A 109,173-nucleotide genomic window follows, 5' to 3' on the forward strand; every position below is an offset into this window, starting at 1 on the left:
ACGTGCGGGAGTTCATCGGCGGGGATGCCGGGGCCGTGGTCGCGTACGGTCAGCGACCCGCCCTTGAGGGCGACCTCGACGGCGGTGCCGGGCGGCCCGAACTTCACCGCGTTGTCCAGGATGTTGACGACGGCCCGCTCCAGGGCGGCGGGCTCCGCGCGCACGTACCAGGGCGAGAGGTCCGCCTCGAAGGTCAGCTCGGGCCCGCGCAGCCGCGCCCGCTCCAGGGCCGCGTCCGCGATGTCGTGCAGCCCGATGACTTCGAGCGGCTTGCCGCCCGCGTGCCCGGCGTCCGAGCGGGACAGCTCCTGCAAGTCCCCGATCAGGGAGGCCAGTTCGGTCATCTGCGCCTTCACGGAGGCGAGCAGTGCCTTGCGGTCGTCGGGCGGAATGGCCCGGCCGGTCTCCTCGCTGCGGGCGAGCAGCTCGATGTTGGTGCGCAGGGAGGTGAGCGGCGTACGGAGCTCGTGGCCCGCGTCGGCGATGAGCTGCTGCTGGAGGTCGCGCGAGGAGGCCAGCGCGGAGGTCATCGCGTTGAAGGACCGCGAGAGCCGGGCGATCTCGTCGTCGCTGTCGTCGTCGGTGGGGATGCGGAGGCTCAAGTCCTCGGTGCGGGCGACGTGTTCGACGGCCTGGGTGAGCTGGTCCACGGGGCGGAGTCCGGTGCGGGCGACCCAGAGGCCGGCGGCGCCGGCGCCGAGGACGCCGATGCCGGCGACGGCGGTGAGCAGCCAGGCGAGCTTGTTGAGGGGTTCGTCGATTTCGGAGAGGGGGCGGGAGAGGGAGACCGTGTAGCCGCTGTTCGGGTCCAGTTTCGTCAGCACGCGCACCGGGGTGCCATCATCGGTCTTGCCGTCGTGGATGACCTGGTCCACACGGTGCCGGGCCACGCGCATGTCGCCGTTCTCGATCACGACAGGGGTCGAGTCGCGGGCCACGCACCTCGTCCCGTTCGAGTCGATGACCTGCACGAAAACGGTGGTCGTGCCGGGCGCGGTGGTCCGGGCGTTGGGCACGCGGACGCCGTCGGTGCAGACCGTTGCTGTGTCTTCAATGTAGGCGCGGCTCACAGTGAGACTCCGCAACGAGTCATCCATCTGATCCTGCAACTGCGCCCGCGTCAGCAACCAGCAAGCCACCGCACTGGCAGCGACCGCCACCGCGACAGCCGTGGCCACCAGCAACGCCAAGCGCGAGCGGATCGGCAGCCCGCGGAAGCGCCGTACGAGGCCGCTCACTCGCCGCCCCGCAGCACGTACCCCACGCCCCGCACGGTGTGCACGAGCCGCGGTTCGCCGCCCGCCTCCGTCTTCCTGCGCAGGTACATCACGTACACATCAAGGGAGTTGGAGGACGGCTCGAAGTCGAAGCCCCACACGGCCTTCAGGATCTGCTCGCGGGTCAGGACCTGGCGCGGGTGCGCGAGGAACATCTCAAGGAGCGTGAACTCCGTGCGGGTCAGCTCGACCGTGCGCGGCCCGCGCGTGACCTCGCGGGTCGCCAGGTCCATGCGCAGGTCCGCGAAGGACAGCGTGTCGCCCTCGGCCGCCTGCCCGGCCCCGGCCGCGTACGAGCTGCGCCGCAGCAGCGCACGGATCCGGGCGAACAGCTCGTCCAGCTCAAAGGGTTTGACCAGGTAGTCGTCGGCGCCCGCGTCGAGTCCCGTGACGCGGTCGCCGACGGTGTCCCGCGCGGTCAGCATCAGGATCGGCGTGGTCGAGCCGGTGGCGCGCAGCCGCCGGGCCGCGGTGAGGCCGTCCATGCGGGGCATCTGGATGTCGAGCACGACCAGGTCGGGCTTGTAGTCGGCGGCCTTCTCCAGGGCGTCGGCGCCGTCCACGGCGACCTCCGTCCCGTATCCCTCGAAGGCGAGGCTGCGCTGGAGCGCCTCCCGCACCGCGGGTTCGTCGTCGACGATCAGGATGCGCTGGGGCTCGCGGTCGCGGTCGCCTTCGGGGCTCATGGTCTCTTCGCTCGGCTTTCTCGGATGCGGGGCGGGTACGGGGGCCGGTATCGGCCGGTATCAGCCTCGCACGCGCGCGCGTGGAGCGCGGCGGTTGGCGCCGGTGCGGGGGCGGCCGGTGCCCGGTGCGGCGGCCGCCACCTCGGGGGCCCTGGCGGCGGCCGCCGCACCGTGCAGCTCTTCGGCGACCGCGAGCGGGAGCCCGAGGCCCGCCGGGTCGGTGGCGGGGCGGCCACCCCAGCCGAGGGAGATGGCGAGGGCGTGCCGGACGCGGTTGATGCGGACGCGGTTGAGGGTGAGGGTGGCGGACATGGCGGCCTCCTGCGAGTCGTACGGGGGAGGGGAGCCCGGTGAGCTCCCGGAGCTAGTTCTTGACGCCGTCCCGCAGGTCGGCGAGGTCGGCCTTGACGGTGTTGACCGGGATGGCGAAGCCGAGGCCGACGCTGCCGGAGCCGGATCCGCCGCCGCTCTGCTGGGACGAACTGGGCGAGTACATCGCGGAGTTGATGCCGATGATGTTGCCGTTCATGTCGATGAGGGCGCCGCCGGAGTTGCCCGGGTTGAGCGAGGCGTCGGTCTGCAGCGCCTTGTACGTGGTCTTCGAGGAGCCGGTGTCGCCGTTGAACTGCTCGCCGCCGTACTCGAACGGCCAGCCGCCCCCGCCGCCCTGCTGCTGTTGCTGCTGGCCGCCGTCCGTGGAGACGGTGACGTCGCGGTCGAGCGCGGAGATGATGCCGCTGGTGACGGTGCCGGTCAGGCCCTCGGGCGAGCCGATCGCCACGACCTGGTCGCCGACCTTGACGTTGTCGGAGTCGCCGAGGCTCGCCGCCTTCAGGCCGGAGGCGCCCTCCAGCTTGATGAGGGCGAGGTCCTTCTTGCTGTCGGTGCCGACGACCTTCGCGTTGTAGGTCTTGCCGTCGTTCGTCCGCACCTTCACGTTCGAGGCGCCGGATATGACGTGGTTGTTGGTGATGATCTCGCCGTCGCCCGTGATGATCACGCCGGAGCCGGTCGACTTGCCCTGCCCGGACGTCGCGCTGATCTCGACGATGCTCGGCGAGACGGCCTGGGCGACGCCGGAGACGGTGCCGCGCTGGCTGGTCGGCACGACGTTGGTGCCGGACCCGCTCGTGGAGCCGGACTTGCCGGTCAGCTCCTGCACGGCGTACGCGGTGCCGCCGCCGACCGCGGCCGCGGCGAGCGCGACGGCGGCGAGGAGCGCGACCGGCCCCTTCGCGCGGCGCCGGTGCCCGGGAGTCTCCGGTGCGTACGGGGGCGGGGGAGGGTACGCACCCTGCGTACCGCCGTGGTGCACAGTGCCGGGGAACTGCTGCGTGGGGTACTCGCCGTCGCGGCGGAAGCTCTCGGTCATGTCTCAGAGCGTGTCCGCCGTACATGAGAGCTGCCTGAGTACGTCCTGAGAAGCCCAGCAGAACCCCGTATGCCCGATATAAAGCCGCCTCGGGCGGCCTCAAGGAGTCAGGGAATCCGGCGGGTCAGGCGCAGCCGCAGGACTGGCGCACCACGAGCCGCGAGGGGAACAGCTTGAGCCGCTCGCGCCGGGACCCGGCCACCCGGAGGCCGTCGTCGAGGACCAGGTCGACGGCGGCGCGCGCCATCGCGGGCCGGTCCGAGGCGACCGTGGTCAGCGGCGGATCGGTGAGACCCGCCTCCTTCACGTCGTCGAAGCCGGCGACCGCCAGCTCGCCCGGCACGTCGATGCGCAGCTCGCGCGCGGCCCGCAGGACGCCGATCGCCTGGTCGTCGGTGGAGCAGAAGATCGCGGTGGGCCGGTCGGGGCCCTCGAGGATGCCGAGCGCCACGCGGTAGGCGTCGTAGCGGTTGTACGGGGCCTCGAAGAGCAGCCCCTCGGTGGACCGACCGGCCTCCTCCATCGCGCGCCGCCAGCCCTCGACGTGGTCGGAGACCGGGTCGCCGACGGAGGGGGTGTCCGCGGTGCCGCCGAGGCAGGCCACGAACCGGTGGCCGTGTTCCAGGAGATGCCGGGTGGCGAGCTGGGCGCCGCCGAGGTCGTCGGTGACGACCGCGACGTCGTCGATCGCCTCGGGCCGCTCGTGCAGCAGGACCACACGGGCGTCCCAGGCGTCGATCTCGGCGGCGGCCAGGTCGTTCAGGCCGTGGCTGACGAGGATGAGGCCGGAGACGCGCATGCCCAGGAAGGCGCGGAGGTAGTGGACCTCGCGCTCCTCCACATAGTCGGAGTTGCCGACGAGGACCATCTTTCCGCGCTCGGACGCGGCCTGTTCGACCGCGTGCGCCATCTCCGCGAAGAAGGGCTGGCGCGCGTCCGGCACGATCATGGCTATGAGGTCGGTCCGCCGCGAGGCCATGGCCTGGGCGACCCGGTCGGGCCGGTAGCCCAGCTCCTTGATGGCGGCGAGCACCCGCTCGCGCGTGGCCGGGGCGACCGGCCGGGGTCCGTTGTTGATGACATAACTGACGACCGCGGTCGAAGTCCCCGCCAGTCGCGCCACATCGTCCCGCGTCACCTTGGCCACGCGCGCAGTCTACGCGGGTCGAGCTACCTCTCAGCAGCCCTTACGGCGGCCTCCTTGCGGGCAGGTACGGGCGCCGAAGAGGGCTGCTTGGCCGGTTGCCTGGTGGTTTCAGCCGCTTCGTTCCGCTCGTCCTCGGTCCTCGGGGACGCGGCCTTCGCCGCCTTCTCGTCGGCCTCGCGGTCGACCTTCTCCGGGACGACGAAGCGGTAACCGACGTTGCGGACGGTGCCGATGAGCGACTCGTGCTCGACGCCGAGCTTGGCGCGCAGTCGTCGCACGTGGACGTCGACCGTGCGCGTGCCGCCGAAGTAGTCGTAGCCCCAGACCTCCTGGAGCAACTGGGCCCGCGTGAACACGCGTCCGGGGTGCTGCGCCAGGTACTTGAGGAGTTCGAACTCCTTGAAGGTCAGGTCCAGGACCCGGCCCTTGAGCTTGGCGGAGTAGGTGGCCTCGTCGACCGAGAGGTCGCCGTTGCGGATCTCCATGGGGGAGTCGTCGACGGCGCCCTGCTGGCGGCCCACGGCCAGCCGGAGGCGGGCCTCGACCTCGGCGGGGCCCGCGGTGTCGAGCAGCACGTCGTCCACGCCCCAGTCGGCGGTGACCGCCGCGAGGCCGCCCTCCGTCACGACGAGGAGCAGCGGACAGCCGGGCCCGGTGGAGCGCAGGAGCTGGCAGAGGCTGCGGACCTGGGGAAGGTCGCGCCGCCCGTCGATCAGGATGACGTCGGCACCCGGGGTGTCGACGAGAGCGGGGCCCTCGGCGGGGGCGACCCGCACGTTGTGCAGCAGCAGGCCGAGAGCGGGGAGCACCTCCGTCGACGGCTGAAGGGCGTTCGTGAGGAGCAGCAACGAACTCATCGCGCCCCGCCCCCAAGCTCTCGAACGAGCTCGAGCAGGGGGTACCCCCGGCCTGGGTCTGTCCTACGTGTGTGCACGGTTCGCTCGCCCATAACGTCTGGTTCCTCCTCGGTCCCTGCGAGGACGTTTGCGGCACTGCTTCGTACTGCTGGCACTTCTTTCCACTCTCGCGCCCGGAGAGCGTCGTGGCCTCAGGAACGCAACGCTCCTGAAAGCACGAAAGGACCCGGGGGCTTCGCTGCCCGGATCCTCTGCCGAGCAGAATAGCCCACATGACTTCCCCTCCGGCAGGCCAAAAAGGACCTTCCGCTGTGCAGCCGATCACGCCAGTTGAGCGGAGAGTCACCCCGCGTTCAACTCTCCGTACGCAGGACGGGGTAGCGATCGACGCCGCGTACCACCCCGGATCCGCCCCTTCGGGGGACGTCGCGATCGTGCTCGCGCACGGCTTCACCGGGGACCTCGACCGGCCCCACGTGCGCCGGGCGGCGGGGGTGTTCGCGCAGCACGCGGCCGTGATCACGTTCTCGTTCCGGGGGCACGGGGCCTCCGGGGGGCGGTCCACGGTCGGGGACCGGGAGGTGCTCGATCTGGCGGCCGCCGTGGAGTGGGCACGTTCGTTCGGGCATGCACACGTGGTGACGGTCGGCTTCTCGATGGGCGGCTCCGTGGTGCTGCGGCACGCGGCGTTGCACAGGGGGCGCACGGAAGCGCGGGCCGACGCGGTGGTCGCGGTCAGTGCCCCGGCCCGCTGGTACTACCGCGGGACCGCTCCGATGAGGCGCCTGCACTGGCTGGTGACGCGCCCCGCGGGCCGGGTCGTCGGCCGCCTCGGCCTGCGCACCCGTATCCATCCGCATGAGTGGGACCCGGTCCCGCTCTCGCCCGTCGAGTCGGTCCCGCTGATCGCGCCGACGCCCCTGCTGATCGTGCACGGCGACCGCGACCCGTACTTCCCGGTCGACCACCCGCGGATGCTCGCCGAGGCGGCGGCGGGCGGCGCCGAGCTGTGGCTGGAGAGCGGCATGGGGCACGCGGAGCACGCGGCGGACGACGCGTTGCTGGGTCGGATCGCGAATTGGGCCACTTCATCCGCGGGCTAGCCTTGTCAACCGCAACCACTCATTGAGGAACCACAGCGGCGAAGTACCACGGCCGCGAGAGCGGCGGCGGTTCAGCCGCAAAGAAGGGCAGGTCGCGAGAGATGGTCAACGGGACGATCCGTTACTGGGCCGCGGCCAAGGCGGCCGCGGGGGTCGCCGAGGAGCCGTACGCCGCGGCCACGCTCGCGGAGGCGCTCGCCGCCGCGCGCGACGCCCACCCGGGGGAGCTGGTCCGCGTACTGCAGCGGTGCTCGTTCCTCGTCGACGGCGACCCCGTGGGTACCCGGGGACATGAGACGGTACGGCTGGCCGAGGGCGGCACGGTCGAGGTGCTCCCGCCGTTCGCAGGAGGGTGAGCGCGAGCATGAGCGATCAGCAGCGATACGAGGGGTACGACGGGTACGACCCGTACCAGCAGCAACAGCAACAGCAGCAGTACCCGTATCCGGGTGAGGCCCAGCAGCAGCCCGTGTACCCGGACCCGCAGCAGTACCAGCAGCCCCAACAGGCTTATCCGCAGCAGCAGTTCACCCAGCAGTGGGAGGGCCAGACCTGGGAGACCCAGGTGCAGCCGCCGCCCGCGCCCGCGGCGAACCTGACCGAGACGGCCTACCTCCCGCCCCAGTCCCCGGTCGACTACGGCGCGCAGCAGCAGCCCGAATACGGCGCCCGGCCACTGCCGCCCGAGACCCCCGCCGCGGCGTCGTACGACGGATACAACGGATACGACGGATACGCGCAGCAGGAGCCCCAGCCCCAGCACCAGTACCAGGCGTCGCCACCGGACCCCGTACCGGCACCGGCACCGGCACCGGCACCCGCACCTACGCCCGCCCCCGTGCAGGAGCCCGCCTCCGACGACGGTCCCGGCTACGGCCCCGCCACCACCACCGGCAACCCCCGCGTCACCGACGCCCAGCGCGCCCGCGCCGAGGGCCGCTCGCCGATCATCGAGCCGGGCATCCAGCCCGCCGCGCTCACCGCGCTGCTCGGCCTGCTGCTCGCGGGCGGCGCCGCCGTCGGCTCGTACGCGCTGCTCGTCCCGCTGGTGATCCTCCAGGCCGTCACGGCCGCGGGCTGGTTCCGGCTCAACGGGATGTGGCCCGCTCGGCAGGGCATCGCGCTCGCCTTCCTCGGCGGCGCCGTCGCGGACGCCGCCCTGCTCGCCACCGGCAAGGAGCACGCGCCCGCCGCGATCCTCGGCACCCTCGGCGTCTGGGTCCTGCTCGTCGTCGTGCTCCAGCTGCGCAGCCGGGCCGGGGCCGACGAGCGGATGTACGGGCTCATGGCCACCGTCGCCTCGTCCGCCCTGGCGATCATCGCGGCCGGGCACCTCGCCGCCGCGGACGACGCCGTGACGGTCGGCGCGGTCGCCGTCGGCGTCGCCGTGCTCGCGCGGGCCCTGCCGCTGCCGACGCCCGCCTCCGTCGTGGTGGCGCTGCTCGCCGCCGCCGGGGCCGGGATCGCCGTCGGCGGGATGACCGGCCTCGGCAGCAAGGGCGCCCTGCTCGGGCTCGGCGCCGGGGTCTGCGCGCTGATCGGCCACCGCGTCGCCAGCTATGACTACCCGTCGCGCTTCGTCCACATGACCGCGGGCGTCGCCCTCCCGCTGGCCGCCGCCGCGCCCGCCGTCTACGTGCTGGGCCGGGCCATCGGCTGACCCGCGCCCCGACGGTCGCTGACCGATCGTCACAGCTGATCGACGGATCCCCGGCCGGGCGTCTCGGCCGGGGATCCGTCATTTAGGCTCACGGCAACGTCTGTTGAGGTGGGGGAACACCGTGAGCTCGCGCGCATTGCGAATACTTCTGATCGTCGTCGTGATCCTGGGGGGTCTGTTCGTGGCGGCCGACCGGATCGCCGTGTCCTTCGCCGAGGACGAGGCGGCGGACAAGCTGAAGTCCAGTGAGGGCCTGGCCGAGACGCCCGACGTCTCCATCAAGGGCTTCCCGTTCCTGACCCAGGTCGTCGGCGGGGAGCTCGACGACGTCGAGGTCGGCATCAAGAACTACGAGGCCAAGTCGGGCTCCGACGCCATCCGCATCGACGACCTCCAGGCCCACATGAAGGGCGTGAAGTTCTCCGGCGACTACAGCTCCGCCACCGCCAAGTCGGCCGACGGCAGCGCCCTGGTCTCCTACGACGAACTCCTGAAGGCGTCGAAGGACGAGCCGGTCCCGTTCCAGGTCGAGATCCTCGGCAAGCCGGTGTCGGCGACGGCCAAGGTGGTCTCCCTCGCCGACGGCGGCAACGGCAAGATCAAGGTGGGCGTGCAGGTCAGCAAGGGCGGCCAGACCCTGCCGAAGCCGCTGTACGTGGTGAGTTCGGTCCGCGTCGAGGGCGACACGATCAAGGCCCACGCCGACGACATCCCGAAGAGCTTCACGATCCTCGGCGCCGCGATCCCGCTGCCCGAGGGCACGATCCGGGGCGTCACCGACTTCGAGCAGAAGATCGACGACCTGCCGGCCGGGATCAAGCTGGAGAAGGTCGAGGGCGCCGAGAACGGCGTGAACATGTCCGTGACGGGCGAGAACGTGAGCCTGACGGGCTGAGCCCGACCGGTACGGGGCCTCGTCCGCAGTACGAGACGGGGGCGTCCGGCGAGCGGATGTGACGGGGACTACACCGGGTGCGAGGGGCGGCGGAAGCCGCCCCTTTCGCCATCTCGTCCCGGATCGTGGACGATCGCGTCTCAGTATCCGGAGCCCCGGTGACATGTCGGCCCCGGCATCCCTACGATCGGTCGCATGCAACGACAGGCGGATCTCACGAAGCGGCGGGCAGTAGACCTGTGCCGCGTCGCCGCCATGCTCTGTCGTACTGCCTGAGCGGGAGTCTCAACCCCCGCTTCCCGCAGGCCCCTCGAGCGCGACTCGGGGCCCTCCCGCGCACCGCGCACCCCCCTATTTCGCATGCCCCGCCGTAACTGCCCCGGAGGAGAAGAAGCATGAGCCGCAGCGACGTCCTGGTAGACGCCGACTGGGTCGAGGCCCACCTCGAGGACCCGAAGGTCGCCGTCGTCGAGGTCGACGAGGACACCTCGGCGTACGACAAGAACCACATCAAGAACGCGATCCGCATCGACTGGACCCAGGACCTCCAGGACCCGGTCCGCCGCGACTTCATCGACCAGGAGGGCTTCGAGAAGCTCCTGTCGGCGAAGGGCATCGCCAACGACACGACCGTCGTCCTCTACGGCGGCAACAACAACTGGTTCGCGTCCTACGCCTACTGGTACTTCAAGCTCTACGGCCACCAGGACGTGAAGCTGCTCGACGGCGGCCGCAAGAAGTGGGAGCTGGACTCCCGCGACCTCGTCGACGGCGACCAGGTCCCCAGCCGTCCGGCCACGCAGTACAAGGCCCAGCCCCAGGACACCTCGATCCGCGCCTTCCGCGACGACGTCGTGAACGCCATCGGCACCCAGAACCTGGTCGACGTGCGCTCGCCCGACGAGTTCAGCGGCAAGCTGCTCGCCCCCGCCCACCTGCCGCAGGAGCAGTCGCAGCGCCCGGGCCACGTCCCGTCCGCCCGCAACATCCCGTGGTCGAAGAACGCCAACGACGACGGCACGTTCAAGTCGGACGACGAGCTGAAGGCCCTCTACGCCGAGGAGCAGGTGGACCTCGCCAAGGACTCCATCGCGTACTGCCGCATCGGTGAGCGCTCGGCCCTGACCTGGTTCGTGCTGCACGAGCTGCTCGGTGTCGAGAACGTCAAGAACTACGACGGCTCCTGGACCGAGTACGGCTCCCTCGTCGGTGTGCCGATCGAGCTCGGCGCGAACAAGTAGTCCGCCGGCTTCCCGGTACCCCTCTTCTTCCCTCTCCTCTTCCTCCCAAGGAGTCCAGCATGTGTGGAGCCAAGGCCGGCGGCCCCGACGCTTCGACGATCAAGCCCGGTGAGACCACGATCCAGGGCAGCGTGACCCGCGACGGCGAGCCGGTGACGGGCTACGTCCGTCTCCTCGACTCGACCGGCGAGTTCACCGCCGAGGTCCCGACCTCGGCGACGGGCCAGTTCCGCTTCTACGCGGCCGAGGGCACGTGGACCGTCCGCGCGCTGGTGCCGGGCGGCTCCGCCGACCGCACGGTCGTCGCCCAGACGGGCGGCCTCGCGGAGGTCGCCATCGCCGTCTGATCGCCGTCTGATCGCTGTCTGACGGCGACAGCGCACAGATACCGGCCGAAGGGCCGCACCCCAGGGGGTTGGACGCCACTGGTACGGGGTGCGGCCCTTCGGTCGTCCCGCCCTTACGCGGGGCGTGGGCGCCGCCGTACGCTGGACTTATGTACGCACGCAGGCGTCATGTGGCCGCTCTTTGATGCGCCCCTCGCACTGCTTCGCAGGCTTCGGGCCGCTGCGCCGGACTCCGTCCGCCGGAGCGCGTGAGCTGCGGGGCGCGCCTAGCGCTTTCGCTTCCCGTCCAGTTCGTCCCACCACTCGTCGGACTTGGGGTCCCCCGACGGGTCGTCCCACCAGCGGTCCTCCGGACCACGCCGGTTGGCGACCATGGCCGCGAGCGGGGGGATCACCATCGCGACGACGCACATTCCCACGGCGACAGGGATGGACCAGAGGCGCACGACGCCCCACGCCAGGACGAACAGGGCGATGCAGGTGCCCATCATGGCGAAGTACACATGACGCCTGCGTGCGTACATACGTCCAGCCTACGGCGGTGGCAGCCCGCGGACGAGGGCTCGGCAGACCTCACAGAGAGAGCTCTCGGCATCCCTACTAAGCTGGACCCCGGCCCCGTACCGCCCTCATACCGCTCACCGAGGAGCACCCCGTGCTTGAGGCATTCTTCTCCGCCCTCCTTGTTCTCGTCTGCGTCGGCGTCCTCGCCTTCGCCGGGCTGACCGTGAAGAAGCTGTACCAGGGCCAGCGCTGACCCCCCGCGCCCCCGGCATGAAGCCGCCCCCCACCGAGAGACGCCTGAGCAACCCATGATCGAGATTCCGTCCGACCTGAACCCCGAGCTCGTCCCCCTCGCCTTCCTCCTTGGCAACTGGGCGGGCGCGGGCGTCACCGACTTCCCCGGCGCCGAGAAGGCCAACTTCGGCCAGGAGGTCTCCTTCACGCACGACGGGCGGGACTTCCTCGAGTACCACTCGCACACCTGGATCCTGGACCAGGACGGCAACAAGGTCAGGCCGCTGGAGTCCGAGTCCGGCTACTGGCGGGTGGACAAGGACCGCAAGGTCGAGGTCGTCATGGTCCGCGACGACGGCGTCGTCGAGGTCTGGTACGGCGAGCTGGCCGACAAGAAGCCGCAGATCGACCTGGCGACCGACGCCGTGGCCCGCACCGCCGCCTCCGGCCCCTACAGCGGCGGCAAGCGGCTGTACGGGTACGTGAAGGGCGACCTCATGTGGGTCGGCGAGAAGCAGACCCCCGAGGTGCCGCTCCGGCCCTACATGTCGGCCCAGCTGAAGAAGGTCGTCTCGCCCGAGGACGTCGCCGAGATGGCACGGAACCTCGGCGATCTGCCCGACGACGGCATCGCCTTCTTCAAGTAGTCATAGACTCGGCGGTGTGGTGAGCACCGACTGGAAGAGCGACCTGCGGCAGCGCGGCTACCGGCTGACCCCGCAGCGCCAGCTTGTCCTCGAAGCCGTCGACACCCTTGAGCACGCGACCCCCGACGACATCCTCTCCGAAGTGCGGAAGACGGCGTCGGGGGTCAACATTTCCACGGTGTACCGGACCCTGGAGCTCCTGGAGGAGCTCGGGCTCGTCAGCCACGCCCACCTCGGGCACGGCGCCCCCACGTACCACCTCGCGGACCGCCACCACCACATCCACCTGGTCTGCCGGGACTGCACGAACGTGATCGAGGCGGACGTCGACATCGCCGCCGACTTCACCGCCAAGCTCCGCGAGACCTTCGGCTTCGACACGGACCTGAAGCACTTCGCGATCTTCGGCCAGTGCAAGGACTGCGGGGAGAAATAAACGCGGGCTTCTTCGGGTCGTAGTCTTTGTGAACATGAAGAGCCCCCTCTTGTCCCTGCCCGGCGCCGTCCCCGCCGAGGGCGTGGACGAAGGCGTCGCCGCGCACTACGGCGACCTGTTCCGCGAGCAGCGCACCCTCGCCGACGGCGCGGGCCTCGTGGACCTCTCGCACCGCGGCGTCCTCACCGTCACCGGCTCCGACCGGCTCAGCTGGCTGCACCTGCTGCTCACCCAGCACGTGAGCGAGCTGCCCGCGGGCCAGGCCACCGAGGCGCTGATCCTCTCCGCCAACGGGCACATCGAGCACGCCCTCTATCTCGTCGACGACGGCGAGACGATGTGGGCGCACGTCGAGCCCGGCTCGCAGGACGCGCTGATCGCGTACCTGGAGAGCATGAAGTTCTTCTACCGGGTCGAAGTCGCCGACCGCACCGAGGAGTTCGCGGTCGTGCACCTGCCGGCCGGCTCGATCGCCGAGGTCCCCGAGGGCGTCGCGGTGCGCGAGACGGCGTACGGGCGCGACCTCTTCCTGCCGCGCGGCGAACTCTCCTCGTACGCGGAGCGGCACGGGCCCGCCGTCGGCCTGCTCGCCCACGAGGCGCTGCGCGTCGAGGCGCACCGGCCCCGGCTCGGCTTCGAGACCGACCACCGGACCATCCCGCACGAGCTGGGCTGGATCGGCAGCGCCGTGCACCTGCAGAAGGGCTGCTACCGGGGACAGGAGACCGTCGCCCGCGTGCAGAACCTGGGCAAGCCCCCGCGCCGCCTGGTCTTCCTGCACCTGGACGGCAGCGATGTGCACCTGCCGCCGCCCGGCACGCCGCTCCACCTGGCGAGCGACGGCCCCGAGGGCCGCAAGCTGGGCTTCGTCACCACGTCCGTGCGCCACCACGAGCTGGGCCCCATCGCCCTCGCCCTGATCAAGCGCAACGTCCCGGTCGACGCGCCACTCCTCGCGGGCACCACGGCCGCGGCGCAGGAGGTCGTGGTCGAGCCGTGAGGGCGGTCGTGCAGCGCGTCGACGGCGCGAGCGTGGTGGTCGACGGGGAGACCGTCGGGGAGATCAGCGGCGAGGGGCTGTGCGTCCTGGTGGGGGTGACTCACGAGGACACCAAGGAGAAGGCGGCGCAGCTGGCCCGCAAGCTCTGGTCGGTGCGGATGCTGGCCGACGAGAAGTCATGCAGCGACATCGACGCGCCTCTTCTCGTCATCAGCCAGTTCACGCTCTACGGGGACGCCCGCAAGGGCCGCCGCCCCACCTGGAACGCGGCGGCGCCCGGCGACGTCGCCGAGCCCCTCGTCGAGGAGGTCGTGGCCCGGCTCCGGTCGCTGGGCGCGACGGTGGCCACCGGACGCTTCGGCGCCCAGATGCGGGTCTCGCTCACCAACGACGGTCCGTTCACGGTCCTGTTGGAGATCTGAGCCACCCCGTCAACCTGCCGAAAACGCACTCTTGATCCCCCCCATCTGGGGCCGATCGGGGGCACTCGGTCACATACCGGCCACGCGGGGTGGCACCATGCTCACACGCGGTGTACCGCGTCGGCCGGTCGAGGGGACGGTAGAGCCACATGAGCACACCAAGCACCGGGCAGCCGCCCGGACCCGTGTCGCTGATCCGTACGGGCAGTGCGGGCAGCACGGGTACCACGGGCAGCACGGGCAGCACGGGCAGCACGGGTCGTCGAGCGAGTACGAGCGTGCCGCGGCCGCCCGCGCAGCGCACCGGCAGCGGTCCGGTCCTGCCCGAGCCGCCCGCGCACGACCTGGCGGCCCTGCGCCTGCCCGAGCTGCGCGCGCTGCGCCGCGAGGCCCAGCAGGACGAGGCGGACCTGAGCTATGTGCGGCGGCTGCTCCAGGGTCGCATCGACATCCTGCGGGCCGAGGCGGCCTCGCGCAGGGACGCGGCGGCCGCGGGCGGCCGGAGCCCGGACGTCGGCAGCTACGCCCGCGAGGAGCCCCCGGGCGCCGTCGTCGACCGGCTCTCGGAGATCCTCGCGGACGCCCCGGCGCCCCGCCGCTCCTCCGCCCGCCACGTGACGCTCGGCACCCCGCACAGCGAGGAGTACCGGCTGCTCGCCACGGAGATGCTCGCCGAGGTCGAGCTCTCCGACCTGGGAGCCCGCACGGACGACGAGCTGCACGCCGCGATGGGCCGCCTGATCCGCTACGAGCAGCAGGTTTCCCGGCGCCGCGGACAGCTTCAGCACACTGCCGACGATTGCAGCGCGGAGATCGCCCGCAGGTACCGTGAAGGGGAAGCACAAGTCGACGACCTGCTCTCCTGACCCGGTGACCCCGGGGGCCGTGGGGCGGGCGTCCCGCCCCACGGAAGGCCGAAGATGACCCCCGCCGCCTCCTGCCCCCCTTCGCCCGCGGACGCTCCCGGCGCGATAGCCCCGGTCCTCGCCGAGGTCGTGCGTTCCGGCTTCGTCGAGGGCCATCATCGGGGGAGCCTGGTGCTCCTCGCGGCGGACGGCAGCGTGGAGCTGGCGCTCGGCGATGTGACGGCGCCGGTCTTCCCGCGCTCGGCGAACAAGCCGATGCAGGCCGCCGCGGTGCTGCGGGCGGGGCTCGGCCTCGGCGGCGAGCGGCTCGCACTCGCCGCCGCGAGCCACTCCGGGGAGGTCTTCCACCGGGACCTCGTCCAGAAGATGCTGGCCGAGCACGGGCTGACCGCCGCGGCCCTGCAGTGCCCGCCCGACCTGCCGCTCGACCCGGTCGAGGCGGAGACGTACCTGGCCTCGGGCGCCGTCCGCGACCGCGTCACCATGAACTGCTCCGGCAAGCACACGGCGATGATCGCGGCCTGTGCCCTGAACGGCTGGGACACCGACTCCTACCTGGACCCCGAGCACCCCCTCCAGCAGCTGGTCCTCGACGTCGTCGAGGAGGCCGCAGGGGAGTCCGTGGCGGCGGTCGGCACCGACGGCTGCGGCGCCCCGCTGATGGCGCTCACGCTGCCCGGCCTCGCCCGCGCCTTCCGCCACTTCGTGCTCGCCCCCGAGGGCTCCGCCGAGCGCCGCGTCGCCGACGCCATGCGTGCCCACCCCGAGTACGTGGCGGGCACCCGGCGCCCCGACACCTGGCTGATGCGCGAGGTGCCGGGCACCTTGTCGAAGATGGGCGCCGAGGCGGTGCAGGCGGTGGCTCTCGCGGACGGCAGGGCCCTCGCGTTCAAGGTCGACGACGGCGCGGGCCGCGCCCTCGGCCCGGTCCTCGCCCGCGCCCTGACGATGCTCGGCGTGGACGCCCCGGTGGTCGGCCGCATCGGCCGTTCTCCCCTGCTGGGCGGGGGAGTTGAGGTCGGGGAGATCCGCGCCGCGTTCTGACGGCGGGCGGGCGCGGCGGCCACGTGGGATATCCGGGTGCGGCACGCACCTCGTACACCTAGCGTGCTCGCATGAGCGATGACGTCGAGGTCCGCCCGATCACCGAGGACGAGCTGTCGGAGTGGCTGCGCGCCTGCAACGCGGGGTTCATGCGGCCCCTGGCCCGGGTCTCGGACGAGACCGTCGCGTACCGCAGGAAGTCCGTCGACCCCGCCCGTACGCAGGGGGCGTTCGACCCGGTGACCGGGCGCTGCGTGGCCACGTTCCGCAGCTTCGCGCAGGAGATCACCGCGGTGGGCGGCGCCCCGGTCCCGGCCGACGCCATCGCCAACGTGACCGTCAGCCCGACGCATCGCCGCCGCGGGCTGCTCGGCCGCATGATGGCCGCCGACCTGGCCGCCGCCAAGGAGCGCGGCGACGTGGTGGCCACGCTGATCCCCTCCGAGTACGGGATCTACGGGCGGTTCGGCTTCGGGCCCGCCACCTGGATCACCAAGTGGTCCGTGGACGTGCCGCGTTCGGGCCTCGACCGGCGGGTGCCCGCCCCGCGCGAGGGCGGCCGGGTCGACCTCGTGGACGGGGCCCAAGTGCGGGACCTGGGGCCGGAGTTCCACGACCGCTTCCGAACCGGGCGGCACGGCGCCATCAACCGCGACGAGCACTGGTGGCAGCGCAACACGGGGCAGCAGGTCACCGCGGAGTATCCGTGGACCGAGCCCTTCTACGCGCTGTACCGGACGCCGGCCGGGGTGGTCGAGGGGCTCGTGGCGTACGAGGTGGAGACACGGCACAACGACGCCAAGCAGCCCGCGGGCGCCGCGACCGTGCTCGCCCTGACCGCGTCCACGCCCGCCGCCGAGCGCGCCCTGTGGCACCACGTCCTCTCGCTGGACTGGGTCACCACGGTCCACTCCGGCGAGCGCGCCCCCGACGACCTGCTGCCCGACCTGCTCCCCGATCCGCGCGCGGCCGCGGTCACCACGCGGGCGGACTGGCTGTGGCTGCGGATCCTGGACGTCGTACGGGCGCTGGAGGCGCGCACCTACCGGGGGTCGGGCTCGCTCGTCCTGGAGGTGCGGGACCGGGCCGGGTACGCGGCCGGGCGGTTCCGGCTCGACGCGGGGGCGGGGGGTGCGCGGTGCGTGCCGACCGGGGAGCGGGCCCAACTGTCGCTGGACGTCGCCGAGTTGAGCTCGCTGTGGCTGGGCGGGGCGTCGGCGGAGCGGTTCGCCGCGCTCGGCCGGGTGGCGGCAGAGGAAGAGGGCGCCGACCGGGTGGCCGACGCCCTCTTCGGTGTGTCCAGGTCCCCCTGGTGCCCGGACATCTTCTAGGTGGTCTTCGGTTCGACCGTGGTTCGACGGCGTGACCGGACTCCCGGCTCCCCTCCGGATGGGAGCCCGGTCAGCCTGACTGGGCGAGCAGCATCACGAGGATCACGGCCCCGATGCCGCTGAGGGTGGTGTTCTTGGCCTTGATGCCGATGGACAGCGCGATGAAGGCGATGATGCCCATCGGTCCGTACTTCCACTGGACGAGCTGCTCGAAGCCGATGGCGACGGCGGCGATGACGAGGGCGATCAGTGGCATGGCTTCCCCCCTTATCCGGGACCACGTTGCTTAAGTTGGCAACCAAGTCCAAGGGACTTATCTCCGTGATGGCTAGGCTCATAACCATCTTTCGAGCAACTCCCCAAAGATGGCGCGAAGTTGTACCGTCATAGTGTGAGCGCGGAACAAGCCTCGATGAATGGGCGGAAGGGGCCGCACAGGTCCTCCCGCGAGGTCGCCGACGAGCTGCGCAGCCGTATCCGGTCCGGGCTGCTGCGGCCGGGCCAGCGCATGCCCACGCAGGCGGAGCTGGCCGGTGAGTTCGGCGTGGAGCGCGGGCGGGTGCGCGAGGCCCTGCGCATCCTGCAGGGCGAGCACTTGCTGGCCAATGTGTCCAAGGGCAGCCCGCCCAAGGTCGCGGACGCGACGGCGGGCCCGGGCGGTGGCCCCGGGGAGGTGAAACCGCAGCCCACGATGGTCGGCCTCGGACCGCGCATCACCGCCGCGTTCGACGCTCCGCACGTCGAGATAGACGCGCTCTGCCTGACGGCGATATCCCTGACGATGGCGATCGGCGAACCGCTGCGACGGATCCACGCCGGGGAGCGAAAACCGGCCAAGGTCGACGTCCGGGTGATGCTGCCGAGCCGCGACATCGACCTCGCCTTCCCCGCGCCGGTGGACGGCGGCGGCAAGGAGGGGGAGCAGCTGCACGAGCGCTGGCTCAACCAGCGCAACGCGCAGGGGCAGGTGCTGCGGCACAACCTGCTGGCGCTGCGCACCTCGCACGGCATCGACGTCAACGTCACCTTCCGCGCGCTGCCGTTCACGCCCCCGGTCAAGTTGTACCTGCTCAACGGCGCGGAGGCGCTCTTCGCGTACTACACGCTCACCAGGCAGAGCGGGCAGACGCTCGGCCACGACTCCGTGGAGATGTACGACGCCCAGGGGTCGCAGTCGATGCTCTTCCCCTTCCACCAGGGCGACGGGCTGCGGGACACGACCTTCGTGGAGCAGTCGCACCTGTGGTTCAACGCGCTCTGGGAGACGATCAGCCAGGACCTGGAGCTGAGTTAGAGGGCCGGGCCCGTGATCGAGAGGGCGAGGACGACCGCGCCGAGCGAGCTGCAGGTGGCGTTGCGCGCGCGGACGCCGATGGTCAGGAGCAGCAGACCGGCGATGCCGGCCGGGCCGTACTTCCACTGCACGAACTGGTCGACGGTGACGACGAAGACGGCGGCGAGAAGGGACAGGACTCGCATGGTGGCGCCTCCTTCTGAAGTGGCTGCCAACTCAGGTGAGTTGGCAGCCAAGTTCACTCAAGTTGTCCCCGCTTGGCGGGAGTTCATAAACAAGTGGCCTTCAACTTTCCGCAACCCCCTGAGATGGCCGGGCAGTTGTATCGTCTGGTCGTGACCAAGGAGAACGTCGCAGTGGACGGCAAGAGAAAGCTCTCCCCCCACGACATCGCCGAGGAGCTCCGCGGCCGGATGCGCGCCGGTGACCTCAGGCCCGGCGACCGGCTGCCCACCCAGAGCCGGCTCGCCGACGAGTTCGGCGTGGAGCGCGGCACCGTGCGCCAGGCGCTGCGCAAGCTCCAGGACGAGGGGCTGCTCGACCACGTCAGCAAGGGCGCCCCGCCACGGATCGCCGAGCAGGCCCCGGAGGCGGCCCCGGCGGGCGAGGAGCCGCAGCCCTCGATGGTGGGGCTCGCACCGCGCCTCACCGCCGCCTTCGCCGAGCCCCACGTGAGCATCGACGTGGTCTCGTACACGGCGGAGACCCTGATGCTCGCGCTCGGCGAGCCGGTGCGCCGCATCCACGACGAAAGCATTCGCCCCGAGTCGATCGACGTGCGCATCCTGCTGCCCAGCAGCGACATCGACCTGGCGTTCCCCGTCCCGGTGACGGGCGCGGACGACGGCCGCCTGCACAGCCGCTGGCTCAACCAGCGCAACGCGCAGGGGCAGGTGCTCCGCCACAACCTGCTCGCGCTGCGCAGCTCGCACGGCATCGACGTCAATGTCACCTTCCGCGCCCTGCCGTTCACGACACCGGTGAAGCTCTACCTCCTGAACGGGCGCGAGGCGCTGCTCGCGTACTACACGCTCTCGCGGCAGGAGCTGGCCTTCGAGGCGGGGAACGAGACCCTGGAGCTGTACGACGCGGGCGGTCTGCGGTCCCCGCTCTTCTCCTTCGAGAAGGCGACGGGCAGTGCGCGCGACTCCATGTTCGTGGAGGAGTCCCAGAACTGGTTCGACGCCCTCTGGGAAACCATCACGCTGGACCTGACACTCTCCTAGTGACTACTGATTCCACGGGTGCGAGTGATGTGAATGGTGCGATAGAGGCCCTCCTCGACGGCGTGCGCTGTGTGCTGTGGGACTTCGATGGCCCCATCTGCGGTCTGTTCGCGGGGCATTCGGCGCGCACGATCGCCGACGAGCAGGTGCGCTGGCTGCGCGAGCGGGGCCTGCGCGGACTGCCCACCGACGAGCTGAGCGGCGAGGCCGACCCGTATGTGGTGCTGCGTGTCGTCGATCACCGCCACCCCGGCAGCGACCTCGTCACCGAGCTCGAGGAGCGGCTCACCCAGCAGGAGTTGAAGGCCGTCCGCTCCGCGCTGCCCACCGCGTACGCCGATCCGCTGATCCGGACCTGGACGGCCACGGGCGCCCGGCTCGCCGTCACCACCAACAACTCTCCGCTGGCCGTCGCCGACTACCTGGAGACGCGCGGCCTCACCGACTGCTTCGCGCCGCACATATACGGCCGCCTCAAGGAGGACCTCAGCCTCCTCAAGCCGGACCCGCACTGCGTGCACCGCGCCCTCAACGCGATGGGGGTGTCGCCCGGCGCGGCCCTCATGATCGGTGACACGCCGTCGGACCACGCGGCCGCGCGCGACGCCGGGGTGCGCTTCCTCGGATACGCGTACAGCGAGGCGAAGGCGGCGAAGCTGGCGGCGGCGGGCGCCCGGGTCGTCGTGGACTCGCTCCAGCCGGTCCTGGAGTCGGTCAAGCGTGGCGCCCGTTGACCAGCGGTGCACGCACACCTGATGCAAAGGTGACGCAACATCTGTCCACATGCTGGCAAGCGGCGGGTATCGCTCCGTGAGACAGCTACCCTCAGCGAGCATGTCGTCACCCCTGCCTCGAAGAGCCCATGAGGCATTGGTCCGCCGCTTCGCGGCCGCCCACCGGGACCGGCCGGGCGGCGAGGTCGCGGTCGGCCACCACAACCGGAACTACGTGGTTCCGCTGGACTGGCCGCTCGCCCTCCTCCTCGGCCGGATGCCCTTCGGTACCCGGGCCAAGTTCCGCACGCCGCTGGACGCGGTGGAGGTGGTGCCCCGGATCTGGCCGAGCGAGGCCGAGGTCCTCAGGGCGGTCACCCGCCACCTCGGTGAAGTCCCGCGCTGCCTCGCGGACTTCGGCGACTGGTCGATCCACAGCTATGTGCCGGGCAGGCCGCTCTCCGAGGAGATCCCGCACGGCCCGGTCGGCGAGGAGCTGCTGCGCTCCTTCGCTCGCTTCTTCGCCCGGACGGCCTGCGTGCCCGAGAGCGAGCTGCCGCCGCTGCCCGCCGACTGGCCCGTCTCCGGCGACACCCAGTCCTTCCTGCGCTGGCTCATCGACTTCACCGAGCTCCGCGTGCACCGCCACAACCGGCGCCGCTTCGGCGCCCTCTTCCGCGCCGTGGGCGTCCGCACCGACGCCATGACCGCCTTCGCGGGCCGCCTCCCGCTGCTCGCCCCGCGCCCCTTCTGCCTCATCCACACCGACGTGCACCGTGCCAACGTCGTCGTCGTGCGCCCCGGCAGGACCGCGGTCATCGACTGGGAGCTGTCGATGTTCGGCGACCCGGTCCACGAACTCGCCACCCACCTCGTACGGATGGAGTACGACGAGGCCGAGCACGACCGGATGCGCGACCTGTGGGCCGACGAGCTGACCGAGGCGGGCCGGGCCGAGCTGACCAAGGGCCTCGACACCGACCTGCCCGTCTACCTCGACTTCGAGTACGCCCAGTCGGTCTTCCCCGACATCATGCGCGCTGCCCTTGCCCTGCCCGCCGCCCCCGCCGACGAGGACTTCGAGGCGGCGGCGGCCCCGGTGCGCCGGGCGCTGCGCCGGGCGGCCGGGCCCCTGAGGCTGAAGGGGGTGCCGGGCACGGGCCGGGTCGTGACGGCGCTGCGCGCGTGGCACGCGGGGGACGTGGGGGAGCGGTTCTCGGGGGCCGGAACAGCTGGTGCGGACCCTCAACTGCGTTCTCTGGCAGGCTGGCTGGGCCTGCGCGCCGAACCGGTGCGAACCAGTTCGATCCAGGCCGGACCTGACTTGGCCTGACCTGGCGTGGCCTGACCTGAGCTAGGCGTACGCGGCGAGCCCCCGCCGCAGCCCCGCGAACGCCCGCTCCGTCGCCGGCACCGCCTCGGCCGCCACTTCGTCGACCGCCTCCCCGGCCGCGATCCGCCGCCCGTTCTCCAGGGCGAGCACCCGCTGCACCGCCACGATCTGCGCCGCCGCGATCCGGGCGTCGAGCCCGGCCTCCTCCGTGCCGTCGCCGCCGTCGAGCGCCTTCGCGAGGGCCGCCTCCGAGCGCTCCTGGTAGCCGGGGATGCGGGCGACGAGGGCGGGAGTCCCGTACAGCAGGCGCTGGAAGGCCAGGACGTGGGGGTGGTCGCTGAGGCCCGTGACCGGGTCGCGGCGTGCCACCGCGTCGAGGTGGTGGCGCTCAAGCGCGGCCAGCGGGGACTCGCCCCGGGCGCGGCCCGCGACCACCCGCGCCGCCTCGTCCTCGTGGTCGGCGAAGCGGTGCAGGACCAGGTCCTCCTTGGTGGGGAAGTACCGGAACAGCGTCGGCTTGGAGATCTCGGCGGCCGCCGCCACCTCCGCCACGGACACCTTGTCGAAGCCCTTCTCCAGGAAGAGGGCGATCGCCGCCTCGGAGATCGACTGGTACATCCGCTGCTTCTTGCGCTCGCGCAGGCCCACTTCGCCGGCTTCGCCGCTCGTCGTCATGGGAGCAGCGTACGCCATCTGAATCTCGGTAAGAAATTTAACTCGGTTACGTTATTCTGCTCGGCATGACACCTGACGAGGCCCTCACCCAGGAACGCGGCTACCACGACACCTGCCGCACCGCCCTCGACGCGATGGTCCAAGGCGCCCAGGACCACGTCATCACCGGCGAGAACGTCTCCGCGTCCGGCGCCGACGCCGAGGTCCTCGGCTATCAACTGCGCAGCCGCGCCAAGGAGTTCAGGGAGCTGCCGGACGCGCCGCTGTTCTTCGGGCGCCTCGACTTCGACGCCGCCGCGGCCGAGGCGGGCGACCACCGCGGGCAGAGCTACCACATCGGGCGGCTGCGCATCACCGAGCACCCCTCGGCCCCGCCGCTCGTCGTCGACTGGCGCGCCCCCGTCTCCCGCGCCTTCTACCAGGCGGGCCCCCGCGACCCCCAGGGCGTCGCCGTCCGCCGCCGCTTCGGCTGGGCGCCCGGCAGCAAGGGCGCCTCCGCCGACCTCACCGGGCTGGAGGATGAGCACCTGGGGGAGGAGGAGCCACGGGGCGGGGAGGCCGAGGGGGGCGCCGTCGCTGCGGCCGGCGGCATCCTCGCGGGTGAGATCGAGCGGCCCCGCGTCGGACCCATGCGCGACATCGCCGCCACCATCCAGCCCGAGCAGGACGACCTCGTGCGCGCCGAACTCACCGCGTCGGTCTGTGTGCAGGGCGCCCCCGGCACCGGCAAGACCGCCGTCGGCCTGCACCGGGCCGCTTACCTCCTCTACACCCACCCCCAGCGCGTGCAGCGCTCCGGGCTCCTCATCCTCGGCCCCAACCGCACCTTCCTGCGCTACATCGCCGAGGTCCTGCCCGCGCTCGGCGAGACGGGCGTGCGCCAGTCCACCGTCCAGGACGAGATCGCCCGGCACGAGGTGCGCGGCCACGACGACGCGGCGGCGGCCCGGGTCAAGCACGACGCCCGGATGGCCGAGGTGCTGCGCCGGGCCCTGTACGCGCGGGTCGGCGCGCCCGCCGACTCCCTTGCGATCCCGGACGGTTCGTACCGCTGGCGCGTGGACCTCAGCGACCTGGAGCGCATCGTCGACGACGTGCGCGCCGAGCAGCCGCCGTACGAGATCGGGCGGGAGCGGGTGCGCAGCCGGGCCGTGCGCCTCGTGCGGGAGCAGGCCGAGCGGCGCGCGGGCGCGGTGACCAACGCCTGGCTGCAGAAGATCTCCCGGGCCCGGCCCGTCTCCGCGTACGTCGACCAGGTCTGGCCGAGGGCGAAGGCGGAGGAGGTGCTCGCCGCGCTGCTCACCGACCCGGACACGCTCGCGGCGGCGGCCGACGGGATCCTCGACGGGGCGGAACAGCGGGCCATCCGCTGGAGCAGGCCGCCGCGCTCCTTCAAGTCGGCCCGCTGGTCCGCCGCCGACCTCGTCCTGCTCGACGAGCTGGCCGGGCTCATCGAACGGCCCGAGGGCTACGGCCACATCGTCGTCGACGAGGCGCAGGACCTCTCCCCGATGGAGTGCCGGGCCATCGCGCGCCGCGCCGACTTCGGCTCGCTCACGGTCCTCGGCGACCTCGCCCAGGGCACCACGCCCTGGGCCGCCCGCTCCTGGCCCGAGCTCCTTCGCCACCTCGGCAAGCCCACCGCCGCCCTGGCCCCGCTGACCACCGGCTTCCGCGTCCCGAGGGCGGTCGTGGGCCTGGCCAACCGGCTCCTTGCCGAGCTGGACGTGGACGTGCCGCCCGCGCGGTCACTGCGCGCGGACGGCGAGTTGAGGATCGAGGAGACGGACGATGTGACGGCGGCGACCGTCACCGCCGTGCGCCGTGCGCTGACCCGGGAGGGCTCCCTCGGCGTCATCGCCGCCGAGGCCGGCACGGAGGCGCTGCGCGCGGCCCTCACCGCGGCGGGTATCGCGTGCGCGGGCCCCGACGACCTCGCCGCGCGCGTGACGGTGCTGCCCGCGACGGTCGCCAAGGGCCTGGAGTACGACCACGTGATCGCCGTCGAGCCCGCCGCGATCGTCGAGGCGGAGCCCCGGGGCGCGCACCGCCTGTACGTGGTCCTGACCCGTGCGGTGTCCCGCCTCGACGTGCTGCACAGCAGGCCGCTGCCCTGGAACTCGTAAGGCAGAAGCGGTTCGCGGGGCGGCGGTGACCCGCCGTACGGCGGCCGGAGTCACTTCTCCTTGAGGACCGCCTGCATGACCGACTTCGCGATCGGCGAGCCGAGCCGGCCACCCGCGATCTGCTCGCGCGGGATGTTCATGTCCTTCGGGTCCACGAAGACGGCGACGGCGACGGGGGAGCCGCCGTCGTCGTCCTTGGCGTAGGAGACGAACCAGGCGTACGGGCGCTCGTCGCGGACGTTCGCGCCGTGCTGGGCGGTACCGGTCTTGCCGCCGACGATGGTGCCGCCGATCTTGGCTCCGCTCGCGGTGCCCTTCTCGACGGTGTTCTCCATCATCGCCTGGACCTTGTGCGCGGTGTCCTCGGAGACGGCCTGGCTCATCTCCTGCGGCTGGTTCTTCTCGATCGTCGACAGGTCGGGGCCGCGCAACTCGTCGACCAGGTACGGCTTCATCAGCTTGCCGTTGTTGGCGATGCCCGCCGTGACCATCGCCATCTGCAGCGGGGTCGAGGTCACGCTGCCCTGGCCCATGCCGGTCAGCGCGGTCTGCGGCTGGTCGAGCTTTTCGGGGTAGGCGCTGGCGACGGCGCGGACCGGGACGAACTGCTCCTCGTTGAAGCCGAACTTCTCGGCGGTCTCCCGCATGTCGTCCTTGCCGACCTTCCAGGCCGTGTCGAGGAAGACGTTGTTGCAGGACCACTGCATGCCGACCTTCAGGGACGCCTTGTCACAGGGGCCCGCCACGTCGTTGCCGATGCGGGTGGAGCTCTGCGGCAGCTTGTACGGGGCCCTGGCGCCGGTGGGCTCGTCGATGTCCTTGATCGTGCCGTGCTCCAGGGCGGCGGCCGCGGTGAGGATCTTGAAGGTGGAGCCCGGCGGGTACGTCTCGCGCAGGGCGCGGTTGTTGAGCGGCTTGCTCTTGTCCTTGAGGAGCTTCTGGTACTCCTTGCCCTCCTTGCTGGAGATGCCCGCGAAGACCGAGGGGTCGTACGAGGGGGTGGAGGCGAGGGCGAGGATCTTGCCGGAGCGGGGGTCGAGGGCGACGACGGCACCGGGTGCGCCGAGGTCGGTCAGCCCCTTGTACGCGGCCTCCTGGGCCTTGGCGTCGATGGTGGTGACGACGTCGCCGCCGCGGCGCTTCTTGCCGGTGAGCATGTCCACCGTGCGGCGCAGGAAGAGCCGGTCGTCGGTGCCGCTGAGGATGTCGTTCTCGACGCCCTCCAGGAAGGTGGAGCCCTGGGCCTGCGAGAAGTAGCCGGTGATCGGGGCGTACATGGGGCCCTGCTTGAAGAGCCGCTTGTACTTGAAGTCCGAGTACTCCCCGTCGGACTTCGTGTCCGACGCCTTGGACCCGGTGATGGACTTGCCGCCCACGATGATGTCGCCGCGCGGGTGCGAGAACGCCTCGATCTGCACCCGCCGGTTGTGCGTGTCGTTGGAGAGCTTGTCGTTCTGCGCGAACTGCACCCAGTTGGCACGGCCGAGCAGCGCGAGGATGAGCAGGCCGCAGAATATGGCGACGCGCCGGACTGGTTTGTTCACACTTCCCCCTGAACTTCACCCTGGTCGGTGACGTTTCATCATCACCTCGCCCCCGCCTTCAGAGGGCGAGGTGCCCCGATTTCGTTGCAGAACAGTCATACGAAAACTGGATGAGGACCCAGTTGGGGACCCAGTTGGGGACTCAGACGTCCAGCGCGGTGCCGTAGAGCCGCTCCACCCGGATCCGGACCACCACGCGGCGCTCCCGCACCATCTCCCGCAGGTAGGCCGCCTCGTCCGCGGGGTCATCGAACCCCTCGGTCATGGCGAGCAGTTCCCGCCCGGTGGCGTCCCCCGGCTCCGTCGACGGCGGCGTGACCTCGGCGGTGCCCTCGGCGACGGCGAAGGCGTAGGGCCCGGTGGAGACGTGCAGCGCGGCGTGCGGGTCGCGGGCGAAGAGGCGGGGCTTGAGCCGGTCGGCCGTGGTGGGGACGCGCAGGATCCGCCTCTCGGGGTCCCAGTGGTAGACGACGGTCGACAGGTGCGGGTGGCCGGTGCGGCGTACGGCGGCGAGCACGCCGAGCTGCTGTTCGCTGAGGATCTTCGTGAGCTCGTCCTCGGTGAGGACGCGGGGGGCGGGGCCGGACATGGCGGCTTCCTTTCGAACAAGGGTGGTTGAGCTGATCAGGTGTGATCGGGCGATACGCCACGGTCAGGTCGGAGCACCATGAGTGCGACCGTGAGGGCGGCGACCAGGAGCCCCGCGCCCACCGTGAAGGCCAGGTGGTAGCCCGCGGTCAGGGCCTCGGGGCGGGGTGTGCCCGCGGTGAGGAGGCGGTCCGTGCGGGAGGCGGCGAGGGTGGAGAGGACGGCCACGCCGAGGGCCATGCCGATCTGCTGGGTGGTGTTGAAGAGGCCGGAGGCGAGCCCCGCGTCGTCCTCGCGGGCGCCGGACATGCCGAGCCCGGTCAGGGCGGGCAGCGCCAGGCCGAAGCCCGCGGCGAGCAGCATCACGGGGAGCAGGTCGGTGGCGTAGCTCGCGTGCACGGGCACCCGGGCCAGCAGCCCGAGCACCCCGACCAGGAGCACGAGCCCGGTGAGCAGCACCGCCCGCTCGCCGAACCGTCCGATCAGCCGGGCCGAGACCCCGAGCGAGACCGCGCCGATGACGAGGGCCGCGGGCAGCATGGCGAGCCCGGTCGCGGTGGCGTCGTACCGCAGGACGTTCTGGAGGTAGAGGGCGACCAGGACCTGGAAGGAGAAGAGGGCCGCGACCATCAGCAGCTGCACCAGGTTGGCCCCGGCGACGCTGCGCGACCGCAGCACCCGCAGCGGCATGAGCGGGGTGCGGGCGGTGGCCTGGCGGGCGACGAAGCCCCCGAGCAGGGCGAGCGCGAGGGCGCCGAGGCCGAGCGTGTGGCCCGAACTCCAGCCGTACTCCTCGACCTTGACCACGCTGTAGATGCCGGTCATGAGCCCGGCCGTGACCAGCAGCGCGCCGATGACGTCCGCCCCGGCCCGCAGGCCGAGCCCGCGGTCGGCGGGGAGGGCGGGCAGGGCGAGCGCGAGGGTGGCGAGCCCGATGGGCAGGTTGATGAGGAAGATCCAGTGCCAGTTCAGGAGGTCGGTGAGCACGCCCCCGAGCACCTGCCCGATCGACGCCCCGGCCGCGCCGGTGAAGCTGAACACGGCGATGGCTCTGGCCCGTTCGCGGGGCTCGGTGAAGAGCGTGACGAGGATGCCGAGGCTCACGGCGGAGGCGAGTGCGCTGCCGACGCCCTGGAGGAAGCGGGCGGCGATGAGGACACCGGGGGAGCCGGCGGCGCCCGCGAGCAGCGAGGCCCCGGTGAACACCCCCGTCCCGACGAGGAACAGCCGCTTGCGCCCGAGCAGATCACCGAGCCGACCGGCGAGCAGCAACAGGCTCCCGAAGGCGATCAGATACGCGTTCACCACCCAACTCAGGCCGCCGGGCGTGAAGTCGAGGTCGCTCTGGATGGCGGGCATCGCGACGGTGACGATGCTGCCGTCCAGGACGTTCATGAGCAGCCCGGTGGCGATGACGCCGAGGGCGAGGTGGCGGCGCGGGGGGCGGGTGCGGGGTGCGGATTCCAGCGTGGACAGAGCAACCACGGTTTCTCTCCTGTGAGTTGGCCGGGCCTGTGAGGCGGCCGGGGGTGCCGGAAGAACAAGAGGGACCGTAGCAGATAGTTCCGTTGCAGACTATCTACTTCGGTCCCTCGATCCGGCTATCCTGGGCCGCATGACCGCCATGGCTCCCGCCCACACCGACCTGGACCTCTCCTTCCTCCTGGACCACACCAGCCACGTCCTGCGCACCCGGATGGCCGCCGCCCTCGCCGAGATCGGCCTGACCGCGCGCATGCACTGCGTCCTGGTGCACGCCCTGGAGGAGGAGCGCACCCAGGCCCAGCTCGCCGAGATCGGGGACATGGACAAGACGACGATGGTGGTGACCGTGGACGCCCTGGAGAAGGCGGGCCTCGCCGAGCGCCGCCCCTCGAGCACGGACCGGCGCGCCCGGATCATCGCCGTCACCGAAGAGGGCGCCCGGGTCGCCGTACGCAGTCAGAAGATCGTCGACGGCGTGCACGAGGAGGCGCTCGGCTCGCTGCCCAAGGGGGAGCGCGACACCCTGGTGCGGGCGCTGAACCGGCTGGTCGCGGGGCACTTGGCGACCCCCGCCGAGGCTCCGCAGGGGGCGCGCAGGCCGCGGCAGCGGGCGCAGTAGCCCGTCCCGGCAGCGGGTGCGGCCACGTCGGAGAAGCGGCCGGGCCAAGGGGCGTGACAGCCGCGACAGGTGGCGTGACAGCGGCGTGACAGGGGGGTGTCAGGACCCGTCGGCACCTTGGTCGCATGACAACTTCTGCGATCGCGGTCACGGGACTGCGCAAGGCATACGGCGACAAGGTCGTCCTCGACGGCATCGGCTTCGAGGTCCCCGCGGGCGCCGTCTTCTCGATGCTCGGCCCGAACGGAGCGGGCAAGACGACGACGGTCAACGTCCTGACCACGCTGATGAAGGCGGACTCCGGGACGGTGCGGGTGGCCGGCCACGACGCGGCCACCGCCACCCGGCAGGTGCGCGCCGCGATCGGCGTGACCGGCCAGTTCGCCGCGGTGGACGAGCTGCTCTCGGGCCGCGAGAACCTGCAGCTGATGGCGGACCTGAAGCGGGTGCGCGGCGGCCAGGTGGTCTCGGGGCTGCTGGAGCGGTTCGACCTGACGGAGTCCGCGGACAAGCTGGCGGCGACCTACTCCGGGGGCATGCGCCGCAAGCTGGACCTGGCGATGACACTGGTCGGCAAGCCCGAGATCATCTTCCTGGACGAGCCGACCACGGGCCTCGACCCGCGCAGCCGGCGCACCATGTGGCAGATCGTGCGCGAGCTGGTGGCCGAGGGCACCACCATCTTCCTCACCACCCAGTACCTCGACGAGGCCGACCAGCTCGCCGACCGGATCGCGGTGCTCAACCAGGGCAGCCTGGTCGCCGAGGGCACCCCCGAGGAGCTCAAGCGCCGGATCCCGGGCGGGCACGTGCGGCTGCGGTTCACCGACCCGGCCGCCTACCGCTCCGCCGCCGCCGCGCTGCGCGAGGTCACCGCGGACGACGAGGCCCTGTCGCTGCAGATCCCCAGCGACGGCACCCAGCGCGAACTGCGCTCCATCCTCGACTGGCTGGACTCGGCGGGTGTCGAGGCCGACGAGCTGACCGTGCACACGCCGGACCTCGACGACGTCTTCCTCGCCCTGACCGACCACACGGCCACGCAGCCCGCCACCGCGCAGCCCACCGCCGCCCAGCCCGCCACCACGCAGCCCACCGCCACCCAGGCCACGACCACCACCACCGGCTCCACGACCTCTGAGGAGATCGCGCGATGAGTACCGCTTCCACCCCCCTGGCCGACTCGGCGATCATCCTGCGCCGCAACCTCAAGCACTCCCTGCGCAACCCCACCACGGTCTTCAACGCGATCCTCTTCCCGATCGTGATGATGCTGCTGTTCGTCAAGGTGCTCGGCGGCGGCTTCGACGTCGGCGTCCCCTACATCGACTACGCGACACCGGGGCTGCTGGTCATGGCCATCAGCTACGGGCTCGGCGCCACCTCGGCGGCCGTGAACGACGACATGACCAAGGGCGTCATCAACCGCCTCAAGGTCATGGACGTCTCCCGCGGCGCCGTGCTCTCCGGGCACGTCGTCGTCACCGCGGTGCGCTGCGTCGTGGCCTGCGCGGCCATCATCGGGGTGGCCTTCCTGATGGGCTTCGACCCGGGTGCGAGCGCCCTGGACTGGCTCGGCGTCGCGGGCCTCCTCGTCCTGGTCAGCGTCGCGGCCGCCTGGCTCACCGTCGCCCTCGGCCTGGCCGCCAAGACGGCGGAGTCCGCGGGCTTCGCCACCGTCCCGCTGGTCATGCTGCCGTTCCTCAGCAGCGCGTTCGTGCCCGCCGACACCATGGGCACCGGGGTGCGCCAGTTCGTGGAGTACCAGCCCTTCACCCCGATCATCGAGAGCCTGCGCGGCCTGCTCGCGGGCCACCCGTCGGGCGGCGACACGGCCGCGGCCCTCGCCTGGTGCGTGGGACTGGCCGTCGTCGGGTACTTCTGGGCGGTGGCCACCTTCAAGAAGCGCGTGTGAGCCGCGCCGAACGCGAGTGTCCCGTCTCAATGGAAGTGGGCCATCGTGAGGCGGTGACCTGGGGTGACTCAGGTTGAGTGAGACGGCAATGGCTGGCCTGTCTCACTCAACCTGAGCAGCTGTCCGTTGACATCGAACCCAGTCGCTCTGCCGTCGAGCGGAGTCGTGCCGCGTCTGGTGCGCCCAAACCACGACACGAGAGAGAACCGACGACAAGCCCGTCGGCTCTGCGCTTGGCCGCGGGGGTCGCAGAAGGGGGCCCGGTCGGCGAACCTGATGACCACGCCATCGATCGGTCCCGCGGCGGACTGACTGCGGCGTCACGCCCAGCCCCAGTGAGCTGTTGCACCCTCTTCTCCGAAGTCGTGGCGTGTCCTCAAATCGGCCTTCTCGGAGAATGGCTGTCGGGCCGATTAGTCGAGGTTTGTCTCCGGGCTTGAGCCGCGCCAGCCGCCGTTGACATACCACTTGTCGGCCGCCAGGGCCTTGAACAGGGCATAGCCCATCGTGTTGGGGTTACCCCGGTAGCGCCAGCCCTCGGCCTTGTGCTCAAGCCAGGGGGCGACGGAGTTAGTGGGCATCATCGTGAGGTCGTGGTTGGTTGATGCGATGTGGCTACTCACCAGAAGGCTGTACCGGTAGTCCAGGTCGAACACCTTCAGGTGTTTCTGGAGGCGTTCTGTGAGTGTGTCGCTCCAATCAGGGTGGGGGGAAACGAAGAACTTCATCGACGGCTGCTCATTGCCGCGTGGCCTCCTGAGACGAGCTCGAAGCCAGGGGTGGTGGGAGAAGTCGTCGAAGTAGGGGTGCAGGGTCTGGTCACCCGCATTGACGGGGACTGTCGCGCGCTTGCCGGTGTTGCAGTCGCGGCAAGCCGGGATGAGGTTAACCGGTACCACGCTGAGCAGCGGGTACGTGTTCTTGGGTAGGTGGTGATCGAGCGTGGTTACCAGGCCCTCCCCGCACAGGGGACACCGGTTATCCCGTCGACGGCCTTCTTGGTCGGTCGTACCTTTGAGCGCCTCGTAGATGCGGCGGCCCGGAGCACGGTCCTTGGCCAACCGGTCGGTGTAGACCCCCTCCAGTGCCTTGCGGTCGCGACGGGTGCCAGGCGTGGCGGCGAGGCCGGTGAGGGTGTGAAGAGCCTGGCCCTGAGCGGCTGCCTCGTACGCACTTGCTGCATCGGCCACCGCGTCGGTGAACGACTCCAGCCGTTTTCGGCTATTTGGGCGGGCGTTGGCGATGCAGGTGGTGTAGACGTCGCGTGCGTCGAAGGCCGGAGGATCTATGTGCTGCATCAGCCGTGTCCCTCCACGTCGTCGCGCTGGCCGAGCAAGGCGCTGAGCACCAACTGTGCCTCGCTGCCAAGCCGTCCACTGAAGTGTTCCAGGACAGCGTCGTAGGAGTAGCCGACGTCGACCAGGCGTCGTAGTTCGTGCAGAAAGCCGGCTTCGGTGAGTTCCAGACCGAAGACCTCGTGAGTCAGCACGCCGACGTTCTCGCCGTACGTTTCGATGCGGGGCTGCGCGGCTCCGAGTTGCCCGCCGTAGCGCCAGAGCTTCCAGACGCAGTGGGCAGGAATCTCTTGGAGTACAACCGGAGAGTGTGTGGCGACGATGGCCAGCCCGTTGCGCTCGGCGAGCAGATCGGACAGCGCCCGCATGAACGCGGACAGCAGGGGCGGATGGAGGTGGGTTTCCGGCTCATCGATGATGACGAGGGTCCGCTCACTCACGTGCTCGATGAGCCGGGTCATGGTGAGCAGAACGAGCCGGTGGCCGGCGCTGAGACGGCGGAAGAGCTGCCGGGCCTTATTCTCGCGGCTGTTCAGGCTTGCGGTGTTCTCGAAGTTCTCCAGCCATCCCTCCTCCAGGAGTCCGCTCCCGGGATAGTCGAGGGTGCGCAATGCCCTGATCCATTGTGGGCTGCGCTCGCGCGTCAGACATGCCTTCATGGCCTGCGCGAAGTCCTTCCTGAGCCCGCCAGGGGTCTTGAACCTGGGGGATCGTGAACCCTGAACACGCAGGCCCACGTAGGAAGCGATGAACATTTCGTCGCCCTCGACGAGCGGGAAGTCGTCAAAGGCGCTGAACGAGACAGTCACCAGGTTGTTGAAGGATCGGCCCTCGCGGCCGTACTCGATGATCCGCCCGAGCTCATATATCTGCGGCTCGACCGCAGCGACGGCGCGGGCCAAGTGGGAAAGCACATATGACTTCCCCACGCCGTTCCGTCCGGTCAGGGCGTGCACGTTGCTGGCCGGCCGGGAGCCTGGTTCGACCTTGAATTCGAACCGCACGGAACCCATTGCCGGTGGCAGCGGCGGCTCGTAGGCGATATCGAAACTTACCCGGCGCGCTCCGCCGCGTGCGATGCGCCGCAGCTGCCCGCGCACGGTCGACATCTTGACGAAGCGCAGTAGCGAAGTGCGGGTCACATCTTGGTTCCGCGCGAGGCGGAAGGAGTCCTCGTCATAGGCGATATCCCGGAGCGCGGTGAGTACTTCCTCCCGGATGGCGCTGGGTATCTCGCTCAGCGTGTAGTAATAGCTTTCATCCTGGCCCACCGAGAAATAGCGCGAGCTGTCCAGGCGGCTGAAGCGCTCCGGGAGCAGATAGTTGGCGGGAACGTTCTCGCCATCCGTCGCCACGTGGCCAATCTTCACCGTGCCGACCTCGATCCAGCCCTCCCTGGTCAGAACGCGCAACGTGAACATGGTGCGGTATCCGTCGTCGTCCCAGGTGTCGTGGACGAGGAGCGCATCGAAAAGATCCTCCGCCATAGCGCCACCTTCGGCCAAGCGACGGTCGTCATAAAATACGCCGAATCGCACGGTTTTCCTGGCCCTCCCCCTGCTTACTGTGCTCCGTCGTGATGTGCGATCTTAGGCGGCGGCGCGCACGGGTGTGCGGGGGCGGACGTCGCGAACTCAGCGGCCCGGCTGGAGTGCGACGCTGGAGTCTGGAGTAGGGCCGCCGTTGCTTTGCCGCGGGCCGGTGCGGCTATGTGTTGTCGCTGCGGTGGTGGGCGTGCCAGAGGCGTCTGAGGGCTTCGAGCTCGGTTCGTGGGAAGTGTTCGCCCCACTTGCCTCGATAGCCGCTCTCACCGTAAGTCTGCGCGACCTCGTCGAAGCAGCGGATCGCGGTGCGGGCGAGCTGGTCGATGCCGAGCTGGCTGGACCAGATTTCGGGTCCCTTGTTGTCGTGATCGCTGCCGTGACGCAGCTCCAGCACGCGGGTCCAGGTGTCCACGCCTTCGCGGTAGAAGATCCACCGGTAGGCGGTCGGTTCGGCCTCAAACTGGGCACGGGTCTCCGACCCGCCCGCGACGAGCTGGGCCACCGCGGTCAGGAGCTCCTCGGGCGCACTGGTGATGTGGGACGCGGTGAGCTCGACTCTCGCCTGGCGATCTTCAAGGGTGCAGTCCGCCCACCCGGATCCCGCCAGGGTCCAGGTGATGCGCATGCCGGATGTCACTGGTGCTCCTCAGCGAGGAAGGCCCGAACATCGGCCGCCAGGGAAGTCATCTGCTCGCCGGCCTCCAGCCAGGTGGTCACAGAGGCGCCCCAGCCACCTGCGGCCTGAGGCCACGGCCGCAAGGCCCAGGTCAGGCCGACGTGGCCGCCGGACCGGAAGACTGCCGACACCGTTAGGTCGTGGTCATTGGTCTGCCAGCTCCGTTCGCCGTCCCATCCCCGGTAGTCGGCGGCGAGCTCTTCCAGGAATGCGGTGAGATCGCTGTCCCAGATCCAGGCGACGACCTCGTTGACGCGAGCGGTCAGACCGGGAGCCCGCAGCTCGACGGCATAGTGCACGGAGTCTGCGTCGAAGCTGAACCGGTCGCAGAACGTCACGCCGACGGACGCATTGTCCTGGCAGCGGATCGTCACGCTGGCCTCATCGCCGGTGCCGACGTCGGGGGTAGTCATGGGTGGAACGCTAGGTCAGCAAGATGTTCGACGTCACTTGGATTCGCTGTCGGCAGGGTGGAGAACAGCTTCGGCGATTTCACGGACACGCTCCATCGTGATGCCGGTCCGCTGTTCGACCGCGAGAGGGTGGTCGGTCGGCTCCAGCTCGATGAACGGACGCTGTCCGATGGGGCGGGTGTGGACGTGGGTCTTCAAGTTGATGGTGCTGGGCGAGTAGAGGAAGAGGTCGGTGGACAGCCATCCGAAGTACGGCTCCTCGGATTCGCGTCCCCGGGTGTCCCAGAGGTCCGCGGCTCGGGCGAAGTTGTCCCGGCTGAGGGAGACCCATGCGGCCCAGGAAAAGACCTCGTCGCTGCCGATGATCGGTATCTCGATCAGACCCTTGACGAAGTAGTGCTGTGCCTGGATGACGCACTGATCTGACGAGAGCAGGCAGTCCGCACGGTCGGCGAAACGCGGATCCCAGACGTAGGGAGCCGTGGCCGAGTAGTTCATCGGCAGTTCGGCGTGATGGCTGCCGCAGCACGAGCATGTGAATCCGAGGTCGCTGGTCATGAGCGGAGCCTAATGATCGGCTCCGACGTTGCTGACGTCAGTCCCGTCTCGGTGAGGGCAGAGGCAGTTCACCGTGCGTGTGCTGGGGAGCGCTTCAAGATCCGTCGGATGAGAAGGGGAGGGAACTGGTCGTGCGGGTGGGCGGTTACGAGCCCGTCGAGGCTGGCCTCATGGTGGCGGACGGCCTCGTCGACCCGTTGGGCAAGCCGCACGATCTCTTCTTGGAGCCAGGGGATGGCGGTTGTCCTTAGCTTCCGCTCTGCGGGTAGTCGCCTGTCGAACTCTCGGCGGAAGCGCTGAACCTCTCCCTGGCTTCCGAGGGCTTGTTTTCGCCAGTAGAAGGAAGCGAAGAGAGCGGCGACCTGGACGACGTCGGGGAAGTCGGCGGCCTCGGCGTATGGGTATGGCCGGTGCCGACTGGTCTCGTCCGGATGGATCAAGCGGAGTCTGCGCTCCGTGCGGTCTGCTGCGTAGCCGTGTCTGGCCAGGTCGCGCCAGAACTTGGAGCATTCGTCGTAGGCGGGCAGGATCCTGCGGTATCTGCTGTGACGGCAGAGCCGGTGGAGACGCCGTTGAGCTTCAACGATCTCGGGCGCTTGCGCAACGCTGCACTGACCGGTTGAGGGGATCTCGACGCTTCGCTCAAAGTACGAGTCGTAGGCGGTGCCACTGCCTGTCCACCGGCGGTGCTTGACGCAGAGCTGGTTGAGGTCTCGGAGCCCCCATATCTCGATCTGCCAGCTGGTCTTTCCGGTATGCGCGGCCGCGCAGAAGTCGCAGGCCCAGGTCCGGTTGATCAACGGGTAGCCCGGCTGGTGCCATGCCGTGGCGGTGGTCAGTTCGGGCAGAGCCTTCTTCAGGGATTTCGGTGTCTGACCGCTGCGAACGGCGAGGAGATCCAGCCTATCCAGGGGCCTCTCCGTCGAGTAGAAGCGGCGAAGCACATGCTTTGGGGGGATTCCGTTAAGCAGCGCGAGTCGCGCTGCATAGGACCGAACAGTCTCATTCGGAAAGGGCGGGGAGGTCAGAGGCAGTGGTCGTGCCGGCCCGGCCGGGGCCGTGACCCCGATCATGCGGATGTCCGGTAGGTGCTCTCGCTGGCGTGGTCCACATGGATGGCGTGCAATTGTCGCCTGGTGATGCTTTCGCTGCCGTCCAGGATCGCGGAGATGGCTGCGGCCCGAACGAGATGGGAGAGACTGCCGATCATTCCACCGGTCCGCTGGTAGAGGTATTTGTGCAAGTTGGTCAATGTGTTGGGGGCGTGCCTGTGCAGGCGAAGGGTGCCCTCCATGGTCGCGACCAGGCCTTCCCATTCACGGCCCAGCGGGAAGGGCCCGGTATGGAGGAGGGTGCAGCGACCTGCGATCTGGCCGCCGCGGATGCCGGTGAACAGTCCGGAGTGTTCGACGTCGATGCCGGCGTAGATGAACGTGGCCGGCAGGTGCTCGGTGAAGTACTTCAGATGGTCGGAGAGCTCCTCTCCGGCAATCGTGCCCAAGTTCATGAGATGGATTTCGTCGACCAGCACCAGGTCCGTGCGGGCCTCTGTCAGCACCTGGCAGACGGAGTGCGTGATGTCGGCGGTGTTGTGGCGTGGGGTGATGGTCGGGATGTTGAGGAAGCGGGCAAACTCCAAGGCGAGCTTCCGGGGTGATCCTTTCGGCGGTGCGGTGACATAGACCACCGGGATGCGTTGGCCTTCGCCGGATCTGTGCCGAACGCGCAGTTCATGAAGGCGCCCGAGCTGTCGGAGTGCAGTGGTCTTGCCCGTGGTGCGGTCGCCGGAGATGATCAGGCCGCGGCGAGCTCCGTGCTCGCGTCGGTTGAGCAGGGTCAGAAGGCGTCCCTGATGAGCGACTTCCTTAACTGTGGACGTGCGTACCACTTGGAGTTCTGAGTGGTAGTCGATGCGAGCTTCGTCGTAGTCGGTGCGTTCCTCGTCGTTCATCGACTCCCATCGAGGGCGGGGAAGCAGGTCGAAGGGGTGCGGATCCTTCTCCACGAACCGCCGCCAGCCAGTGAGAGTGGTGGGCGGCTCCACACGTTCGTCTTTGTCGGCCCCAGAGCGATCATCTCCGGAGGGGCTCACCACCATCTTTTCGCCTCCTCACGAGCGTCGAAGATCCCCAGCGGCACCACTTTCGCCAACTCCTCGCCCTCATCGGCGGCATCGGAGACGTGAGCTGGTTCGGCCGGAAGCGCTTGCGAGGCGGCGGGCGTCTCGGGACGAGGCCAGGCCGGCTGGCTGGTGGCACGGGTGCGGCCGACGACCTTGCGGTCACGCCGCTCGGCCGCTCGGCCCGAGCTTTTCCGCCGCCGGACAGGGCGTTCTTCGGGACCCGATGCGGCCCGGTCAAGCAGCTCGACCGCAGCCTCGGCGACCGCTTCCTCGTCCGGCTTGCGCCGTTCACGTTCGGCCAGCACCTGACGGGCCCGGTCGAAGACCAGTTCACCCATTGGGACGGGCGAAGTGCGTAGATGGCGCCAGGTCGCGGTGATCCAGCCCGTGCCACGGTGGTTGCGTACCCAGACGCAGGAGATGTCATAAGGGTCGTAGTGGACCTCCCAGAGCCTCCCGTCCGGACCCGCCCCGGAGGGCTGGCGCCGAAAGGGGACAAGGTCGCGGGAATCGTAAGTACGGTTGTTGATCCGCACCCCTCCGGGACCGATGACCCTCCAATCGCGGGGCATGAGCTGGATGTACTCCTCCGGGCTCAGCGCGACCGGCACGTATCCGGCCGCCGCCACCAGCGCGGCGTACTTCTCGTTCGGACTCAACGGGCGATCCGGCATCAACGGGTCCCGCAGCCCGCCGTGCGGCCTGACCTGCCACGTCGAAACGACCCATTCCTGGAGCAGTTCCTGGAGCTCGTGGATGGACCAAACCGCTCGCGCGGACGGATCCCTGCCTCGCATCTCGGCACTCCGGCCGGTGTAGCCGGGCAGATCCTGGGCGAACATCGTTGCCACGGAGCCCAAGGTCCGTTCAATATGCGGCTTGTCGGTCGGGGTGTCCGGATGCGCGGGCTGGAACGAGATCCCCAAGTGGCGGCAGGCATTACGGAAGTTGTCCGAGACGAACGCCTTTCCGCGGTCACTGACCACCATCTCCGGGACGATCACCGGCTTTGCGGCGGCCTTGGCCATCCGCTCGTCCAGCGTCAGCAGCGAGGCATAGGGCAGCACCGACCGGGACATGCGCAACGCATCTGACCAGCCCGGCCGCACCACCTCCGGCGCCATCGCCCGCGCAAGCAGCAGGGCAGCGTCCACCGCCTTCGTCGAGGGCCGCAACACCACCGCAGCCATTGTCCTCGTCGCCAGATCGACCAGTCCGGTCAGCTCGCAGCGGTCCACTGTCCCGTCGTCGTGGACGACCATTACGTCCAGTGGCGTGGAGTCGATCTCCATCACTTCACCTGGTCGTGCTGTCGTCAGCTGCCCGAACATCCGCTTCGGCTGCTTGCTCAGCGAGCGGCGGGTACGGGCCGAGCCCAGCAGATGTTGCCCGGTCGAGACGGCCTCCAACAAGCGGTAGAACGTCGCCCTGGAGGGCATAGGAACGGCTCCCGCGCCGTGCTCGGCAGCCAGCAGGCGTTCGACCTTGCGCCGCAGCACCTGCGCGGACACGGTCGGCTCGTCGGTCCGGCTGCTGACGATCTTCTCGATTGCCTCGACCACCCGCGGATCGGCCCGGCTCGTGCCGGTGGCGGGCTTGCGCTGCCGACCGTCCACCAAACCCGCCACCCCTTCGCGCTCGAAGCGAGAGCGCATCCGGCGCAGCGTGCTCAGTCCCACCTCCTCGCCTGCTTCGCGTAGTTCGGCGAGCTTGGCCAGCTCCCGCTGCCGCAAGGAGTTCACGGCCGGGTCGTACTTGGCCTTCACCGGGGTGTGAGCATCGACGTCTGGGCGGCCCGTAAGCAGTTCGGTCAGGTGCCTTCGCCACCACTTGGCTCGCCCTGCGGCGTCTTCGGGCAGCCCCTCCAGGACCCCCGCATCGGGCAGCGGCGGGCGGATCGGCGCGCTGCTGAGCACGGTGAACCCTTCAGAGCTCAGCAAGTTCCCCAGCAGCACCACACTGGCGGCCAGGGCGTCATCCACCAGCCGCACCGAAGCGCCGTGCAGGGCCGCCACGGTGTGCTCGCGCCCGTCGTAACGAACCCGATCACCCAGCGACAGCAGATGCGGACGCGCCGGCATCCCCGCCCACCTCCATCGCCACCGCACGAACGAGGTGCACACGCGTGGCCCCTGCCAGCAACTCGCCCCCCAGGTCAGCGGCCAGCACTCGGCACCACAACAGGTGAAAGAGCACCGGCAGCGTGGCGATCGGATCCCCGACTTCCCGGGCCCCCGCAAGCAGCCCCTGCGGCTCTGCGAACACCGCTTGCAGGGCATCGGCGACCGGCTCGCGCCGCACCCGCGGGTGCCGGTAGCCCGACAGCCAGCGCAGATTCGCCGCCAGCACGGGATCGAGTATCCCGACCCGCTCGAAGCCCCAGCCAACCTGGGCGCAGGCCGCGGCCGTGGCCGCGAACTTCGCCGCGTCGTCTGGTTCGATCCGATCGTCCGGACGTACGTCCAGCACCACAGCGGTGCCGTCCCGACGGCGTACGAAGTAGTCCGGCGTATGGCGGGTACGCCGCGCCCGGTCGCCGTACCGCCACGACAGCCGGAACGGCTGCGAGGCCACCGCCACCACATCCGGATCGGCGTCCAGCCTCATCAGGTGCCCGAGCTCCACCCACGACTCATAGCCGACCAGGTCGCCGCCTGTAGCAGCCCAGTACCAGCCCGCGAAGTTCCGCTGCCCCCGGTACGACGGGAACCCGCGTACCTGCCCGGCTGCCTCGAAACGGGTCGGCCACATCACCTCAAGCGGCCCGCCGTGCGGCTCGTCGCGGGCGTCTACGTACTCCAGCCAGAAGTGCTCCTCAACCATCAGCCACCCCCGCTCGGCACCCACCCGATACGAAGACCGTAGGGACCCCGGTGCGGCAGTGGGTCAGGAAGAGTGAGATAGATCGACAGATGGTCAAGGTTGACTGAGACGAGCGACCAGATGGTTCAGATAGACCGAGACTGGCTCACCTTCAGCGAGACACGTCAGCGCTGCGCCCCGACAGTGGCGTAGCGCACTTTTGCAAGCAGCCGCTTGCAATTGTTAGCAAGGGTGGCGCACCATCGAGGCATGGCATCACTCAACGTCGGCAGTCTCGGCGAGTATCTGCGGGAGCAGCGGCGGACCGCCCAGCTCTCCCTGCGGCAGCTCGCCGATGCAGCCGGTGTGTCCAATCCGTATCTGAGCCAGATCGAGCGGGGCTTGCGCAAGCCGAGCGCGGAGGTGCTGCAGCAGGTCGCCAAGGCCCTGCGGATCTCCGCGGAGACGCTGTACGTGCGCGCCGGGATCCTCGACGAGAAGGAACGGGTCGAGCTGGAGACGCGCGCCGTCATCCTCGCCGACCCCTCCATCAACGAGCGCCAGAAACAAGTGCTGTTGCAGATCTACGAGTCGTTCCGCAAGGAGAACGGATTCGAGACCTCCGGCACCGAGGAATCCGGTGATGCCGAGCAGGACGAGCACGACGAGCAGAAGCAGACACCCTCAAGCTGACGCGAATCCGGGAGGACCATCGCCATGGCCGCGACCGAAGACATCCGCAAGATCCTCACCGACCCCAAGCCCCTGTACGCCCTGGCCGGTGGCGCCGACCGCGTCGCCGAGAAGGCCAAGGAGGTGCCGGGCGCGATCGAGAAGCTGATCGACGAGGCGCCCAAGCGCTTCGAGGACGTGCGCTCCACCGACCCGAAGGCCGTCCAGGACCGGGTGACCCAGCAGGCGAAGGACCTCCAGCTCAAGCTGACCGAGTTCCTCGGCACCCTCGACGCGGACTTCAAGAAGCTCACCGAGCAGGCCCAGGACGCGGCGCTGCAGGCCGTGGGCCGGGCCGCCGAGGCGGCCGTCAAGCTCCAGGAGCGGTACGACGGCCTGGCCGACCACGGCCACACGGTCGTACGGAACTGGCGCGGCGAGGTCGCCGAGGAGGCCCTCGACCTGGCCGAGGCCATCGAGCCGGACGCCGAGCCGGAGGCGTCGGCGACGGCCGAGGACAAGCCGGCCGAGTCCAAGAGCGCCACGGCCGCGCCCGCCGCCAAGAAGACGACGGCGAAGAAGACCACGGCCAAGAAGACGACCGCGAAGAAGACGACGCCGCCCGCCAAGTAGCGGCGGCTTCGAAGAAGCAACGGCCTACGGAACGGCAACGACCTACGGAACGGGCCGGGCACTCATCGAGTGCCCGGCCCGTTCACGGGGTAGCGGGTACCGTGGCCGCGTAATCACGTAGGTGTGCCGAGACTGGTGGTGGACGTTGTGCTGATGCAGGGGTTCGCGAACTTCATGTGGCTGCTGTCGCTGGCCCTGATCGTGTTCAGCGGCTTCGCGCTTCTCGACGCCGCCTTCCGCCGGGAGGACGCCTACCGGGCGGCGGACAAGAAGACGAAGCCGTTCTGGCTGATCATCCTCGGCCTGGCCTTCGTGGTGAACCTGCTCTTCCCGATCATGTCGTTCCTGCCGATCATCGGCCTCGTCGCGACGATCGTGTACATGGTGGACGTGCGCCCCGCGATCCGTCAGATCACCGGCGGCGGCCGTCGCAGCGGCGGCTCCAGCAGCGACGGCCCGTACGGCCCGTACAACGGCGGCCGTTGAGGCCCCCGGGGGCTCAGCGATCGCGGTCGAGCAGCAACACGGCCACGTCGTCGGTCAGATCCCCACCGTTGAGGTCACGGACCTCATTGACGGCTGCCTCCAGCAGCTCGTCACCGCGCAGCCCCGAGGCGAGCTGGCGGCGCACCATCTCCACCATGCCCTCCTGCCCGAGCCGCTGGTTGCCCTGCCCGATGCGCCCCTCGATCAGCCCGTCGGTATAGAGCATCAGGCTCCACTTGCCGCCGAGCTCGACCTGGCGCCGCGGCCACCGGGCCCGCGGCAGCAGCCCGAGGGCGGGCCCGCTGTTCTCGTACGGAAGTAGCTCGGCCTCCCGCCCCTCCCGCGCGATCAGCGGCGACGGATGCCCGGCCAGGCAGAGCCCCGCCCGGCGCCCGTCCGGGGCGATGTCGACCGTGCAGAGCGTCGCGAAGATCTCGTCGTCGGCCCGCTCGTGCTCCAGGACCCGCTGGAGCGTGGAGAGCAGCTCGTCCCCGCACAGCCCCGCGAAGGTCAGCGCCCGCCAGGCGATGCGCAGCTCCACGCCGAGCGCCGCCTCGTCCGGGCCGTGCCCGCAGACGTCGCCGATCATGACGTGCACCGAGCCGTCCGGGGTGCGCACGGTGTCGTAGAAGTCCCCGCCGAGCAGCGCGCGCGAGCGCCCCGGCCGGTAGCGGGCGGCGAACCGCAGCGGCGACCCCTCAAGCAGGGGAGTGGGCAGCAGTCCCCGCTCCAGACGGGCGTTCTCCTGTGCCCGCAGCCGCGACTCGGTGAGCTGGCGCTGGGCGACGTCGGCCCGCTTGCGCTCCACGGCGTACCGGATGGCGCGGCTGAGCAGCCGCCCGTCCAGCTCGTCCCGCAGCAGATAGTCCTGCGCGCCCACCCGCACGGCCTCGGCACCGCGCTCGGCGCCCCGCTCGGCGTCACCGTCCGCGGTGAGCGCGAGGACGGCGTGCCGGGGCGCGAGGCGCAGCACGTGCTTGAGCGCGACGAGCTCGTCCGGGTCCTGGCCGTCGCCGGAGGGGCCGGTGAGGGCCAGGTCGAGCAGGATGCAGTGCACGTCGTCGGTGAGCAGCCGCTCGGCCTCGGTGAGGTTGCGGGCGGTGCGGACGCGGATGGGCTTGCCCGCGGCGTCGAGCATCTCGGGGACGCTGAAGGACCCCGCCGGGTCGTCCTCGATCACCAGCAGGGACAGCGAGGAGCCGGACGGCTGCGGGCCGAGGGGCCGGAGGGATGCGGCGTCGGCGGGAGCGGTGGTCGCCGCCGACGGCTGAGCCTGACCGCCTTCCGCGGCCGGGACTGCTCTCTGCCGCGGTATGGGTACGGGCATCGCTTGGTTCCTTCCCTCCCCCCGAGGGCACGGTGAAGCGCAGGTCGACGCCCCACCAGACGGGGACCCTAGCGGTAGCCGTCGCCTGATGGGAATGGCGTCCGGCAAACGGCCACCGTCATATGCCGCATCCAGGACCGCAATTGGGCACGACGAGGTCTTGAGGGGAATGACGAACATCACGCCGCGAAGGTTGAGCGAGGCGCCGAAGTGACGTACCGCACATGGAATACGTCACTCTTCAAAGACCGGCGACCCGGCTCGTGACTCCGACTCGGCTCGTGGCTCCGGCTGCGCGGGTCAGCTCTTGGCGTCGGGGCGGACGACTCCGAGGATCTGCATCGACCCGGCGCCCGTGATGGTCACGTTCCGCCCCGGGCGCGGGGCGTGCACGATCGCGCCGTCGCCCAGATACATCCCCACGTGGCTGGCGTCCGAGTGGTAAATGATGAGGTCCCCCGGCCGCATGTTCTTGATGTCGATGTGGGGCAGCTGCTTCCACTGCTCCTGGGAAGTGCGCGGAATGCCGCGCCCGGCGGCCGCCCACGCCTGTGAGGTCAGCCCCGAGCAGTCGTACGAAGAGGGCCCTTCGGCGCCCCACACATAGGGCTTCCCGATCTGATCGGTGGCGAATTCGACGGCTTTCTTCCCCTGCCCGCTGGCCCGCCCCCGAATGTCCTTCAGCACACCCGAACTGACCCAGGCGGACTGCTTCTTGAGGGCTTCCTCTTCCTCCAGCTTGCGCAGTCGCTCGCGCTCCTTCTTCTCGAGCTTCGACTCCAGCGCCTTGGCGGCCGCGATCTGCTTCTTGATCTTCTTCTTGGAGGCGGCCTTGGCCTTACGGTTGGCTTCCAGCTTCTTCCACTGGGCGGAGGCGTCCTTGGCGTACGCGGCCAACTCCTCCTGCGTACGGGCCAGTTCCCCGAGCATGCCCTTGGTGGCCTTCTCGCCCTGCCGCATGCGCCCCGCGCCGTCCAGGAACTCCTGCGGGTCGTCGCTCAGCATCAGCTGGGCTTCATCAGGCATGCCGCCGTTGCGGTACTGCGCGCGGGCGGCGGCGCCGGCCCGGGCCTTCAGCTTGTCGAGCTTCGCCTGCCCCTTGGCGATGTCCCGGGCCAGGCTGACGATGCGCTCGGACTGCTTCTTGGTCTTCTCCTCGGCGGCGTTGTACGCCTCGGTGGCGAGTCCGGCGTCGTGATAGAGCCGGTCGATCTTCTTCCGCACGTCCTCAAGGGAGCCGGATTTCGGGGGTGTTGGCTTGGCCGGGCTCGCATGTGCCGTCCCCGTTACGCCGCTCAGCACGGCCACCGCGCAGATCAGCGCCATGCCCGCCACGGTGGTCTGCCGCTTGCCGGTCACGCCCCGCCACCCCCCAGAACTGATTTACCGTCAGTAACTTCCGCTCGCTTTCGGGATGGTGCCATGCCGGTCCCCAATACGACAGAGCGCGACGGCAACTCCGGTCCCCCACCCGCTCCATGTGACGAACAGCACGAAGGGATCGTTCCCTCACCCAGCACCCCCGCTGCATCCTTTAGCGCGCTCCGCGCGCGGGCGCCCCTTCCCGAACAGCGCCTCCGTCGCCCTGGCGCACCCACCCGGGGGCTGCGCCCCCAGACCCCCCATCGGCCTGAACGGCCTCGTCCTCAAACGCCGGACGGGCTGAAAGACACACACCCTCCGAGGCTGAAGGGGCCCGCCCCGCGCAGCAAGGCGAGACGACCTGCAGACGGAGGACCGGCGCAAGGGGTGGGGACGCGGCGGTATGTCCGCCCGCAGTACAGCACCCCACCCAAGCCAGTACTCATGTACCCGTCCGGCGCCCGAGGCGTTTCGAGGACGGACATACCGCCGCGTCCCCACCCCGCCCCACCACCCACCAGCACCCGCCCACCAGCACCCGCAGACGCACCCGCCCACCACCCACCAGCAGCAACAGCCGAAAACGCCCCGCTCAGCCCAGCGCAGCGCCCGGCGCCAACGCCCCCCACCGCACCGTCACTTCCCCCCGCACCCACTCCTCCCGCCGCCCCTCCACCGGCCACACCCCCGCCACATCCGCCACCGCCCGCACCCACCGCTGCCGCGCCCCGTACGCCGCATACGGAGCCGCCGCCGCCCACGCCCGGTCGAAGTCCCGCAGGAACGCATGCACCGGCTCCCCGGGCACATTCCGATGGATCAGCGCCTTGGGCAGCCGCTCAGCCAGGTCCGAAGGACGCTCAAGAGAGGCCAGTCGCGCAGCGAACGTCACCGTCCGCGGCCCCTCGGGCCCCAGCGCCACCCACACATGACGCCGCCCGATCTCGTCGCACGTGCCCTCCACCAACAGCCCGCCCGGCGCCAGCCGCCCGCACAGCCGCTCCCACACGGCGGCGACCTCACCCTCCTCGTACTGCCGCAACACATTCGCGGCCCGGATCAGCAGCGGCTGGGCGCCCCCGCCCAACGGCACCTCGAACCCCCCATGCCGAAAGCTCAGCCCCTCCCTCTCATAGGGCCGCGCCCCCGCCACCCGCTCCGGGTCGATCTCGACACCCACGACCCGCACCCGCGGCGCCACCGTCCGCAGCCGGAGCAGCAGCTCGACGGCGGTCCAAGGCGCCGCCCCGTAGCCGAGGTCCACGGCCACCGCCCCCGTGCCCGCCCGCCGCAGCACCCCACCGTGCCGCGTGGCGATCCAGCGGTCCATGCGCCGCAGCCGGTTCGGATTGGTGGTCCCGCGTGTGACCGTCCCCACGGGACGGGAGGAGGAGCGGGGAGCCATGGGAAAAGCGTAAGCGCCCAGGGCGAGACGCCTCTCAACGAGCCCGCCGAGACGCCCCCGAGACACCCCGCCCGAGACACCCCCGAGAAGCCCCGCCCGAGACGCCCCAAAGCAACGGTTTGGCAAAGTGGAAATGGAGGGCGACCTTCCGGTGTTCCGACTGTGTAGAGGGTCCCGTACGCCCTCCCCGACGTCGTGCCATCAAGGAGGACCGCCAGGTGAGCCAGTACGTGACCAGGCTCGGGCGTCGCTCCCCGGCGACCCCGGGCAGGCTCCGCATCCCCGGCGCGAGCCGCCCGCCCCGCCGCCCCCGCCGCATCGCGATGCTCAGCGTGCACACCTCTCCGCTCCACCAGCCAGGCACCGGCGACGCGGGCGGCATGAACGTCTACATCGTGGAGCTGGCCAAGCGCCTCGCCGCGATCAACATCGAGGTCGAGATCTTCACGCGCGCCACGACCGGCGCCCTCCCGCCCGCCGTCGAGCTCGCCCCCGGCGTCCTCGTACGGCATGTGGACGCGGGCCCGTACGAGGGGCTCGCGAAGGAGGAACTGCCCGCTCAGCTCTGCGCGTTCACGCACGGGGTGATGCAGGCGTGGGCCGGCCACCGCCCGGGCCACTACGACCTGGTCCACTCCCACTACTGGCTCTCAGGCCACGTCGGCTGGCTCGCTGCCGAGCGCTGGGGCGTGCCCCTCGTCCACGCCATGCACACCATGGCCAAGGTCAAGAACGCGGCGCTCGCCGAGGGGGACACCCCCGAGCCCGCCGCCCGCGTCATCGGCGAGACGCAGATCGTGCGCGCGGCGGACCGCCTCATCGCCAACACCTCCGACGAGGCCGACGAGCTCGTCCGGCACTACGAGGCGGAACCGGGGAAGGTCGCCGTCGTGCACCCGGGGGTCAATCTCGACCGCTTCCGGCCCGCCGACGGGCGGGCCGCGGCCCGCGCCCGCCTCGGCCTGCCGCAGGACGCGCTGATCCCGCTCTTCGCGGGCCGCATCCAGCCCCTCAAGGCCCCCGACGTCCTCCTGCGCGCGGTCGCGGTCCTCCTCGACCAGCGCCCCGAGCTGCGCGGCCGCATCGTCGTGCCCGTCGTCGGCGGCCCCAGCGGCAGCGGCCTCGCCAAGCCGGAAGGGCTGCAGAAGCTGGCCGCGCGGCTCGGCATCGCGGACGTCGTGCGGTTCCAGCCTCCCGTCGGACAGGAGCAGCTCGCGGACTGGTTCCGGGCGGCCTCGGTCCTGGTGATGCCCTCGTACAGCGAGTCCTTCGGGCTCGTCGCGATCGAGGCGCAGGCGGCGGGGACGCCGGTGCTCGCCGCCGCCGTCGGCGGGCTGCCCGTCGCGGTGCGCGACGAGGTCACCGGCTTCCTGGTCTCCGGGCACGAACCGGCCCACTACGCGCGCGTGCTGCGCGACTTCGCCGACCATCCACAGCTTGTGGACCGCATGGGCCAGGCCGCGGCCCGGCACGCGCAGTCCTTCGGCTGGGACACCGCGGCCTCGGCCACCGGCGACGTCTACACCGCCGCCCTGCACGATTTCCGCCGTCACGTACGCTCGCACCATGGCTGAGCAGGCGGACGTGACGGCTCCGGGCCCGAGCGCGATCATCGAGCAGACCCTGACCGGCGCCGAACTCGAATGGGAGAGCCCCGAGCCCGGCGCCTACGTGGTGAAGCTGCCGGGCACGCGCAAGCTCTCCACGACGCTCTCGCTCAAGCTCGGCCGGCACTCCCTGTCCCTGAACGCGTTCGTGATCCGCCACCCGGACGAGAACGAGGGGGCGTTCCACCGCTGGCTCCTGGAGCGCAACCTCCGCCTCTACGGCGTGAGTTACGCCGTGGACCGGCTGGGCGACGTCTACGTGGCGGGCAAGCTCCCGCTCGCCGCGGTCACCCCGGACGAGCTGGACCGGCTCCTCGGCTCCGTCCTGGAGGCGGCGGACGGCTCCTTCAACACCCTCCTTGAGCTCGGTTTCGCGAGCGCCATCCGCAAGGAGTACGCGTGGCGGGTCTCGCGCGGGGAGTCCACGCGCAATCTGGACGCGTTCACGCATCTGACCCAGAGCCCGAGCGAGTAGTCCCGCCCCCTCCAACTCGCCCCCCGTCCAACCCCTTTCGGTGTCCAACCCCTTTCGGCGCATAGCCGGGTCTGGCATGCTCCCGCTCATCGCTTACGTGAATCACGTTCACATCCATGAAGATGAGGGTGGCGGGATGCGGAACCCAGGCAGACGCACCGTGCTCGGCGGCGCCATAGCCGCGGCGGCGGCCGCAGCGACCGGCCCCACCCCCGCACGCGCGGCGGGCACTCCCAAGAGCCGCCCCCACACCCCCACCCTCTGGCGCGAGTTCACCACCACCCCCTACACCCACCCCCAGATCCCGTACGTCGGCAGGGCAGGAGCCCGCACCGGCGCCCGCACCCTGCCCCGCCGCCCGGTCGTCGCGAACGTCCTCGACCACGGCGCCGACCCCACCGGCGCCCGGGACTCCGCCCCCGCGATCAACCGTGCCCTCGCCGCCGCCGGACGGGCCGGCGGGGGCACGGTCCTCGTCCCGGCCGGCACCTACCGCGTCGACGACGTCATCCGCATCGCCCACGACGGCGTCGTCCTGCGCGGCGCGGGCAGTGGCCGCACCACCCTCCGCGCCACCAAGAACCTCACCGAGCTGATCGGCGTCTACGGCTCCCGCTACGGCGGCGACAAGTCCAGCTGGTCCTGGGCGGGTGGCCTCATCTGGCTCTGCCCCGAGGCCCGTTGGGATTCCCTCACGACCGCCATCAAGAACAAGGAGTGGCCCTTCGAGGGCTGGACCGGCAACAGGCGTGACGAGTGGGAGACCCTCACCGCCGTCGCGCCCGCCACCCGCGGCTCCTGGTCGGTGACCGTCGCCGACCCGGCGAAACTGCAACAAGGAGACCTCGTCCTGCTCCGCCTCGCGGACGACGCGGACCACACCCTCCTTGAGCACATGGCGGGCGGCGGCCCCGGGCCCGAGGCGTACAGCTGGGCCGACAAGACCAAGCTGACCTCGTACGTCCCCTACGAGTGGCCCGTGCGCATCGCCTCCGTGCGCGGCCGGAAGGTCACCTTCGAGCGACCGCTCCCGCTGGACGTCCGCAAGGAGTGGCGGCCCGAACTCACCACGCATGTAACGGCCCTCTCCGGAGCGGGGGTTGAGGGGCTCACCCTCGAAGCCGTCGAGACCCCGCAGTCCCCGCACCTCCTGGACAAGGGCCACAACGGCGTCGCCTTCCAGTGCGCGTACGACTGCTGGGCGGACGACATCACGGTGCGGCACGTCGACAACGGCTTCGGCCTGGTCGCCGCCTCGGCCTGCACGCTGCGCAACACCCGTGTGGAGGGCCGGGGTTCGCACCACCCGTACTTCTGCCGCGAGGGCTCGCACGACAACCTCGTCGAGGACTTCACGATCGCGGAGCGCACGGTTCCGGCGCCCGCGAACACCCAGCTCCACGGCATCAACGTCGAGGGGCTTTCCTCGTACAACGTCTGGTCGCGCGGCCGGATGGAGATGGGCACCTTCGACAGCCACCGTGGCCTGCCGTTCGCCAACGTCCGCACGGACATCACCGTGAACAACAACGGCCGCCACGGTGGCGATGCCACCGCAGGACCCCTGTTCGGCGCCCGCTTCACCCACTGGAACATCCGCGTCACCAACGAGCGCGCGGGCCTCATGAAGATCGACGGCCTCGCGCCCTACAGCGCCACCGTCGGCCTCAACGAGGTGCGCGAGTTCGACCAGATCGACGTCCCGGACTTCACCGGCGACCTGCACAGCAGACTGGAGGCGTACGGGACCCCCGTGCCCGTACGCCCCCGGAATCTGTACGAGGCCCAGCGCGCCCTCAGGCGCTGAGCTCGACCGCGGAGGCGGCAGGGGTGGCAGAGGCAGGGGAGGCAGGGGAGGCAGGGGAGGTATCCGCAGGTGCCTCCTCCTCCGGCAGCTTCCGCATCAGCCCCCAGTACCCGGCCGCCGCCACCGTCCCGATCACCGCGCAGCCGCCCCACAGCCACTCCGGCCCGAACCGGTCGATCACGGCGCCCGACATCAGCGGCGCGACGAGTCCGGCCACGGCCCACGACAGGGTGTACATGCCCTGGTAGCGCCCGCGTCCGTGGGTCGGCGAGAGCCGGACGACGAGACCGGTCTGCGTCGGTGCGTTGACGATCTCGGCGAGCGTCCACACGCACACCGTCAGGGCGAAGGCGCCGACCGAACCGGCGAAGGCGGTGAGTCCGAAGCCGTATCCGGCGACGATCGACGACACCACCAACAGGCGCTGCGGGTCCCGGTGTTCGATGAAGCGGGTGACCGGGATCTGCAGCGCGACGATCAGGACGCCGTTGACCGCGATGGCCATGCCGTAGTCGGCGGGGGTGAACCCCGCGTGCCCCATCGCCACCGGCAGTCCCACCGACCCCTGCTGGAAGATCAGCGCGACCAGGAACGACAGCCCCACGACACCCATGAACCGCCCGTCCCGCACCACGGTCCCGAGCCCCACCTCCGGCTCACCCCCCGCCTCCACCGGCGTCTTCTCCGGCCGCGACTCGGGCAGCTTCACGTAGACGACGATCGCGCACGCGAGCGTCATGGCGGCCTCGATCAGGAACCCGGCGCGGTAGCTGTACGAGGCGATGAAGCCCGCGCCCGCCGAGGAGATCGCGAAACCGAGGTTGATGGCCCAGTAGTTGAGCGAGAACGCCCGCACCCGGTCCTCGGGGCGCACGATGTCCGCCATCATCGCCTGCACGGCCGGGCGCGAGGCGTTGCTCGCCATCCCGACCAGGAAGGCGACCCCGGCGATGGCCACCGGGTGCTCCATGAACCCGAGCAGCGCGACCGATCCTGCCGTGGAGGTCTGCGCGATGAGCAGCGTGGGCCGCCGACCGAGCCGGTCGGTCAGCACGCCGCCGCCGACCGAGGAGACGACGCCGCCGAGCCCGTGCAGCGCGGCCACGAGCCCCGCGTACGTCGCCGAGTACCCCCGCTCCAAGGTCAGGTACAACGCCATGAAAGTGGCGACGAAGGCCCCGAGCCGGTTGACCAGAGTGCTCGTCCACAGCCACCAGAAGTCCCTGGGTAGCCCCGAGACGGACTCTTTGGCGGCACGTCTGAGCGCGGCGACTGACATGAGTGCGTTCCCCCGAAGTGATGTAAGTGGCTCGTTCGATGAACGCAACTTACGGTCCGGCCAGGGACCAAGGCCACTGGATTGACGACCACCGTCAATCGGCGGGGAACAGAAGGGTCGATTAGGCTCGGGCCCATGGCCGACGCACCGTACAAGCTGATCCTCCTCCGCCACGGCGAGAGCGAATGGAACGCGAAGAACCTGTTCACCGGCTGGGTGGACGTCAACCTGAACGAGAAGGGCGAGAAGGAGGCGGTCCGCGGCGGTGAGCTGCTCAAGGACGCCGGCCTGCTCCCGGACGTGGTCCACACGTCGCTCCAGAAGCGCGCGATCCGCACCGCGCAGCTGGCACTGGAGTCCGCCGACCGCCACTGGATCCCGGTCCACCGCAGCTGGCGCCTGAACGAGCGCCACTACGGCGCCCTCCAGGGCAAGGACAAGGCCCAGACCCTGGCCGAGTTCGGCGAGGAGCAGTTCATGCTCTGGCGCCGCTCGTACGACACCCCGCCCCCGCCGCTGGACCGCGACGCCGAGTACTCGCAGTTCGAGGACCCGCGCTACGCGACGCTCCCGCCGGAGCTGCGCCCGCAGACGGAGTGCCTCAAGGACGTCGTCGTCCGCATGCTCCCGTACTGGTTCGACGGCATCGTCCCGGACCTGCTGACGGGCCGGACGGTCCTGGTGGCGGCCCACGGCAACTCGCTGCGCGCCCTGGTCAAGCACCTGGACGGCATCTCCGACGCCGACATCGCGGGCCTCAACATCCCGACCGGCATCCCGCTCTCGTACGAGCTGGACACCGACTTCAAGCCGGTGAAGCCGGGCGGCACGTACCTCGACCCGGACGCGGCCGCGGCGGCGATCGAGGCGGTCAAGAACCAGGGCAAGAAGAAGTAGCCCGACCCCCGCACGACGCACACCACCCCCTGACCCGCACGCCTGGTGCGGGTCAGGGGGTGGCTGCGTCGGAGACGCCTTGGGCGAGTTCGCCCGTGGTGTTCAGGATCCAGTGGCCGAAGCTCGTGGGGGCTATCAGGACCCCGAAGACGAGCACCACGGTCATGGTCATGAACGTGTCGCTCTTCTTCCGCGGCTTAACGGGTCTGCGCAGCAGGACGAAGATGATGACGGCCAGCAGAACCGCGAGGTCCATCGTGAGTACCACTGGCCGGTCCTTCCCCCAGGCAAGCAACCACGTCCTCGTACCTGTGTAGCGTGAACTGACTTGCGTGACCGCTCAGTTACCCGTGGTTGGCGCCAAAACGCTCCTGCCGGGCCGGATCGGCGTACTGGCTCAGCGGGTGAAGTTCAGGTACTGCCAGGCGCCGTGCGTCGTCGAGTTCACGTTGTCGCCCGAGGTGCCGTTCACGTACGACGAGCGGATGCGCGCGCGGATGCCCGACCGGCCGGGGGCCTCCAGGCGGACGACGGAGGTGCCGTCCGGGCCGAGCCTGAAGTACTCGGAGCCGGTGGCGTGCCACTTGCGGTCGTCTCCGTAGACCTGGATCTCGAAGCGGTGCTTGCGGCCCTTGTAGTACGTCATCGCCGTGCTGAGCACCGGGTCGGTGTTCTTGTGGAAGTAGTGGTACTTCGTGGCGCCGATCCTGCCCGTCTTGTAGTGCTTGGAGACGGAGTTGGAGATCTTGACCTTGGCGTACGCCGTGGACGTCGCCTTCTTGGGCTCCGCGCGGGCGTCTCCGGAGAAGACGGCGGTCACCTTCGTGTCGCGCTTCATGTCGACGGCGGCCGACAGGTTGCCCGCGGAGTTGACCTTGCCCTTCTTGACGAGCTTGGCGGGCTTGTCGCCGCCGTAGGGGTCGGCCCAGATCTCGACGGTGCGGTTCTTGTAGGTCGTGCCGAGGTGCGCGGTGAAGGAGACGTCGGCGCCGTAGTCGTAGACGTTGCCGTTCTTGTTCAGGGTCAGCTTCGTCGCGGAACGGGAGACCTCCACCGTGGCCGACGCCGATGCCGCGGCGTGCGTGGCGTCACCGGCGTAGGCGACCTTGTAGGTCACCTTGCCGCCCGCGGGCGGGGTGTCCTTGAAGGAGAACGAGCCGTCCGCCGCGGTCTTCACGGCGGGCAGCGCCTTGCCCGGAGCGGGCGACTCCACGTCCGTGCGCGTCACCGCCAGGTCCGTCCCGGCCGGCAGCCCCGCCCCGGTGAGCTTGCCCTTGACGGTGAGCGGCCTGGCCCGCGGGGCCTTCTCGGGGGCGCTGACCGTGAGCTTCGGCAGCGACTTGTCGGGGGCGTCCAGGACCCGCAGCGAGTAGACGTCCGCGCTGTTGTAGGAGACGGCGAAGAGCTTGCTGCCGTCCGGCGCCCACGCCAGGCCGCCCTCGGCCAGGGTGTCCCCGCCGCTGCCGCCGCCCGTGTTGGGGAAGTCGTACTCGCGGACCTTGGACCACTGGCCCTGCTTGTAGATGTGCACGTCGGGCCGGTACCAGGAGAAGGTGCCCGCCGCGACGGTGCCGTCCGGGGCGATGTCCACGGCCGCGCCGTAGTCCCCGGAGTCGTAACGGCCCACGGGGGACAGGTCCTTGGTGGAGTACACCGGGTGGTAGTACGGGGATCCGCTGGCCGTGACGATCTGGGTCCCGTCGGGGGAGACCGCGATGTCGTCGAAGAAGCCGCCCTCGACCGACTTGCTGGCCACCGTCGTCGGCTTCGGCCCCGACACGTCGTACACGGTCAGGGTGTCGTCGCTGGTCGTGCGCTCACCGGCGACGAGGATCCCCGAGTCCGGATCGGAGCCGAGCTCGGGCGCGGAGTAGTAGCTCGCCTCGCCGTCCTGGCCGAGCGTGACGACCGGCTCGTCCCCGGAGAGATCGAGCGAGCCGATGCCGCCCTCCGCGTCGGGCCCGTAGCCGAACCACAGCTTGCCGCTCGCGAGCGCCAGCGTGCGCGGCCGCTCCGCGCCGGCGAGCGCGTAGCTCGCGCTCTGGGTGTACGTGGACGTGTCCACGGAGACGATCCGGTTGAGCCCGGAGACCGCCGCGTACACCTGGCGGGAGTCGGGCGAGAGCGCCAGGCCGTCGACGTCCGGCAGCCCGTCCAGGCTCGCCTTGACGGTGCCCGCGTAGTCCGTGACGACGATCTTGCCGCCCCTCGGGTCGGAGACATAGACGCGCTGGTGCTCCCCGTCCACCAGGACGTCGGCCGCCGACTTCACGTCCAGGACCTTGGCCGAGTCCGCGGCCGCGGGACCGGACGCCACCGCGACCAGTGCCGCGGAACTGAAGAGGACCGCGAGCGCTGTCGCGGTCGAGATGGTGCGCGTACGCGTACGCATGGTGATGTGGCCCCCCACAGGCACAGTGAATCCCGGACGGCCGACTGCGCGCCCGGGGCGTAACCCCCCGTTCCAGCGCTGAGGTTAAGGCATTCCTGTGACAGTTGTGGAGGAAGTTTCACAAGGGGCGGGGGTGCTGCGAATCGCTGAAGTCCCGCGCGCGCGTGCGCCGTTGATGCGCCCCGCCCCAGTGGGCATGAGATGGGCAGTAGGCAGTACGTCTTCGCAGTACGCCTTCGAGGAGGAGACCCCCATGGCCGAGTCCCCCACGCCCGATTTCACTCCCGAGCAGCCCATAGAAGTCGCGGAGTTCCCCGCACTCGTCCTGCTCGGCGCCTGCGGCTGCGGCTCGGGCTGCAGCTGCGGCTGCCAGTCCGGAGCGCCCTGCCAGTGCGGCGGCTGCTGCGGCTGACGCGACGACGGCGGTACGACGGCGTGGGGCCCCGCACGGATCGGTGCGGGGCCCCACGCGCGCGTACGAGCGCTACGAAATCCACGAAGGCCCGGGTGCCGTCGCCGGCCCAGGTGCCCCCGACGGCTCAGGCGCCCTCGACCGGCGCCGTGCTCGGCTGGATCTCGTCCGCGTGCTCGCCCGTGACCAGGTACACGACGCGCTTGGCGACCGACACCGCGTGGTCCGCGAAGCGCTCGTAGTAGCGGCCGAGGAGGGTGACGTCGACGGCCGTCTCGATGCCGTGCTTCCAGCGGTCGTCCATCAGGTGCTGGAAGAGCGTGCGGTGCAGGAGGTCCATCTCGTCGTCGTCCTGCTCCAGTTGGAGCGCGAGGTCGACGTCCTTGGTGATGATGACCTCCGCCGCCTTCGCCATCAGGCGCTGCGCGAGCTGACCCATCTCCAGGATCGTGGCGTGCAGGTCGCGGGGGACCGCCGAGTCGGGGAAGCGCAGCCGGGTCAGCTTGGCCACGTGCTGGGCGAGGTCGCCGGAGCGCTCCAGGTCGGCGCTCATCCGGAGCGAGGTGACCACGATGCGCAGGTCCGTCGCGACCGGCTGCTGGCGGGCCAGCAGGGCTATCGCGCGGGCCTCCAGGTCGTGCTGGAGATCGTCGACCTTCTGGTCCGCGGCGATCACGCTTTCGGCCATCTTCAGGTCGGCGTCGAGCATGGCCGTGGTGGCGCGCCCGATCGCCGACCCGACAAGACGGGCCATCTCGACCAGCCCCTCGCCGATCGAGTCAAGTTCCTCGTGGTACGCGTCACGCATGTGGCTGTCCCTCTCTAGTACGTCCCAGGGGGCTGACCCCCACGCTCCCACGGTGTGGTCCCGACGCGTCCGTTTCCGGCACCCCGCGTGAACCAACCCTGTCGCCAAGGTGAACACCGGGCGACCTGGGTACCGACCGCCCGGTAACCGCCGGGGTACCCGGTCAGCAGAAATGAACCCGCCACATCGCCCCGGTGAACTCTGGGCGACGAGTGTTCGAGCTGACCCTCGGACGGCTGGGGCTGGGGCTCGCACCACGCATAACCTGGACTCATGGACGTGAACGCGGCGGTCGCCGCAGCGGCAGCGATCGCCGGAGTGTGCACCGGTGTCATCGCCATGCTGGCGTTCCGCTGGAGCGAACGCGACCAGAAACGCCCCACCCGCACTTCCCTGCACACGGACCCGGTCCTTCCGCCCGGCGTCGACACGGTCCTGTCCGTGCTCCGCTCCTCCGCCGTCGTCCTGGACGAGGCGGACAGCGTGGTCAAGGCCAGCTCCGCCGCGTACGCCCTCGGCCTGGTCCGCGGCGGCAAGCTCGCCGTCGAGCCGATGCTCCAGATGGCCAGGGACACCCGGCGCGACGGCGAGATACGCCAGGTCGAGCTGGACCTGCCGCGGCGCGGCACGGGCCGCGGCGGCGAGGCGCTCGCCGTCTCCGCCCGGGTGGCCCCCCTCGGCTCCCGCCTGGTGCTCCTCCTCGTCGAGGACCTCACGGAGGCCCGGCGCATCGAGGCCGTGCGCCGCGACTTCGTCGCCAACGTCAGCCACGAGCTCAAGACCCCCGTGGGCGCCCTGAGCCTCCTCTCCGAGGCCGTCATGGACGCCTCGGACGACCCGGAGGCCGTGGAGCGCTTCGCGGGCCGCATGCAGATCGAGTCGACCCGCCTGACCAGCCTGGTCCAGGAGCTCATCGACCTCTCCCGGGTGCAGAACGACGACCCGCTGGAGGACGCCGAGCCGGTCCGCGTGGACGAGCTGGTGGCCGAGGCCATCGACCGCTGCCGCCACCAGGCGGGCACGAAGCAGATCACCATGGCCGCGGGCGGCACCGCCGACCTGCACGTCTGGGGCAACCGCGGCCAGCTCGCCGCCGCCCTCGGCAACCTCGTCGAGAACGCGGTGAACTACTCGCCCGCCCGCACCCGCGTGGGCATAGCCGCCCGCCGGGTGACCGCGCCCGGCGGAGACCTCATCGAAGTCGCCGTGACCGACCAGGGCATCGGCATCTCCGACAAGGACAAGGAGCGCATCTTCGAGCGCTTCTACCGCGTCGACCCGGCCCGCTCCCGGGCCACCGGCGGCACCGGCCTCGGTCTCGCCATCGTCAAGCACGTGGCCGCCTCGCACGGCGGGGAGGTCACCGTGTGGAGCTCCGAGGGACAGGGCTCCACCTTCACCCTGCGGCTGCCCGAAGCGGGCGCGACCCGCGACCGTGACCGCGGCAACGGAGCCGCGGGCGGCGCCGGCGCAGCCGCCGACCGCGACAGGGCCGACCGGCCCGACGAGACCACCCAGTACGAAACCATTCCTGCCCCGGAGGTCCTTCCGTGACCCGAGTGCTCGTCGTCGAGGACGAGGAATCCTTCTCCGACGCCCTGTCTTACATGCTCCGCAAAGAGGGCTTCGAGGTCGCCATCGCGGCCACCGGCCCGGACGGACTCGACGAATTCGAGCGCAACGGCGCCGACCTCGTCCTGCTCGACCTGATGCTCCCCGGACTGCCCGGCACCGAGGTCTGCCGCCAGCTGCGCGGCCGCTCGAACGTCCCCGTGATCATGGTGACCGCCAAGGACAGCGAGATCGACAAGGTCGTGGGACTCGAAATAGGAGCCGATGACTACGTCACCAAGCCGTTCTCCTCGCGCGAGCTGGTGGCCCGCATCCGCGCCGTCCTGCGCCGCCGCGGCGAGCCCGAGGAGGTCGCCCCGCAGGCCCTGGAGGCGGGCCCGGTCCGCATGGACGTGGACCGCCACGTGGTCACGGTCTCCGGCTCCAAGGTCGACCTGCCGCTCAAGGAGTTCGACCTCCTGGAGATGCTGCTGCGCAACGCGGGCCGCGTCCTGACCCGCATGCAGCTCATCGACCGCGTCTGGGGCGCCGACTACGTGGGCGACACCAAGACCCTGGACGTCCACGTGAAGCGCCTGCGCGCCAAGATCGAGCCGGACCCGGGGGCGCCGCGCTACCTGGTCACGGTCCGCGGCCTCGGCTACAAGTTCGAGCCGTAAACCGGCCCGCGCACACCACGCCGAAGGGCGGGACCCCGAGGGGTCCCGCCCTTTGCGCTGCTGCTGCGCTGCTGTGCGGCAGCGTTACGAGGGGTCAGTGCTGCCCGGTGCCGGTCCCCGCGGCGTGCGAGGCGGCCCCCGACGGGTTGGTGCCGCCCTGGGCGCCGCCCTGCTGTGCGCCGCCTTCCTGGGCACCCCCGGAGGGCTTGCCCGAGGGCTTGCCGGACGGGTTCGTGGAGGCGTCCTCACCGGGCTTGCCGGAGGCCGCGCCCGAGGGCTTCCCGGAGGGCTTGCCCGAAGGCTTCTGGTCCGGCGCCTTCGGGAGCTCGCTCGGGCCCCACTTCTCGAAGTAGCTCGCGGCCGGGACGACGAAGCCGCTGATGCTGACGGCGCCGGTCTCGCTGAAGGTGAAGGTCATCTTCTGCGCGTTGCCGTCCTTGACCGCCTCACGGCTGCTCGGCAGGACGGCGGAGGCGTTGCCCTTGCCGCCGATGACGACGGAGCCGCCCGCCGGGATCGTGAGCGGGCCGCCGGGCTTGGAGACCTTGTCCTCCTTGCCGGGCGTGATCTTGGCCGACTTGCCGGTGCCGTTGATCGTGATGGAGTCCAGGGTCTGGTCCTTGTCCCCATTGTTGAAGAGCGTCCCCGCGACCACGGCCGGACCCTTCGACTCCAGGTCGGGCTGGGTGATGACCATGGCGTTCTGGATCTTGATGTTGCCGACGGCGGTCTCGGCGTTGTCCGGCTTGACCCCCAGGGTCTGGGCGTCGCTGCCGGCGCCGCACGCGGCGAGCGTGGCGAGCGAGAACGCGATGGTGGTGGCGGCGAGGGCGCCGCGTCGAAGGCTGCGGCTCACGGCGGCGGCAACTCCTTGAACGTGGGCGATACGGGAGGGCGGACGGCTGTAAAGCCGCCCTAAGGGTGTGTCAGCGGCCTTAGGTTACCGAGCCGTTCCGCCGCCACCGCACCCGACCCGCCCCTTGGCCACAGCAGCCACTCGGGCCTCACCGTGCCACCGGCACACGATTGTTGATTCCCATAACTTCCGTGACGCCGTCGCGTGGATTTCCGGCAAGGAATGCGGGGAGATCCCAAAGAATTGATCTTCGATCGATCTCTGTTCGATCTCCGATCAAGATCGGACCGGCGTGCGGCCCCGCTTGATCAATTCCGGAATCGCGCCGAGAACCGCCGCACAACGTCTCGTACGCCTCTCCCGTCACCGAACGGAGTAGCGGAAGTCCCCCGCTTGGAACCTGGCAAAACGGGACGTTCAGCCTCTTCGGAGGCGATCGCGGGCTCTGTGACGTGTACGTTTCGCCTTCCCCGGAGAGCGGCTCCCACCTGCGAATACCCGGCTCCGCAGGCCCTTCGCAGCACGTTCCTGTTGCTGTTGTCAAGCCCCGAGATATGCCCTGACCTGCGAAAACGCCATTCAGAAGAGGCGGTTCTCGTGTTAGGATGGATAGCCACGGAAGGGGTACCTGTCACATGACGTTCAAGGTTGGCGACACCGTGGTCTATCCCCATCACGGGGCCGCGCTGATCGAGGCCATCGAAACTCGCCAGATCAAAGGCGTGGACAAGACCTACTTGGTGCTGAAGGTCGCCCAGGGCGACTTGACGGTACGTGTGCCAGCGGACAATGCGGAGTTCGTCGGCGTACGTGATGTGGTCGGTCAGGACGGCCTTGACCGGGTCTTCGAAGTGCTGCGCGCGCCGTACGCCGAAGAGCCCACGAACTGGTCGCGTCGCTACAAGGCAAATCTCGAGAAGCTCGCGTCCGGCGATGTCATCAAGGTCGCGGAAGTCGTCCGTGACCTGTGGCGTCGCGAGCGTGAGCGCGGACTGTCCGCGGGCGAGAAGCGCATGCTCGCCAAGGCTCGCCAGATCCTGGTGAGCGAGCTGGCCCTCGCCGAGAACACGAACGAGGACAAGGCCGAGGCTCTTCTTGACGAGGTCCTCGCGTCCTGACGCACGTCGCAGTGACTCTTGAAGTCGGTGACTCTTGATGTCTGTAGACGTACGGCCTGCGCAGCAGTGAGTGAATGATTGCCGCGGTGCCCGCTGACGCCCTCCATGGTGTCGCCGGGCGCTGCGGCATGTTCATACCCGGAAAGAATTCCGGAAGATCCCCCTCGATCCCCTGACTATCGATCCCTCGCCCCCGCACCACGACTACTTTGGTGTGCCGGGCTCGGGCAGCTGACTCGACCAGATGTCACGGAAGGGTCCGGTCAAGGCTCGTGCCCGGCACGCCCCCACGCTCTCGACTGCGCTCGAGCAGGGGGTACCCCCAGGCCATACCCACGCAGCCCGAGCGCACAAACCTGAACGGAACCGATGTCTGACGCATCTGCTTCGGCGGGCCAGTCTCGTACCGCCGTCGTGATCCCCGCCGCAGGTCGCGGCGTACGTCTCGGCCCCGGCGCCCCCAAGGCGCTGCGCGCGCTGAACGGCACCCCCATGCTCATCCACGCCGTACGGGCCATGGCCGCCTCGCGGTCCGTCTCGCTCGTCGTCGTCGTGGCGCCGCCCGACGGCGCCGCCGAGGTGAAGACGCTCCTCGCCGACCACGCGCTGCCCGAGCGCACGGACTTCCTGGTGGTACCCGGTGGCGAGAGCCGCCAGGACTCGGTGAAGCTCGGCCTGGACGCGCTGCCGCCCGGCATCGAGGTCGTCCTCGTCCACGACGCGGCCCGCCCCCTCGTCCCGGTCGACACCGTCGACGCGGTCATCGAGGCCGTACGGGACGGGGCCCCGGCCGTCGTCCCCGCGCTGCCGCTCGCGGACACCGTCAAGGAGGTCGAGCCCGGCGCCCCCGGGGAGCCCGAGCCCGTCCTGGCCACGCCCGACCGGGCCCGCCTGCGCGCCGTGCAGACCCCGCAGGGCTTCGACCGGGACACCCTGGTGCGCGCCCACGAGACGGTCACCGACAACGTCACGGACGACGCGAGCATGGTCGAGCAGCTGGGCCTCCAGGTCGTCGTGGTGCCCGGACACGAGGAGGCGTTCAAGGTGACGCGGCCGCTGGACCTCGTACTGGCCGAGGCGGTCCTGGCACGCAGGAGGGCGAACGATGGCTTCTGAGACGGCTTCTGGCTCGGCTTCTGGATCCGCTTCCGAGACGGCCGCTCCGCAGGTGGTCCTCCCGCTCGTCGGGATCGGTACCGACATCCACGCCTTCGAAGAGGGGCGCGAGCTGTGGTGCGCGGGCCTGAAGTGGGAGGGCGAGGGGGCCGGTCTGGCCGGGCACTCGGACGCGGACGTCGTCGCGCACGCCGCGTGCAACGCGCTGTTCTCCGCGGCGGGCCTCGGTGACCTCGGCGCCCACTTCGGCACCGGCCGCCCCGAGTGGTCCGGCGCCTCCGGGCTCACCCTCCTCACCGAGGCGGCCCGGATCGTGCGGGCCGCCGGTTTCACCATCGGCAACGTCGCGGTGCAGGTCATCGGCCCCCGGCCCAAGATCGGCAAGCGCCGCGACGAGGCCCAGAAGGTGCTGTCCGACGCGGTCGGCGCCCCCGTCTCGGTCTCCGGCGCCACGACGGACGGGCTCGGGTTCCCGGGGCGGGGCGAGGGGCTGCAGGCGATCGCCACGGCGCTCGTGGTCCGTACGGGCTGAGCCCGGCTCGGCCGGGCCGGAAATCCCTCTTGGGGAGGGAGCGGCCGCGCAGTATCGGGTACTCGTACGACTCATCCAGCGCTCAACGAAACGCCGCAGCGCGCAATGAAGGAGCGAGGCACCCATGTCCGCAGAGCTCTCCGACACCCTCAAGGAACTCCTCGACACCCCCGTCTTCATCACCGTCGCCACGATCCAGCCGGACGGCAGCCCCCAGCTCTCGCCGGTCTGGGTCAAGCGCGACGGCGACGACGTGCTGTTCTCGACGACGCTCGGCCGCCGCAAGGAGCAGAACCTCCGCCGGGACCCCCGCATCACGGTTCTCTTCCAGCCCTTCGACGCCCCGTACACGTACGCGGAGATCCGCGGCACGGCGTCGATGACGACGGAGGGCGGCCAGGAGCTCATCGACGAGCTGTCGCTGAAGTACACGGGCAAGAAGTACGCGGAGTTCAACCCCGGGTCGGCGGACGACGCGGAGAGGGTCGTGGTGCGGGTGTCCGCGCGGAAGGTCGTCGGCAGGCTGTGAAGGCCGTCGGCCGGATCTGATCGTTTCGGGGGCGGCGGCCGGGGGTGAACGTCACAGTTCCGTCCGCTGTCTCTCACAGGGGCGCGGGGCACTGCCCTGCGCCCACTACCCTGGAGTGGTGACGATTCGCCTGTACGACACCAGCGCCCGGCAGATCCGTGACTTCAGTCCGCTCATCGACGGCTGTGTCTCGATCTACCTGTGTGGTGCCACGGTGCAGGCGGCCCCGCACATCGGGCACATCCGCTCGGGCCTGAACTTCGACATCATGCGCCGCTGGTTCGCCCACCGCGGCTACGAAGTGACGTTCGTGCGCAACGTGACCGACATCGACGACAAGATCATCAAGAAGTCCGGCGAGCAGGGCCGGCCCTGGTGGTCCATCGGCTACGAGAACGAGCGGGCCTTCAACAGCGGCTACGACGCCCTGGGCTGCCTGCCGCCCACCTACGAGCCGCGCGCCACCGGCCATGTCACCGAGATGGTCGAGATGATGCGCGGCCTGATCGAGCGCGGGCACGCCTACGAGGCCGACGGGAACGTGTACTTCGACGTGAAGTCCTTCCCCGGCTACCTGGAGCTGTCCAACCAGGAGCTCGACAATCTGCTCCAGCCCTCCGGCGAGGGCGAGACCGGCAAGCGGGACCCGCGCGACTTCGCCATGTGGAAGGCCGCCAAGGAAGGCGAGCCGAGCTGGGAGACGCCGTGGGGGCGGGGGCGGCCGGGCTGGCACCTGGAGTGCTCCGCCATGGCCCACAAGTACCTGGGGTCCGCCTTCGACATCCACGGCGGCGGCATCGACCTGATCTTCCCGCACCACGAGAACGAGATCGCCCAGGCCAAGGCGTTCGGCGACGAGTTCGCGCGGTACTGGGTGCACAACGCCTGGGTCACGATCGCCGGCGAGAAGATGGCCAAGTCCCTGGGCAACTCGGTGCTCGTCAGCGAGATGGTCAAGCAGTGGCGGCCCATCGTGCTGCGCTACTACCTGGGCACCCCGCACTACCGCTCGATGATCGAGTACAGCCCGGAGGCGCTGCGCGAGGCCGAGTCCGCCTTCGCGCGCATCGAGGGCTTCATGCAGCGCGCCGCCGAGCTGGCCGGGGGACCGGTCGAGCCCGCGGCCGAGGTGCCGCCCGCGTTCGCCGAGGCGATGGACGACGACCTCGGGGTGCCGCAGGCCCTCGCGATCGTCCACACCACGGTGCGCCAGGGCAACTCCGCGCTCGCCGCCGACGACAAGGAAGCCGCCGTGGCGCGGCTCGCCGAGGTGCGGGCCATGCTGGGCGTGCTCGGCCTCGACCCGCTGGACGCGCACTGGGGCGGGGGCGAGAGCGACCGGGGCGAGGACCTCCACGGGGTCGTCGACACCCTCGTACGCCTGGTGCTCGAGCAGCGCGAGGCGGCGCGGGCCCGCAAGGACTGGGGCGCGGCCGACGCCATCCGCGACCAGCTCAAGCAGTCCGGCCTGGTCATCGAGGACAGCCCGTCGGGCCCGCGCTGGACGCTCGGTCCGCGCTGACGCGACAGCGAGCAGCAGCGAGGACGTGCCGCCCGCGCCCGTGGGCGGCACACTCGTAGAAACACGCAGATACGTACGTACACACGCTTCACAGAGACAGGTAGGTCATGGCCGCGAACAACCGTCGCATGTCCGGCAAGAAGGGCGCGCAGGTCGGCAGCGGCGGCAACCGGCGCCGCGCGCTCGAGGGCAAGGGCCCGACGCCGCCCGCCGAGGCGCGCAAGGGGCATGTGAAGAACCGCATCGCCAACGCCAAGGCCAAGCAGACCGCGCGCCGTCCCGCGCCGCGCGGCCGGGGCGGCAAGTCCACCTCCGAGCTGGTCGTGGGCCGCAACCCCGTCGTCGAGGCGCTGCGCGAGGGCGTGCCCGCGAACACGCTGTACGTGCAGCAGTTCATCGACAACGACGAGCGGGTGCGCGAGGCGCTCCAGCTCGCCGGTGAGCGCGGCGGCATCCACCTCATGGAGGCCCCCCGCCCCGAGCTCGACCGCATGACGAACGGGCTCAACCACCAGGGCCTCGTCCTCCAGGTCCCGCCGTACGAGTACGCGCACCCCGAGGACCTCGTCGCCGCCGCCTTCGACGCGGGCGAGGACCCGCTGATCGTCGCCCTCGACGGAGTGACGGACCCGCGCAACCTCGGCGCGGTCGTGCGGTCCGTGTCCGCGTTCGGCGGGCACGGTGTCGTGGTGCCGGAGCGGCGGGCGGCCGGGATGACGGCCGGGGCCTGGAAGACGTCCGCCGGTACGGCGGCGCGTACGCCGGTGGCGCGGGCCACGAACCTGACGCGGGCCCTGGAGCAGTACAAGAAGGCCGGTGTCGCCGTGGTCGGCCTCGCCGCCGACGGCGAGCACGAGGTCGGCGACCTGGAGGCGCTCAGCGGCCCGGTCGTCATCGTGGTCGGCAGCGAGGGCAAGGGCCTGTCCCGCCTCGTCGGCGAGACCTGTGACTTCCGGGTGCGGATTCCGATGCCGGGTGGGGCGGAGTCGCTGAACGCGGGTGTCGCGGCGGGCGTCGTGCTGTACGAGGCGTCGCGGCGCCGGGTCTGAGGTCGGCGGACGGAGTCCGGCGCAGGCGCTCGAAGCCGCGAAGCGTGCGAGGGCGGCACGGGGGAGGGGTCGAGGCGTCGCGGCGCCGGCTCCGAGGACGCGAGGCGCGGGAGCGGCGCGGGGGTCGGTGACGGTCCTCGTGGGTGTCGTGGCTGCTTGACGGGGTCCGGACAGATCGGGGCGGTCAAGGCAGTGTCCTAAACACACATCACTCGGTTAGATGAGTGTGGACACCAGAACACCCCGCACACCCACGGGGGGAAGCTCGTCAGGCTTCGACGAAGCTCCCGCGCTGAGCATGGTGAAGGTGCCGAGCGACCCGGCGCAGGTCATCGTCAATCACGCGAGCTTCCGCGTACAGCTCCCCACCGCTTCACGTACTCAATCCCCGCGCATCGCACGGCACTTGGGCACGGCCGACGAGACGGTGCGCATCCCCGTCGTCGGCACCGCCGGCAAGCGCCGCGCGCCCGTCGTGTGGAGCGGCAGGTCCGAGCCGGGCGACCCCGCCGCCAGCGGCCTGCTGCAGGCCGTGCGCGGGACCGGCGTGCGCCATACGGCCGAAGGCGCCTCCGCCGGTTCCTCCTTCGACGACGGCGGTGCCACCCAGGTCATCCCGCGCATCGACCTCGACGAGGGGCCGGAGACCGCCGCGACGCCCAGTGTCATCGGGCCCCGCAGACCCGGCGCGGAGACCCGGCTGCTGCCCCAGATGCGGATGCCGGGCAGCGACCTCGACGAGCGCCACCCCTATGACGAGCAACATCCTTACGAGGACGACGAGTTCGACGGGGAGGAGGGCGAGGACGAGGCCGCGCGGCGGCACGGCGCCGACCCGGTGCGGCACGCCTACTACCCCGGACGCCGGATGAACCTCGGCGTGGTGCTGCTTCCGCTGCGCGTCTTCCTGGGCTTCATCTCGATCTACGCCGGCATGGGCAAGCTCTGCGATCCCGTCTACTTCGACGGCGGCGAGCGCGGCTCCATGGTCAAGTGGCTGAACTCGCTGCACCCCTGGGCCCTCGCCGAGCCGCTGCGGGACTTCGCGCTCCAGCACCCGGTCGGCGCGGGCCTCAGCATCGCCTTCCTCCAGGTCATCGTCGGCGTGCTCACCGTGCTCGGGCTCTGGCAGCGGGTCGCGGCGAGCATCGGAGTGCTGCTCTCCGCCGCGCTCATCGTCACGGTCAGCTGGAAGACGGTGCCCGCCTACGACGCGCCGGACATCATCTACCTCGCCGCCTGGTCGCCGCTGATCATCGCCGGTGCCCCGGTCTACTCCATCGACGGGCGGCTCGCGGGCGAAGCCTGGCGCACCCTCGGTCCGCGCGCCGACATCTGGGAGCTGCGGCGCCGGGTGCTGCGGCGCGGCGGGCTCGTGGGCACGGTCGTGGTCGGCCTCACGCTCCTCGTCGGCTCGCTCCTCGGCGGCGCCGTGCGCGACGCCGACCGCGTGACGGTGCCGGGCCCCGGTGAGGCGCCCCGCAACCAGGTGCCCGGGTCCCCGCTTCCCGAGGACCCGGCGAAGAAGGGCGGCCACGGAAGCAAGGAGCACCGGGGGCGGCAGCACACGAAGTCGCCGTCCGCCGCCTCGCAGTCGCCGACGCAGGGGCAGTCCGCGAGCCCCACGGAGAGCGCCACGACGCCGGGTGCGGTCCGCGAGACCGGCACCGTCGGCACGGGGCAGCCCAGCCAGACGCAGGGCACCGGGCAGGCGCCGCCGCAGCAGTCGACGCCTCAGCAGCCGTCGACGACCTCGGCGGGACCCACGTCCGGCGGCAGCGGCGGCGGTGGCGGTACGACGGGCGGCGGGAGCGGCAGCGGCGGCTCCGGAGGCAAGCCGGGACTGCTCGGCGGCGTCCTCGGGGAGTAGCCCGATTCCCGTACGCCTTACGACGGAAGGGCCCACACACGGCGTGTGGGCCCTTCCGCTTGCGTACCGTACGGAACTCTCAACGGGACTGTGCCGCAAGCTCCTTGGCCGCCTCGGTGAGGTCCTTCGCGGTGTCGATGGCGCGCCAGTACGCGCCCTGCGGGATGGGGAAGCCCGCCAGGTTCTTGCCGCGGGCCAGCCGCGGGAACGTGGTGCGCTCGTGGTCGCCGCGGTCGGGCAGCAGGGCCGTGAAGGCGGCGGAGAAGACGTAGACGCCCGCGTTGATGAGGTACGGGGAGGGCGGGGACTCGATGAAGTCCGTGATGTGGCCGAAGGCGTCCGTCTCGACGGCGCCCCAGGGGATGCGGGGCCGGGCCAGGGCGAGCGTCGCGGTGGCGTCGCGCTCGGCGTGGAAGGCCGCCATGTCGCGGAGCGAGAAGCGGGTCCAGATGTCGCCGTTCGTCGCGTACCAGGGGCGGTCGGCGTGGGGGAGGTGCTGGGCGGCGTACTTGAGGCCGCCGCCGCGGCCGAGCGGCTCGGTCTCGACGACCGTCGTGACGCGCAGGGGCAGTTCGGTCTTCTCCAGCCACTCCTGGAGGACCTCGGCGAGATGGCCGCAGGAGACGACCGCGTCGGTCACGCCCTCTTCGGCGAGCCAGGCAAGCTGATGGCCGATGATCGGGGTCCCCGTGCCGGGGATCTCGACCATCGGCTTCGGCCGGTCGTCGGTGTACGGGCGCAGCCGCGAGCCCTGGCCTCCGGCCAGGACGACGGCCTGCGTGGGTGGCTTCGGCGCGTGGGGGTCTGCGGTCATGCCCAGAACCCTACGTGGTGGGCGGAGGCGTCCCCGGAGCTCGGCCGGCCCGTCAGCCGTTCTGGTGCGCGGCGACTCCGGTGGCGAAGGAGGTGTCGCAGACCGGGCGGGCGTAGGACTGCGCGCGGCTCGGGCCGTACGCCTGGACCGCGGCGCGGCCGAGGGCACGGGCGATCGAGACGCAGTGCTTGGCGAGCGAGGGGCGGCGGTCGACCTCCTGCTGCAGGTGGGTGAGCGCGATGCCCGGGTCCTTCTCCTGGAGCTCGGTCAGGAGCTTGTCGCGCAGCACGTCCTGCGGGGCGCGGGACTTGGCCGGCACGGAGAGGTCGTCGGCGGAGGCGGTGAGCACCGAGTCCGACGAGCTTCCCGACCAGTTGACGCGCGTGACCGCGAGCGTCCCGGACAGGACCAGGAAGACGGGCAGGACGAGGGCGAGGGTGCGGCCGATGCGGCGAGCGGGGCCTCGGTGGGCTCGGCGCTGCTTCTGGGTGTAGTTGGCGGAGTGCGTCACGCAGGCGAGCGTAGCGGTAGGTGATGATTTGGCGACATTTAGTCACTCGGTCGAGCGACCAAGAAAAGGGTTTTGCCGTACGGGTGTTGACGGGGTGCCGCGAAATGACCGTTGTGCCGGGGTATTTGTCGACATCCGGCGTATGGGGCGAAGGGTCTGCACCATAAGCGCGGAAGAGCCCCGCACTGTAAGTGCGGGGCTCTTCATGCCAGTTGGGCGATGCCGGTCGGTCGATGCCGGTGGGGCGATGCCGGTGGGGCGCTGCCGGTCGGGCGGTGTCAGTCGCTGAGGCGCTCGCCCGTCGACGTCGAGAAGACGTGGATCTCGCCCGGGCGCGGCACGACGTGCAGCTGGGTGCCCTTCTCCGGGACCTGGCGGCCGTTCACGCGGACCACGAGGTCCTTGTGCTCGCCGCCGACCTCGGCGGAGCCGTAGACGTAGCCGTCGGCGCCGAGCTCCTCGACGACGTTGACCGAGACGGCCAGGCCCGCCGGGGCGTCCGCGGTCTCCTTGGAGAGGGTCTTCGCGGCGGCGCCGCCCTGCTCGGCGATGTCGAAGTGCTCGGGGCGGACGCCGACCGTGACGGTGCGGTCGCCGCGGTCGGCGGCGGCCGCGAGGGCCTCGCGGTTGACCGGCACCACGGAGTTGCCGAACTTCACGCCGCCGTCGGTGATCGGGACCTCGACCAGGTTCATGGCGGGGGAGCCGATGAAGCCCGCGACGAAGAGGTTGGCCGGGCGGTCGTACATGTTGCGGGGGCTGTCCACCTGCTGGAGGAGCCCGTCCTTCAGGACGGCCACGCGGTCGCCCATCGTCATGGCCTCGACCTGGTCGTGGGTGACGTAGACGGTCGTGATGCCGAGGCGGCGCTGGAGGCTCGCGATCTGCGTACGGGTCGAGACGCGGAGCTTGGCGTCCAGGTTCGACAGCGGCTCGTCCATGAGGAAGACCTGCGGCTCACGGACGATCGCGCGGCCCATCGCGACGCGCTGGCGCTGACCGCCGGAGAGGGCCTTGGGCTTGCGGCCCAGGTACTCGGTGAGGTCCAGGATCTTGGCGGCGTCCTCGACCTTCTGGCGGATCTCGGACTTGTTGACGCCCGCGATCTTGAGCGCGAAGCCCATGTTGTCGGCGACCGTCATGTGCGGGTAGAGCGCGTAGTTCTGGAACACCATGGCGATGTCCCGGTCCTTGGGCGGCAGGTGCGTGACGTCGCGCTCACCGATGCGGATGGCGCCGTTGTTCACGTCCTCCAGGCCCGCGAGCATGCGCAGGGAGGTGGACTTGCCGCAGCCGGACGGGCCGACGAGGACGAGGAACTCGCCGTCCTCGATCTCGATGTCGAGGCCGTCGACGGCGGGCTTGTCGGAACCCGGGTAGATCCGGGTCGCCTTGTCGAACGTAACTGTGGCCATGGTGTGGGCCCCCTTCACCGGCAGGAACGTGCCGGACGATCCGAGTAGAGGGAGTGGTGTAGTCCACTCGAGTGGACTGACCGTGACGGTACCCGGCGGGTGCCGGGTCTGTCAGTAGCCGGGAGCACGTGACCTTCGAGGGAATTTTCGACGGAGGCGTGCCGCTCGTTGGTTACACTTCTCGGGCAGCACGCCTCCTTAGCTCAGTTGGTCAGAGCGCCGCTCTTGTAAAGCGAAGGTCGTCGGTTCGAATCCGACAGGGGGCTCCAGAGCAGGGGCGCGGCGGCCAGGTCACGGCCGGCCCCGCGAGGCCCAGATGCCGCGGCCGTGGGTCGCGGCGTAGAGGCGGCCGTCCGGGCCGGTCCTCAGCTGGAGGACCGCCGTCGTCGGCAGGTCGCGGGCCCGGGTCCAGGACGATCCCCGGGCCGGGCGGAGCAGGACGCCCAGGTCGGTGCCGAGTGCCACCGTCCCGTTCTTCAGGAGGGTCACCGAGTTCGCGGGCACGTCGGGCAGGTTGCCCGAGATGTCCGTCCAGGTGGTGCCGGAGTCGCGGGTCTCGAAGAGGTGGCCGACGCCCGCGCCGGGGCCCTCCGTCCACTTGCGCGTGAAGCCGTTGACGGCGAGCAGGACGTGGGCCGGGTCCGCCGGGTCGATGGCCAGCGAGGACAGGTAGCGGTTGGGGACCGTGCCCTCGACAGGGAGAGGCAGCTGGTGCCAGCCCGTGCCGTCCGCGTTGCCGACCGCGATGCCGCGCGTGAAGCCCTGGTTGTTGCAGGGCCCGCACCAGGCCGCGTAGACCGTGCCGCCGGACGCGGCGACGGCCGTGGCGGTGTGGCCCGCGCCCAGGTCGAAGGCGTCGGTCCACTCGGCGGAGGAGCGGATCGCGTAGCCGTTGCGGTTGATCCAGACGTGGCGGCCGCCCGCGGCCCAGGTGTTCTTGTCCTTGAGGTCGGCGGTGAGCGGGGCGATGAAGCGGGCCGACTGCGTCGCGTTGTCCGGCGGCGGGACGGAGAAGGACGTGGCCTTCGTCGGGTCCGTCGTCCAACTGCCGTCGTTCACCGCACAGTTCTGGGTGACGGACACCGCCAGGTACACGTACTCCTGGGCGATGTCGCAGCCGTCGGCCGGGTCCACGAGGGTGTCGCCGCCGTCGCCGCCGAAGTTGGAGCCCATCACGCGGTCGCCGGGGCGCAGCATGGACTGGCCGTTGTCCTGGAGGCCGCCGGTGAGCGCGAGGCCCCGCCCGGAGGGGTCGGCGCCGATGCCCACCGAGTAGTACTGGAGGGCGCCCATCGTGCCGTCGTTGAGCGAGCGCCAGTCGGTGGCGTGCCCGTCGGGGTTGGCCGAGCCATTGACCGGGCGGCGGTAGGTGCCGCCGTCGTTGCCGACGATCACGTACGGCTTGCCGCCGTCGCTGCCCATGGTCACCGCGTGCTGGTCGGGGTGGGTGGTCTGCGGGCAGGTGCCGCTCTGGTGGGCCGGGTCGATGGACCAGCACGGGAAGCCGAAGTTCCAGTACGGGCCGGGGGTGGTCCAGGTGGCGCCGCCGTCCTTCGTCTCGAAGACCTCTTCCAGGCCCGCGTAGACGTGGTCGGGGTCGGCCGGGTCGACCTGGAGGAACTGGTTGTACCAGGACTGGGTGCCCGGCATGGCGCCGGGCCCGGTCAGCGCCGAGCCCGAGTCGCGGAGCTTCCGGTAGTCGGCCACGCGGGTCCAAGGGCCGGTCGGCGAGCCGGACTTGGAGACGAAGATCCCGTACAGGCCGCTGTTCGGGTTCTCGGCGGTCTGCTTCGGGGACTGGTCCATGGCGTAGTAGCGGGAGCCGTCCGCGCTGCGGGCGAAGGTGACGTTGCCGACGTCGGCGGCGGTGGACGGGAGGTCGCCGAGGCCGCTGGTGACGCGCTGCCAGCTGCCGTCGGCCCCCTTCGTGTAGAAGCCGTTGTACGTGTCTCCGCCGCGCCAGCCGACCGCGAGGACGACCTTGGTGGGGTCCTTGGGGTCGATGGCGATGTCGCTCGCGATGTTCTTGTACGCGGCCGCGGGGTCGTTCGCCTTCGGGCCGCCCGGCAGATAGTCGGGGTTGGGCGCGAACTCCCGCTTCCAGGGGCCGGTGAGGTCGGTCGTGGAGTGGCTCCACACGCCGCGCGTGGTGGCCGCCCACACCTTCGTGCCCGCGAACCGCAGGGCGTTGATGGACGTCGACTCCAGCTCGTCGCCGCCGACCCGGTCGCGCGGGCCGAAGCTGCCCTTGCGGGGGTCGCGCAGGACGTAGACGCCGGTGCCGAGGAAGGAGGTGGAGCTGGTGTTGGCCTCGCCCGTCGCGTACCAGAGGCGGCCGTGGCCATCCAGTTGGAGGTCGCCGGTGGAGAGCGCGGGCAGCCGGTCGGAGATGTTCTGCCAGTGGCCGCCGCCGCTGCGGGACCGGTACACGCCGCCGTTGGCCGCGCCCGCGTAGACGTGGCCGCTCCGGTCGGCGGCGAGCCCGGTGATCCGCCCCGTGACCTTGCCCGCGCCGCCGCTGGAGTTGGAGTTGATGTCGCGGTAGCGGGGGTCGTCGGCGTCGTACGGGAGGCTGGTCAGGTCGCGCCAGCCGCCTTTCGCGTACGGCAGGCCGGTGAACTCCGCGTAGGCGGCCCCGTAGGCGCCGGGGGCGACGATGCCGGGCGAGGTGCGGGCCTCGGCGTACTGCTGGGCGGCCTCGTCGATGTCCTCGGACTCGCCGGGCTCGCCGGGGGCGGCCAGAGACGGCGACAGGCCCTTCTGCTGCTGATGCAGAAGGGCCTGCCGGTGGAGTGCGCGGACTCCGAAGGGGTCGGCGCCGCCGCTGCCCGCCGGTGCTGCCTGGGCCTGTGCGGCCAGGATTCCGAAGGCGGCGGCGGTGGCCACTAAGGTCCACGCGCCGGTGCGTCTTGCCATGATCGCCATGAACGTTCCCTCCCCTGGGAAAGCCGTTACGTGCATGACATGAGGTGCCCAACCAGGTTTCCGGGGAGGGGAGTTGGGCGCGTGGGGGAGGATGGCAATGGGGGAGTAAAGCTTGGTTGAGGCTTTTACGGAGAGTGGGGCCCCGTTTCATGCGTTCCTGTCGCGCCCGCCTCGCGTGTGCCGTCAGCCACGCCCCGCCACCCGGTCCGCGATCCGCGCCAGGCGCGACGACTCGGCGGTGTGCGTGGTGAGTTCACGCCGGTCGGCCGCGTAGTACGTGGCGTACATGCCGTGGACGCCCAGCCAGCGCAGCGGCTCCGGCTCCCACTTGCGGACCTTGTGGTTGACCCAGGGCAGGGCGGTGAGGTCGGTGGGGCCCGCCTGGCCCGAGTCCTGCTGGACCAGGTCGCGCAGGGTGCGCGCGGCGAGGTTGGCGGTGGCGACGCCGGAGCCGACGTAGCCGCCCGCCCAGCCGAGGCCCGTCGCGCGGTCCAGGGTGACCGTGGCGCACCAGTCGCGCGGGACGCCGAGGACGCCGGACCAGGCGTGCGCCACCTCCACCCCGGCGAGCTGCGGGAAGAAGCGCGTCAGGATCGCGCGCAGGGACTCGATCGTGGCGTCCTGGGTGCGGCCGTCGTTGTCGGTCCTGGAGCCGTAGCGGTAGGGGACGCCGCGGCCGCCGAGAGCGATGCGGCCGTCCGCCGTGCGCTGCGCGTACATGTACGCGTGCGCCATGTCGCCGAGGGTCTCGCGGCCCTCCCAGCCGATCGACTCCCACTGCCCGGCGGTCAGCGGCTCCGTCGCGATCATCGAGGAGTTCATGGGGAGCCAGGTGCGGCGCTGGCCCTTGAGGGCGGCCGTGAAGCCCTCCGTGCAGCGCAGCACGTACGGGGCGCGGACCGTGCCGTACGGGGTGATCGCGTGCTTCGGCCTGATCTCGGTGACCGGGGTCGACTCGTGGATCGTGACGCCGAGCGCCTCGACGGCGGCCGCGAGCCCCTTGACCAGCTTCACGGGGTGGAGGCGTGCGCCGTGCGGGGTCCAGGTGGAGCCGACGGCCCCGGAGACGCGGATCCGCTCGGCGGTCTCGCGGGCGCCGTGCAGGGTGCGGTCCGTCTCGCCGTACGCGAGCTCGGCGGCGTGGAAGGACTTCAGACGCGCCAACTGGGCCGGGGTGTGCGCGACTTCGAGGACGCCGCCGTGGTGGATGTCGGCGTCGATCGACTCGGCGCGGGCCGTGCCGATGACCTCGGTCACCGTCTCGTTCATGGCCTGCTGGAGGCGGACCGCGGCGTCGTGGCCGTGCAGCTTCGCGTAGCGTTCCCGGCCCGCGATGCCGTTGTAGAGCCAGCCGCCGTTGCGGCCGGAGGCGCCGTAGCCGCAGAACTTCTGCTCCAGGACCGTGATGCGCAGGAAGGGCGCGGCCTTCTTGAGGTAGTACGCGGTCCACAGTCCCGTGTAGCCGCCGCCCACGACGCAGACGTCCGCCGAGGCGTCGCCGGACAGGGGCTCGCGGGGTGCGGGGGTGCCCTCCTGGGCGTACCAGAACGATATGCCGCCGTTGACGGCGCCGCTGATCTTGCTGCTCATAGCCGGACGTTACTGCGTGCCGCGGGCGCGGGGGGCCTTGGTCCGCCGGGCCGGGTCCTTCGGCGGTCCGGCGGCAGGGTAGATTCGGTTACTTTGGGCCGTAATCATCAAAATTTCTGGAGGACTGTTCTCATGGCCGTACGCAAGGCCGGACGCATCGCGACCGCCGTGGCCGCCGCCGCGCTGATCGGGGTGGGCGCTGCCGCCTGCGGGCCCGACGACGGCGGCAGCGGCAAGAAGGACTCGTCCGCCTCCGCCGAGCAGTCCGCCCCCGAGGCCAAGGCCCCGCCGCACGGCGCCGAGCTCGGCAAGGTGCCCGCCAAGGTGAACGGCGGCGTGATCACCGTCGGCGACCCGAAGGCGAAGCATACGGTCAAGATCTACGAGGACGCGCGCTGCCCGTTCTGCGCGAAGTTCGAGGCCAACGGCGCGCAGGCGCTGGTCAAGCCGGTGACCGAGGGCAAGGTCAAGATCGAGTACACGATCGCCTCGTTCCTCGACAAGAACCTCGGCGGCAGCGGCTCGGTGAACGCCGCGAACGCGCTGCGCGCCTCCGTCGATGCGGGCAAGTTCGCGGAGTTCCACGCGGGCGTCTTCGGCAACCAGCCCGAGGAGGAGTCGGACGACGTCTACACCCCGGCCTTCCTCCTGAAGATCGCCGACAAGGTCGACGGCCTGCGCGGCCCGGCCTTCGACAAGGCCGTCAAGAACAACTCGTACGAGAGCTGGACCGAGGAGGCCATGAAGTCCTTCCAGAAGGACGGCGTCCAGGCCACTCCGAACGTCCTCATCGACGGCGAGAAGGTGCCGGGCGACGGCAGCGCGATGTTCAGCGAGTCCGAGTTCGCGAAGGTCCTCAAGGACCAGGGGATCGGCTGACCCCAGCCCGTGCGGTGACCCCTCTGGTCAGCGGATAGCAGGCCAGGCCGATCAGGACCGACGTGAAGTGTCCGAGATCGGTGAAGGTCCGCCCGCCGGCCAGCGGGATGCCGTACACGACGAGGACGCCGAGGAGATACCCGTACCGCCAGGGCCTCGGCAGCCGGTACGTGAGCACCGCCACGACGCCCGCCAGCGCGTAACTCACGCCCACGTCAAGGGTGTTGACCGACGACGCGGGCGCGGCGCCGTGGCGGACCGCGAGCAGCAGCACGCCCTCGCTGATGAGCGTGGCCGCGACGTGCGCGCCCGCCGCCACCGCGAGCCAGCGCCAGGTGCCGAGCCAGCGCTCCACGGTGGCGTGGAAGACCGTGTAGAGCACGGCGTACGACAGCCAGCCGCCGCCGTCGATCCAGAAGGCGCTGGAGATCAGCACCCGGACCGGGTTCTTGCTGAGCTCGTGGATGTTGGTGGAGCGCTGGCGCAGGAACTCGTCCTCGAACTCCGGGGACATGTGGTGCATCGCGACCGTCGTGACGAAGAGGGCCGCGAGCCAGAGGTACGTCCCCGGGGCGCTGCGGACGTAGGACCGGACCGCGCGGGCGGCGCGGGCCACCGGGTGTTCCGCCCGCCGGAAAAACGACATGTGCCGATTCACGCACGTCGGTAGGGTCGCGAAGGTGATCGACATTCGCATTCCGGACGGGCTGATCGAGTCGCAGTACGCGTACGCGGGAGAGCCGGGGCGTGCCTTCATCGCCGCCCTGCCCGCGCGCGTGAAGGAGTTCCTGGAGCGTTGGGAGCTGCGGGTGGACGGGGACCCGATGCACGGCATGGCGGCGCTGGTGCTGCCGGTGGTGCGGGCGGACGGGACCGGGGCCGCGGTGAAGTTCCAGCTCCTGGACGAGGAGACCGAGGGCGAGCCGGTCGGCCTTCGGGTGTGGGACGGCGACGGCGCGGTCCGCCTCCTCGACCACGACGAGGAGACCGCGACGGGCACGATGCTGCTCGAACGCCTGGACTCGGGGCGGATGCTGTCGACGATGGCCACCTCGCGCGACGAGACCCGCAAGGCCGTGCTCGTCATCGCGGAGCTGCTCGCCCGCCTCACGTCGGTGCGGGCCCCGGCGGGTCTGCGCACCCTCGGGGACATCGCCGGGCAGATGCTCGCCGACACCCCGGACGCCCTGAAGTCCCTCGCCGACCCGGCCGAGCGGGCGCTGGTCGAGCGGTGCGCGGGCGCGCTGCGGGAGGTCGTGGGCGAGCCCGGCGACCGGCTGCTCCACTGGGACCTGCACTTCGAGAACGTCCTCGCGGCCGACCGCGAGCCCTGGCTCGCCATCGACCCGAAGCCGCTCGCCGGCGACCCCGGCTTCGACCTGTGGCCCGCCCTGAACAACGAGTTCGACGCCGACGACCTGCTGTGGCGGTTCGACGCCATGAGCGAGGTCCTCGGCCTGGACCGGAAGCGGGCCGCGGCCTGGACGCTCGGCCGGGTGCTGCAGAACGCGCTGTGGGAGATCGAGGACGGCCGCGCCCTCGACCCGGAGGACCTGGAGGTCGCGCGGCAGCTCCTGGACCACCGGTCGTAGGCGGGGCTTCGGCCTTGACCACCGGTCGTAGGCGGGGCTTCGGCCTTCGAGTCCTGAGCCAGGCTTTAGCCTTCGACCATGATTCGCACCGCGACCCCCGCCGACGTCCCCGCCCTCCACGCCATGGTCTGTGAGCTCGCCGACTACGAGAAGGCGCTCGACGAAGTCCGGGCCACCGAGGAGCAGTTGCACGAGGCGCTGTTCGGGGAGCGGCCCGCCGCCTTCGCCCACATCGCCGAGACGGACGCGGGCGAGACGGTCGGGTTCGCGCTCTGGTTCCTCAACTTCTCGACGTGGCGCGGGGTCCACGGGATCTACCTGGAGGACCTCTACGTCCGCCCCGAGGCGCGCGGCGGCGGCCACGGCAAGGCGCTCCTCACCGAGTTGGCGCGGATCTGCGTCGCGCGCGGCTATGAGCGCCTGGAGTGGTCGGTGCTCGACTGGAACACCCCGTCCATCGACTTCTACGAATCCCTGGGCGCGCGCCCGCAGGACGAGTGGACGGTCTATCGGCTGACGGACGGCGCGCTGGCCGAGCTGGGTTCCGGGAGCGGGCGCCGTTGAGGAAGTCGCCTTTCAGTCCCTCGGCGCAGGAGGGCCGTCCCACACGCGGGTGCCGCCCAAGTAGCAGGCGCCCAGGTCGCGTACGTCCAGGGTGAGGCCGGTGCCGGCCGCCCAGGAGCGGGCCGTGAGCGCCGCCGCCACGTCGATGAGGCGGACCCACAGGGCCGGGAACTCGCCGGTGACGCGCGGGCCTACGGGATCAGCACCACTTTCCCGATCGTGCCCCGCGTCTCCAGGGCGCGGTGGGCGGCGGCCGCCTCGGCCAGGGGGAAGCGCTGCACGGCAGGCGTGAAGTACCCCTCGGCGGCGGCCGACAGCGCGCGGAGCTCCAGTGTGCGGACCGGGTTGTCGCCGCCCGCGGCCCGCATCATCGCCGGGCCGAGCGGGCTGACCTGGGTGATGCCGCGCCCGGCCAGGTACCCGTCGGGGAAGGTCAGCGGTGCGCCGTCGTGCGGGCCCTGGCCGGACCAGCCGAAGACGAGGTGCGTGCCGCCGGGCCCGAGCAGGTCGACGGCGGCGCGCCCGGCCTCGCCCCCGACGCCGTCGAGGACGACGGTGGCGGTACGCCCGCCGAGGTGTGCGCGCACGGCGTCCGGCCACGCGGGGTCGGTGTAGTCCACGGCCAGGTCGGCGCCGTTCGCCCGCACCCGGGCGGTCTTCCCGGGGCCGCCCGCCAGGCCGATCACCGTGGCGCCCGCATGCTTCGCGTACTGCGTGAGGAGGGTGCCGATGCCTCCGGCGGCGGCCGGAATGACGGCCACGGAGGTGGGGGCGAGCTCGGCGAACTGGAGGATGCCCATCGTCGTGCGGCCGGTGCCGATGAGGGCGACGGCCTCCTCGAAGCCGAGCGCGTCGGGGAGTTCGTGGAGGCGGTCGGCCTCGGTGACGGTCAGCTCGGCGTAGCCTCCGGGCGCGAAGCCGATGTGGGCGGTGACGCGCTTGCCCAGCCAGCCGGGGTCCACATCCGGGCCGAGGGACTCGACGGTGCCGGCGACCTCGCGGCCGGGGACCGTGGGCAGGTCGGGAAGTCCGGGCGCCGGCCCCGGGACGCCGGCGCGGAGCGCCGTGTCGAGGAGGTGCACCCCGGCGGCGGCGACCGCGATCCGGACCTGTCCGGGGCCGGGCTCGGGGTCGGCCGTCTCCTCGTGCACGAGGTTCTCGGCCGGGCCGAAGGCGTGCAGGCGGATCGCGTGCATGGCGGGCTCCTGGGGTCGCGCGGGGGCCGGAGGGCGTCCGGCCCGGGGACGTCCGCCACTCTGCGACCTCAAGCGGACTTGAGGTCAACCCACGGCTCGGTCGCCCCCAGGCGCCGGGTGCCGCTCTCCCGCAGGCGTCCGCTGAGGGCCAGCGCCACCGCCTCGATCGCGCTGTTGAAGGAGACCTCGGAGAGCAGCCCAGGCGCCGCGACCTGGTCGCCCACGAGGTAGACGCCGTCGCCCCGGGCGATCGCGGGCCGGTCGCGCCAGGTGGTGCCGGGGCGGTCGACGGCGCCGGTGCGGCCGTTCGCGACGGAGGTGCGGCGCCAGGCCACGCGGCCGCGCCAGTCCGGGAAACCCAGGTCGAGCAGGCGCTCGGCGCGGGCCTCGCCGTCCGCCTTCGTCTCGTCGGGCCCGATGGGGAACTGGCCCTGGAGGAGCTGCCGGCCCGCGGGGGCGAGGGTGCGGTCCTGGGCGGTGAACCGCTCGATCCAGCCGGTCCCGTCCAGGTCGGAGAGGACGAAGGGGTCGCCCTTGCGGGAGCGCAGCGCGAGGTCGACGAGGACGGTGCGGCCGCTGTCCCAGCGCAGCGAGTCGTCGCCCAGGAGGCGGCGCGCGGAGTCGAGGGAGGTGGCGACGACGACCGGCCCGGCGGAGAGGTCGGCGCCGGCGAGGGAGCCGACCCGGGCCAGGGTCTCCACACGCACCCCGAGGTTCCAGGCGCGGGCCGCCATCCGGTCGATGACCGAGGCCCACCCCCCGACGGGAAATGGGGTATCCCCTGTTCGAGCGAAGCCGAGAACTTGGGGAAGGGCTTCCGGGGGCATCTTGGCGGCGCGGCGCAGGCGCTCCTGGACGAAGCGGGCCGAGAGGGAGCCCGGGTCGTGGTGGAAGGTGGCGACGGCCACGTAGTGCGCGGCCGCGCGGGCGCCCTCCTCACCCACCTGTGCGGTGGCCCAGGTGGTGAAGTCCTGGTCCACTGGCGCCAGTTCGGCCTTGCGGCGCAGTAGCTTCAGCATCGCGAAGGGCGGGGTGCGGCGCAGGGCGCCCCGGTGGCGCAGGCGCAGGCGGGTGCCTTCGAGGGGCGGGACGGGGGCGAGCGGACCGATCAGATCCCGCTGCTTGAGCCAGGTCCAGTGGGGGCCGCCGCTGTAGAGGGCGTGCGGGCCCTCGTTCGTCTTGTACGGGCCTTCGGCGGTGCGGGCGCGGCCGCCGAGGGTGTGGTGCGACTCGTGCAGGGTCACGCGGGCCCCGGCCTCCGCGGCGCTGATGGCGGCGGTGAGCCCGGCGAAGCCGCCGCCGATGACGGTGAGACGGGGCATCCGGGTCGTACGGGGGGTGCGGGGCGTACGGGCCATGGCTGGGTTTCCCTCTCGCGCGGTGGCGGTCCTTACCAGGAAGACCGGGCGAGGGGGCCGGAATGTGACATGGGGCCGTTGTCAGTGGCGGGAGTCACCATGGGGGGCATGGCAGCAGCACGAGGACGGAACGCAGGCAGGGGTACGGGTGGCGCGGGCTCGGGGGAGGCCAGGGGCGGCCGGTCGGGTACGGAGGTGAAGGCGGCGCGGCGGCCGGAGGTGCGGCTGCCGGTGCTGACGCCGTTCGGGGAGGGCGAGTTGGCGCCGGACGGGGACTATGACGGGGTGGAGTTCCAGGGCCTCGACCTGGGCGGGCAGGACGGCGGGGGAGCGCTGTTCATGGACTGCGCACTCGCCGGGTGCGGGCTCACGGAGACGCGGCTGCACGCGGCCCGCTTCATCGACTCCGTGGTGACGGGCCCGCAGGGCGTGGGCACGGACCTCGCGGGGGCGTCGCTGCGGGACGTGGAGGTGGTGGACGCGCGGCTCGGCGGGGTGCAGCTGCACGGGGCGGTGCTGGAGCGGGTGGTGGTGCGGGGCGGCAAGATCGACTATCTGAACCTGCGGAAGGCGAAGCTGAAGGACGTTGTCTTCGAGGAGTGCGTCCTGGTGGAGCCGGACTTCGGGGCGGCGTCCCTGGAGCGGGTGGAGTTCAAGGGGTGCGCGCTGCGGGGCGCGGACTTCAGCGGGGCACGGCTGCGGGACGCGGACCTGCGGGAGGCCGCGCAGCTGGAGATCGCGCGGGGGGTGGACTGCCTCGCCGGGGCGGTGGTCAGTCCGGGCCAACTGCTGGATCTGGCGCCGGTGTTCGCGGCGCAGTTGGGGGTGCGGGTGCTGTAGGGCGCCGGGGGTGGGGGCGGAGCGCCTTGGCTCAGGGTGCGGGGTGCGGTGCGCGCCGGGTGCGGGGGTGCCGGGGTGCTGGGGTGCTGGGGTGCTGGGCGCCGAGTGCCTGGTTTCGGGTGCCGGGTGCCGGGCTCAGGCGACCCGGGGGAAGCGGGCCTGGAGCGTCCAGATCGCCGGGTTGTCCGCCAGGTCCTCGTGCAGGTCAGACAGGTCGGCGATCAGGTCGTGGAGGAAGTCCCGTGCCTCGCGCCGGAGTTCGGTGTGGGAGAAGGTCAGCGGCTCCTCCTCGCCCGGCATCCAGTCCGCCTCGACGTCGACCCAGCCGAAGCGGCGGGAGAAGAGCATGCGGTCGGTGGACTCGGTGAAGTCGATCTCCGCGTGCTGGGGGCGCGCGGCGCGGCTGCCCAGCGGGTCCCGGTCCAGGTTCTCCACGGTGTCGCACAGCGCCCAAGCGAAGTCGAGCACGGGCACCCATCCCCAGCCTGTGGACAGCTCCCGGTCCGCCTTGGTGTCCGCCAGGTACACGTCCCCGCAGAACAGGTCGTGCCGCAGCGCGTGGACGTCCGCGCGGCGGTAGTCCGTCTGCGGGGGGTCGGGAAAGCGGTTGGAGAGGGCGTAGCCGATGTCGAGCACGTAGGTGATGGTGTCACGGGGAGAGGGGAGCGGCCCGCCGGAGGGGCGCCCGCTCTCGGGGCGAGGGCCCGGTGCCTCACGGCAGCAGTCGTCGCCGCGTCACGGCAGCAGTCGCTGCTCCTTCGCCACCGCCACCGCGCCCGCCCGCGTGTCCACGCCCAACTTGTCGTAGATCCGGCCCAGATGGGTCTTCACCGTCGCCTCGCTGATGAACAGGGCGCGGGCGATGTCGCGGTTGCCGAGGCCGTGGGCGAGCTGCGCGAGGATGTCGCGCTCGCGGTCGGTGAGGGTGGGGCGGGGGCTGCGCATATTGGCCATGACCCGGGAGGCCACCGGCGGGGAGAGGGCGGTGCGGCCCTGGGCGGCGGCCTGGATCGCGGAGAAGAGCTCCTCGGGGCGTTCCGCCTTGAGGAGGTAGCCCGTCGCGCCCGCCTCGATGGCGCGCGTGATGTCGGCGTCCGTGTCGTAGGTGGTCAGGACCAGGACGTGGGGGCCGTGCGGCGGGGCTCCCGGCGAGGACGAGGAGACGATGCGGCGCGTCGCTTCCACGCCGTCGATGCCCTCGCCCAGCTGGAGGTCCATCAGGACCACGTCCGGGGCCAGCTTCGCGGCCAGGGCGACCGCCTCCTCGCCGGTGCCCGCCTCGCCGACCACCTCGATGTCCGGCGCGCTGCCGAGGAGGGCGAGCAGGCCCGCCCGTACGACGACGTGGTCGTCGCAGACCAGGAGGCGGACCGGGGGCGTGCCGGACGTGCTGGCGGGTGTGCTGCCGGGCGTACCGGCGGGTGTGCTGCCGGGTGTGCTGCCGGGCGTACTCATGGGCTCTCCAAGGGGATGGAAACCGAAAGCACCGTGCCCTCGCCCGGCGCCGACTCGATGGTCAGGGTCCCGCCCAGCTGGCGCACCCGCGCCCGGATCGCGGGCAGGCCGTGGCCCCGTACGCCCGGGCCCCCGCCCCCGGCCGGGAGCTCCGCGGGCGTGAAGCCGCGGCCGTCGTCCAGGATGTCGAGGACCACCTGGTCGTCGAGATGAGTGAGGGTCAGGGCGGCCGTCGTCGCGGCGGCGTGCTCGCGGACGTTGGCGAGGGCGCCCTGCGCGATGCGGAGCAGCGCCGAGCTCACGCCGTCGGGGAGCGGCACCGCCGGGGCGTCCTCGGCGTGGAAGCGGACCGTGAGGCCCGCCCCCGACTCCCGCTCGGCCAGGGCCCGCAGCGCCTGGCTGAGGCCCCCGCCGTCGGCGAGGTCGGCGGGGGCGAGGTCGTGCACGAAGCGGCGGGCCTCGGCGAGGCCGCGCTCGGTGACCGACTCGGCCGTACGGACGTGGGTGCGGGCCTTGGCCGGGTCGGTGTCCCAGAGGCGGTCCGCTGCCTGGAGGAGCATCTGCTGGCTGGACAGGCTCTGCGCGAGCGTGTCGTGGATCTCCATGGAGAGGCGCTGGCGTTCGGCGAGGGTGCCCTCGCGGCGCTCGGTGGCGGCGAGTTCGCGGCGGGTGCGGATGAGGTCGTCGATCAGGGCGCGCTGCCGGACCGCCTGGCGCCGCATGTAGAGGAAGACCGCCGTCGCGATCGCCGACACGGCGGGCGGCCCGAGGATCAGGTCCGGGTCGTAGCGGCCCGCGAGCCGCAGCTGGGACGCGATGACGCAGCCGGTGAGGACGGTCACCAGAGCCAGGGCCGGGCGCGGCGGCAGCGTCCGCAGACCGGTGTAGAAGAGCGGCACCGCGCACCACCCGAAGCTCGGCGCGAGGACGACGAGGACCAGCCAGACCACGACGACCAGAGCGAGCCAGGCGAGGCGGCGGGGGGTGGGCCGGCCGTCGGCCGCGGGGCCCGGCGGGTGGGCAGCGGTGCGCCCGCCCCGGGGCGCGCCGGTCGGGAAGGGCCGCAGAGAGGGCCGCAGCGAGGGTCGCAGCGAGGGCCGCAGGAACGGCCGCAGGAACGGCAGGGCGTAGAGGACGGCCAGGACCGCGGAGAGCGCGATGATCCACGGGACGCGCGCGCCGCCGGGGTGGCGCAGCAGGAAGCGGGCCAGCGAGGTCGCCAGGAGCAGGTAGAAGGTCGCGTGCATGACGGCCGCGAGCCAGCGGGCGTCGGGGTCGTGCGTGCGGGGGCCGGTGCCGTGCGTGCGGGGGCCCGTGCCGTATGTGCGGGGGTCGGTGCCCGGCGTGCGCTGTCCCACGGGGCGCCTCCCTCTCGTACTGCCGCCTCGTACTGCCGCGAGGCGCTCGCTGGACCGGGCCCGCTCATGTCGCTGGACCCGGGCCCACAGCCATGTCTCTGAACTGGGCAAACACCCATATTGTCCCCCGCCCGGTCGGGCCCGGGGTCAACCGATCGGTTGACCCTCGTGTCGGCCGAGTCGCGCGCCGCCTCCAGCCGGTACGCCGAGGGGTGCGGGCCGGGAGCGGCCACAGGATTGAGGGCAGAGGCAAGCACCTCCTCCTCCCGCCTCCCTCCCTCTCCGATTCGCAGGAGCCCCTGATGAAGAAGTTCACCCGCCGCACCCGCGTCCTCACCGGCGCCGCCACCGTCGCCGTCCTCGCCGCCGGTACCTTCGGTGCCGTCTCCGCGAGCGCCGACGCCCCGGCCGCCGCCCCGAAGGCAGCGGTCACCGCCGACGCCGGCAACGCCAACCTGCAGCAGAGCACGCACCTGACGGCCGCCGCCGCGAACAAGGCCGCGCAGGCCGCCCTCGACGCCGCGAAGAAGGAGAACCAGAAGGTCTCCGTCGCCGTCGTCGACCGCAACGGCAACACCATCCTCACGGTGCGCGGCGACGGCGCGGGCCCGCAGTCGTACGAGGCCGCCGAGAAGAAGGCATTCACCGCCGTTTCCTGGAACGCCCCCACCTCTGAGCTCGTCAAGCGTCTTGACAAGGCCCCCACCCTGAAGGACATCCCCGGCACCCTCTTCCTGGCCGGCGGCGCCCCCGTCACGGCCAAGGGCGCCCCCGTCGCGGGCATCGGTGTCGCGGGTGCCCCGAGCGGCGACCTGGACGAGAAGTTCGCCCAGGCGGGTGTGGCGGCGCTCGGCCGCTGAGCCCCATGCTGCTGAGGCTGTTCCCGACCCTGCCGCCGACCGCGAGGAGATCCGTCATGAACAAGCGTGCCGATCAGCGTCTGCTCGACGCCGCGCGGTCCGGGAACGCCACCGAAGTCGCCGCCGCCCTCGACGCGGGTGCCCGCGTCGAGGCGCGCGACTCCGAACTGCGTACGCCGCTGCTGCTGGCCGCCGTCGGCGACCACGTGGCGGCCGCGCGGGTCCTCGTCGCGGCGGGCGCCGACGTCAACGCGCAGGACCACCGCGCCGACAGCCCCTGGCTGGTCACCGGTGTGACGGGCAGCGTCGCCATGCTGCACGTGCTGCTCCCGGCGGGGCCCGACCTGAAGCTCCGCAACCGCTTCGGCGGGATCTGTGTGATCCCCGCGTCGGAGCGCGGCCACGTCGCGTACGTACGTGAGGTGCTGCGCGTCACCGACATCGACGTCGACCACGTCAACGACCTGGGCTGGACCGCCCTGTTGGAGGCCGTGATCCTCGGCGACGGCGGGCGCGCGCACCGCGACATCGTGGAGCTGCTGCTCGCCGCGGGCGCCACCGCCGACCTGCCCGACGGCGACGGGGTCACGCCGCTCGCCCACGCGGAGCGGCGCGGCTTCACCGAGATCGCCGACCTGCTGAGAGGGGTCTCCTGATGGCGCCCCGCACCCGGATCACGGCGCCCCGCACCCGGATCACCGCGCCCCGCACCCGGCTCGCGGGCGCCGTCCTCCTGGCCGCCGCGGCCCTCGCGGGCTGCGGCACCGGCGCGGGCGTGGCGTCCCCCGAGCCCGCCCGCGCCGCACAGACCGCCACCCTGCCCGCGAAGGCCGGGACTCCCCAAGGAACCCTCCTCGTCGTCGACTTCGGCTCCGACACCGCCACCCGTCAGCGCGTCGACCGCATCCCGTACGAGACGGAGACCGGGCCCGCCACGACCGGCTAGTACCGGGGCGGCGGCATGGGCATCGCGCTCGCCCCCGACGGCACCCTCTTCGCCGTCGGCACCGGCCCCATCGACCCGGACCAGGACGACGGCCCCTCCCTCACGGTCCGCGCCCGCGACGGCTACTGGAACGGGATCTCCGTCGTCGACCTGGACAGCGGGGACGTGCGCCGACTGGCGGGCGGGGAGCGGCCGTTGGGGATCGCGGTCCTGTGACCGGTCCTGTGACCGGGGCTGTGGCGGGGCTGCGACCGGGGCTGTGATCCGTACGACGTAAGGGCCATTCCTGAATCGGTCCGAACATTTGCCGCATAAGATCGCCGTCGTGGACCTTCGATCTCGGACCGGACGCGGCAGCCTCGCCGCCACCGCGGCCACCGCCGCCCTCACGCTGCTCGCCATCTCCGCCTGCAGCGGCTCCGGGGTGAACGGCACCTCCGGCGCCGCTGGCCTGCGCGACCCGTACTTCCCGAAGCAGGGCAACGGCGGGTACGACGTGACGCACTACGGCCTGAAGCTCGGCTACGACCCGGACTCCCACCACCTCACCGGCACCGCCGAGATCACGGCCCGCGCCACCCAGGACCTGAGCGCCTTCAACCTCGACCTGAAGGGCCTGGAGGTCTCCGGCGTCACCGTCGAGGGCAAGGCGGCCCGTTTCCAGCGCGCGGGCCAGGAGCTGACCGTCCGCCCGCACGACGACCTCGACAAGGGCGAGACGTTCCGGGCGACCGTCCGCTACGCCGGCACCCCCGAGAAGATCACCGACGCGGACGACTCCGAGGAGGGCTGGCTGGAGACCGAGGACGGCGCCCTCGGGCTCGGCGAGCCGAACGGCTCCATGGCGTGGTTCCCCGGCAACCACCACCCCTCCGACAAGGCCGCGTACGACATAGAGGTCACCGTCCCCAAGGGCCTGAAGGCCATCTCCAACGGGGAGTTGACCCGCGAGACCACCGAGAACGGCCGCACGACCTTCTCCTGGCACAACGCCGAACCGATGGCGAGCTACGTCGCGACGGTGGCCATCGGCGCGTACGAGGTGAAGAAGTCGGCGACGAAGTCGGGCCTGCCCGTCCTCACGGCCGTCGACGCCTCCCAGGTGAAGGAGAGCGCGAAGGTCCTGGCGAAGATCCCCGAGATCATCGACTGGGAGGAACTCAACTTCGGCCCCTATCCCTTCTCCTCCACCGGCGCGATCGTCGCCCCCGAGGACTCCGCGGGCTACGCCCTGGAGACCCAGACCAAGCCCGTCTTCCCCGGCGCCCCCGACACCGAGACCCTCGTCCACGAGCTGGCCCACCAGTGGTACGGCGACTCCGTCACGCCCAAGACGTGGCAGGACATGTGGCTCAACGAGGGCTTCGCCACGTACGCGGAGTGGCTCTGGCAGGAGGACCACGACGGCGACAGCGCGCAGGAGACCTTCGACGCGCTCTACAAGGGCGACTACTACGAGGACGAGGAAGACAACGACGCCGTCTGGGACTTCCCGCCCGCGAAGCCGACGGACGCCGCGCACATCTCGGACTCCCCGGTGTACGAGCGCGGCGCGATGGTCATCCACAAGATCCGCCAGGCGGTGGGCGACGACCGCTTCTACGACATCATCCAGGGCTGGGCGGCGGGGCACCGGCACGGGAACGCGGACACGGCGGACTTCACGGCGTACGTGGAGAAGATGGCGCCGGACGACGGGGCGCGCGAGAAGCTGAAGGTGGTCTGGGACGAGTGGCTGCACGGGGACGGCAAGCCGGAGAAGCCGTAGCCCCGCGCTCCTGTGTTCCCCGTACGCCCGCACGCCCGCACGCCCGTACTCCCTTAACGCCCCTATGAGTTGAGGGACTTGCGCAGGACGGCGCAGGGGCGGTGGAGTGCCTTGTCCTCGCGGTGGTCGATGACCTCGTAGCCGAGCGCCGTCCAGAAGGCGAGCCCGGCCGGGTTGTTCGCCAGCACCGCGAGCCGCACGGCATCCCGTCCCGCCGCCCGGAACCGCTCCTCGACGGCGCTCGCGAACTCCCGCCCGTACCCGCTCCGTTGACGCCCCGCGTCCACCATGAGGAGCCCGATCCACGGGTCCGGGTCGGCCGGGTCGGGGTGCCGGGCCAGGGTGACCGCGACTCCGACGAGCCGCCCCTCGGAGCGGGCGAGCAGCACCTCCGCGTCCGGGTGGGCCAGGTCGTCGGCGAGGGCGGCGGCGACCTGTTCGGGGCGGATGTCGTCGGGGTCGGGGAAGTCGCCGCTGAGCGCGTGGAAGGCGCGGTTGGAGGCGTAGAGGGCGGTGAGTTCGGTGAGGACCTCGGCGGGGATGTCGGGGGTGCCGTGGTCCACGGTGACGGCCAGGGGTTCGATGAGCACGGCGGCAGGCTAGTCGGTCTCGGGGCGCCGCGGGCCCGGGGCGAGCAGCCGCCACCAGCCGCGCACCACGTACCCGACCCAGTAGGCGCCCGCCGCGCAGTGCAGCCAGAACCAGAAGGACGCCGGGTCGGGGTCGCGGACGTCGTCCACGAGCACGGTGGCGGCGAAGAGCGCGCCGAGCGCCGTCGCCCCGTACAGCTTCCGCCGGGCCAGCCGCCCTTCCCTGGCGGGGCCTTCGGCGAGCCGGAGGGCGTACACCTCGACGTCCCCGAAGGCGTCGGCGGCGCGTTCGCCGGACGCGGCGAGGTGCTGGCGGGCCTCGCGCACGTGCCCGCGGGCCTCGGCGGCCCGCATCGCGTGCCGCCCGCGCAGCAGCCCGCCGAGCCGGTCGAGCCACCGCGCGTCGTCGCCCTCCACGGGCGCGGGCGCGAACCACCGGTCGAGCACGGCGTCCGGGAACGCCACCGCGCCCCACATCCACGCCACGCACCCGAGCGCGAGCACGGGCCGGGGCACGGAGAAGAGCCGCTCGTCCGGTACGAGGGTGGCCACCGCGGCCCCGGCGCCCACCGCGGCGACGGCTCCGGCGAGGAGCCCCCACGAGGCCCGCGTCCGCCCGGTGGCCCGGGCGACGAAGGCGAGGGTGCCGAGGACGACGACACCCACGACGGTGAGGAAGAAGGCGATCCCCTCCCCGCTCACGTCTGCCCACAGCCCGTTCTCGAACCACCGCACGACGGACAGGATGAGCCCGACCCCGCCGAGGACGGCGAGCGAGGCGGTGACGCGCTCGCCCGGCAGCAGCCCGTGGGCGTCGACCCGCGCGCGCCGCTCCTCGCTGATGCGCTCGCGGGCGACGGCGCGTGCGTACGCCTCCGGGGCGCCGAGCACCTCTTCGGCGGGCAGCCCGGCCTCCGTGACGACCTCGTGGGCCTCGGCGAGGACGGTGTCGGCGAGCCCGGCGGGCGCGTCATGGTCGAGCACGAGCCGCAGCTCGACGACGGCGGCCCACTCCTCGTCCGCCTCCCGGGCCCAACTCGGCTCGGCTTTCCCGGTCTTGGTCATGCTTCCCCCTCGATGGCCGCTCCTCCGGCGAGGGCGGCGACGGCACGATGGAAGTCCCCCCACGCGGCCCGCTCCCGCAGCAGCCGCGCCCGCCCCTCGTCGGTGATCCGGTAGTACTTCCGCCCCGGCCCGCCCTCGCCCGCTCCCCACTCGACGGCGACGCAGCCCTCTTCTTCGAGGCGGGTGAGCGCCGGATACAGGGTGGCGGCTCTGACGCCCCCGAGCCCCGCCCCGTCGAGCCGGCTCAACAGGGCGTACCCGTAGCTCTTCTCCTCGCTGTCGAGGATGCCGAGCAGGCAGAGGGGGAGGGCGGCGCGGGTCCACGGGGCGGGCGGGGCGGCGGGTGTCGCGGCGGCCACGGGGCTCCCTCTTCTGGTCTGCGGACTATTACAGAAACCAGAATAGTCGAGCCGACCGCCCGGGCAAGCCCCTCGATCAAGCAGGTTCAGCCCAGCAGGACGCCGGACGGCGGGCGCACCGCGGTCACCTCGCCCGTCGGCCGGGTGACCGGCTTCATCGGCTCGCCCTGGCCGGGGAGGTCCAGCGTCACGGAGGAGTGGAGGGAGCCCCCGTAGAAGGACAGGCGGGCGCGGACCAGGCGGCCCTGTCCGTCGACCCAGGTGTCCGCGTAGACGGGGAGGTCCCCTTCGAGCAGTTCGCGCATCTTCGTGGCGGTCCGCTTCGTCCGCTCGTCGAGGCGGAGGGTGGCCGTGGCGTGGTCGAGCGTGCCCCGGTAGTGGGTCGTGCGCCGTCCGCCGACGGTCGCCCCGCCCTCCCGGGAGACCTTGCGCGCCGCGGCGACCTGGCGCAGCACGTGTTCGGGGTCGTTGAGCGGCGCCCGGAGCGCCGCGTGGGCCTTGGCCTCGTCCCGCGGGACGGCGGCCCAGGCCCCGTCGGCTTCCGCGAGAGGGCTCACGTACACGGTGTCGCCCACGAAGCGTTCCTCGACGTGGTCGACGGCGCCGCCGGGGAAGTCCACCTCGAGCCGGCCGTTGCCGGCCGCGAAGTCGAAGCGTCCGGTGACGGTGAGGGTGTACGTCTTCTCCCCGTCCCCGACGTCCACGCGCTCGACCACGCGCGCGGTGCCACGGCTGGTCCGCGCGACCGCGGCCCGTACGGCCTCGCCATGGACCGCCGAAGGCGCCCCGGCCCCCTTCAGGTCCTTCTCGCCGCCGCCGTCACCGCCCACCAGCGAACACCCGGTGACTCCCGCACACAGCAGGATCCCCGCACCCAGTCCCGCACCCAGTCCCGCACCCGGTCTCAACGGTCTTCTCATCCTTCTCATCAGGCTCTCCCCACGGACGCAGCTCGGATCGTGACGTGGGGGGAGGAGCACCTTCTCACGGGCGGTGCGTCAGCGCCGTAGCAGGTAGAAGGCAGCAGGGAGCAGGCCACCGGACGCGAAAGCGCCCCGGCCGCTTCCTCCACGGCCGGGGCGCTCTCAACTCTCAAGCGGGACTCAGACGTTCACGCCGAAGTCCTGGGCGATGCCCACGAGGCCGGAGGCGTAGCCCTGGCCGACCGCGCGGAACTTCCACTCCGCGCCGTTGCGGTACAGCTCGCCGAAGACCATGGCGGTCTCCGTGGCGGCGTCCTCCGAGAGGTCGTAGCGGGCGATCTCGGTGCCGCCGGCCTGGTTCACGATGCGGATGAACGCGTTGCGGACCTGGCCGAAGTTCTGCGAGCGGTTCTCCGCGTCGTAGATCGAGACCGGGAAGACGATCTTCTCGATGTCGGCGGGCAGACCGGCGAGGTTGACGTTGATCTGCTCGTCGTCGCCCTCGCCCTGGCCGGTGACGTTGTCGCCGGTGTGGACGATCGTCTGGTCCGGCGTCGCCTTGTTGTTGAAGAAGACGAAGTGGGCGTCCGAGTAGACCTTGCCCTGCGTGTTCACCGCGATCGCGGAGGCGTCCAGGTCGAAGTCGGTACCGGTGGTGGTGCGGACGTCCCAGCCGAGGCCCACGGTGACGGCGGTCAGGCCCGGAGCCTCCTTGGTGAGCGAGACGTTGCCACCCTTGGACAGGCTTACTGCCATTGTTGGGAGTCCCTTCCCTTGTCTGCGTACGCACAGGCTGTGCGTAGGGGCTTCGTACTGGGGACGAAGCTACCGGTACTCCTATGAACGCCGACGGGGGTCCCCAAGGTTCCACTTCCGCGCACCTCGCTTTACTTTCTTTACCCGGCCCGCCCCGCGGCCCCCGCAGCCGGGGCGTAAACCGTGTGACGTGGACCGGACATGTGCGGGACCATGGGGGCATGTCCAGCCGACCGCACGTCATCCGCGGCTCGGTCTCCCTGCCGGAGGCCGAGCTCATGTGGCGTTTCTCGCGCTCCGGCGGCCCCGGCGGGCAGCACGTGAACACCAGCGACTCACAAGTGGAGTTGCGGTTCGACCTCGCGAAGACCGAGGCGCTGCCGGAGGTGTGGAAGCAGCGGGCCCTGGAGCGGCTCGCGCCCCGCCTCGTGGACGGCGTCATCAGCGTACGGGCGTCGGAACACCGCTCCCAGTGGCGGAACAGGGAGATGGCGGCCACGCGGCTCGCCTCCCTGCTGGCGGAGGCGACGGCCCCGCCGCCGAAGCCGCGGCGCGCCACGAAGATCCCGCGGGGGATCAACGAGCGGCGGTTGAGGAACAAGAAGCAGCGGAGCGAAACCAAGCAGGGGCGGTCGGGGCGCGGGTGGACCTGAGCCTCCCTGGCCCTGACGTGCCCGAGGTGCCCGAGGGGTCTGAAGCGCCTGAGGTGTCTGAAGTGCCTGAAGCGCCTGAGGTGCTCAGCCCAGCTGCCGGTACTTCCCCCTGAAATACGTCAGCGGCCCCCCGTCCGCACTCGGCACCCCCGCCGTGAGCACCCGCCCGATCACCAGCGTGTGGTCGCCCGCCTGCACCGTCTGCTCGGTTCGGCACTCCAGCGTCGCGAGCGCGCCGCCCACCAGCGGGGCGCCGGACTTCTCCCCTCGTGCGTACGGGATGTCCTCGAAGAGGAGACGGTCGCTGATGCGGCCCTTCATCGCGAAGCGGCCCGCGATGTGGCGCTGGCTCTCGGCGAGGACCGAGACCGCCCACAGCGGCTGCTCGGCCAGCAGGTCGTCCATCCGGGAGCCCTCGCGCAGGCTCACCATGACCAGGGGCGGGTCGAGGGAGACGGACAGGAACGCCGTCGCCGTCATGCCGACGTCCTCGCCGCCGGGGGCGTCCGGGTCGTCCGGGTCCAGCGGGGGCTCGTGCGCGGTCACCAGGACCACGCCCGCGGCGAGCCGGGACATCGCGGCTCGGAACTCGTCGTTGCTCACCCCTTCAGGATGCCTGCCGGGAGCGGGTCCCCAGGGGGAACTTGACGGCGGACCGGACGGTGAACTCTTCAGTGCGGTAACCACGGCCACGACGCTAGCCCCGGCCGTGGCGCCGCCGCATCGGGCCAAGGGCCGAGTGAGGTCCTAGGACCGACGCCGGTCCGACAGCGGCCCAACACCGGCCCAACACCGGTCTCCCACCTGTGACTTGAGTCACAGGACCCATATTTTGTTGACCCTGTGTACCGAGTGAGCAGCTCACTGTGATTCAGTGACGGTGGCAATCGGACAGAGGAGAAGACGCCGAAGGCTACTGAGGACGCTGCGAATCCTGGAGTTGCTGTCGAGGTCTCGGGGAGAGCGAGCATGGAGAGCGAGTCGGAGCCGTACGTCCGTCTTGCGACCCTGCGGCAGCTGCATCAGGTCGTGGCGGACCTGAACACGGCCCGGAGCCTGGCCGACACCTTGCAGACCGTCGCCGACGGCGTCGTCAACGGCCTCGGCTACGAGCTGGCGTGCGTGAACCTCGTGCGGCCCGACGGGGACCTCGTCGTCGCCGCCTTCGCCGGGAACTCCGCCGCCGAGGCCCTCATCACCGGCCGCGTCGGCTCCCGCGACGCCTGGGAGCGCCGCCTGGCCATGGGCGAGGCATGGGGCGCCCTCCGCTACATCCCGCACACCGAGGGCTGGGTCCTCGACGAGGACGACGTGCCGCAGTGGTACACCGACGGCCCGCAGCCCCGCTTCGAGGACGAGTGGCACCCCGCCGACCGCCTCTTCGCGCCCATGTACGCGACCGGGGGCTCCGGCGGCGAGCTCATCGGCGTCATATCCGTCGACCGGCCGCGCAACGGACGGCGGCCCGGCGCCTGGGGCCGCGAGGCCCTGCAGATGTACGCCTTCCAGGCCGCCATCGCGATCAGCAACGCCCGCCTCCGGGCCAACATGCAGCGCGCCCTCGTCCGCCTGGAGCGCGAGCAGCAGGCGCTGCGGGCCAGCGAAGAGTCGTTCCGCCAAGCCTTCGAGTACGCGCCGTCCGGCATGGCCATCGCCGAGATGGGCGGCGACCAGCACGGGCGGATCCTGCGGACGAACGACGCGCTGTGCCGCCTCCTCGGGCGCCCCGCGTCGGCGATGCGTCGGTACTCCTTCTCCGACCTCGTGCACCCCGAGGACATCGGCACGCTCCTGCGGACCTCGGCCGAGGGCGGCCGCGCGGAGCTGCGGCTCGGGCGGCGCGACGGGACGTACGTGTGGGTCTCGCTCCGCAACTCCGTCGTCGCCGACGCCGCCGACGGGCCCCGCTTCCTGCTCACCCACGTCGAGGACATCGAGGAGCGCAAGCGCCGCGAGCTCCAGCTCGCCCACCGCGCCTCGCACGACGCCCTGACCGGACTGCCCAACTCCGCCGAGCTGCGCACCCGGCTCAGCGCCCGCCTCTGCCGCAGGCCCCAGTCGCCGCAGCCCAGCGCCGTCGACTCCCTCGACGCGGCCTACGGCGACGGCGGCTACCGGGACGGTGGCTACGACACCGCGGCCCTGGCCCACGGAGGCGGGCACGGCGGGCACGGGCACGGCGGGCACGGTGGACACGGCTACGACTACGGCGGGCCGCACCAGGGCGACGGCTTCGACCACCACGTCCACACCGTCGCGCCCGGCGACGACGGATCGGGCGCGGACGACGGCACGAAGGGCCTCGCCGTCCTCTTCTGCGACCTCGACGGCTTCAAGTCGATCAACGACCGCTTCGGGCACCACACCGGCGACGCCGTCCTCATCGAGGTGGCCCGGCGCCTCACCAGCGGGGTGCGGGACGGGGACACGGTGGCGCGGCTCGGCGGCGACGAGTTCGTGGTGCTCGCCGACGGGCTCGGCCGCGCGGACGCCCAGGACCTTGCGGTCCGGTTGCGGAACGCCATCATTCCGCCGATCCGCGTGGACGGCAGGGCGGTCCGCGTCGGCGCCAGTTTCGGCATCGGCTGGGCCCACTGCGGGATGTCGGCCGACGAGGTGCTGCACTCCGCCGACCAGCGGATGTACGTCGAGAAGCGGTCCCGCGCCAAGCAGCACCGACGCGCGGGATGACCCGTTTTGTCGGGCCGTTGCGGGCTTGTGGCTGAGGCCAAGGCCACCCCTTGGGTGTGCGCGGACCGGGTAGGCTCGCCCGGTCAGCGATATGAGGGAGTGACCTGGCAATGACGACGCCCGGCAATAACGGCGAGCCCACGCCGAGCGCGCCAGAGGGCGACGACGACCCCTTCGGCTATCTGTACGCCGACGGTCAGGCGAACGGCGCCACGCCTCCGGGCGGAGGCGGCGGCTACGGCTACCCGGGTCCCGGCTCCCGCTCCTCGTACTCGTACAACCAGGTCCGCACGGTCGGCGAGCGCCAGTACGGCCAGCAGCAGCCGACCGCCGCGTACGGCCAGGCGCAGGTGCCGCCGCAGCAGCCCTACGGCGAGCCGAACGCCCACTACGCGGCGCCCGAGACCCAGCCCGGCGGGATGCCCCCGTCGACGCGCCCCGTGCCGCAGGCCGGGGGCGGCGGCCGGGGCCGCGGGCCCAACACCAAGGGTCTGCTGATCGGTGCGATCGCCGTGGTCTGCACCGTCGCCATCGGGATCGGCGCCGCGATGCTCTTCGGCGGCGACGACAAGAAGGACGAGCCGGAGGCGGGTTCGTCCCCGACGGCCGCCGACTCGGTGAAGCCCAGCGAGAAGCCGTCCGACGAGCCCAAGGACGACGCCGAGCTCCCCGAGACCGACGCCAAGGCCCTCAAGCTGGAGGGCGGCACCAGCACGGCCTCCGACATCAAGGGCGCGAAGGCCGCGGGCGGGGTGTACGTGGCGGGGCTCGACAAGGCCGGCGCCCAGGTCACCTGGACCGTCAACGGCATCCCGAAGGACGGCACGTACAAGCTCTGGGTGAGCTACGGGGTGCCCGGCAAGGACGCCAACGCCAAGCTCGTCGTGAACGGCGACATGCAGACCCGCCCGCTCAGCATGAAGAACTTCGCCCACGCCAAGGAAGGCGACTGGGAGAAGGGCTGGACCAAGACCTGGGGCATGGTCCAGCTCAACAAGGGCACCAACACCCTCTCGCTGGCCTGCGACCAGTCCAGCATCTGCGGGGCGAACCTCGACCAGATGTGGCTGGTCAAGGGCTAGAGCAGCCCCAGGAACCCCCGCACCGTCCCCGCAATCGCCTCGCGCGCGGGGGCGAGGTACTTGCGGGGGTCGACGCCCTTCGCGTCCCCGGCGAGGTACTCGCGGACCGCGCCCGTGAACGCGGTGTTGAGCGCCGTGCCGACGTTGATCTTCACCATGCCGGACGCCACCGCCTGCCGTATCTCCGCGTCCGGCACGCCACTTGAGCCGTGCAGGACGAGGGGGACGGGGACCGCGGCGCGCAGGGCGGCTATCAACTCGTGGTCCAGGGCCGCCGTGCGCTCCGTCATCGCGTGCGAGGAGCCGACCGCCACCGCGAGGGCGTCCACGCCCGTGTCGGCGACGTAGGCGGCCGCCTCCGCGGGATCGGTCCGCACCCCCGGGGCGTGCGCGTCCAGCGGGGCCTCGCCCTCCTTGCCGCCGACCTTGCCGAGCTCGGCCTCGATCCAGATGCCCCGCTCATGGCCCCAGCGCACCGCGTCCGCCGTGGCCTTGACGTTGTCCCCGTAACTCATCTTCGACGCGTCGAACATCACCGAGCTGAAGCCCTCGGGGTGCGCGGCCCGCAGCAGGTCCACGTCCATCACGTGGTCCAGGTGCAGGGAGAGGGGAGCGGTGGAGGCGCGCGCCACCGCGGTCGCCGCCGCGGCGATCGCGGAGAGTCCACAGGGGCCGCCGCCGTGGAACTTCACGGCGTTCTCGGAGACTTGGAGGATCGCGGGGGCACCGGCCTGCTCGGCGCCGTGGGCGATCGCCTCCGCGTGCTCCAGGGTGATCACGTTGAAGGCGGCGACGCCGCGCCCGGAGGTGCGCGCGTCGGCGACGAGTTCGCCGGTGGATACGAGTGGCACGTTCTCCCCAATTCCCGGGCCGCGACGGCCCGTTCACTCCTGGCCGCGCGGGGCCGTCAGGTCACTGCCGTCCGCGTCGGTCAGGTCACCGCTATCCGCGTCAGCAGGTCTTCGTACGTCGGCGGGTCGAACTCGCCCGCCACGGGCGCCGCCACCGTGGCCGCCGAGAGGGCCACCGCCCGCGACAGGCGTCCGGGCCACGGGAGTTCCTCGACCAGGCCGGAGAGCAGGCCCGCGACCGCGGAGTCGCCCGCGCCCGTGGGGTTGCCGCGCACGGGACCGGGCGGGGCCGCCTGCCAGCTGCCGTCCGGCGTCACCGCGAGCAGCCCCTCGGCGCCGAGCGAGGCGACGACGGAGTGCGCGCCCCTGCGGCGGGCGTCGCGGGTGGCCTGGGCCGGGTCGTGGGAGCCGGTGAGCTCGGCGAGTTCGTCGGCGTTCGGCTTGACGATGTCGGGGCGGGCGGCGACGCCGCGGCGCAGCGGCTCGCCGCTGGTGTCCAGGAGGACCGGCACGCGGGCGGACCGCGCCGCGCGCACCAGGAGGCCGTACGCGCCCACGGGCACCCCCGGCGGCAGGCTGCCGCACAGGGCCACGGCCGCCGCGTCGCGCACCAACTCCTCGTACATGTCGAGGAACGCGGTCCACTCGTCGGCGGTGACCGTCGGACCCGGCTCGTTCAGCTGCGTGGTGTCGCCGCTCGCGGAGTCGACCACGGCGACGGTGCGGCGGGTGGGGCCCGCGACGGGGACGAGGGCGTCGGTGAGGCGGGCTCCGTCGCCCGCGAGGTGGGTGCGCAGGGTGGCGCCGGTGTCGCCGCCCGCGAAGCCGGTCACGGTCACGTCGTGGCCGAGCGCGGCGAGCACCCGGGCCACGTTCAGGCCCTTGCCGCCGGGCCGCTCGGTGACCTCGGTGACGCGGTGTGAGGCGTGTGGGGTGAGGGCGGGGACGCGGTAGGTGATGTCGAGGGCGGTGTTCAGGGTGACCGTGAGGATCACTGCACTTCACCCCCGAGAACGCATGAACGTCTGTACGACGTGGTGGCCTTGCCGGAGGCGATCATGCCAAAAAGGAGGCGGCTGGCCCAGACCTCCGGACCAACCGCCTGCCGTTCATACGGCGTTCAACATGAGCTGAAATCACCCAAGTTGGGGCTGAACCACCCATTCGCCCTTGCGGAGCACGCCCTTGAGGGAGAAGTCCGCGTCCAGGACCACGACGTCGGCGTCCTTGCCGGGCTCCAGGGAGCCGACCCGGTCGTAGACGCCGAGGAGCTTCGCCGGGTTCGCGGAGATCGCCCGGACCGTGTCCTCGACGGAGAGCCGGTCGACGGTGACGGACCGCTTGAAGGCGCGGTCGAGGGTGAGGGTGGACCCGGCGATGGAGCCGGCGCCATCAGGACTGACGAGCCGCGCCACGCTGTCCTTCACCTCGACCTCCAGCGGGCCGAGCATGTACCGCCCGTCGCCGAAGCCGGCGGCGTCCATGGCGTCGGTGATGAGCGCGGTCCGATGGGCCCCCGCGTGGTGGAAGGCAAGCTCGAAGGCGGCGGGGTGCAGATGCGTGCCGTCGTTGATCAGCTCGACGGTGATCCGCTCGTCCTCCAGGAGCGCGGCGATGGGCCCGGGGGCACGGTGCCCGAGGGTGGGCATGGCGTTGTACAGATGCGTGGCGACGGTGGCGCCCGCGTCGATGGCCTCCACGGTCTGCTCGTACGTGGCGTCGGTGTGCCCGATCGCCGCGATCACGCCGTGCTCGGCGAGCAGCCGCACCGAGTCGATGCCGCCGGGCAGTTCGGTGGCGAGCGTGACCATGCGGGCCTGGCCGCGGGCCGCGTCGACGAGCTTGCGCACGTCGGCCGGGTCGGGGTCGCGCAGGAGCGTCTCGTCGTGGGCGCCCTTGCGGCACGGCGAGATGAACGGGCCCTCGAAGTGGATGCCCGCGATCTCCCCCTGCTCGGCCAGCTCGGACAGGAGCCCGGCGCGCTGGGTCAGGAAGTCCATCGAGCCGGTGACGAAGGAGGCGACGACGGTGGTGGTGCCGTGCAGCCGGTGGGTGTGGACGCCGGTGAGGATGTCGTCGACGGTGCCGGAGGTGAAGGAGCCGCCACCGCCGCCGTGGTTGTGCATGTCGACGAAGCCGGGGACCAGCCAGTGGCCGGTCAGGTCGAGGACCTCGGCGTCCGCGGGCGCGGCGCCCGCGATCCTGCCGCCCTCGACGATGACGCGGCCGTTCGGAACGGTACCGGTGGGCAGGACCACCTGAGCCCCGGCGAGAACCTTGCTAGTGGCCATCAGGTGGTTACCTCCGTGGGGTGGGAAGAGTGCGGACTGACCAGGTCCCAGGCGAGCAGGCCCGCGCCCAGGCACCCGGCGGTGTCCCCGAGCGCCGCGGGGACGATCTCGGGGAGCGTCTGGAAGGTCACGATGCGGCGCGCGACGGCCGCCCGGAGCGGTGTGAACAAGGTTTCCCCGGCCTCGGCGAGCCCGCCACCGATGATCAGGGTGTTCGGGTCCAGCAGAGTGAGGGCGGTGAGCAGCCCGTCGGCGAGCGCGTCGACGGCGTTCCGCCAGACCTCCTGGGCGCGCGGGTCGCCGGACTCCACGGCCTTGGCGCAGTCCGCCGCGTCCGCGTCCGGGTCCCCGCTCGCCTCGGCCCAGGCCAGGCTCACGGCGGAGGCGGAGGCGAGCCGCTCCAGACAGCCGCGCTGCCCGCAGCCGCAGGGCGGCCCGTCCGGGCGTACGACGATGTGGCCGATCTCGCCCGCGGAGCCGTGCGCACCGGGCTCGATGGCGCCGCCGATGCCGATGGCCCCGGCGATCCCGGTGCCGAGCGGCACGAACAGGAACCGCTCGGCTCCCTTCCCCGCCCCGATCCGCCCCTCGGCGAGGCCGCCGGAGCGGACGTCGTGGCCGAGGGCGACGGGGAGGCCGTCCAGGCGGGCGCTGAGGAGCTCGCGCAGGGGGACGTCGCTCCAGCCGAGGTTGGAGGCGTAGACGGCGATGCCGCGACCGGAGTCGACGATGCCGGGCACGGCGACGCCGGCCGCGGCCGCGGGTTCGCCGAACGCCTGCACGCCGTGGGCGCGGAGGTCTTCGGCGAACCCGAGGATCGACTCGACGACCGCGTCGGGGCCGCGGTCCCGGCCGGTCGGGCGGCGCGACTCGTGCAGCAGGGTGCCGTCCGCCCCGACCAGGGCGGCCTTCATTCCGGTGCCGCCCACGTCGAGGGCGATGACATGTTTCACGGGGGACAGTCTCGCGCCGGGACCGCGAAAGGTCTAGTCCACTTCGGGGGTGGGTTGCGGGTCAAAGGTCCTTTCCCCGATCCCGCCCCTTCCCGATCCGGCGACTCCGTCGCCCCTGGGTGGGCCTCCTGGGGCTGCGCCCCTAGACCCCCGATCGGCCTGGACGGCCTCGTCCTCAATCGCCGGACGGGCTGAGAGGCCGGCCTGTCCGGGGGTCTGGGGGCGGAGCCCCCTGCGCGCGCGGAGCGCGCTAATAGATGCAGCCGGGAAGGGGCGGGGTCGGGGAAAGGAACCGCCGGAGGCCGGGCGGCGGCCTAGCTCAGGATCACGCTGCGCGTCAGGTTGCGCGGCCGGTCCGGGTCGAACCCACGGGACTCCGCCAGCGCCACAGCGAGCCGCTGCGCCCGGATCAGATCGGCCAGCGGGTCCAGCTCACTGGTCACCAGCTCCCCGCCCACCCGGGCGACGTCCCCCGCGAGCCCCTCGGGAAGCTCCCCGAACATCCACGCCACCCGCCCGGGCCCGGTGATGGAGATCGGCCCGTGCCGGTACTCCATCGCCGGGTACGACTCCGTCCACGCCCCCGCGGCCTCCCGCATCTTCAGCCCCGCCTCCAGCGCGAGCCCGTACGTCCAGCCCCGCCCGAGGAACGTCCACTGCTCCGCGCCCACCACGGCGTCGGCCAGCGGCTCCGCCACCGCCAGCTCCGCGTCCGCCGCCGCCTCGGACACGGCCTTCACCCCCGGCAGCTCCCCGAGCCCCGCCCGCAGGAACGCCAGCGCCGTCGTGGCGAAGCGCGTCTGGACGACGGACTCCTCGTCCGCCCAGTCCAGGACCGCCACCGCGTCCGCCGCCTGCATCACGGGAGTCTTCGGGTCGGCCGTCAGCGCCACCGTCGCCACCGAGCCCTTCAGCTCGCCGAGCAGCTCCAGGACCTCGGTCGTCGTGCCGGACCGGGTGATCGCCACCACCCGGTCGTACGGGCGGCCCGCCGGGAACTCCGAGGACGCGAACGCGTCCGTCTCGCCCTGCCCCGCGGCCTCCCGCAGCGCCGCGTACGCGATCGCCATGAACCAGGACGTACCGCAGCCGGTCACCGCGACCCGCTCGCCCGGCTTCGGCAGGCCGTCGAACTCCTCGGCGGCCCGGGCCGCGCGCCGCCAGCAATCGGGCTGGGTGGCTATTTCTGCGGACGTACGCGACATGGAAGGCGTGGCAGGCACGGAAGACGTGGACGACATGAGTCAAAGCTCCTTGCTGGTGCGGTACTTGAGCGTCGTGCGGGAACGAGCTGTGCTTAGCAGCCCCGGGCCCGACCGGGCAATGGGGGCACACCGTTGCAGAAGTGATACTGGGGTGGTGTAGACCTTGTGTCGGGACGCGGGAGAAACTCGCAGTTCATGGAGTTGAGGAACAGGGTGGGACAGCAGTGCAGCGGCGCGTGACAGGGATAACCGCGGCTGGTGCCGCGCTGGGCTTGGCGGCGGTCCTCGCCGGCTGTGGCGGTCCGGGCGGATCGGACGACGTGACCCTCAAGCTGGTGGCCGCCGACTACGGCGACTCCGCCGCGAACAGCTCGCAGAAGTACTGGGACAGGCTGGCGAAGAAGTTCGAGGCCGCGCACCCGAACATCAAGGTCGAGGTGAGCGTCTACTCCTGGACCGACGTGGACCGCAAGGTCAAGGAGATGGTCAAGGCGGGCGACGCCCCGGACCTGGCCCAGATCGGCGCGTACGCGGACTACGCCGCGCAGAAGAAGCTCTACACCGCCGACGAGCTGCTCTCCATCGCCACGCAGTCCGACTTCCTCGCCCCCCTCGCCCAGGCCGGCGAGGTCGACCGCACGCAGTACGGCATGCCGTTCGCCGGCTCCACGCGCCTGCTCTTCTACAACGAGAAGCTCTTCAAGGACGCGAACCTCGACCCGCCGCAGAGCTGGTCCGAGCTCGCCGCCGACGCCAAGGTGCTCAAGGCGCGCGGCGTGAAGTTCCCGTTCGCGCTGCCGCTCGGCCGCGAGGAGGCGCAGGCCGAGACCCTGCAGTGGCTGCTCAGCGGCGGCGGTGGCTACACCGACAACGTCGGCTCGTACGACATCGACTCCAAGCTGAACGTGAAGACGTTCACGTGGCTGCGCGACGAACTCGTCGGCAAGGGCCTGACCGGCCCGACCGAGCCCGGCAAGCTGAACCGCGCGGAGGCGTTCGCGGCGTTCACGCGCGGTGACGTCGGCATGCTCAACGGCCACCCCACGCTGATGAAGATGGCCGCCAAGAAGGGCGTCAAGTTCGGCATGGTGCCGATGCCCGGCGTGAACGGCAACTCCGAGGCGACGATGGGCGTCGCCGACTGGATGATGGCGTTCAAGCAGCACGGTCACCGCAAGGAGATCGGCACGTTCCTCGACTACGTCTACAGCGAGAAGAACGTCCTGGAGTTCAGCCGCGAGTACGACCTGCTGCCGGTCACCACGTCCGCCTCGCAGGTGATGGCGGACGACAAGAGCAAGGCCGACCTCGACAAGTTCCTGAAGGAGCTGCCGACTTCGCGCCTCTACCCGGTGGGCCACACGTCCTGGGCCGGGGTGTCCGTCGACATCAAGAAGTACATCGGCAAGACGGTCGGCCCGAACGGCAATCCGCAGTCGACGCTCGGCCAGATCCAGCGGGCGGCCCAGGCCGAGGAGAACTCGGAATAGCGTGAGGGCATGACGACCAGCGACGGCACCGGCGACGGCGGCACGGAGAGCGGGGACCGGGGGCTGGGCGCGCAGGCGCGGGCCGTCCTCGCCCTGGAGCGGCGCAACTGGCCCGGCCCCGGCGCCAAGGAGCGCGCGATCCGCGAGGAGCTCGGCATGGCGCCGGTCCGCTACTACCAGCTCCTGAACGCCCTCCTGGACGACCGGCGCGCCCTCGAGCACGACCCGGTGACGGTCAACCGCCTGCGCGCCACCCGGCAGACGCGGCGCGACGAGCGCTGAACCGGGCCGCGCAGCGCGTACGGCGGCGTGCCGGAAACGGCCCGTAATGCCCTGACCGGGACCCGCATCGCCCTGACCAGGACCCCCATCGTCCTGACCGGGACGTGAAAGGGCGTCGGGCGCTCCCCGGCGGCGGGCAGTAAGGTCAGGCCCATGGGTGACCCTCAGTACTCCCGGCGCTCGCTGACCGTGCCCGAGCCCGTGACCGCGGCGGGCCGCGACGGCCTCGCCGCGCTGCTCGCGCGCCCCCAACAGGCCGTGATCGCGCTCGACTTCGACGGCACGCTCGCGCCGATCGTGCCCGACCCCGAGCAGGCCCGCGCCCACCCGGAGGCGGTCCCCACGCTCGCCGCGCTCGCGCCGAAGCTGTGCTCGGTCGCCATCGTCACCGGCCGCCCGGCGGGCGTCGCGGTCCGCTACGGCGGTCTCGCGGGCGTCCCGGGCCTGGAACACCTCGTCGTCCTCGGGCACTACGGCGCGGAGCGCTGGGACGCGGTCACCGGCACGGTGCGCGCCGCGGACCCGCACCCCGGCGTCGCCTCCGTGCGCGCCGAACTCCCCGGATTCCTCGACGCGATCGGCGCCTGGAGCGGCATCTGGATCGAGGAGAAGGGCCGCGCCCTCGCCGTCCACACGCGCCGCGCGAAGGACCCGCAGGCCGCCTTCGACGAACTGAGCGCGCCCCTCGCCGAACTCGCCTCCCGCCACGGCCTGATCGTCGAACCGGGCCGCCTGGTCCTTGAGCTCCGCCCGCCCGGCATGGACAAGGGCGTCGCCCTTGCCGACTACGTCCGCGAGGTGGGCGCCGAGTCCGTCCTGTACGCGGGCGACGACCTCGGCGACCTCACCGCCTTCGCGGCCGTGGAGAAGCTCCGCTCCGACCGGATCGCGGGCCTGAAGGTGTGCAGCGGCAGCCCGGAGGTCGCCGAACTCGCGGGCCGCGCGGACCTGGTGGTGGACGGCCCGGAGGGCGTGGTGGCCCTGCTGCGGGCGGTCTCCGCTCAACTCTCCGCTCAACTCGACTGATCCGCACCGATGTTGGGCGGGTCGGGAATCGGATTCCCGAAGTAGTCGTGCGTGGTCCCGTCGCCCCCGTCTCCGTCCACGGACCCGGCCCCGCGCGCGGGTGAGCCGTCCTTCAGGCGTACGTCGTCGGGGGCGCCCGGTGCGGCGGACCGGAGCAGCGGATCGGCGCGGACGCCGGCGGTGTCACGGGGCTGGTCGGTGCGCCAGTAGAGGTTGTTGCGGAAGGTGCTCACGGTGTCGCGGATCGGGGACCCCTGGCCGGAGGCCGCCCCCACGAACACGTTGTCCTCGAAAGTGACGCCCGTGGGGCCGTTGTTGGAGACGAGGGCGGTGTCGGACCTGTTGGTGACGATGGTGTTGCGGTAGATCCGCGTATCGGTGGAAGCGCCGCAGACGACGGAGACGACGCCGTAGGGCGAGGCGGTGTTCCGGTCGTTGACACTGATGTTGTCGTGGACGCGGTTCCCGTCGCTCACCATGCCTTCGGCGTTGCAGACGAGCAGGAAGCCGCCCTCGTTGTCGTGGCTGTAGTTGTACCGGTAGACGTTGCGGTTGTTGCCGCCGTCGATGTCGTACGCCATGGAGTCCCGGGTCCCGTGCCCCCCGCTGACCTCGTTGTACTGGTACAGCACGTCGTCCGCGTCCCAGGCCCACACCCCGGCGTTGTAGCCGGCCGACCGCATGTTGAACCCGTCGACGCGGTTGCGCTCGACGAGGGCGCCGCGCGCCTTCTGCACGACGATGCCGTCGCCCCCGACGTCGTACACCTTGTTGCGCGTGAACCGGACGTCGGTGGACTGCATGTGACCGGCCCCGGAAGTGCGCTTCCAGGTGGAGGAGGTGGCGATGCCGGTGCGGTCGACGTGGCGGACGGTGGAGCGGTCGACGCGGATGCCGTCGAACCGGGTGGGGGTGGTGGACCCCTTCACGGTGAAGAGGATGCCCCCGCTCGGGTCCGGGTCCTTGAAGTCGGCGCCGTTGACGTCGTGGACGTCGACGCCCTCGACGACGAAGTGGTGGGCGACGCCGTAGTCGGTGAGCTCGACGTAGAGGCCCGCGCGGCGGTCGGTGGTGGTGGCGGGGCCGGTGTTGGAGAGGTCGAGGTTGCGGATCTCCCACTGCTCGGTGTTGCCGAGGAGCAGCGCGGCGCGGGCGCCCCCGCCCTCGATGTGCGGCTTGCCCGCCCTCTTGCTCCCGTAGGCGTCGATCCGCACGGGCGCCCCCTCCGCGCCCTTCCCCTGGGGCGCGAGCACGCCGTCGCACCGCGTGCCGCGCTTGAGGAGCAGGCGCTCGCCCGGGGCGTAGGTGTGGGCGCTCGCCTGGGCGAGGGTGCGCCAGGCGGTGGCGGGGGAGGTGCCGCTCGCGGCGTCGTCGCCGCGTTGGCAGTCGAGGTAGTAGGTGGTGGGGGCGCCCGGTGCGGCGGTCGCCGTGGGGGTGGCGGCTGCGGCCAGGGCGGTGGCCAGCAGGAGGGTACGTAGGGGCATGGCCCCGGAACGTAGTCGGGCACCCCCTCAAGGGCCCATGGACAAACCGCGGTTGCTGTTGGACGCAACTTTTCCCCAACCCCGCCCCTACCCGATCCAGCGGCCTCGTCCTCAAGCGCCGGCCCACCCGCCCATAGGGATAGCCCGTCCGGCGATTGAGGACGAGCCCTTAAGGCGATAAGGGCCCACCCAGTGCGACGGAGTCGCGGATTCGGGAAGGGGCGGGGTTGGGGAAAAGGCCCCGCAGGGTCAGGCGTCCAGCGCCCGCAGCTGGTCCAGGAACCACTGCCCCGGCGGCAGCGCCGTAGCCGCAGCCGCCAGCCGCTTCGTCCGCTCGGCCCGCTCCTCCACCGGCATGGTCAGCGCCTCATGAAGCGCCCCCGCCGTCCCCGTGACGTCATACGGATTCACGACCACCGCATCCTCCCCCAACTCCGCGAACGCCCCCGCCTCCCGCGAAAGCACCAGCGCACACCCCTCGTCCGACACCACGGGAACCTCCTTGGCGACGAGGTTCATGCCGTCCCGGATGGGGTTCACCAGCGCCACGTCCGCCAGCCGGTACGCGGCGAGGGAGCGCGCGAAGTCGTCCTTGACGTGGAGGATCACCGGGGTCCAACCCTCCGTGCCGAAGCGGGAGTTGATGGACTCCGCGACCCGCGACACCTCCGCCGTGTAGTCGCGGTACACCGCGAGGTCCTGCCGCGACGGATACGCGAACGCGAGGTGCACCACGCGCTCCCGCCACTCGGGCCGCGTCTCGAGCAGCAGCTCGTACGCCCGCAGCCCCCGCACGATGTTCTTCGAGAGCTCCGTCCGGTCCACCCGGACGATCACCTTCCGCGCCCCGTCCCCGGCCGCGTCCCCGCCGATCTGCTCCCGCAGCCCCCCGATCCGCTCCTCCACGTCGTCCCGCCGCGACCGCTCCCGCAGGAAGTCCGCGTCGGCGCCGAGGCCGTGCACCCCGATCCGGGTGCCCGACGTCCCGCCGAGGATCCGCACGCAGCAGTCCGTGAACGCGTCCGCCCACCGCGAGGTGAGGAAGCCGAGCCGGTCCGCGCCGAGCATGCCGCGCAGGAGCTGCTCCGCGATGTCGTCCGGCAGCATCCGGAAGTAGTCGACGGGCGCCCAGGGGGTGTGCGAGAAGTGCCCGATCCGCACGTCGTCCCGCAACTCGCGCAGCATTCCCGGCACCAGCGCCAGGTGGTAGTCCTGCACCACCACCGTCGCCCCCGGCGCCGCCTCCTCCGCGAGCGCTTCCGCGAAGGCGCGGTTGTACGCCTCGTACGACGCCCAGCGGCGCCGGAACTCCGTTCCGAACGACGGCTCCAGGGGCGTCTGGTACAGCATGTGGTGCACGAACCACAGCACCGAGTTCGCGATGCCGTTGTACGCGTCCGCGTGCACGTCGGCGTCGATGTCCAGCATCCGCACGCCGGGCTCTCCGGCCCCGCGCCGCACCGCCTCGCGGTCCCCGTCGCTCAGCGCCGCGCACACCCACAGCTTGTCCTCGACGACGCTGAGCGCGGAGACGAGGCCGCCCCCGCCGCGCTTGGGGGTGAGAGTGCCGTCGTCCGCCGCCTCGTACGAAACGGGGCCGCGGTTGGACGCGACGAGAACCTGGGACTGTGCCGACTGTGCTGACTGCTCGGAGACCATGCAGCGAAACTAGCCTGTCCCGGAAACGCTCAAACGTGCGGATGGGGACGGCCGGACTCTTTGGCGAGTCCGGCCGTCCCCGGCTGTGCAGGAAGGGGTGGGTGAGGGTGCGTCAGTCTCTCGGTTCCTCGGCCCCTCGGCGCGTCAGTCCCTCGGCGCGTCAGTCCCTGCGGCTGCGCACCGCCGCGAGCGCGAGGACCCCGAGCCCGCACAGCGAGGCCGCGAGGCCCGCGTACAGGAGGGCGGAGGAGTCGTCACCGGTCTCGGCCAGTTCGGCGCCGCCGGGGTGCTGCGGCTCGTGCGGGCCGGGGCGGCCCTGGATGCGCTGGGAGAGGATCGCCGTGGTGCACGGGTCGTCGCCGCCGCGCATCGTCTTGGAGCAGTTGCTGCCGGGCGCCGTCACCGTGATGACGGTGACCTCGCCGGGCGTGCAGGACACCTTGACGTTCTGCGTGATCGTGACGGTGCCGTGCGCCTTCACGTCGCCGGTCCAGGTGTAGGTGGAGCCCTTCTTCGTCACCGTGCCGCTGCTGGCGACGGGCTCCGAGGAACCGGGCTTGACCGGCCAGGACGCGGTGGCGCCGGTGCGGTCACGGGCCGACTTGTTCCGCACCGTGATGGTGTTCTTCACGGAGGAGCAGGCGGGCGCGACCGGGGTCTGCGGGTGGCTGACGACGGTGACGGGCGGCTGCTGCGGGGACTTCACGATCTGCGGCGCCGCCCCGCAGTTCGGGTCGGTGCTGTCCTCGTCGCAGTTGGAGCGCGGGGACTCCACGTCGACGTTGTTGCGCAGCTTGCCGTCACCACTGACCGGGTCGTTGACCTTCACCGAGTACGTGACGGTCGCCGTCTGCCCCGCCGGGATGTCACCGACGTAGCTGACCCTCGGCTTCGCGTACGAGACGGTGCCCATGCTCGCCTTGGCGTCGTCGTTGTACGTCGCGTCGTCGAGGTTGTCGCTCAGGTCGTCGCTGAACTTGGCTCCCGGGTAGGGGAGTTTGCTGATGTTCTTCGCCTTGATCGTGTACGTCAGGGTGCCGCCGGGCGCGACCTTCGCGGGCGAGGCCGTCTTGGTGACCTCCAGGTCCGGCACCGGCACGGAGAGCGCGAGCTGCGAGGGGACGTAGACGTCGCCGGTGCTCGTGAAGGTGAGCTTCGCGGAGGTGGCGCCCACGGGAACGGCGCCGTCCGGCACTTCGAAAGCCTTCGCGTCGATGCTCAGGTTGTTGCGGTACTTCGGGTTGAGCGCGCCGTCGTCCTCGCTGATGAAGAAGTTGTCGGTCTTGCCGGTGTGCGACTCGGCGACGGGCCTGCCGTCGACGAGGAACTGGTCGCCCTTGGTGTTCCAGTCGCCCTCGTACGCCGTCACGCTCGCGTGGATGTCGCCGTCGGTGCGGTAGAAGCCGTCGACGGGAACGGTGGTGGAGGCGTCCGCGGCCACGGCCTTCTTCCTGACCGAGCGCTGGATGACGTGGCCGCCCCAGATGTATACGTTGCGCCGGTCCGGCGCGTACTGCGCGTTGGGGCCGTCGTACTTGTAGACCACGGTGAGCGACCAGCCGCCCACACAGCCCTGGCCGGTCGGCGCCCAGACGTCGCCGACGGCCACCTCGACGGGGCTGCCGGTCCTGACGCCCGCGAAGGAGCTCGTGACGTCGGCCTCGGCGGTGTAGTAGTGCGGGCCCTGGGTGGCATTGGGGGAGCGGACCGCGTTCTCCACGTTCACCCGGGACTCGGTGCCGCCGTCGACGCGGATGACGGGGCGGGTGGTGAGGGGGTCGCCGGGCGCCTTGTCCACCGGCTTGTTGCCCTCGCGGTTGAGGTCGCAGATGTCGCGGACGGTCCTGCCGAAGCGGTGCGTGCCCGCGTTGCCGCCCCAGAACAGCCGGGCGTAGTCGACCTTCGCGCCCGGCGGGACGGTGACCCGACCGGTGCTGGAGTCGAAGGTGCCGGTCAGGCCCGCGGTGTTGATGCGGTGCTCGACGAAGTTGTTGTTGTTCTTGGTGCCCTCGGCCCGCTGGGTCTCCTTGCAGGCCGCGGCCACGTCCGCCGGGCTCGTCGGGCAGTCGAGAACGGCGTTGCCGACGGTCTTGAAGTCCCCGTACAGCGATTCGTCATAGCGCTTGGTGAAGGGGGAGATGACCTCGGCGGAGGCCGGGGAGGCCGGGGAGGCCGGGGAGGGCGCGGCCGCGAGGGCGGTGGTCGCGGTGGCCGAGACGACCAGGGCCGCGGCGAGCTTTCGGACTGCTTGTCTAACCCACATAAATGGGAAATTTAGGCAAAGCGCATGATCGCTTGCCGTTACGCCACGCGTCTGGCCGCGTACTCCTCGATGCCGGACATCGGCGGCCGCTCCTCCGTGTCCACCGCGTAGGTGCGCGGTTCGAAGCCGTGCTCCCCGCGCACGAACTGGGTCAGCTCGGGCCGCACCAGGTGCCCGCGGGCCAGGCGCAGCTGTGCCGTCCGGTAGATCGCCGCCGCCATCCGCCCGAGCGCCTGCCCGTCCTGGTGCCGGTGCCTGCGCACCCCGACGTCGACCTGCGCGAGCGCGTCCAGGCCCACCGTGTGCAGCGCGTCGACGAGCAGGCCCAGCTCCACCCCGTACCCGACGGGGAAGGGCAGCCGCTCCAGGAGCGAGCGCCGCGCCGCGTACTCGCCGCCCAACGGCTGGACGAACCCGGCCAGCCGGGGCCAGTGGAAGTTGAGCAGCGGCCGCGCCATCAGCTCGGTGACCCGGCCGCCCTGGCCCGCGGAGCCACCGAGGGGGCGGTCGTACATCGCCTTCACGAACTCCACGTCCGGGTCGGTCAGGAGCGGCCCGACGATGCCCGAGACGAAGTCCGCCGAGAACTCCTTGAGGTCCGCGTCGACGAAGCACACGATGTCGCCGCTCGTCACGAGGAGCGAGCGCCACAGGACCTCACCCTTACCGGGGACCACCGGAATCCGGGGCAGCACCTCGTCCCGGTGTATGACACGGGCACCTGCCTCGCGCGCGACCTTCGCGGTGCCGTCCGCCGAGCCGGAGTCGATCACCACGAGATCGTCGACGAGCGGGGCCTTCTCGATCAGCTCGCGGCGGATCTCGGCGACGATGTCACCGACCGTCTCCTCCTCGTCGAGGGCGGGCAGGACGACGCTCACGGTGGTGCCACAGGCCCGCTTCGCGGCGAGGAGCTCATCGAGCGGACGGTCGGCCACGGACCAGGAACGCCTGCTCAGCCAGCGCTCGACTTCTTCCAGCACGGTCAGCGGCTCCTTAATTGTGATCCATCTCGCGGTTCGGACGACTATCTCAAGGGTCCTGGCCGTCGGTTACAGTCTTGAGCAAGGCCGGTGACCATCGCATGTCGGGGGTCG

110 protein-coding genes, 1 tRNA gene and 1 pseudogene (1 of these 112 running past the window's edge) are annotated in these 109,173 nt (G+C 71.3%); 55 read left to right on the forward strand and 57 right to left on the reverse strand.

All coding sequences use genetic code 11. The features are described from left to right. The 6 genes from ACQB60_RS10975 to ACQB60_RS11000 form a co-directional block, all read right to left on the reverse strand. A protein-coding gene (locus ACQB60_RS10975; protein WP_496925720.1) for a sensor histidine kinase crosses the window boundary here: on the reverse strand, positions 1 to 1,238 show its 5' portion. Its footprint begins 187 nt before the window's first position; only the first 1,238 of its 1,425 coding nucleotides appear in the window; its start codon is at positions 1,236 to 1,238; its stop codon lies beyond the left edge, outside the window. Beyond that, positions 1,235 to 1,963, reverse strand: a complete 729-nt coding sequence (locus ACQB60_RS10980) for a response regulator transcription factor (protein WP_496925721.1) — start codon at positions 1,961 to 1,963, stop codon at positions 1,235 to 1,237. The genes ACQB60_RS10975 and ACQB60_RS10980 overlap by 4 nt, the downstream gene beginning before the upstream one ends. 60 nt (positions 1,964 to 2,023) lie before the next feature. After that, positions 2,024 to 2,275: a hypothetical protein gene (locus ACQB60_RS10985; protein WP_496925722.1), complete on the reverse strand. Its 252-nt coding sequence runs from the start codon at positions 2,273 to 2,275 to the stop codon at positions 2,024 to 2,026. Positions 2,276 to 2,327: 52 nt separating this feature from the next. Continuing rightward, positions 2,328 to 3,335 carry a S1C family serine protease gene (locus tag ACQB60_RS10990; protein WP_496925723.1) on the reverse strand — a complete coding sequence of 336 codons (1,008 nt, stop codon included), beginning with the start codon at positions 3,333 to 3,335 and terminating at the stop codon, positions 2,328 to 2,330. Between the two features lie 124 nt (positions 3,336 to 3,459). Continuing rightward, entirely contained in the window at positions 3,460 to 4,482 is a 1,023-nt protein-coding gene (locus ACQB60_RS10995) for a LacI family DNA-binding transcriptional regulator (protein WP_384849178.1), read from the reverse strand. A gap of 23 nt (positions 4,483 to 4,505) precedes the next feature. Next, entirely contained in the window at positions 4,506 to 5,339 is an 834-nt protein-coding gene (locus ACQB60_RS11000; protein WP_496925724.1) for a response regulator transcription factor, read from the reverse strand. A 272-nt stretch (positions 5,340 to 5,611) separates the two neighbouring features. On the opposite strand from ACQB60_RS11000, the gene ACQB60_RS11005 reads away from it, so the two are divergent. The 7 genes from ACQB60_RS11005 to ACQB60_RS11035 all read left to right on the forward strand — a co-directional run bounded on the left by ACQB60_RS11005 (position 5,612) and on the right by ACQB60_RS11035 (position 10,585). Then, positions 5,612 to 6,442: an alpha/beta hydrolase gene (locus tag ACQB60_RS11005; RefSeq protein ID WP_496925725.1), complete on the forward strand. Its 831-nt coding sequence runs from the start codon at positions 5,612 to 5,614 to the stop codon at positions 6,440 to 6,442. A gap of 101 nt (positions 6,443 to 6,543) precedes the next feature. Continuing rightward, positions 6,544 to 6,798 carry a MoaD/ThiS family protein gene (locus ACQB60_RS11010; RefSeq protein ID WP_384849187.1) on the forward strand — a complete coding sequence of 85 codons (255 nt, stop codon included), beginning with the start codon at positions 6,544 to 6,546 and terminating at the stop codon, positions 6,796 to 6,798. A gap of 8 nt (positions 6,799 to 6,806) precedes the next feature. Continuing rightward, positions 6,807 to 8,102 carry a hypothetical protein gene (locus ACQB60_RS11015; RefSeq protein ID WP_496925726.1) on the forward strand — a complete coding sequence of 432 codons (1,296 nt, stop codon included), beginning with the start codon at positions 6,807 to 6,809 and terminating at the stop codon, positions 8,100 to 8,102. A gap of 136 nt (positions 8,103 to 8,238) precedes the next feature. Beyond that, complete coding sequence (locus ACQB60_RS11020; protein WP_496925727.1) at positions 8,239 to 8,997, forward strand: LmeA family phospholipid-binding protein; 759 nt, start codon at positions 8,239 to 8,241, stop codon at positions 8,995 to 8,997. Between the two features lie 195 nt (positions 8,998 to 9,192). Further along, the gene (locus ACQB60_RS11025) at positions 9,193 to 9,273 is read left to right on the forward strand and encodes a putative leader peptide (RefSeq protein ID WP_496926159.1); all 81 of its coding nucleotides are present in this window, start codon (positions 9,193 to 9,195) and stop codon (positions 9,271 to 9,273) included. A 119-nt stretch (positions 9,274 to 9,392) separates the two neighbouring features. Further along, positions 9,393 to 10,238: a sulfurtransferase gene (locus ACQB60_RS11030; protein WP_496925728.1), complete on the forward strand. Its 846-nt coding sequence runs from the start codon at positions 9,393 to 9,395 to the stop codon at positions 10,236 to 10,238. Positions 10,239 to 10,297: 59 nt separating this feature from the next. Then, complete coding sequence (locus ACQB60_RS11035) at positions 10,298 to 10,585, forward strand: DUF1416 domain-containing protein (RefSeq protein ID WP_018519671.1); 288 nt, start codon at positions 10,298 to 10,300, stop codon at positions 10,583 to 10,585. Between the two features lie 266 nt (positions 10,586 to 10,851). Here the strand turns inward: ACQB60_RS11035 and ACQB60_RS11040 are convergent, their stop codons facing one another. Continuing rightward, entirely contained in the window at positions 10,852 to 11,109 is a 258-nt protein-coding gene (locus ACQB60_RS11040) for a DUF3099 domain-containing protein (RefSeq protein WP_496925729.1), read from the reverse strand. A gap of 288 nt (positions 11,110 to 11,397) precedes the next feature. Between ACQB60_RS11040 and ACQB60_RS11045 the strand changes: the two genes are divergently transcribed. The 7 genes from ACQB60_RS11045 (at position 11,398) to ACQB60_RS11075 (ending at position 17,069) form a co-directional block, all read left to right on the forward strand. Further along, complete coding sequence (locus ACQB60_RS11045) at positions 11,398 to 11,970, forward strand: heme-binding beta-barrel domain-containing protein (RefSeq protein WP_496925730.1); 573 nt, start codon at positions 11,398 to 11,400, stop codon at positions 11,968 to 11,970. Between the two features lie 16 nt (positions 11,971 to 11,986). Then, on the forward strand, positions 11,987 to 12,406 hold the full coding sequence (locus tag ACQB60_RS11050) for a Fur family transcriptional regulator (RefSeq protein ID WP_496925731.1): 420 nt from the start codon (positions 11,987 to 11,989) through the stop codon (positions 12,404 to 12,406). A 34-nt stretch (positions 12,407 to 12,440) separates the two neighbouring features. Further along, positions 12,441 to 13,406, forward strand: coding sequence for a CAF17-like 4Fe-4S cluster assembly/insertion protein YgfZ (ygfZ, locus tag ACQB60_RS11055; protein ID WP_496925732.1), 966 nt, complete (start codon positions 12,441 to 12,443; stop codon positions 13,404 to 13,406). Beyond that, positions 13,403 to 13,828, forward strand: a complete 426-nt coding sequence (gene dtd / locus ACQB60_RS11060) for a D-aminoacyl-tRNA deacylase (protein WP_496925733.1) — start codon at positions 13,403 to 13,405, stop codon at positions 13,826 to 13,828. Before ygfZ ends, dtd begins: the two co-directional genes overlap by 4 nt. A 149-nt stretch (positions 13,829 to 13,977) precedes the next feature. Continuing rightward, a complete protein-coding gene (locus ACQB60_RS11065) occupies positions 13,978 to 14,694 on the forward strand; it encodes an RsiG family protein (protein WP_496925734.1) in 717 nt (238 codons plus the stop codon). Positions 14,695 to 14,748: 54 nt separating this feature from the next. After that, complete coding sequence (locus ACQB60_RS11070; protein ID WP_496925735.1) at positions 14,749 to 15,738, forward strand: asparaginase; 990 nt, start codon at positions 14,749 to 14,751, stop codon at positions 15,736 to 15,738. Positions 15,739 to 15,809: 71 nt separating this feature from the next. Next, positions 15,810 to 17,069: a GNAT family N-acetyltransferase gene (locus ACQB60_RS11075; RefSeq protein WP_496925736.1), complete on the forward strand. Its 1,260-nt coding sequence runs from the start codon at positions 15,810 to 15,812 to the stop codon at positions 17,067 to 17,069. A gap of 70 nt (positions 17,070 to 17,139) precedes the next feature. On the opposite strand, the gene ACQB60_RS11080 is transcribed toward ACQB60_RS11075, so the two are convergent. Next, positions 17,140 to 17,325, reverse strand: coding sequence for a hypothetical protein (locus ACQB60_RS11080; protein WP_384849220.1), 186 nt, complete (start codon positions 17,323 to 17,325; stop codon positions 17,140 to 17,142). A gap of 156 nt (positions 17,326 to 17,481) precedes the next feature. Here ACQB60_RS11080 and ACQB60_RS11085 point away from each other — a divergent pair, with 156 nt between their 5' ends. Beyond that, positions 17,482 to 18,363 (forward strand): winged helix-turn-helix domain-containing protein, encoded by an 882-nt coding sequence (locus ACQB60_RS11085; protein WP_496926160.1) that lies wholly within the window; start codon positions 17,482 to 17,484, stop codon positions 18,361 to 18,363. Here the strand turns inward: ACQB60_RS11085 and ACQB60_RS11090 are convergent. Further along, positions 18,360 to 18,548, reverse strand: coding sequence for a hypothetical protein (locus tag ACQB60_RS11090; RefSeq protein ID WP_496925737.1), 189 nt, complete (start codon positions 18,546 to 18,548; stop codon positions 18,360 to 18,362). The two genes, ACQB60_RS11085 and ACQB60_RS11090, sit on opposite strands and share 4 nt — an antisense overlap. A gap of 144 nt (positions 18,549 to 18,692) precedes the next feature. Here ACQB60_RS11090 and ACQB60_RS11095 point away from each other — a divergent pair, with 144 nt between their 5' ends. The 3 genes from ACQB60_RS11095 to ACQB60_RS11105 all read left to right on the forward strand — a co-directional run bounded on the left by ACQB60_RS11095 (position 18,693) and on the right by ACQB60_RS11105 (position 21,635). Further along, positions 18,693 to 19,589, forward strand: a complete 897-nt coding sequence (locus ACQB60_RS11095; protein WP_496926161.1) for a winged helix-turn-helix domain-containing protein — start codon at positions 18,693 to 18,695, stop codon at positions 19,587 to 19,589. A gap of 29 nt (positions 19,590 to 19,618) precedes the next feature. Continuing rightward, positions 19,619 to 20,323: an HAD family hydrolase gene (locus ACQB60_RS11100; RefSeq protein WP_496925738.1), complete on the forward strand. Its 705-nt coding sequence runs from the start codon at positions 19,619 to 19,621 to the stop codon at positions 20,321 to 20,323. 100 nt (positions 20,324 to 20,423) lie between these two features. Further along, entirely contained in the window at positions 20,424 to 21,635 is a 1,212-nt protein-coding gene (locus tag ACQB60_RS11105; RefSeq protein WP_496925739.1) for a phosphotransferase family protein, read from the forward strand. A gap of 21 nt (positions 21,636 to 21,656) precedes the next feature. Here the strand turns inward: ACQB60_RS11105 and ACQB60_RS11110 are convergent, their stop codons facing one another. After that, positions 21,657 to 22,310: a TetR/AcrR family transcriptional regulator gene (locus ACQB60_RS11110; RefSeq protein WP_496925740.1), complete on the reverse strand. Its 654-nt coding sequence runs from the start codon at positions 22,308 to 22,310 to the stop codon at positions 21,657 to 21,659. 65 nt (positions 22,311 to 22,375) lie between these two features. Between ACQB60_RS11110 and ACQB60_RS11115 the strand changes: the two genes are divergently transcribed. Next, positions 22,376 to 24,436 (forward strand): HelD family protein, encoded by a 2,061-nt coding sequence (locus ACQB60_RS11115; protein ID WP_496925741.1) that lies wholly within the window; start codon positions 22,376 to 22,378, stop codon positions 24,434 to 24,436. A gap of 50 nt (positions 24,437 to 24,486) precedes the next feature. Here ACQB60_RS11115 and ACQB60_RS11120 read toward each other — a convergent pair whose 3' ends face one another. From ACQB60_RS11120 to ACQB60_RS11130, 3 genes are all read right to left on the reverse strand, one after another. Beyond that, positions 24,487 to 25,980, reverse strand: a complete 1,494-nt coding sequence (locus ACQB60_RS11120; protein ID WP_496925742.1) for a peptidoglycan D,D-transpeptidase FtsI family protein — start codon at positions 25,978 to 25,980, stop codon at positions 24,487 to 24,489. Positions 25,981 to 26,122: 142 nt separating this feature from the next. Further along, positions 26,123 to 26,569 (reverse strand): pyridoxamine 5'-phosphate oxidase family protein, encoded by a 447-nt coding sequence (locus tag ACQB60_RS11125; protein ID WP_496925743.1) that lies wholly within the window; start codon positions 26,567 to 26,569, stop codon positions 26,123 to 26,125. A 35-nt stretch (positions 26,570 to 26,604) separates the two neighbouring features. Then, entirely contained in the window at positions 26,605 to 28,053 is a 1,449-nt protein-coding gene (locus ACQB60_RS11130; RefSeq protein WP_496925744.1) for an MFS transporter, read from the reverse strand. 130 nt (positions 28,054 to 28,183) lie between these two features. Between ACQB60_RS11130 and ACQB60_RS11135 the strand changes: the two genes are divergently transcribed. The 3 genes from ACQB60_RS11135 to ACQB60_RS11145 all read left to right on the forward strand — a co-directional run bounded on the left by ACQB60_RS11135 (position 28,184) and on the right by ACQB60_RS11145 (position 30,587). After that, positions 28,184 to 28,672 (forward strand): MarR family winged helix-turn-helix transcriptional regulator, encoded by a 489-nt coding sequence (locus tag ACQB60_RS11135; protein ID WP_496925745.1) that lies wholly within the window; start codon positions 28,184 to 28,186, stop codon positions 28,670 to 28,672. A gap of 125 nt (positions 28,673 to 28,797) precedes the next feature. Then, positions 28,798 to 29,829, forward strand: a complete 1,032-nt coding sequence (locus ACQB60_RS11140) for an ATP-binding cassette domain-containing protein (RefSeq protein ID WP_496925746.1) — start codon at positions 28,798 to 28,800, stop codon at positions 29,827 to 29,829. Next, positions 29,826 to 30,587 carry an ABC transporter permease gene (locus tag ACQB60_RS11145; RefSeq protein WP_496925747.1) on the forward strand — a complete coding sequence of 254 codons (762 nt, stop codon included), beginning with the start codon at positions 29,826 to 29,828 and terminating at the stop codon, positions 30,585 to 30,587. The genes ACQB60_RS11140 and ACQB60_RS11145 overlap by 4 nt, the downstream gene beginning before the upstream one ends. Positions 30,588 to 31,000: 413 nt before the next feature. On the opposite strand, the gene ACQB60_RS11150 is transcribed toward ACQB60_RS11145, so the two are convergent. The 9 genes from ACQB60_RS11150 to ACQB60_RS11190 form a co-directional block, all read right to left on the reverse strand. Beyond that, on the reverse strand, positions 31,001 to 31,885 hold the full coding sequence (locus tag ACQB60_RS11150) for an HNH endonuclease (RefSeq protein WP_496925748.1): 885 nt from the start codon (positions 31,883 to 31,885) through the stop codon (positions 31,001 to 31,003). Continuing rightward, a complete protein-coding gene (locus tag ACQB60_RS11155) occupies positions 31,885 to 33,369 on the reverse strand; it encodes an AAA family ATPase (protein ID WP_053740928.1) in 1,485 nt (494 codons plus the stop codon). Before ACQB60_RS11155 ends, ACQB60_RS11150 begins: the two co-directional genes overlap by 1 nt. A gap of 220 nt (positions 33,370 to 33,589) precedes the next feature. Further along, on the reverse strand, positions 33,590 to 34,063 hold the full coding sequence (locus tag ACQB60_RS11160; protein ID WP_496925749.1) for a hypothetical protein: 474 nt from the start codon (positions 34,061 to 34,063) through the stop codon (positions 33,590 to 33,592). Continuing rightward, on the reverse strand, positions 34,060 to 34,515 hold the full coding sequence (locus ACQB60_RS11165) for a DUF6228 family protein (protein WP_387299536.1): 456 nt from the start codon (positions 34,513 to 34,515) through the stop codon (positions 34,060 to 34,062). Before ACQB60_RS11165 ends, ACQB60_RS11160 begins: the two co-directional genes overlap by 4 nt. 33 nt (positions 34,516 to 34,548) lie before the next feature. Next, positions 34,549 to 35,073, reverse strand: coding sequence for a DUF2199 domain-containing protein (locus ACQB60_RS11170; RefSeq protein WP_496925750.1), 525 nt, complete (start codon positions 35,071 to 35,073; stop codon positions 34,549 to 34,551). 68 nt (positions 35,074 to 35,141) lie between these two features. After that, on the reverse strand, positions 35,142 to 36,146 hold the full coding sequence (locus tag ACQB60_RS11175; RefSeq protein WP_496925751.1) for a TniQ family protein: 1,005 nt from the start codon (positions 36,144 to 36,146) through the stop codon (positions 35,142 to 35,144). Beyond that, positions 36,143 to 37,171 carry a TniB family NTP-binding protein gene (locus tag ACQB60_RS11180; protein ID WP_496925752.1) on the reverse strand — a complete coding sequence of 343 codons (1,029 nt, stop codon included), beginning with the start codon at positions 37,169 to 37,171 and terminating at the stop codon, positions 36,143 to 36,145. Before ACQB60_RS11180 ends, ACQB60_RS11175 begins: the two co-directional genes overlap by 4 nt. Continuing rightward, a complete protein-coding gene (locus ACQB60_RS11185; protein WP_496925753.1) occupies positions 37,162 to 39,276 on the reverse strand; it encodes a transposase in 2,115 nt (704 codons plus the stop codon). The genes ACQB60_RS11180 and ACQB60_RS11185 overlap by 10 nt, the downstream gene beginning before the upstream one ends. Continuing rightward, positions 39,242 to 40,018: a TnsA-like heteromeric transposase endonuclease subunit gene (locus ACQB60_RS11190; protein WP_496925754.1), complete on the reverse strand. Its 777-nt coding sequence runs from the start codon at positions 40,016 to 40,018 to the stop codon at positions 39,242 to 39,244. The genes ACQB60_RS11185 and ACQB60_RS11190 overlap by 35 nt, the downstream gene beginning before the upstream one ends. 249 nt (positions 40,019 to 40,267) lie before the next feature. On the opposite strand from ACQB60_RS11190, the gene ACQB60_RS11195 reads away from it, so the two are divergent. From ACQB60_RS11195 to ACQB60_RS11205, 3 genes are all read left to right on the forward strand, one after another. Further along, positions 40,268 to 40,690 carry a helix-turn-helix domain-containing protein gene (locus tag ACQB60_RS11195; RefSeq protein WP_496925755.1) on the forward strand — a complete coding sequence of 141 codons (423 nt, stop codon included), beginning with the start codon at positions 40,268 to 40,270 and terminating at the stop codon, positions 40,688 to 40,690. Positions 40,691 to 40,714: 24 nt separating this feature from the next. Further along, entirely contained in the window at positions 40,715 to 41,302 is a 588-nt protein-coding gene (locus tag ACQB60_RS11200; protein WP_496925756.1) for a hypothetical protein, read from the forward strand. A 153-nt stretch (positions 41,303 to 41,455) separates the two neighbouring features. Then, positions 41,456 to 41,788, forward strand: coding sequence for a DUF2516 family protein (locus ACQB60_RS11205; RefSeq protein WP_496926162.1), 333 nt, complete (start codon positions 41,456 to 41,458; stop codon positions 41,786 to 41,788). A 13-nt stretch (positions 41,789 to 41,801) separates the two neighbouring features. On the opposite strand, the gene ACQB60_RS11210 is transcribed toward ACQB60_RS11205, so the two are convergent. From ACQB60_RS11210 to ACQB60_RS11220, 3 genes are all read right to left on the reverse strand, one after another. Next, positions 41,802 to 43,295: a PP2C family protein-serine/threonine phosphatase gene (locus tag ACQB60_RS11210; RefSeq protein WP_496926163.1), complete on the reverse strand. Its 1,494-nt coding sequence runs from the start codon at positions 43,293 to 43,295 to the stop codon at positions 41,802 to 41,804. Positions 43,296 to 43,415: 120 nt separating this feature from the next. Further along, positions 43,416 to 44,441 carry a C40 family peptidase gene (locus ACQB60_RS11215; protein ID WP_496926164.1) on the reverse strand — a complete coding sequence of 342 codons (1,026 nt, stop codon included), beginning with the start codon at positions 44,439 to 44,441 and terminating at the stop codon, positions 43,416 to 43,418. A 628-nt stretch (positions 44,442 to 45,069) separates the two neighbouring features. Next, positions 45,070 to 45,882, reverse strand: coding sequence for a class I SAM-dependent methyltransferase (locus ACQB60_RS11220; RefSeq protein ID WP_496925757.1), 813 nt, complete (start codon positions 45,880 to 45,882; stop codon positions 45,070 to 45,072). 218 nt (positions 45,883 to 46,100) lie between these two features. On the opposite strand from ACQB60_RS11220, the gene mshA reads away from it, so the two are divergent. The 3 genes from mshA to ACQB60_RS11235 all read left to right on the forward strand — a co-directional run bounded on the left by mshA (position 46,101) and on the right by ACQB60_RS11235 (position 49,771). Further along, positions 46,101 to 47,456, forward strand: coding sequence for a D-inositol-3-phosphate glycosyltransferase (mshA, locus tag ACQB60_RS11225; protein WP_496925758.1), 1,356 nt, complete (start codon positions 46,101 to 46,103; stop codon positions 47,454 to 47,456). Beyond that, entirely contained in the window at positions 47,449 to 47,964 is a 516-nt protein-coding gene (locus ACQB60_RS11230; protein WP_496925759.1) for a type III secretion system chaperone family protein, read from the forward strand. Before mshA ends, ACQB60_RS11230 begins: the two co-directional genes overlap by 8 nt. Positions 47,965 to 48,100: 136 nt before the next feature. Beyond that, positions 48,101 to 49,771, forward strand: coding sequence for a glycosyl hydrolase family 28-related protein (locus ACQB60_RS11235; protein ID WP_496925760.1), 1,671 nt, complete (start codon positions 48,101 to 48,103; stop codon positions 49,769 to 49,771). Here ACQB60_RS11235 and ACQB60_RS11240 read toward each other — a convergent pair. Then, on the reverse strand, positions 49,761 to 51,050 hold the full coding sequence (locus tag ACQB60_RS11240) for an MDR family MFS transporter (RefSeq protein WP_496925761.1): 1,290 nt from the start codon (positions 51,048 to 51,050) through the stop codon (positions 49,761 to 49,763). The two genes, ACQB60_RS11235 and ACQB60_RS11240, sit on opposite strands and share 11 nt — an antisense overlap. Before the next feature lie 135 nt (positions 51,051 to 51,185). Between ACQB60_RS11240 and ACQB60_RS11245 the strand changes: the two genes are divergently transcribed. Next, a complete protein-coding gene (locus ACQB60_RS11245; RefSeq protein WP_496925762.1) occupies positions 51,186 to 51,947 on the forward strand; it encodes a phosphoglyceromutase in 762 nt (253 codons plus the stop codon). A gap of 52 nt (positions 51,948 to 51,999) precedes the next feature. Here ACQB60_RS11245 and ACQB60_RS11250 read toward each other — a convergent pair whose 3' ends face one another. Continuing rightward, positions 52,000 to 52,203, reverse strand: coding sequence for a hypothetical protein (locus ACQB60_RS11250; protein WP_496925763.1), 204 nt, complete (start codon positions 52,201 to 52,203; stop codon positions 52,000 to 52,002). 141 nt (positions 52,204 to 52,344) lie between these two features. After that, on the reverse strand, positions 52,345 to 54,339 hold the full coding sequence (locus ACQB60_RS11255; protein ID WP_496925764.1) for an Ig-like domain repeat protein: 1,995 nt from the start codon (positions 54,337 to 54,339) through the stop codon (positions 52,345 to 52,347). Positions 54,340 to 54,592: 253 nt separating this feature from the next. Here ACQB60_RS11255 and ACQB60_RS11260 point away from each other — a divergent pair, with 253 nt between their 5' ends. Beyond that, positions 54,593 to 54,751, forward strand: coding sequence for a hypothetical protein (locus tag ACQB60_RS11260; protein WP_384836212.1), 159 nt, complete (start codon positions 54,593 to 54,595; stop codon positions 54,749 to 54,751). A gap of 127 nt (positions 54,752 to 54,878) precedes the next feature. Here ACQB60_RS11260 and phoU read toward each other — a convergent pair whose 3' ends face one another. After that, positions 54,879 to 55,559 (reverse strand): phosphate signaling complex protein PhoU, encoded by a 681-nt coding sequence (phoU, locus tag ACQB60_RS11265; RefSeq protein ID WP_384836210.1) that lies wholly within the window; start codon positions 55,557 to 55,559, stop codon positions 54,879 to 54,881. A 273-nt stretch (positions 55,560 to 55,832) separates the two neighbouring features. On the opposite strand from phoU, the gene phoR reads away from it, so the two are divergent. Beyond that, on the forward strand, positions 55,833 to 57,113 hold the full coding sequence (gene phoR / locus ACQB60_RS11270; RefSeq protein ID WP_384836207.1) for a two-component system sensor histidine kinase PhoR: 1,281 nt from the start codon (positions 55,833 to 55,835) through the stop codon (positions 57,111 to 57,113). Then, a complete protein-coding gene (phoP, locus tag ACQB60_RS11275; protein WP_018527980.1) occupies positions 57,110 to 57,790 on the forward strand; it encodes a two-component system response regulator PhoP in 681 nt (226 codons plus the stop codon). Before phoR ends, phoP begins: the two co-directional genes overlap by 4 nt. Positions 57,791 to 57,884: 94 nt before the next feature. On the opposite strand, the gene ACQB60_RS11280 is transcribed toward phoP, so the two are convergent. After that, positions 57,885 to 58,646: a copper chaperone PCu(A)C domain-containing protein gene (locus ACQB60_RS11280; protein ID WP_496925765.1), complete on the reverse strand. Its 762-nt coding sequence runs from the start codon at positions 58,644 to 58,646 to the stop codon at positions 57,885 to 57,887. A 635-nt stretch (positions 58,647 to 59,281) separates the two neighbouring features. On the opposite strand from ACQB60_RS11280, the gene ACQB60_RS11285 reads away from it, so the two are divergent. From ACQB60_RS11285 to ACQB60_RS11315, 7 genes are all read left to right on the forward strand, one after another. Then, complete coding sequence (locus ACQB60_RS11285) at positions 59,282 to 59,764, forward strand: CarD family transcriptional regulator (protein WP_003953493.1); 483 nt, start codon at positions 59,282 to 59,284, stop codon at positions 59,762 to 59,764. Positions 59,765 to 60,133: 369 nt separating this feature from the next. Further along, positions 60,134 to 60,880, forward strand: coding sequence for a 2-C-methyl-D-erythritol 4-phosphate cytidylyltransferase (gene ispD / locus ACQB60_RS11290; RefSeq protein ID WP_496925766.1), 747 nt, complete (start codon positions 60,134 to 60,136; stop codon positions 60,878 to 60,880). Continuing rightward, positions 60,870 to 61,412 (forward strand): 2-C-methyl-D-erythritol 2,4-cyclodiphosphate synthase, encoded by a 543-nt coding sequence (ispF, locus tag ACQB60_RS11295; RefSeq protein WP_496925767.1) that lies wholly within the window; start codon positions 60,870 to 60,872, stop codon positions 61,410 to 61,412. Before ispD ends, ispF begins: the two co-directional genes overlap by 11 nt. Before the next feature lie 124 nt (positions 61,413 to 61,536). Then, positions 61,537 to 61,941: a PPOX class F420-dependent oxidoreductase gene (locus ACQB60_RS11300; RefSeq protein ID WP_496925768.1), complete on the forward strand. Its 405-nt coding sequence runs from the start codon at positions 61,537 to 61,539 to the stop codon at positions 61,939 to 61,941. Between the two features lie 118 nt (positions 61,942 to 62,059). After that, the gene (cysS, locus tag ACQB60_RS11305; RefSeq protein WP_496925769.1) at positions 62,060 to 63,463 is read left to right on the forward strand and encodes a cysteine--tRNA ligase; all 1,404 of its coding nucleotides are present in this window, start codon (positions 62,060 to 62,062) and stop codon (positions 63,461 to 63,463) included. 107 nt (positions 63,464 to 63,570) lie between these two features. Beyond that, positions 63,571 to 64,512 (forward strand): 23S rRNA (guanosine(2251)-2'-O)-methyltransferase RlmB, encoded by a 942-nt coding sequence (gene rlmB / locus ACQB60_RS11310; RefSeq protein WP_496925770.1) that lies wholly within the window; start codon positions 63,571 to 63,573, stop codon positions 64,510 to 64,512. A gap of 220 nt (positions 64,513 to 64,732) precedes the next feature. Beyond that, positions 64,733 to 66,382 carry a DoxX family protein gene (locus tag ACQB60_RS11315; protein WP_496925771.1) on the forward strand — a complete coding sequence of 550 codons (1,650 nt, stop codon included), beginning with the start codon at positions 64,733 to 64,735 and terminating at the stop codon, positions 66,380 to 66,382. A 79-nt stretch (positions 66,383 to 66,461) separates the two neighbouring features. Here the strand turns inward: ACQB60_RS11315 and ACQB60_RS11320 are convergent, their stop codons facing one another. From ACQB60_RS11320 to ACQB60_RS11330, 3 genes are all read right to left on the reverse strand, one after another. Next, positions 66,462 to 67,196, reverse strand: coding sequence for a nucleotidyltransferase family protein (locus ACQB60_RS11320; RefSeq protein WP_496925772.1), 735 nt, complete (start codon positions 67,194 to 67,196; stop codon positions 66,462 to 66,464). 52 nt (positions 67,197 to 67,248) lie between these two features. Beyond that, entirely contained in the window at positions 67,249 to 67,707 is a 459-nt protein-coding gene (locus ACQB60_RS11325) for a hypothetical protein (protein ID WP_496925773.1), read from the reverse strand. Positions 67,708 to 67,985: 278 nt separating this feature from the next. Further along, on the reverse strand, positions 67,986 to 69,122 hold the full coding sequence (locus tag ACQB60_RS11330; protein WP_496925774.1) for an ABC transporter ATP-binding protein: 1,137 nt from the start codon (positions 69,120 to 69,122) through the stop codon (positions 67,986 to 67,988). 192 nt (positions 69,123 to 69,314) lie between these two features. Here ACQB60_RS11330 and ACQB60_RS11335 point away from each other — a divergent pair. Continuing rightward, positions 69,315 to 69,391: transfer RNA gene (locus tag ACQB60_RS11335), tRNA-Thr, on the forward strand. A 22-nt stretch (positions 69,392 to 69,413) separates the two neighbouring features. Here the strand turns inward: ACQB60_RS11335 and ACQB60_RS11340 are convergent. Both ACQB60_RS11340 and ACQB60_RS11345 read right to left on the reverse strand, forming a co-directional pair. Beyond that, positions 69,414 to 72,047, reverse strand: a complete 2,634-nt coding sequence (locus ACQB60_RS11340) for a beta propeller repeat protein (protein WP_496925775.1) — start codon at positions 72,045 to 72,047, stop codon at positions 69,414 to 69,416. A 183-nt stretch (positions 72,048 to 72,230) separates the two neighbouring features. Beyond that, positions 72,231 to 73,637: an NAD(P)/FAD-dependent oxidoreductase gene (locus ACQB60_RS11345; protein WP_496925776.1), complete on the reverse strand. Its 1,407-nt coding sequence runs from the start codon at positions 73,635 to 73,637 to the stop codon at positions 72,231 to 72,233. Between the two features lie 132 nt (positions 73,638 to 73,769). Here ACQB60_RS11345 and ACQB60_RS11350 point away from each other — a divergent pair, with 132 nt between their 5' ends. Next, positions 73,770 to 74,516: a DsbA family protein gene (locus ACQB60_RS11350; protein WP_496925777.1), complete on the forward strand. Its 747-nt coding sequence runs from the start codon at positions 73,770 to 73,772 to the stop codon at positions 74,514 to 74,516. On the opposite strand, the gene ACQB60_RS11355 is transcribed toward ACQB60_RS11350, so the two are convergent. Next, entirely contained in the window at positions 74,494 to 75,162 is a 669-nt protein-coding gene (locus ACQB60_RS11355; RefSeq protein ID WP_496925778.1) for a rhomboid-like protein, read from the reverse strand. The two genes, ACQB60_RS11350 and ACQB60_RS11355, sit on opposite strands and share 23 nt — an antisense overlap. On the opposite strand from ACQB60_RS11355, the gene ACQB60_RS11360 reads away from it, so the two are divergent. Further along, positions 75,161 to 76,108 (forward strand): aminoglycoside phosphotransferase family protein, encoded by a 948-nt coding sequence (locus tag ACQB60_RS11360; protein ID WP_496925779.1) that lies wholly within the window; start codon positions 75,161 to 75,163, stop codon positions 76,106 to 76,108. The two genes, ACQB60_RS11355 and ACQB60_RS11360, sit on opposite strands and share 2 nt — an antisense overlap. 78 nt (positions 76,109 to 76,186) lie before the next feature. Beyond that, positions 76,187 to 76,672 carry a GNAT family N-acetyltransferase gene (locus ACQB60_RS11365; protein WP_496925780.1) on the forward strand — a complete coding sequence of 162 codons (486 nt, stop codon included), beginning with the start codon at positions 76,187 to 76,189 and terminating at the stop codon, positions 76,670 to 76,672. Positions 76,673 to 76,684: 12 nt separating this feature from the next. Here the strand turns inward: ACQB60_RS11365 and ACQB60_RS11370 are convergent, their stop codons facing one another. The 3 genes from ACQB60_RS11370 to ACQB60_RS11380 form a co-directional block, all read right to left on the reverse strand. Beyond that, complete coding sequence (locus ACQB60_RS11370) at positions 76,685 to 76,813, reverse strand: hypothetical protein (RefSeq protein ID WP_496925781.1); 129 nt, start codon at positions 76,811 to 76,813, stop codon at positions 76,685 to 76,687. Positions 76,814 to 76,863: 50 nt separating this feature from the next. Next, on the reverse strand, positions 76,864 to 77,868 hold the full coding sequence (locus ACQB60_RS11375; protein WP_496925782.1) for a zinc-binding dehydrogenase: 1,005 nt from the start codon (positions 77,866 to 77,868) through the stop codon (positions 76,864 to 76,866). Between the two features lie 68 nt (positions 77,869 to 77,936). Further along, a complete protein-coding gene (locus tag ACQB60_RS11380; RefSeq protein WP_496926165.1) occupies positions 77,937 to 79,190 on the reverse strand; it encodes an NAD(P)-binding protein in 1,254 nt (417 codons plus the stop codon). A gap of 144 nt (positions 79,191 to 79,334) precedes the next feature. Here ACQB60_RS11380 and ACQB60_RS11385 point away from each other — a divergent pair, with 144 nt between their 5' ends. Next, positions 79,335 to 80,066: a pentapeptide repeat-containing protein gene (locus tag ACQB60_RS11385; protein ID WP_496925783.1), complete on the forward strand. Its 732-nt coding sequence runs from the start codon at positions 79,335 to 79,337 to the stop codon at positions 80,064 to 80,066. 135 nt (positions 80,067 to 80,201) lie between these two features. Here ACQB60_RS11385 and ACQB60_RS11390 read toward each other — a convergent pair whose 3' ends face one another. The 3 genes from ACQB60_RS11390 to ACQB60_RS11400 all read right to left on the reverse strand — a co-directional run bounded on the left by ACQB60_RS11390 (position 80,202) and on the right by ACQB60_RS11400 (position 82,768). Continuing rightward, positions 80,202 to 80,702: a hypothetical protein gene (locus tag ACQB60_RS11390; RefSeq protein ID WP_496925784.1), complete on the reverse strand. Its 501-nt coding sequence runs from the start codon at positions 80,700 to 80,702 to the stop codon at positions 80,202 to 80,204. A 99-nt stretch (positions 80,703 to 80,801) separates the two neighbouring features. Further along, positions 80,802 to 81,521 carry a response regulator gene (locus tag ACQB60_RS11395; protein WP_496925785.1) on the reverse strand — a complete coding sequence of 240 codons (720 nt, stop codon included), beginning with the start codon at positions 81,519 to 81,521 and terminating at the stop codon, positions 80,802 to 80,804. Then, on the reverse strand, positions 81,518 to 82,768 hold the full coding sequence (locus ACQB60_RS11400; protein ID WP_496926166.1) for a sensor histidine kinase: 1,251 nt from the start codon (positions 82,766 to 82,768) through the stop codon (positions 81,518 to 81,520). Before ACQB60_RS11400 ends, ACQB60_RS11395 begins: the two co-directional genes overlap by 4 nt. Positions 82,769 to 83,181: 413 nt before the next feature. Here ACQB60_RS11400 and ACQB60_RS11405 point away from each other — a divergent pair, with 413 nt between their 5' ends. From ACQB60_RS11405 to ACQB60_RS11425, 5 genes and pseudogenes are all read left to right on the forward strand, one after another. Continuing rightward, on the forward strand, positions 83,182 to 83,739 hold the full coding sequence (locus tag ACQB60_RS11405; RefSeq protein WP_496925786.1) for a GlcG/HbpS family heme-binding protein: 558 nt from the start codon (positions 83,182 to 83,184) through the stop codon (positions 83,737 to 83,739). 56 nt (positions 83,740 to 83,795) lie between these two features. Beyond that, positions 83,796 to 84,395 (forward strand): ankyrin repeat domain-containing protein, encoded by a 600-nt coding sequence (locus ACQB60_RS11410; protein ID WP_384836133.1) that lies wholly within the window; start codon positions 83,796 to 83,798, stop codon positions 84,393 to 84,395. Further along, complete coding sequence (locus tag ACQB60_RS11415) at positions 84,395 to 84,685, forward strand: hypothetical protein (protein WP_496925787.1); 291 nt, start codon at positions 84,395 to 84,397, stop codon at positions 84,683 to 84,685. Before ACQB60_RS11410 ends, ACQB60_RS11415 begins: the two co-directional genes overlap by 1 nt. An 18-nt stretch (positions 84,686 to 84,703) precedes the next feature. Then, positions 84,704 to 84,901, forward strand: a pseudogene (locus ACQB60_RS11420) (hypothetical protein); the annotation flags it as partial. A gap of 109 nt (positions 84,902 to 85,010) precedes the next feature. After that, on the forward strand, positions 85,011 to 86,453 hold the full coding sequence (locus ACQB60_RS11425; RefSeq protein ID WP_496925788.1) for a M1 family metallopeptidase: 1,443 nt from the start codon (positions 85,011 to 85,013) through the stop codon (positions 86,451 to 86,453). Between the two features lie 62 nt (positions 86,454 to 86,515). Here ACQB60_RS11425 and ACQB60_RS11430 read toward each other — a convergent pair whose 3' ends face one another. The 5 genes from ACQB60_RS11430 to ACQB60_RS11450 all read right to left on the reverse strand — a co-directional run bounded on the left by ACQB60_RS11430 (position 86,516) and on the right by ACQB60_RS11450 (position 90,146). Next, entirely contained in the window at positions 86,516 to 87,043 is a 528-nt protein-coding gene (locus ACQB60_RS11430) for a GNAT family N-acetyltransferase (protein ID WP_496925789.1), read from the reverse strand. 9 nt (positions 87,044 to 87,052) lie between these two features. After that, positions 87,053 to 88,108 carry a hypothetical protein gene (locus ACQB60_RS11435; RefSeq protein ID WP_496925790.1) on the reverse strand — a complete coding sequence of 352 codons (1,056 nt, stop codon included), beginning with the start codon at positions 88,106 to 88,108 and terminating at the stop codon, positions 87,053 to 87,055. Then, entirely contained in the window at positions 88,105 to 88,467 is a 363-nt protein-coding gene (locus tag ACQB60_RS11440) for a PadR family transcriptional regulator (RefSeq protein WP_496925791.1), read from the reverse strand. The genes ACQB60_RS11435 and ACQB60_RS11440 overlap by 4 nt, the downstream gene beginning before the upstream one ends. 86 nt (positions 88,468 to 88,553) lie before the next feature. Next, on the reverse strand, positions 88,554 to 89,375 hold the full coding sequence (locus ACQB60_RS11445) for an SCO4651 family lipoprotein (protein ID WP_496925792.1): 822 nt from the start codon (positions 89,373 to 89,375) through the stop codon (positions 88,554 to 88,556). Between the two features lie 195 nt (positions 89,376 to 89,570). Continuing rightward, entirely contained in the window at positions 89,571 to 90,146 is a 576-nt protein-coding gene (locus ACQB60_RS11450; RefSeq protein ID WP_289949196.1) for a TerD family protein, read from the reverse strand. Between the two features lie 221 nt (positions 90,147 to 90,367). On the opposite strand from ACQB60_RS11450, the gene arfB reads away from it, so the two are divergent. Next, positions 90,368 to 90,799, forward strand: a complete 432-nt coding sequence (gene arfB / locus ACQB60_RS11455) for an alternative ribosome rescue aminoacyl-tRNA hydrolase ArfB (protein ID WP_496925793.1) — start codon at positions 90,368 to 90,370, stop codon at positions 90,797 to 90,799. Positions 90,800 to 90,883: 84 nt separating this feature from the next. Here arfB and ACQB60_RS11460 read toward each other — a convergent pair whose 3' ends face one another. Next, complete coding sequence (locus ACQB60_RS11460; RefSeq protein WP_496926167.1) at positions 90,884 to 91,474, reverse strand: flavin reductase family protein; 591 nt, start codon at positions 91,472 to 91,474, stop codon at positions 90,884 to 90,886. Between the two features lie 294 nt (positions 91,475 to 91,768). On the opposite strand from ACQB60_RS11460, the gene cdgB reads away from it, so the two are divergent. Further along, positions 91,769 to 93,490: a diguanylate cyclase CdgB gene (gene cdgB, locus ACQB60_RS11465; protein WP_496925794.1), complete on the forward strand. Its 1,722-nt coding sequence runs from the start codon at positions 91,769 to 91,771 to the stop codon at positions 93,488 to 93,490. A gap of 110 nt (positions 93,491 to 93,600) precedes the next feature. Next, a complete protein-coding gene (locus tag ACQB60_RS11470) occupies positions 93,601 to 94,572 on the forward strand; it encodes a carbohydrate-binding protein (RefSeq protein WP_496925795.1) in 972 nt (323 codons plus the stop codon). Here ACQB60_RS11470 and ACQB60_RS11475 read toward each other — a convergent pair. From ACQB60_RS11475 to ACQB60_RS11495, 5 genes are all read right to left on the reverse strand, one after another. Further along, positions 94,569 to 95,423, reverse strand: a complete 855-nt coding sequence (locus ACQB60_RS11475; protein WP_496925796.1) for a class II fructose-bisphosphate aldolase — start codon at positions 95,421 to 95,423, stop codon at positions 94,569 to 94,571. The two genes, ACQB60_RS11470 and ACQB60_RS11475, sit on opposite strands and share 4 nt — an antisense overlap. An 80-nt stretch (positions 95,424 to 95,503) precedes the next feature. Next, positions 95,504 to 96,418: a 1-phosphofructokinase family hexose kinase gene (locus ACQB60_RS11480; protein ID WP_496925797.1), complete on the reverse strand. Its 915-nt coding sequence runs from the start codon at positions 96,416 to 96,418 to the stop codon at positions 95,504 to 95,506. Between the two features lie 141 nt (positions 96,419 to 96,559). Continuing rightward, entirely contained in the window at positions 96,560 to 97,714 is a 1,155-nt protein-coding gene (gene nagA / locus ACQB60_RS11485; RefSeq protein ID WP_496925798.1) for an N-acetylglucosamine-6-phosphate deacetylase, read from the reverse strand. Continuing rightward, positions 97,714 to 98,667 (reverse strand): ROK family protein, encoded by a 954-nt coding sequence (locus tag ACQB60_RS11490; protein WP_496925799.1) that lies wholly within the window; start codon positions 98,665 to 98,667, stop codon positions 97,714 to 97,716. The genes nagA and ACQB60_RS11490 overlap by 1 nt, the downstream gene beginning before the upstream one ends. Before the next feature lie 314 nt (positions 98,668 to 98,981). Then, on the reverse strand, positions 98,982 to 99,872 hold the full coding sequence (locus ACQB60_RS11495; protein WP_496926168.1) for an SIS domain-containing protein: 891 nt from the start codon (positions 99,870 to 99,872) through the stop codon (positions 98,982 to 98,984). A gap of 224 nt (positions 99,873 to 100,096) precedes the next feature. On the opposite strand from ACQB60_RS11495, the gene ACQB60_RS11500 reads away from it, so the two are divergent. The 3 genes from ACQB60_RS11500 (at position 100,097) to otsB (ending at position 102,670) form a co-directional block, all read left to right on the forward strand. Then, complete coding sequence (locus ACQB60_RS11500; protein ID WP_496925800.1) at positions 100,097 to 101,362, forward strand: ABC transporter substrate-binding protein; 1,266 nt, start codon at positions 100,097 to 100,099, stop codon at positions 101,360 to 101,362. Between the two features lie 9 nt (positions 101,363 to 101,371). After that, positions 101,372 to 101,644, forward strand: coding sequence for a DUF3263 domain-containing protein (locus tag ACQB60_RS11505; RefSeq protein ID WP_496925801.1), 273 nt, complete (start codon positions 101,372 to 101,374; stop codon positions 101,642 to 101,644). A gap of 153 nt (positions 101,645 to 101,797) precedes the next feature. Then, complete coding sequence (gene otsB, locus ACQB60_RS11510) at positions 101,798 to 102,670, forward strand: trehalose-phosphatase (protein WP_496925802.1); 873 nt, start codon at positions 101,798 to 101,800, stop codon at positions 102,668 to 102,670. On the opposite strand, the gene ACQB60_RS11515 is transcribed toward otsB, so the two are convergent. The 4 genes from ACQB60_RS11515 to ACQB60_RS11530 form a co-directional block, all read right to left on the reverse strand. Beyond that, positions 102,658 to 104,154 (reverse strand): right-handed parallel beta-helix repeat-containing protein, encoded by a 1,497-nt coding sequence (locus ACQB60_RS11515; protein WP_496925803.1) that lies wholly within the window; start codon positions 104,152 to 104,154, stop codon positions 102,658 to 102,660. The genes otsB and ACQB60_RS11515 overlap by 13 nt on opposite strands. A 249-nt stretch (positions 104,155 to 104,403) precedes the next feature. After that, positions 104,404 to 105,813: an alpha,alpha-trehalose-phosphate synthase (UDP-forming) gene (locus tag ACQB60_RS11520; protein WP_496925804.1), complete on the reverse strand. Its 1,410-nt coding sequence runs from the start codon at positions 105,811 to 105,813 to the stop codon at positions 104,404 to 104,406. Between the two features lie 160 nt (positions 105,814 to 105,973). Further along, positions 105,974 to 108,076 carry a DUF7927 domain-containing protein gene (locus ACQB60_RS11525; protein ID WP_496925805.1) on the reverse strand — a complete coding sequence of 701 codons (2,103 nt, stop codon included), beginning with the start codon at positions 108,074 to 108,076 and terminating at the stop codon, positions 105,974 to 105,976. 38 nt (positions 108,077 to 108,114) lie between these two features. Continuing rightward, complete coding sequence (locus tag ACQB60_RS11530; protein ID WP_496925806.1) at positions 108,115 to 109,059, reverse strand: glucosyl-3-phosphoglycerate synthase; 945 nt, start codon at positions 109,057 to 109,059, stop codon at positions 108,115 to 108,117. Positions 109,060 to 109,173 lie beyond the last annotated feature (114 nt).

Origin of the sequence: Streptomyces odontotermitis (assembly GCF_050510915.1) — a bacterium.
Taxonomy (GTDB): Bacteria; Actinomycetota; Actinomycetes; order Streptomycetales; family Streptomycetaceae; genus Streptomyces.

Coding starts and splice junctions, on each gene's coding strand:
- ACQB60_RS10980 (WP_496925721.1), bottom strand. CDS start 1,963: ATGAGCCCCGAAGGCGACCGCGACCGCGAGCCCCAGCGCATCCTGATC.
- ACQB60_RS10985 (WP_496925722.1), bottom strand. CDS start 2,275: ATGTCCGCCACCCTCACCCTCAACCGCGTCCGCATCAACCGCGTCCGG.
- ACQB60_RS10990 (WP_496925723.1), bottom strand. CDS start 3,335: ATGACCGAGAGCTTCCGCCGCGACGGCGAGTACCCCACGCAGCAGTTC.
- ACQB60_RS11000 (WP_496925724.1), bottom strand. CDS start 5,339: ATGAGTTCGTTGCTGCTCCTCACGAACGCCCTTCAGCCGTCGACGGAG.
- ACQB60_RS11005 (WP_496925725.1), top strand. CDS start 5,612: ATGACTTCCCCTCCGGCAGGCCAAAAAGGACCTTCCGCTGTGCAGCCG.
- ACQB60_RS11010 (WP_384849187.1), top strand. CDS start 6,544: ATGGTCAACGGGACGATCCGTTACTGGGCCGCGGCCAAGGCGGCCGCG.
- ACQB60_RS11015 (WP_496925726.1), top strand. CDS start 6,807: ATGAGCGATCAGCAGCGATACGAGGGGTACGACGGGTACGACCCGTAC.
- ACQB60_RS11025 (WP_496926159.1), top strand. CDS start 9,193: ATGCAACGACAGGCGGATCTCACGAAGCGGCGGGCAGTAGACCTGTGC.
- ACQB60_RS11030 (WP_496925728.1), top strand. CDS start 9,393: ATGAGCCGCAGCGACGTCCTGGTAGACGCCGACTGGGTCGAGGCCCAC.
- ACQB60_RS11035 (WP_018519671.1), top strand. CDS start 10,298: ATGTGTGGAGCCAAGGCCGGCGGCCCCGACGCTTCGACGATCAAGCCC.
- ACQB60_RS11040 (WP_496925729.1), bottom strand. CDS start 11,109: ATGTACGCACGCAGGCGTCATGTGTACTTCGCCATGATGGGCACCTGC.
- ACQB60_RS11045 (WP_496925730.1), top strand. CDS start 11,398: ATGATCGAGATTCCGTCCGACCTGAACCCCGAGCTCGTCCCCCTCGCC.
- ygfZ (WP_496925732.1), top strand. CDS start 12,441: ATGAAGAGCCCCCTCTTGTCCCTGCCCGGCGCCGTCCCCGCCGAGGGC.
- ACQB60_RS11065 (WP_496925734.1), top strand. CDS start 13,978: ATGAGCACACCAAGCACCGGGCAGCCGCCCGGACCCGTGTCGCTGATC.
- ACQB60_RS11070 (WP_496925735.1), top strand. CDS start 14,749: ATGACCCCCGCCGCCTCCTGCCCCCCTTCGCCCGCGGACGCTCCCGGC.
- ACQB60_RS11075 (WP_496925736.1), top strand. CDS start 15,810: ATGAGCGATGACGTCGAGGTCCGCCCGATCACCGAGGACGAGCTGTCG.
- ACQB60_RS11080 (WP_384849220.1), bottom strand. CDS start 17,325: ATGCCACTGATCGCCCTCGTCATCGCCGCCGTCGCCATCGGCTTCGAG.
- ACQB60_RS11085 (WP_496926160.1), top strand. CDS start 17,482: ATGAATGGGCGGAAGGGGCCGCACAGGTCCTCCCGCGAGGTCGCCGAC.
- ACQB60_RS11090 (WP_496925737.1), bottom strand. CDS start 18,548: ATGCGAGTCCTGTCCCTTCTCGCCGCCGTCTTCGTCGTCACCGTCGAC.
- ACQB60_RS11105 (WP_496925739.1), top strand. CDS start 20,424: ATGTCGTCACCCCTGCCTCGAAGAGCCCATGAGGCATTGGTCCGCCGC.
- ACQB60_RS11110 (WP_496925740.1), bottom strand. CDS start 22,310: ATGACGACGAGCGGCGAAGCCGGCGAAGTGGGCCTGCGCGAGCGCAAG.
- ACQB60_RS11115 (WP_496925741.1), top strand. CDS start 22,376: ATGACACCTGACGAGGCCCTCACCCAGGAACGCGGCTACCACGACACC.
- ACQB60_RS11125 (WP_496925743.1), bottom strand. CDS start 26,569: ATGTCCGGCCCCGCCCCCCGCGTCCTCACCGAGGACGAGCTCACGAAG.
- ACQB60_RS11135 (WP_496925745.1), top strand. CDS start 28,184: ATGACCGCCATGGCTCCCGCCCACACCGACCTGGACCTCTCCTTCCTC.
- ACQB60_RS11140 (WP_496925746.1), top strand. CDS start 28,798: ATGACAACTTCTGCGATCGCGGTCACGGGACTGCGCAAGGCATACGGC.
- ACQB60_RS11145 (WP_496925747.1), top strand. CDS start 29,826: ATGAGTACCGCTTCCACCCCCCTGGCCGACTCGGCGATCATCCTGCGC.
- ACQB60_RS11150 (WP_496925748.1), bottom strand. CDS start 31,885: ATGCAGCACATAGATCCTCCGGCCTTCGACGCACGCGACGTCTACACC.
- ACQB60_RS11155 (WP_053740928.1), bottom strand. CDS start 33,369: ATGGCGGAGGATCTTTTCGATGCGCTCCTCGTCCACGACACCTGGGAC.
- ACQB60_RS11165 (WP_387299536.1), bottom strand. CDS start 34,515: ATGACTACCCCCGACGTCGGCACCGGCGATGAGGCCAGCGTGACGATC.
- ACQB60_RS11170 (WP_496925750.1), bottom strand. CDS start 35,073: ATGACCAGCGACCTCGGATTCACATGCTCGTGCTGCGGCAGCCATCAC.
- ACQB60_RS11175 (WP_496925751.1), bottom strand. CDS start 36,146: ATGATCGGGGTCACGGCCCCGGCCGGGCCGGCACGACCACTGCCTCTG.
- ACQB60_RS11180 (WP_496925752.1), bottom strand. CDS start 37,171: ATGGTGGTGAGCCCCTCCGGAGATGATCGCTCTGGGGCCGACAAAGAC.
- ACQB60_RS11185 (WP_496925753.1), bottom strand. CDS start 39,276: ATGCCGGCGCGTCCGCATCTGCTGTCGCTGGGTGATCGGGTTCGTTAC.
- ACQB60_RS11190 (WP_496925754.1), bottom strand. CDS start 40,018: ATGGTTGAGGAGCACTTCTGGCTGGAGTACGTAGACGCCCGCGACGAG.
- ACQB60_RS11195 (WP_496925755.1), top strand. CDS start 40,268: ATGGCATCACTCAACGTCGGCAGTCTCGGCGAGTATCTGCGGGAGCAG.
- ACQB60_RS11200 (WP_496925756.1), top strand. CDS start 40,715: ATGGCCGCGACCGAAGACATCCGCAAGATCCTCACCGACCCCAAGCCC.
- ACQB60_RS11205 (WP_496926162.1), top strand. CDS start 41,456: ATGCAGGGGTTCGCGAACTTCATGTGGCTGCTGTCGCTGGCCCTGATC.
- ACQB60_RS11210 (WP_496926163.1), bottom strand. CDS start 43,295: ATGTTCGTCATTCCCCTCAAGACCTCGTCGTGCCCAATTGCGGTCCTG.
- ACQB60_RS11215 (WP_496926164.1), bottom strand. CDS start 44,441: ATGGCGCTGATCTGCGCGGTGGCCGTGCTGAGCGGCGTAACGGGGACG.
- ACQB60_RS11220 (WP_496925757.1), bottom strand. CDS start 45,882: ATGGCTCCCCGCTCCTCCTCCCGTCCCGTGGGGACGGTCACACGCGGG.
- ACQB60_RS11230 (WP_496925759.1), top strand. CDS start 47,449: ATGGCTGAGCAGGCGGACGTGACGGCTCCGGGCCCGAGCGCGATCATC.
- ACQB60_RS11235 (WP_496925760.1), top strand. CDS start 48,101: ATGCGGAACCCAGGCAGACGCACCGTGCTCGGCGGCGCCATAGCCGCG.
- ACQB60_RS11240 (WP_496925761.1), bottom strand. CDS start 51,050: ATGTCAGTCGCCGCGCTCAGACGTGCCGCCAAAGAGTCCGTCTCGGGG.
- ACQB60_RS11245 (WP_496925762.1), top strand. CDS start 51,186: ATGGCCGACGCACCGTACAAGCTGATCCTCCTCCGCCACGGCGAGAGC.
- ACQB60_RS11250 (WP_496925763.1), bottom strand. CDS start 52,203: ATGGACCTCGCGGTTCTGCTGGCCGTCATCATCTTCGTCCTGCTGCGC.
- ACQB60_RS11255 (WP_496925764.1), bottom strand. CDS start 54,339: ATGCGTACGCGTACGCGCACCATCTCGACCGCGACAGCGCTCGCGGTC.
- ACQB60_RS11260 (WP_384836212.1), top strand. CDS start 54,593: ATGGCCGAGTCCCCCACGCCCGATTTCACTCCCGAGCAGCCCATAGAA.
- phoU (WP_384836210.1), bottom strand. CDS start 55,559: ATGCGTGACGCGTACCACGAGGAACTTGACTCGATCGGCGAGGGGCTG.
- phoR (WP_384836207.1), top strand. CDS start 55,833: ATGGACGTGAACGCGGCGGTCGCCGCAGCGGCAGCGATCGCCGGAGTG.
- ACQB60_RS11285 (WP_003953493.1), top strand. CDS start 59,282: ATGACGTTCAAGGTTGGCGACACCGTGGTCTATCCCCATCACGGGGCC.
- ispD (WP_496925766.1), top strand. CDS start 60,134: ATGTCTGACGCATCTGCTTCGGCGGGCCAGTCTCGTACCGCCGTCGTG.
- ispF (WP_496925767.1), top strand. CDS start 60,870: ATGGCTTCTGAGACGGCTTCTGGCTCGGCTTCTGGATCCGCTTCCGAG.
- ACQB60_RS11300 (WP_496925768.1), top strand. CDS start 61,537: ATGTCCGCAGAGCTCTCCGACACCCTCAAGGAACTCCTCGACACCCCC.
- rlmB (WP_496925770.1), top strand. CDS start 63,571: ATGGCCGCGAACAACCGTCGCATGTCCGGCAAGAAGGGCGCGCAGGTC.
- ACQB60_RS11315 (WP_496925771.1), top strand. CDS start 64,733: ATGAGTGTGGACACCAGAACACCCCGCACACCCACGGGGGGAAGCTCG.
- ACQB60_RS11320 (WP_496925772.1), bottom strand. CDS start 67,196: ATGACCGCAGACCCCCACGCGCCGAAGCCACCCACGCAGGCCGTCGTC.
- ACQB60_RS11330 (WP_496925774.1), bottom strand. CDS start 69,122: ATGGCCACAGTTACGTTCGACAAGGCGACCCGGATCTACCCGGGTTCC.
- ACQB60_RS11340 (WP_496925775.1), bottom strand. CDS start 72,047: ATGGCGATCATGGCAAGACGCACCGGCGCGTGGACCTTAGTGGCCACC.
- ACQB60_RS11345 (WP_496925776.1), bottom strand. CDS start 73,637: ATGAGCAGCAAGATCAGCGGCGCCGTCAACGGCGGCATATCGTTCTGG.
- ACQB60_RS11350 (WP_496925777.1), top strand. CDS start 73,770: ATGGCCGTACGCAAGGCCGGACGCATCGCGACCGCCGTGGCCGCCGCC.
- ACQB60_RS11360 (WP_496925779.1), top strand. CDS start 75,161: ATGTGCCGATTCACGCACGTCGGTAGGGTCGCGAAGGTGATCGACATT.
- ACQB60_RS11355 (WP_496925778.1), bottom strand. CDS start 75,162: ATGTCGTTTTTCCGGCGGGCGGAACACCCGGTGGCCCGCGCCGCCCGC.
- ACQB60_RS11365 (WP_496925780.1), top strand. CDS start 76,187: ATGATTCGCACCGCGACCCCCGCCGACGTCCCCGCCCTCCACGCCATG.
- ACQB60_RS11375 (WP_496925782.1), bottom strand. CDS start 77,868: ATGCACGCGATCCGCCTGCACGCCTTCGGCCCGGCCGAGAACCTCGTG.
- ACQB60_RS11380 (WP_496926165.1), bottom strand. CDS start 79,190: ATGCCCCGTCTCACCGTCATCGGCGGCGGCTTCGCCGGGCTCACCGCC.
- ACQB60_RS11385 (WP_496925783.1), top strand. CDS start 79,335: ATGGCAGCAGCACGAGGACGGAACGCAGGCAGGGGTACGGGTGGCGCG.
- ACQB60_RS11395 (WP_496925785.1), bottom strand. CDS start 81,521: ATGAGTACGCCCGGCAGCACACCCGGCAGCACACCCGCCGGTACGCCC.
- ACQB60_RS11400 (WP_496926166.1), bottom strand. CDS start 82,768: ATGCACGCGACCTTCTACCTGCTCCTGGCGACCTCGCTGGCCCGCTTC.
- ACQB60_RS11405 (WP_496925786.1), top strand. CDS start 83,182: ATGAAGAAGTTCACCCGCCGCACCCGCGTCCTCACCGGCGCCGCCACC.
- ACQB60_RS11410 (WP_384836133.1), top strand. CDS start 83,796: ATGAACAAGCGTGCCGATCAGCGTCTGCTCGACGCCGCGCGGTCCGGG.
- ACQB60_RS11415 (WP_496925787.1), top strand. CDS start 84,395: ATGGCGCCCCGCACCCGGATCACGGCGCCCCGCACCCGGATCACCGCG.
- ACQB60_RS11435 (WP_496925790.1), bottom strand. CDS start 88,108: ATGACCAAGACCGGGAAAGCCGAGCCGAGTTGGGCCCGGGAGGCGGAC.
- ACQB60_RS11450 (WP_289949196.1), bottom strand. CDS start 90,146: ATGGCAGTAAGCCTGTCCAAGGGTGGCAACGTCTCGCTCACCAAGGAG.
- arfB (WP_496925793.1), top strand. CDS start 90,368: ATGTCCAGCCGACCGCACGTCATCCGCGGCTCGGTCTCCCTGCCGGAG.
- cdgB (WP_496925794.1), top strand. CDS start 91,769: ATGGAGAGCGAGTCGGAGCCGTACGTCCGTCTTGCGACCCTGCGGCAG.
- ACQB60_RS11470 (WP_496925795.1), top strand. CDS start 93,601: ATGACGACGCCCGGCAATAACGGCGAGCCCACGCCGAGCGCGCCAGAG.
- nagA (WP_496925798.1), bottom strand. CDS start 97,714: ATGGCCACTAGCAAGGTTCTCGCCGGGGCTCAGGTGGTCCTGCCCACC.
- ACQB60_RS11495 (WP_496926168.1), bottom strand. CDS start 99,872: ATGTCGCGTACGTCCGCAGAAATAGCCACCCAGCCCGATTGCTGGCGG.
- ACQB60_RS11505 (WP_496925801.1), top strand. CDS start 101,372: ATGACGACCAGCGACGGCACCGGCGACGGCGGCACGGAGAGCGGGGAC.
- otsB (WP_496925802.1), top strand. CDS start 101,798: ATGGGTGACCCTCAGTACTCCCGGCGCTCGCTGACCGTGCCCGAGCCC.
- ACQB60_RS11515 (WP_496925803.1), bottom strand. CDS start 104,154: ATGCCCCTACGTACCCTCCTGCTGGCCACCGCCCTGGCCGCAGCCGCC.
- ACQB60_RS11520 (WP_496925804.1), bottom strand. CDS start 105,813: ATGGTCTCCGAGCAGTCAGCACAGTCGGCACAGTCCCAGGTTCTCGTC.
- ACQB60_RS11525 (WP_496925805.1), bottom strand. CDS start 108,076: ATGTGGGTTAGACAAGCAGTCCGAAAGCTCGCCGCGGCCCTGGTCGTC.